The sequence below is a fragment of the Thioclava sp. F28-4 genome (assembly GCF_002020045.1).
Lineage (GTDB): Bacteria > Pseudomonadota > Alphaproteobacteria > Rhodobacterales > Rhodobacteraceae > Thioclava > Thioclava sediminum.
Genome location: NZ_MPZQ01000001.1, coordinates 446,674 through 562,016, shown reverse-complemented (window position 1 = coordinate 562,016; position 115,343 = coordinate 446,674). Strand labels below are relative to the sequence as shown.

The 115,343-nt window shown below is 64.6% G+C and carries 72 protein-coding genes (2 of these 72 only partly in view); 45 read left to right on the top strand and 27 right to left on the bottom strand.

What is annotated here, in order from left to right; genetic code table 11:
- The 11 genes from BMI87_RS02490 to BMI87_RS02440 form a co-directional block, all read left to right on the top strand.
- On the top strand, nucleotides 1-777 hold the end of the coding sequence (locus BMI87_RS02490; RefSeq protein ID WP_078519573.1) for an ABC transporter ATP-binding protein. 834 nt of this gene lie to the left of the window's left edge; the window shows 777 of its 1,611 coding nt (coding positions 835-1,611); the start codon falls outside the window, past its left edge; it ends in the stop codon at nucleotides 775-777.
- A complete protein-coding gene (locus BMI87_RS02485) occupies nucleotides 774-2,000 on the top strand; it encodes a glycosyltransferase (RefSeq protein ID WP_078519572.1) in 1,227 nt (408 codons plus the stop codon). The genes BMI87_RS02490 and BMI87_RS02485 overlap by 4 nt, the downstream gene beginning before the upstream one ends.
- A gap of 96 nt (nucleotides 2,001-2,096) precedes the next feature.
- A complete protein-coding gene (locus BMI87_RS02480; protein ID WP_078519571.1) occupies nucleotides 2,097-3,572 on the top strand; it encodes a DNA polymerase Y family protein in 1,476 nt (491 codons plus the stop codon).
- Complete coding sequence (locus tag BMI87_RS02475) at nucleotides 3,569-6,982, top strand: error-prone DNA polymerase (protein WP_078519570.1); 3,414 nt, start codon at nucleotides 3,569-3,571, stop codon at nucleotides 6,980-6,982. The genes BMI87_RS02480 and BMI87_RS02475 overlap by 4 nt, the downstream gene beginning before the upstream one ends.
- Nucleotides 6,983-7,265: 283 nt before the next feature.
- On the top strand, nucleotides 7,266-7,901 hold the full coding sequence (locus tag BMI87_RS02470) for an LEPR-XLL domain-containing protein (protein WP_168175145.1): 636 nt from the start codon (nucleotides 7,266-7,268) through the stop codon (nucleotides 7,899-7,901).
- Nucleotides 7,867-13,386 (top strand): matrixin family metalloprotease, encoded by a 5,520-nt coding sequence (locus BMI87_RS02465; protein WP_078519568.1) that lies wholly within the window; start codon nucleotides 7,867-7,869, stop codon nucleotides 13,384-13,386. Before BMI87_RS02470 ends, BMI87_RS02465 begins: the two co-directional genes overlap by 35 nt.
- Before the next feature lie 9 nt (nucleotides 13,387-13,395).
- Nucleotides 13,396-46,620, top strand: a complete 33,225-nt coding sequence (locus tag BMI87_RS02460; RefSeq protein ID WP_078519567.1) for a proprotein convertase P-domain-containing protein — start codon at nucleotides 13,396-13,398, stop codon at nucleotides 46,618-46,620.
- Between the two features lie 287 nt (nucleotides 46,621-46,907).
- A complete protein-coding gene (locus BMI87_RS02455; RefSeq protein WP_146681485.1) occupies nucleotides 46,908-48,623 on the top strand; it encodes an efflux RND transporter periplasmic adaptor subunit in 1,716 nt (571 codons plus the stop codon).
- A 1-nt stretch (nucleotide 48,624) separates the two neighbouring features.
- Entirely contained in the window at nucleotides 48,625-50,775 is a 2,151-nt protein-coding gene (locus BMI87_RS02450) for a hypothetical protein (RefSeq protein ID WP_078519565.1), read from the top strand.
- On the top strand, nucleotides 50,768-52,762 hold the full coding sequence (locus tag BMI87_RS02445; RefSeq protein ID WP_146681484.1) for a preprotein translocase subunit SecA: 1,995 nt from the start codon (nucleotides 50,768-50,770) through the stop codon (nucleotides 52,760-52,762). The genes BMI87_RS02450 and BMI87_RS02445 overlap by 8 nt, the downstream gene beginning before the upstream one ends.
- Nucleotides 52,763-52,774: 12 nt before the next feature.
- The gene (locus tag BMI87_RS02440; protein ID WP_078519564.1) at nucleotides 52,775-53,581 is read left to right on the top strand and encodes an efflux RND transporter periplasmic adaptor subunit; all 807 of its coding nucleotides are present in this window, start codon (nucleotides 52,775-52,777) and stop codon (nucleotides 53,579-53,581) included.
- A 54-nt stretch (nucleotides 53,582-53,635) separates the two neighbouring features.
- Here BMI87_RS02440 and BMI87_RS02435 read toward each other — a convergent pair whose 3' ends face one another.
- The 5 genes from BMI87_RS02435 to BMI87_RS02415 form a co-directional block, all read right to left on the bottom strand.
- The gene (locus tag BMI87_RS02435) at nucleotides 53,636-53,911 is read right to left on the bottom strand and encodes a hypothetical protein (RefSeq protein WP_143593777.1); all 276 of its coding nucleotides are present in this window, start codon (nucleotides 53,909-53,911) and stop codon (nucleotides 53,636-53,638) included.
- A 268-nt stretch (nucleotides 53,912-54,179) separates the two neighbouring features.
- Nucleotides 54,180-55,091, bottom strand: a complete 912-nt coding sequence (locus tag BMI87_RS02430) for a glycoside hydrolase family 26 protein (protein ID WP_108722301.1) — start codon at nucleotides 55,089-55,091, stop codon at nucleotides 54,180-54,182.
- Nucleotides 55,092-55,123: 32 nt separating this feature from the next.
- On the bottom strand, nucleotides 55,124-56,938 hold the full coding sequence (locus tag BMI87_RS02425; protein WP_078519562.1) for a glycosyltransferase: 1,815 nt from the start codon (nucleotides 56,936-56,938) through the stop codon (nucleotides 55,124-55,126).
- Nucleotides 56,935-57,987, bottom strand: coding sequence for a UDP-glucuronic acid decarboxylase family protein (locus BMI87_RS02420; RefSeq protein ID WP_078519561.1), 1,053 nt, complete (start codon nucleotides 57,985-57,987; stop codon nucleotides 56,935-56,937). Before BMI87_RS02420 ends, BMI87_RS02425 begins: the two co-directional genes overlap by 4 nt.
- Nucleotides 57,988-58,302: 315 nt before the next feature.
- Nucleotides 58,303-58,734: an autoinducer binding domain-containing protein gene (locus tag BMI87_RS02415; protein ID WP_078519560.1), complete on the bottom strand. Its 432-nt coding sequence runs from the start codon at nucleotides 58,732-58,734 to the stop codon at nucleotides 58,303-58,305.
- 126 nt (nucleotides 58,735-58,860) lie between these two features.
- Here BMI87_RS02415 and BMI87_RS02410 point away from each other — a divergent pair, with 126 nt between their 5' ends.
- On the top strand, nucleotides 58,861-59,436 hold the full coding sequence (locus BMI87_RS02410; protein WP_168175144.1) for a response regulator transcription factor: 576 nt from the start codon (nucleotides 58,861-58,863) through the stop codon (nucleotides 59,434-59,436).
- Nucleotides 59,437-59,509: 73 nt separating this feature from the next.
- Complete coding sequence (locus BMI87_RS02405) at nucleotides 59,510-60,175, top strand: acyl-homoserine-lactone synthase (RefSeq protein WP_078519558.1); 666 nt, start codon at nucleotides 59,510-59,512, stop codon at nucleotides 60,173-60,175.
- A 102-nt stretch (nucleotides 60,176-60,277) separates the two neighbouring features.
- On the opposite strand, the gene BMI87_RS02400 is transcribed toward BMI87_RS02405, so the two are convergent.
- The 4 genes from BMI87_RS02400 to BMI87_RS02385 all read right to left on the bottom strand — a co-directional run bounded on the left by BMI87_RS02400 (nucleotide 60,278) and on the right by BMI87_RS02385 (nucleotide 65,325).
- The gene (locus BMI87_RS02400) at nucleotides 60,278-60,709 is read right to left on the bottom strand and encodes a universal stress protein (RefSeq protein ID WP_078519557.1); all 432 of its coding nucleotides are present in this window, start codon (nucleotides 60,707-60,709) and stop codon (nucleotides 60,278-60,280) included.
- Nucleotides 60,706-63,321: a TRAP transporter permease gene (locus BMI87_RS02395; RefSeq protein WP_146681483.1), complete on the bottom strand. Its 2,616-nt coding sequence runs from the start codon at nucleotides 63,319-63,321 to the stop codon at nucleotides 60,706-60,708. The genes BMI87_RS02400 and BMI87_RS02395 overlap by 4 nt, the downstream gene beginning before the upstream one ends.
- A gap of 108 nt (nucleotides 63,322-63,429) precedes the next feature.
- A complete protein-coding gene (locus tag BMI87_RS02390; protein WP_078519556.1) occupies nucleotides 63,430-64,404 on the bottom strand; it encodes a TAXI family TRAP transporter solute-binding subunit in 975 nt (324 codons plus the stop codon).
- A gap of 57 nt (nucleotides 64,405-64,461) precedes the next feature.
- Nucleotides 64,462-65,325, bottom strand: a complete 864-nt coding sequence (locus BMI87_RS02385; protein ID WP_246832629.1) for a MurR/RpiR family transcriptional regulator — start codon at nucleotides 65,323-65,325, stop codon at nucleotides 64,462-64,464.
- A gap of 141 nt (nucleotides 65,326-65,466) precedes the next feature.
- Between BMI87_RS02385 and BMI87_RS02380 the strand changes: the two genes are divergently transcribed.
- Both BMI87_RS02380 and BMI87_RS02375 read left to right on the top strand, forming a co-directional pair.
- Nucleotides 65,467-66,789: an aspartate aminotransferase family protein gene (locus BMI87_RS02380; protein WP_078519555.1), complete on the top strand. Its 1,323-nt coding sequence runs from the start codon at nucleotides 65,467-65,469 to the stop codon at nucleotides 66,787-66,789.
- Nucleotides 66,786-67,538, top strand: coding sequence for a 3-keto-5-aminohexanoate cleavage protein (locus BMI87_RS02375; RefSeq protein WP_078519554.1), 753 nt, complete (start codon nucleotides 66,786-66,788; stop codon nucleotides 67,536-67,538). Before BMI87_RS02380 ends, BMI87_RS02375 begins: the two co-directional genes overlap by 4 nt.
- Here BMI87_RS02375 and BMI87_RS02370 read toward each other — a convergent pair.
- From BMI87_RS02370 to BMI87_RS02350, 5 genes are read right to left on the bottom strand one after another with little or no spacing between them, the layout of a single operon-like run.
- On the bottom strand, nucleotides 67,535-68,959 hold the full coding sequence (locus BMI87_RS02370; RefSeq protein WP_078519553.1) for a dihydrolipoyl dehydrogenase: 1,425 nt from the start codon (nucleotides 68,957-68,959) through the stop codon (nucleotides 67,535-67,537). The genes BMI87_RS02375 and BMI87_RS02370 overlap by 4 nt on opposite strands.
- Nucleotides 68,960-68,993: 34 nt before the next feature.
- Nucleotides 68,994-69,737 (bottom strand): glycosyltransferase, encoded by a 744-nt coding sequence (locus tag BMI87_RS02365; protein WP_078519552.1) that lies wholly within the window; start codon nucleotides 69,735-69,737, stop codon nucleotides 68,994-68,996.
- On the bottom strand, nucleotides 69,734-70,309 hold the full coding sequence (locus tag BMI87_RS02360) for a DedA family protein (protein WP_078519551.1): 576 nt from the start codon (nucleotides 70,307-70,309) through the stop codon (nucleotides 69,734-69,736). The genes BMI87_RS02365 and BMI87_RS02360 overlap by 4 nt, the downstream gene beginning before the upstream one ends.
- 4 nt (nucleotides 70,310-70,313) lie before the next feature.
- Nucleotides 70,314-71,453: a ceramide glucosyltransferase gene (locus tag BMI87_RS02355; RefSeq protein WP_078519550.1), complete on the bottom strand. Its 1,140-nt coding sequence runs from the start codon at nucleotides 71,451-71,453 to the stop codon at nucleotides 70,314-70,316.
- Complete coding sequence (locus BMI87_RS02350) at nucleotides 71,450-72,253, bottom strand: UDP-2,3-diacylglucosamine diphosphatase (protein WP_078519549.1); 804 nt, start codon at nucleotides 72,251-72,253, stop codon at nucleotides 71,450-71,452. The genes BMI87_RS02355 and BMI87_RS02350 overlap by 4 nt, the downstream gene beginning before the upstream one ends.
- Nucleotides 72,254-72,579: 326 nt before the next feature.
- Here BMI87_RS02350 and uraH point away from each other — a divergent pair, with 326 nt between their 5' ends.
- Both uraH and BMI87_RS02340 read left to right on the top strand, forming a co-directional pair.
- Nucleotides 72,580-72,936 carry a hydroxyisourate hydrolase gene (gene uraH / locus BMI87_RS02345; protein ID WP_078519548.1) on the top strand — a complete coding sequence of 119 codons (357 nt, stop codon included), beginning with the start codon at nucleotides 72,580-72,582 and terminating at the stop codon, nucleotides 72,934-72,936.
- 122 nt (nucleotides 72,937-73,058) lie between these two features.
- The gene (locus BMI87_RS02340; RefSeq protein WP_078519547.1) at nucleotides 73,059-74,357 is read left to right on the top strand and encodes a urate hydroxylase PuuD; all 1,299 of its coding nucleotides are present in this window, start codon (nucleotides 73,059-73,061) and stop codon (nucleotides 74,355-74,357) included.
- Between the two features lie 42 nt (nucleotides 74,358-74,399).
- On the opposite strand, the gene BMI87_RS02335 is transcribed toward BMI87_RS02340, so the two are convergent.
- Nucleotides 74,400-77,006 (bottom strand): methyl-accepting chemotaxis protein, encoded by a 2,607-nt coding sequence (locus tag BMI87_RS02335; RefSeq protein ID WP_078519546.1) that lies wholly within the window; start codon nucleotides 77,004-77,006, stop codon nucleotides 74,400-74,402.
- Nucleotides 77,007-77,228: 222 nt separating this feature from the next.
- On the opposite strand from BMI87_RS02335, the gene BMI87_RS02330 reads away from it, so the two are divergent.
- The 6 genes from BMI87_RS02330 to BMI87_RS02305 all read left to right on the top strand — a co-directional run bounded on the left by BMI87_RS02330 (nucleotide 77,229) and on the right by BMI87_RS02305 (nucleotide 81,779).
- A complete protein-coding gene (locus tag BMI87_RS02330) occupies nucleotides 77,229-77,858 on the top strand; it encodes an ATP-dependent Clp protease proteolytic subunit (protein WP_078519545.1) in 630 nt (209 codons plus the stop codon).
- 118 nt (nucleotides 77,859-77,976) lie between these two features.
- Nucleotides 77,977-79,242, top strand: coding sequence for an ATP-dependent Clp protease ATP-binding subunit ClpX (gene clpX, locus BMI87_RS02325; protein WP_078519544.1), 1,266 nt, complete (start codon nucleotides 77,977-77,979; stop codon nucleotides 79,240-79,242).
- A 130-nt stretch (nucleotides 79,243-79,372) separates the two neighbouring features.
- Nucleotides 79,373-80,443, top strand: a complete 1,071-nt coding sequence (locus tag BMI87_RS02320) for an acyltransferase (RefSeq protein WP_078519543.1) — start codon at nucleotides 79,373-79,375, stop codon at nucleotides 80,441-80,443.
- Between the two features lie 71 nt (nucleotides 80,444-80,514).
- Nucleotides 80,515-80,889 (top strand): NADH:ubiquinone oxidoreductase subunit NDUFA12, encoded by a 375-nt coding sequence (locus tag BMI87_RS02315; protein ID WP_078519542.1) that lies wholly within the window; start codon nucleotides 80,515-80,517, stop codon nucleotides 80,887-80,889.
- 12 nt (nucleotides 80,890-80,901) lie between these two features.
- Nucleotides 80,902-81,372: an outer membrane lipid asymmetry maintenance protein MlaD gene (gene mlaD, locus BMI87_RS02310; RefSeq protein WP_078519541.1), complete on the top strand. Its 471-nt coding sequence runs from the start codon at nucleotides 80,902-80,904 to the stop codon at nucleotides 81,370-81,372.
- Nucleotides 81,369-81,779, top strand: a complete 411-nt coding sequence (locus BMI87_RS02305; RefSeq protein ID WP_078519540.1) for a DUF2155 domain-containing protein — start codon at nucleotides 81,369-81,371, stop codon at nucleotides 81,777-81,779. The genes mlaD and BMI87_RS02305 overlap by 4 nt, the downstream gene beginning before the upstream one ends.
- On the opposite strand, the gene aat is transcribed toward BMI87_RS02305, so the two are convergent.
- On the bottom strand, nucleotides 81,743-82,381 hold the full coding sequence (aat, locus tag BMI87_RS02300; protein ID WP_078519539.1) for a leucyl/phenylalanyl-tRNA--protein transferase: 639 nt from the start codon (nucleotides 82,379-82,381) through the stop codon (nucleotides 81,743-81,745). The genes BMI87_RS02305 and aat overlap by 37 nt on opposite strands.
- A gap of 71 nt (nucleotides 82,382-82,452) precedes the next feature.
- Between aat and BMI87_RS02295 the strand changes: the two genes are divergently transcribed.
- Complete coding sequence (locus BMI87_RS02295; protein ID WP_078519538.1) at nucleotides 82,453-83,163, top strand: DUF1698 domain-containing protein; 711 nt, start codon at nucleotides 82,453-82,455, stop codon at nucleotides 83,161-83,163.
- Nucleotides 83,164-83,208: 45 nt separating this feature from the next.
- Here BMI87_RS02295 and accC read toward each other — a convergent pair whose 3' ends face one another.
- Nucleotides 83,209-84,552, bottom strand: a complete 1,344-nt coding sequence (gene accC, locus BMI87_RS02290) for an acetyl-CoA carboxylase biotin carboxylase subunit (RefSeq protein WP_078519537.1) — start codon at nucleotides 84,550-84,552, stop codon at nucleotides 83,209-83,211.
- A gap of 10 nt (nucleotides 84,553-84,562) precedes the next feature.
- Complete coding sequence (gene accB, locus BMI87_RS02285; protein ID WP_078520015.1) at nucleotides 84,563-85,063, bottom strand: acetyl-CoA carboxylase biotin carboxyl carrier protein; 501 nt, start codon at nucleotides 85,061-85,063, stop codon at nucleotides 84,563-84,565.
- A 294-nt stretch (nucleotides 85,064-85,357) separates the two neighbouring features.
- On the opposite strand from accB, the gene BMI87_RS02280 reads away from it, so the two are divergent.
- Together BMI87_RS02280 and preA are read left to right on the top strand one after the other, a co-directional pair.
- Nucleotides 85,358-86,701, top strand: a complete 1,344-nt coding sequence (locus BMI87_RS02280; protein ID WP_078519536.1) for an NAD(P)-dependent oxidoreductase — start codon at nucleotides 85,358-85,360, stop codon at nucleotides 86,699-86,701.
- 3 nt (nucleotides 86,702-86,704) lie between these two features.
- On the top strand, nucleotides 86,705-88,006 hold the full coding sequence (preA, locus tag BMI87_RS02275) for an NAD-dependent dihydropyrimidine dehydrogenase subunit PreA (RefSeq protein ID WP_078519535.1): 1,302 nt from the start codon (nucleotides 86,705-86,707) through the stop codon (nucleotides 88,004-88,006).
- A gap of 10 nt (nucleotides 88,007-88,016) precedes the next feature.
- On the opposite strand, the gene BMI87_RS02270 is transcribed toward preA, so the two are convergent.
- Nucleotides 88,017-88,658 (bottom strand): hypothetical protein, encoded by a 642-nt coding sequence (locus BMI87_RS02270; RefSeq protein ID WP_078519534.1) that lies wholly within the window; start codon nucleotides 88,656-88,658, stop codon nucleotides 88,017-88,019.
- 112 nt (nucleotides 88,659-88,770) lie between these two features.
- Nucleotides 88,771-89,421, bottom strand: a complete 651-nt coding sequence (locus tag BMI87_RS02265) for a TetR family transcriptional regulator C-terminal domain-containing protein (protein WP_210402125.1) — start codon at nucleotides 89,419-89,421, stop codon at nucleotides 88,771-88,773.
- A 201-nt stretch (nucleotides 89,422-89,622) separates the two neighbouring features.
- Here BMI87_RS02265 and BMI87_RS02260 point away from each other — a divergent pair, with 201 nt between their 5' ends.
- Nucleotides 89,623-90,948, top strand: coding sequence for an aspartate aminotransferase family protein (locus BMI87_RS02260; protein ID WP_078519533.1), 1,326 nt, complete (start codon nucleotides 89,623-89,625; stop codon nucleotides 90,946-90,948).
- 241 nt (nucleotides 90,949-91,189) lie between these two features.
- On the opposite strand, the gene BMI87_RS02255 is transcribed toward BMI87_RS02260, so the two are convergent.
- Nucleotides 91,190-91,771 (bottom strand): VOC family protein, encoded by a 582-nt coding sequence (locus BMI87_RS02255; protein ID WP_078519532.1) that lies wholly within the window; start codon nucleotides 91,769-91,771, stop codon nucleotides 91,190-91,192.
- A gap of 173 nt (nucleotides 91,772-91,944) precedes the next feature.
- On the opposite strand from BMI87_RS02255, the gene BMI87_RS02250 reads away from it, so the two are divergent.
- Entirely contained in the window at nucleotides 91,945-92,796 is an 852-nt protein-coding gene (locus BMI87_RS02250) for a hypothetical protein (protein WP_078519531.1), read from the top strand.
- 4 nt (nucleotides 92,797-92,800) lie between these two features.
- Here the strand turns inward: BMI87_RS02250 and BMI87_RS02245 are convergent, their stop codons facing one another.
- On the bottom strand, nucleotides 92,801-93,463 hold the full coding sequence (locus BMI87_RS02245) for a TetR family transcriptional regulator C-terminal domain-containing protein (protein WP_078519530.1): 663 nt from the start codon (nucleotides 93,461-93,463) through the stop codon (nucleotides 92,801-92,803).
- Nucleotides 93,464-93,590: 127 nt separating this feature from the next.
- Here BMI87_RS02245 and BMI87_RS02240 point away from each other — a divergent pair, with 127 nt between their 5' ends.
- The 8 genes from BMI87_RS02240 to BMI87_RS02205 all read left to right on the top strand — a co-directional run bounded on the left by BMI87_RS02240 (nucleotide 93,591) and on the right by BMI87_RS02205 (nucleotide 101,050).
- Nucleotides 93,591-94,841, top strand: coding sequence for a Zn-dependent hydrolase (locus BMI87_RS02240; RefSeq protein ID WP_078519529.1), 1,251 nt, complete (start codon nucleotides 93,591-93,593; stop codon nucleotides 94,839-94,841).
- 101 nt (nucleotides 94,842-94,942) lie between these two features.
- The gene (hydA, locus tag BMI87_RS02235; RefSeq protein WP_078519528.1) at nucleotides 94,943-96,394 is read left to right on the top strand and encodes a dihydropyrimidinase; all 1,452 of its coding nucleotides are present in this window, start codon (nucleotides 94,943-94,945) and stop codon (nucleotides 96,392-96,394) included.
- Between the two features lie 6 nt (nucleotides 96,395-96,400).
- Complete coding sequence (locus tag BMI87_RS02230; RefSeq protein ID WP_078519527.1) at nucleotides 96,401-96,823, top strand: VOC family protein; 423 nt, start codon at nucleotides 96,401-96,403, stop codon at nucleotides 96,821-96,823.
- On the top strand, nucleotides 96,820-97,608 hold the full coding sequence (locus BMI87_RS02225; RefSeq protein ID WP_078519526.1) for an ABC transporter ATP-binding protein: 789 nt from the start codon (nucleotides 96,820-96,822) through the stop codon (nucleotides 97,606-97,608). Before BMI87_RS02230 ends, BMI87_RS02225 begins: the two co-directional genes overlap by 4 nt.
- Nucleotides 97,609-97,710: 102 nt before the next feature.
- Nucleotides 97,711-98,574 (top strand): ABC transporter permease, encoded by an 864-nt coding sequence (locus BMI87_RS02220; RefSeq protein ID WP_078519525.1) that lies wholly within the window; start codon nucleotides 97,711-97,713, stop codon nucleotides 98,572-98,574.
- A complete protein-coding gene (locus tag BMI87_RS02215) occupies nucleotides 98,571-99,419 on the top strand; it encodes an ABC transporter permease (RefSeq protein ID WP_078519524.1) in 849 nt (282 codons plus the stop codon). The genes BMI87_RS02220 and BMI87_RS02215 overlap by 4 nt, the downstream gene beginning before the upstream one ends.
- 71 nt (nucleotides 99,420-99,490) lie before the next feature.
- Nucleotides 99,491-100,477 (top strand): ABC transporter substrate-binding protein, encoded by a 987-nt coding sequence (locus BMI87_RS02210; protein WP_078519523.1) that lies wholly within the window; start codon nucleotides 99,491-99,493, stop codon nucleotides 100,475-100,477.
- 108 nt (nucleotides 100,478-100,585) lie between these two features.
- A complete protein-coding gene (locus BMI87_RS02205) occupies nucleotides 100,586-101,050 on the top strand; it encodes a hypothetical protein (protein WP_146681482.1) in 465 nt (154 codons plus the stop codon).
- Between the two features lie 44 nt (nucleotides 101,051-101,094).
- Here BMI87_RS02205 and BMI87_RS02200 read toward each other — a convergent pair whose 3' ends face one another.
- Nucleotides 101,095-102,243 (bottom strand): mechanosensitive ion channel family protein, encoded by a 1,149-nt coding sequence (locus tag BMI87_RS02200; RefSeq protein ID WP_078519521.1) that lies wholly within the window; start codon nucleotides 102,241-102,243, stop codon nucleotides 101,095-101,097.
- Between the two features lie 414 nt (nucleotides 102,244-102,657).
- Between BMI87_RS02200 and BMI87_RS02195 the strand changes: the two genes are divergently transcribed.
- From BMI87_RS02195 to BMI87_RS02175, 5 genes are all read left to right on the top strand, one after another.
- Nucleotides 102,658-104,016: a helix-turn-helix transcriptional regulator gene (locus BMI87_RS02195; protein WP_078519520.1), complete on the top strand. Its 1,359-nt coding sequence runs from the start codon at nucleotides 102,658-102,660 to the stop codon at nucleotides 104,014-104,016.
- A 51-nt stretch (nucleotides 104,017-104,067) separates the two neighbouring features.
- A complete protein-coding gene (locus tag BMI87_RS02190) occupies nucleotides 104,068-104,463 on the top strand; it encodes a response regulator transcription factor (RefSeq protein WP_078519519.1) in 396 nt (131 codons plus the stop codon).
- The gene (locus tag BMI87_RS02185) at nucleotides 104,463-104,801 is read left to right on the top strand and encodes a hypothetical protein (RefSeq protein WP_078519518.1); all 339 of its coding nucleotides are present in this window, start codon (nucleotides 104,463-104,465) and stop codon (nucleotides 104,799-104,801) included. The genes BMI87_RS02190 and BMI87_RS02185 overlap by 1 nt, the downstream gene beginning before the upstream one ends.
- 1 nt (nucleotide 104,802) lies before the next feature.
- Nucleotides 104,803-107,529, top strand: coding sequence for an ATP-binding protein (locus BMI87_RS02180; RefSeq protein WP_078519517.1), 2,727 nt, complete (start codon nucleotides 104,803-104,805; stop codon nucleotides 107,527-107,529).
- Nucleotides 107,530-107,619: 90 nt separating this feature from the next.
- Nucleotides 107,620-108,846, top strand: a complete 1,227-nt coding sequence (locus BMI87_RS02175; RefSeq protein ID WP_168175143.1) for a FliM/FliN family flagellar motor switch protein — start codon at nucleotides 107,620-107,622, stop codon at nucleotides 108,844-108,846.
- Between the two features lie 46 nt (nucleotides 108,847-108,892).
- On the opposite strand, the gene BMI87_RS02170 is transcribed toward BMI87_RS02175, so the two are convergent.
- Together BMI87_RS02170 and BMI87_RS02165 are read right to left on the bottom strand one after the other, a co-directional pair.
- The gene (locus tag BMI87_RS02170) at nucleotides 108,893-109,393 is read right to left on the bottom strand and encodes a DUF6691 family protein (RefSeq protein WP_078519515.1); all 501 of its coding nucleotides are present in this window, start codon (nucleotides 109,391-109,393) and stop codon (nucleotides 108,893-108,895) included.
- Entirely contained in the window at nucleotides 109,393-109,818 is a 426-nt protein-coding gene (locus tag BMI87_RS02165; protein WP_078519514.1) for a YeeE/YedE family protein, read from the bottom strand. The genes BMI87_RS02170 and BMI87_RS02165 overlap by 1 nt, the downstream gene beginning before the upstream one ends.
- Nucleotides 109,819-110,012: 194 nt before the next feature.
- Between BMI87_RS02165 and BMI87_RS02160 the strand changes: the two genes are divergently transcribed.
- A complete protein-coding gene (locus BMI87_RS02160; RefSeq protein WP_078519513.1) occupies nucleotides 110,013-110,351 on the top strand; it encodes a TraR/DksA family transcriptional regulator in 339 nt (112 codons plus the stop codon).
- Between the two features lie 131 nt (nucleotides 110,352-110,482).
- On the top strand, nucleotides 110,483-112,504 hold the full coding sequence (locus BMI87_RS02155; protein WP_078519512.1) for an enoyl-CoA hydratase/isomerase family protein: 2,022 nt from the start codon (nucleotides 110,483-110,485) through the stop codon (nucleotides 112,502-112,504).
- Nucleotides 112,505-112,533: 29 nt separating this feature from the next.
- On the opposite strand, the gene BMI87_RS02150 is transcribed toward BMI87_RS02155, so the two are convergent.
- A complete protein-coding gene (locus tag BMI87_RS02150) occupies nucleotides 112,534-112,749 on the bottom strand; it encodes a hypothetical protein (protein ID WP_078519511.1) in 216 nt (71 codons plus the stop codon).
- Nucleotides 112,750-112,955: 206 nt separating this feature from the next.
- Between BMI87_RS02150 and BMI87_RS02145 the strand changes: the two genes are divergently transcribed.
- Entirely contained in the window at nucleotides 112,956-113,207 is a 252-nt protein-coding gene (locus BMI87_RS02145) for a DUF2312 domain-containing protein (protein WP_078519510.1), read from the top strand.
- Between the two features lie 48 nt (nucleotides 113,208-113,255).
- Here the strand turns inward: BMI87_RS02145 and BMI87_RS02140 are convergent, their stop codons facing one another.
- On the bottom strand, nucleotides 113,256-114,131 hold the full coding sequence (locus BMI87_RS02140; protein ID WP_078519509.1) for a hypothetical protein: 876 nt from the start codon (nucleotides 114,129-114,131) through the stop codon (nucleotides 113,256-113,258).
- 278 nt (nucleotides 114,132-114,409) lie between these two features.
- Between BMI87_RS02140 and BMI87_RS02135 the strand changes: the two genes are divergently transcribed.
- A protein-coding gene (locus tag BMI87_RS02135; protein WP_078520013.1) for an iron ABC transporter permease crosses the window boundary here: on the top strand, nucleotides 114,410-115,343 show its 5' portion. The gene runs 629 nt beyond the window's last position; 934 of the gene's 1,563 nt are visible here — the first part of the coding sequence; its start codon is at nucleotides 114,410-114,412; its stop codon lies off the right edge, out of view.

Sequence of the window (115,343 nt, the reverse complement as noted above, 5' to 3'; positions counted from 1 at the left end):
AAAATCTGGTTCCCGATCCAGCGCGGTCTGTTGCGCAAGACCATCGGCCATGTGAAGGCCGTGAACGACGCCTCGCTGTCGGTCAGGGCAGGGGAGACGCTGGGCATCGTCGGCGAATCCGGCTCGGGCAAGACCACGCTCGCGCTCGCGATCATGCGGCTCATCGCCTCCGAAGGGCCGATCATCTACGAGAACCAGGACATCTCCAGCTGGCAGGCGAACAAGCTGCGCGCGCTGCGCCGCGACATGCAGATCGTGTTCCAGGATCCGTTCGGCTCGCTCTCGCCGCGCATGACGGTAGAGCAGATTATTGGCGAAGGGCTGACCGTCCACGGCGTCGATCCGGGCCGCAACCGTCGCGAAATGGTCGCCGAGATCATGGAGGAGACCGGGCTCGATCCCGCGATGATGGAGCGCTACCCGCATGAATTCTCGGGTGGCCAGCGCCAGCGGATCGCCATCGCCCGCGCGATGATCCTGCGCCCCAAGGTGGTGGTGCTGGACGAGCCGACCTCGGCGCTCGACATGACGGTGCAGGTGCAGATCGTGGACCTGCTGCGCGACCTACAAAAACGCCACGGGCTCGCCTATCTGTTCATCAGTCACGACCTGCGGGTGGTGCGCGCGCTCAGCCACAAGATCATGGTGATGAAGCGCGGTGACGTGGTCGAGGCGGGCAACGCGGCGGAGGTCTTCGCCAATCCGCAGACCGCCTATACCCGCCAGTTGATGGTGGCCGCCTTGGGGGAGAGTTCGCTGACCCCCGAGATTGCATGAAGATCCTCTTCGTTCACCAGAACTTCCCGGGCCAGTTCGTACATCTGGCACCGGCTCTGGCCGCACGCGGTCATGACATTCTGGCCCTGACGGTCGAGACGAACCAGCGCCCCTCGCCGGTGAAGGTGGTGAAATACCGCAAGCCCGCGCCGGTCGAGATGTCCTCGCGCCTCACGCGCCTTTACGCCGATTGCGCCGCGCGCGGGGCAAAGGTCGCACTCGCCGCCCGGCAGTTGCGCGACAAGCACGGCTATGTGCCAGATGTGATTTTCGGCCATTCCGGCTGGGGCGAGACGCTGTTCCTGCGCGAGGTCTGGCCCGAAGCGAAGCTCTTGGTCTATGCGGAACTCATGTATCGCACGATCGGGATGGACACGGATTTCGACGCGGAGTTCCAGCGCCCCGGCCTCGAGACCCGAATCTCCACCACCGCGCGCTCGGCCCATCTGATCCAGTCGATGGTGCAGGCCGATGCGGGGCTTGCCCCGACCGAGTTTCAGGCCGAGACCTTCCCGCCGGAGCTGCGTGCCAAGCTCACGATCTGCCACGACGGGGTGGACTGCGCGCGGCTCGCACCGAACCAGCCGGCGCGTTTCACCGTGCCCGGAACGACGCTCACCTTCCGCCCCGGCGACGAGGTTCTGACCTTCGTGAACCGCTCGCTCGAACCCTATCGCGGCTACCACTCCTTCATGCGCGCGCTGCCCGATGTGCTCGCCGCGCGGCCCGAGGCTCATGTGCTGATCGTGGGCGAGGAGGGGCAAAGCTATGGCGCCCCGCCGAAGGACGCCGAAAGCTGGAAGCAGAAATTCCTCGACGAGGTGCGCGACCGGCTGGACATGAGCCGCGTGCATTTTCTGGGCCGCATTCCTTACGGCGATTACGTCGACATGCTCCATGTCAGCCGCACCCATGCCTATCTGACCTATCCCTTCGTGCTCAGCTGGTCGCTGATGGAATCGATGGCCGCGGGCTGTGCCATCGTGGCCTCGGATACCGCGCCGGTGCGCGAAGTGATCACCGACGGGCAGACCGGGCGGCTGGTGGATTTCTTCGATATCCCCGGTTGGTCGAAGGCACTGGCCGAAGGGTTGGCGACCCCGCAGAAATTCGCCCCGATGCGCGAGGCGGCCCGCGCCCATATGTGCGAGCGTTACGATCTGCGCACCCATTGCCTGCCGCGCCTGATCGCCTTCGTCGAGGGTGCGATCGCCACGCCCTGATACGCGCCCGTCCGCGAGACGGACTCGACTCCGCAGCCCTCGAGATCTAAAAAGAACAAAGCGCGAACAAATGACTCGAACCCTAGGCTCAGCGACATGCTCGACGGGCGCACACGGCGTATTCTCACTCTCTGGTTTCCCCGGCTGGCGAGCGACCGGGTTCTTCGGGCACGACCGATTGAAGGGCCCTTCGCGCTGGTCCTGCGTGAGGGCAATACCGACCGGCTGCACTGCCTGAACGCCGCGGCCGAGGGGCAGGGGCTCGCGCGCGGCATGGCGCTGTCCGAGGCCCGCGCCTTCTGCCCCGCGCTGCAGACCGCGCCCGCCGATCCCGCCCGCGAGGCGCAATTCCTCGAAACCCTGCGCCGCTGGGCCACGCGCTACTGCCCTTGGGTGGGGCTGGAGGACGAGGGTCTGGTGCTCGACATCACCGGCTCGGATCACCTCTGGGGCGGAGAAGAGCCGATGATGGCCGAGATGGCCGCCCGGCTGGAGCGCGCCCGGATCACCGCGCGGTTGGGCCTCGCCGATACGCGCGGCGCGGCTTGGGCGCTGGCGCATTTCGCCCCCGGACGGGCCGCGCCGGGCGCGCGGCTCTCGGCACTGGGCAAGCTGCCGGTGGCCGCGCTGCGCCTGCCGCATGAGACGGTCACGGGGCTGCAGCGGCTGGGCCTGCGCGAGATCGGCGATCTGACCCGCACACCGCGCGCGCCGCTCGTGCGCCGCTTCGGCGCGGGGCTGATGGCGCGGCTCGATCAGGCCTTGGGCGATCTGCCCGAACAGGTCTCGCCCGTGGCCGATCCGCCCCATTACGGCACTCGCTTAACCCTGCCCGAACCGATCGGGCAGCAGACCGACGTGATGGCGGGGATCGAGCGGCTGCTCGACCGGCTCTGCGTCAAACTCAAGGAAAACGAGACTGGCGCGCGGGTGCTCTGCCTCACCCTGCGCCGCGTCGATCAGGCCAGCCAGGAGGTCGAGCTGCGCCTCGCCACCCCGCTCCGCGACCCCGCCCGGATCGCGGCCCTCTTCGCGCGCGGCATCGAGGATATCGACGCGGGCTTCGGGATCGACCAGATGCGCCTCGCCGCCACTCAGGTCGAGGCGCTGCCCGCCCGTCAGATCGGCGCCATCGCCACCGAGCGGCGCGACAAGCTGGGCGATCTGATCACCCGGATCGGGCTGCGCATCGGGCTGGAGAACGTCCAGCGCTACCTGCCCGCCGACAGCCATATCCCCGAGCGCAGCTTCCTGATCGCGCCCGCCGCCTTCACCGAACCCGAGGGCAACTGGCATCAGCCGCATCCCCGCCCGCTGCGGCTGTTCCCGCCCGAGCCGCTCATGTCCGACGCCCCCGATCCGCCCCGCCGCTTCCGCTGGCGCCGCCAATCGCTCAGCGCGGAACGCATCGAGGGGCCGGAGCGGCTGACCCCGGAATGGTGGTTCGACGATCCGAACTGGCGGCGCGGGATGCGCGACTACTGGCGCGTCGAGACCGGGCAGGGGCTGCGGCTCTGGATGTTCCATACGCCGCAGGATTCCGGCTGGTATGTCGAGGGGGTCTTCGCATGACCGCCCCCTTCGCCTTGGCAGAAATATCCCGGGGGGCGCCCGACGGGCGCGGGGGCAGCGCCCCCTCCACGGTCGTGACCACCGCCAACACCCCCGCCATTCCGCTCGCCTATGCCGAGCTTTGCACCACCTCCAACTTCACCTTTCTCACCGGCGCATCCCACCCCGAGGAGCTGATGGTGCGCGCCGCCGAGCTGGGCCTCGAGGCCATCGCGATCACCGACCGCAACTCGCTTGCGGGCGTGGTCCGGGCGTTTTCGGCGCTCAAGGAACTCAAGCGCGAGATCGGTGAGGCGCTGCGTATCCGCTCGGAACTGCAGCGCGACGAAAGCTCTCGCCAGCCCATCGGCTCGCCGCAGGATCTGGCCCGGCCGACGACCGCGAAACTGCCGAAGCTGATCGTCGGCGCGCGGCTGGTGCTGACCGATTGCCCGGTCGAATGGGTGGCGCTTCCCACCGACCGCGCGGCCTATCACCGGCTGAGCCAGCTTCTGACCCGCGGCAAGCGCCGGGCGGGGAAGGGGGAGTGTCACCTGACCCGCGCGGACCTGCTGGAGGGCTGCGCGGGGATGATCCTGATCGCCCTGCCGCCTGCCGATCTGGCCCGCGCCTACCGCCCGCTGCAGGAGATGCGGCGGCGCTTTCCGGGACAGGTCTTCCTTGGCGCGCCGCCGCGCTATGACGGCTCGGATCAGCGCTGGTTCGATGCCTGCGCGGCGCTCGCGCTGAGGGCCTCGACGCCGATGGTGGCGACCGGCGACGTGCTGATGCATCGCGGGTCGCGCCGGCAGCTGGCCGATGTGCTGACCTGCCTGCGCGAGGGCTGCACCATTGATGCGCTTGGCACCCGCGCGCTGCCCAATGCGGAACGCCGCCTGAAAGGGGCCGAGGACATGGCGCGGCTCTACCGTCGCCACCCCGCAGCCCTGCGCCGAAGCTGCGAGATCGCGGCGCGCTGCGGCTTCGATCTCGACGAACTCAGCTACGAATATCCCGATGAGGTCGCTCAGAACGAACCTGCGCAGGACCGGCTCGACCGGCTCGCCCGCGAGGGGCTGGCCCGGCGCTCTCCGGGGGGAATCTCGGAACGTCACGCAGGGCTGCTGGAGAAGGAGCTGCGCCTCGTCTCCGAGCTGGGGTTTGCCGCCTATTTCCTCACCGTCCATGACATCGTGAGCTTCGCGCGCAGCCGCGGCATCCTGTGTCAGGGGCGCGGCTCGGCGGCCAATTCGATCATCTGCTGGGCGCTTGGCATCACCGATGTCAGCCCCGATCAGATCGGCATGGTCTTCGAGCGTTTCATCTCGAAATATCGCGGCGAGCCGCCCGATATCGACGTCGATTTCGAGCATGAGCGCCGCGAGGAAGTCATCCAGTGGATCTACGAGCGCTACGGTCGCGACCGCGCGGGCCTCTGCGCGACCGTGATCCATTTTCGCACCCGCGCCGCGATCCGCGAAGTGGGCAAGGTGATGGGGCTGAGCGCCGATGTCACGGCAAGCCTCGCGGGCCAGATCTGGGGGATTTCCGGCAAGGGGCCGGACCACGCGCGGATGGGCGAACTGGGCCTCGACCCCACTGACCGGCGGCTGTCGCAGACGCTGAAGCTGATCGGTGAGATCATCGGATTTCCGCGCCATCTCAGCCAGCATGTTGGCGGCTTTGTTATCACAAACGGCCGCCTCGATGCGCTCTGCCCGATCGAGAATGCCGCGATGGAGGGGCGCACCTGCATTGAATGGGACAAGGACGATATCGACACGCTGGGCATCCTGAAGGTCGATGTTCTCAGCCTCGGGATGCTCACCTGCATCCGCAAGAGCTTCGACCTTCTGGCGGGGCATGAGAAGCTCGATATGTCGCTCGCCACCGTCCCGCAGGAGGACACGCCGACCTATGACATGCTGTGCCGCGCCGATGCGGTGGGGGTGTTTCAGGTGGAAAGCCGGGCGCAGATGAACTTCCTGCCGAGAATGCGTCCGCGCATCTTCTATGACCTCGTGATCGAGGTCGCCATCGTCCGTCCCGGCCCCATTCAGGGCGGCATGGTCCACCCCTATATCAACCGCCGTCAGGGGCGCGAAAAGGTCGATTTTCCCTCCAAAGAACTGGAAGGTGTGCTGGGAAAAACCCTCGGCGTGCCGCTGTTCCAAGAACAGGCGATGCAGATCGCGGTGGTCGCTGCGGGCTTCACACCTGAAGAGGCCGATCGCCTGCGCCGCTCGCTCGCGACCTTCCGCAAAATGGGCACGATCGGCACTTTCCGCGACCGGTTTGTCGAAGGGATGCTGGCGCGCGGCTACACGCCCGATTTCGCCGATCGCTGCTTTTCCCAGATCGAGGGCTTCGGCGAATACGGCTTCCCCGAAAGCCACGCGGCAGCCTTCGCGCATCTCACCTATGTCTCGTCCTGGCTCAAGTGCCACCACCCCGCGATCTTCGCCTGCGCGCTGCTGAATTCGCAGCCGATGGGCTTTTATGCGCCCGCCCAGATCGTGCGCGATGTGCGCGAACACGGGGTCGAAGTGCGGCCCGTTTGTGTGAACCATTCGGGCTGGGACAGCTCGCTGGAACGCCGCGCGGACGGAGCCCTGGCGCTGCGTCTGGGCTTTCGCCAGATCAAGGGATTTCGCGAGGAGGACGCAGGCTGGATCGTCGCCGCACGGGGCAATGGCTACCCCGATCCCGAGAGCCTGTGGCTGCGCGCGGGCACGCCGCCGCATGTGCTCGAACGGCTCGCCGAGGCCGATGGATTTACCGGAATTGGCCTCACGCGGCGCGATGCGCTCTGGGCCGTGAAGGCGATCCGCGCCCCCGCGCCACTGCCGCTTTTCGCCGATCCGATGGATGGGGAAGGGGGGCGCGAACCGGCGGTGGAACTGCCCGCGATGCATCTGGGAGAGGAGGTCGTGGAGGATTACGTGGCGCTCAGATTGAGTCTCCGCGCCCATCCGATGGAGCTGCTGCGCCCCTCGATTTCCGGCCTCACACCGCATTGCGAACTGATCGGCACGCGGCAAAATCGGGTCACGGTTTGCGGCCTCGTGATCACCCGACAGCGCCCCGGAACGGCCTCCGGGGTGATCTTCATCACCCTCGAAGACGAGACCGGCGTGAGCAATGTCGTGGTCTGGCCGAAGCTCTATGAGCGGTTCCGCCGGGCGGTGATGGGCGGGCGTCTTCTGCGGGTCTCGGGGCGGCTCGAACGGGAGGGGGTGGTGGTCCATCTGATCGCCGAAAAGATCGAGGATCTGTCCCCGCGACTGGCCGATCTGGGCCACCCGCTCGACGACGTTCTGGGCCTCACCACACCCCAGGCGGACGACGCTCCGAGGCTCCGTCCGCAGACCACCGCGCGCCATCCGCGCGAGCAGGCGAAACGGCTTTTTCCGAGCCGAGATTTCCATTGAAACCGGGCCTCTACCGCCCGTCGCGCGACACTTTGCCCGGTGCGGCGATTCGCCTCGCCTTGGACGCAATTGTTTTCGTAACGTCAAGAATGCCCTGTGGATAAGTTTCATTGTTGACGCTAAGTAAGGATATTAAGTCACTGAAATATATATGTTTCATATGATTTCGGCGCCCTGTGGATACTATTTTCGTTGCAATATTGCTGCGTGAGTTCAGCCTAAAGAGGAACAAAATTTCGTCAGATGACGGAGCCGCGTTCATATCGCAACTTGGGGAGGGAGCTTGCCGATATCGGTGAGCTTCAGGCGCGTCTTGTCTTTATTTGGCTTGACCAGTGTGACGAAATTCCTGCGTCGGACCCGCTCCGACGTGCAGGATGCTGTCGGTCTGGCCAATGACACCGCCCTCCACGAAGCCGATAACACCCTTCACCGCGAGGAAAATTACCGCATCGAGGCCCTAGAGCCGCGGCTTTTGCTCTCGGCGGACCCGATTTCGGGAGAACTGGCCCGGATGGCAGCCAATGCGCAGCCATTGGACCTTCTCGAAGACCTCATCGTGCTTGTTCAGACGGCTTTCGACCAGAATGTGCGCGGCGAAACGGGGGCTGATGAAGGGGCTTCGGACACCGGTTCGAACAGTGTGGACTGGCCGGAAGACTGGGGAAATCCTGCCGCTGCAACGCAAGCCGTCGCTCCGCAGGACGTGCAGGAAGAGGGGCAGTCAACGCCCTTCGAAGCGTTCCTTGCCCAGTTCGATATTCAAGAAAATCAGGGCATCGAAGGGCTGCGCGAGCTGCTCGGTTCGATGCTGTCGCAGCTACGTGGAAGCTTTGGCGCGGGACAAGATCCCGCAAGCAGCTCCGTGGCCGATTTGACTGGAAATGAGCCAACTGGCCCCCCCGGCTGCAACCACTAATGCACTGACGAATAACGAAAATACGCAAAACTCCAACAATGGGGCGGTTCTCGCTGCGCTCCAGGACCTGTTCCAAAAAATCAGTGAAACCCTTGGTCTTGGCGAATTTTTCAACGCTGGTCCGTGGGGCCCGCAAGCCGATTACCTCCATTTCGCCGGCACCGCCCCGACGGGCTCGAGCGCCGCGGATCTCACCGAGGAACAGCTTGCCCCGGTCTTCGAGGAAGCGCTCGCTCAGTGGGCGGCCCGGACCGATGACGCGGCGATCCTGTCGCAGCTCACCATCTCGATCACCGATCTCGAGGACGGCGCGCTTGCCCGGATCACCGGCACGCATATCGAAGTCGATGCCGACGCGGCAGGGGCCGGTTGGTTCACCGGTCTCGATACGAGCGAGCCGATCGATGGCGTCGATCTGCTGACGGTCCTCACCCACGAGATCGGCCATGCGCTCGGTTACGACCACGATGCCGATCTGGCCGTGATGGGGGAGAGCCTCGGCACGGGTGAACGGATCGCGCTTCCCGAACTTCAACTCGCAACCTCGGACCCGGTCGATGGCGCGCTCCAACTGTCCGACGCGTTCACCGCGCCGGTCATCACGCCCGGTGCCGGGTTCGCCGAGAACCTCCGCGCGCTGTTCGCCGGTCTGGCCTCGGCACTCGGCATCCAGATCCCGTTTGCGGAGGAGAGCGGACAATCGCTTCGACTCGATCCCGCAGCGGCTGGCACAGGCACCGCCGATCTCACCGAGGCGCAGGTCGCTCCGATCTTCGACGAAGCCCTCGCTCAATGGGCCAGCCGCACCGACGCGGCGATCCTGTCGCAACTCACCTTCACCATCACCGATCTCGAGGACGGCGCGCTCGCGCGGATCACCGGCACGCTGATTGAGATCGACGCTGACGCCGCCGGGGCCGGTTGGTTCATCGACGCGACGCCGGGCGACAGCACCGAGTTCGATCTGCTCGCAGGAGATCGTCTGGTGGCGACCGACGGTGCAGCCTCCGAGGGCGTCGACCTCTACACCGTCCTGCTCCACGAGATCGGCCACGCGCTCGGCCTCGACCATGACGCGGACGCAGCGGTGATGGGCGCGACGCTCGGCACCGGCGAGCGCATCGGTCTTCCCGACGCGGCCCCGAGCCTCGGCGCTCCGGTGGCCGGCGCGATCTCGGAAGCGGGTGGCGCGCTCGACGGCACCGCCGACAGCAACCTCACCTACACCGTGAACCTCGACGGCACCGTCACCGTCAACGGCACGACCTATGGCACGCCCGGCGCACCGATCACCTCGATCGCGGCAGGGGCGGGCTTCAGCGACACGATCGAGGGTCCGGACGCCGCGACGGTCTGGACGATCACCGGGATCAACGAAGGGACGCTGAGCTGGAACGGCCTCACCATCACCTTCACCGGGGTCGAGCGTCTCGAGGGTGGCACCGATGCCGATGCCTTCGCGATCGACGGTCCGGGCTTCGTGACCGCGGGCTTCGCGGGCAATGCCGGTCTGATGGAAATCTCCGTCGGCGATTTCGTGAGCCTCGCGACCAGTGACGGCGTCGGCTCGCCGATTGGCTACACCACCAACACTGGGCTCGACGGTGTGCTCTACGAAGTGGTCACCGGCACGACCACCGCCGTCACCGCCGGGTTCGACGTCACCACCATCTCGCTCACCAGCGGCTCGTTCTTCGCGGGCAGCGGCGCGAACGGCTACTTCACCCTCGGCCAGCCCAACACTTCTGTCGGCTTCGCGGTCGACAACCTGAGCTTCTCGATCACGATGATCCGCGAGACTGCGACGGACCGTCAGTGGGTCATCGCCAATGGCGCGGTCGATGCGCTGGGTCTCGTGAACGTCGACAACGTGACCGCGACGCTGTCCAACGGCACGCTGGAGCTGGTGACCTCGCAACTGACCGACCCGAACGATGCGCTGAGCGCCAAGCTCGTCGTCTCCGAGATCGACAGCGTGGCGACAGGCGCGACCGCACCGCTGGCCAAAGTCTCGGGCGATGTGACGCTGGCCATCGGCGGCGAGGTTCTGATCGCGGGCGGGTTCAGCTTCACCAAAACTATCGTCAGCGGCCTGACCGGCGCGACCGACACGATCGGCGATCTGATGGTCTTCGGCTTCGACGCGGTCAAATTCTTCGCAGGCACCGGCGCGGTCTTCGATACGAGCGGTCCGGTCACTGTCGACACCACTAACGCCTTCGGCTTCTCGGTCACCGGCTTCACCGGCACCTTCGCGGTGCTGAGCTCGGGCGGCACGACCTATACCGGCATCGACTTCTCCTTCGCCAACGCGACCCCGGTCGGCATCACCGGGCTGACCGCCGAGGTCAGCAATGTTTCCGTTCAGGTGAACACCGCCTCGGGCGTGGCCACTCCGTTGGACTGGGACCAAGGCGCGCTGGTCGATGCGGGCCTGACGCTGAACGGTGCGCTCACGAAGGTCGAGGCCACCGCGACCCTGATCGTGAATGACGCGGTCTATGTCAGCGGCACCTTCGCGCTCGAAAGCTCCGCCAAGACCGGCGTGACGTTCAATGGTGCTTCGGAGGATGGCGATTACTTCACCCTGTCGATCATCGGCGGGCGTCTCTTCGCGGGCGTCGGCGCCGAGGTCTCGGGCGGCAGCTACGATCTCACGAATGCGACCGGCTTCGAGATTCCGACCCTCGATCTGACGCTGGCGATGTTCACTGTGACCTCGGCTGGGGCCAACCTCGGCCAGAAGGTCACCGCGCTGGAACTCTCGACCGCAGCCACGCTGCACGGGATCACCGATGTGACCGCGACGGTCGACGCGCTCGACGTGACCTATGCGAGCATGGCCTTCGATTGGAGCCAGGTGGGCGGGCCGAGCTTCAGCTTCGACAGCACTTTCACGGGCTTCACCATCGATGTGCGCGCGGTCTTCACGATCAAGAGCACCGTTCTGTTGGCGGGCGATATCTCGATCACGGTGACAAAGCAGACCATTGCGGCGGCGGAGAATTCGCTTGGCTCCGATCTGACCGACGCGCAGGTGATGACCTTCGCGCTGGCGGATGGCTACATCTTCGTCGGCAGCGGCGGCGGCTTCACCACCGATGGGAATGGCAAGGTCAACGGGCTGGACCGCGATCTTGAGAACAAGCTGATCGGCACCGGCTTCGGCGCGGAAGGGGTGCTGTTCGAATTCGCCTCGGTGAAGAATGTCGATGGCACGACCGGCGCCGTGCTGAACGCCTGGAGCGCGATCAAGCTCTATGTCGGCACCGTCGAAGTCGCGGGCATTCCGGGCTTCACCCTCGCGGTCAGCGATTTTGTGGTCGAGGTGAACGCCGCCGATGCGATGGTCGCGGTGAACCCGACCGTGATGACTTGGAAGGGGCTCGATCTGGGCGCGCCGCTCGCGCTGACCGATGCCACGAACGGCTTCGACAATACCGAGCGTTTCTTCATCGGCGCGACCATCGACGAGCTGAACATCTCGGATACCGTGCTGCTGACCGGCAGCTTCTCGGTCGAGAAGACGGCGGGCACTTCGGTCGGCGGCGTCACCGGCGATCTGCTCTACATCACGCTCACCGATCTGAGCCTCTTTGCGGGGGCGGGCGCCACGATCGGCGCAAGCGGGATCGATACGACGAACGCTATCGGCTTCTCGGCAGCGGGGGGCAATTTCTACATCGGCATCCTAACCACCACCGACCCGATCCCGGTCAGCTATACCGGCGTGTCGGCGAGCCTCGCGAGCCTCGGTCTCGTGAATGTCGAAGGCGTGACGCTGGACCTTGCGAGCCTCAAAGTGCTCTACAACTCGGTCAGCGACACCACCCTCTCCAATCTCGACTGGTCGAGCCTGACCGGCCTCGAAGATGTGACCGACACGGTGAGCCTCGCGGTGTCGGGCAAGCTGACGCTGGCGGTGGGGGATTTCGTCTATCTGCGCGCGGGCTTCGGGCTGAAGGCGATCGACGTGACGGCGCAGGCGGGCAGCACCGAGACGCTCGATCTCGTCGATATCACCACGGGCACGCTGACCTTTGTGACGCTCAGCGATGTTGAGTTCTTCGCGGGCACCGGCGCTTCGACCACCACGGATGAGGCGACCGGCACGACCACGCTGAACCTCTTGGGCGATGCGGCGGGTCTTTATGCGAATGGCGGCAATCTCGCGCTCGGCCTGCTGACCGACACGACGACCGGCGTGAAATATACCGGGGTGATCGGCTCGCTGAGCGCGCTGGACGCCAAGGGCATCGACGCGGTTCAGATCAAGCTGTCGGGCATGGCGCTGGCCTCGAACTCGACCACCGCGCTGACCGGCCCGCGTCTCGACTGGTCGACCGTGAACGATACCGACGTGACCACGGCGCTTGGCGATCTGGGCCCGGGTGATCAGCTGGCGGTGTCCGGCACGCTGTCCGTCGAGATTTCCGAGACGGTCTTCGCGCTGGCGACCTTCAACTTCTCGGCCTCGACCGAGACGATCGACGACACCATCCAGGCGGCGATCACCGATGCGCAGGTCACGCGGCTGACCCTGACCAATGTGAACTTCTTCGCCGGTGTCGGCGGTGCCTTCGATGACGCCAATGCGCCCACCGCGATTGCCGATCAGGGCACGGGCTTCCTTGCCTCGGGCGGCACGCTCGAACTGATCGTCGTGAAAGAGAAGCTCGGCACCGCCACACCTCACAGCTGGAGCGCACTGTCGCTTTCGGTCGATTATGTCGGGATGCGCGGCCTGCCCAACGAGTTCGCGCTCGGGGTCACCGGTCTCTACTTCCGCATGAACACGGCCTCGATGGGCGCGACCAAGCTGAACTGGTCGGCCATTGTCGATCCGGCCGAGAACCCCGGTATCGCTCAGATCAATGCCGATACCGGCATCGCCTTCGGCGGCACGCTCGATCTGGCGCTCGACGGGTTCGTGCTGGTCTATGGCACGGTCGAAGGCTCGATCTCGACGGCCGATATCAACGATGGCGTGATCACCCTGACCGCCGCCGATATCACCAGCTTCAAGATCACCGGTGCGCAGATCTTCGTTGGCGCGGGCGGCGCGTTCGACCGTGATGCGACCACGAACGAGGTGACCGGTCTGCTCGATCAGGGCACCGGCATTTATGCTTCGATGGGTCTGGACGACGCGCTCGAATTCGCGCAGGTGACCCGCCTCGGCGTGCTGACCGATAATGCGGCGACGAATGACAACGACGCGGCCACGCAATGGGACAACGAGACCGTCACCATCGGCTGGACCGCACTGCGCGTCACCGTCGCGAGCCTCGGTCTGCGCGGTATCGACGCCTTCCAGATCGCGCTGGCCGATCTCGCGGTCGACGGGAATTTCGCAGCCATCGACGGCACCTTCCTGAACTGGGCCTCGCTGGGCGCGGTCACCGGGCTCGACACGCTGAGCCTCGCGGATGCGACCGACGGTCTGACCCGGGACGACGGCTTCTCCGTCTCGGGCACCGTGTAGGAACTGAACGTGGCGGGCGTGATCGTCGCCTCGGGCAAGTTCGGCATCAAGAGCTTCGCGAGCGACATCATCGTGCCCTCGGGCGTGACGACCGAGACCGTGCTGGGCGCGAATATCCTGATCTTCACCCTGTCGGATCTGAACCTCTTCGCAGGTGTCGGCGGTGCGCTTCTGGGCGACGGCACGATCGACCCCGATCAGGGCACCGGATTCGTGGCCGAAAACGCCTCGCTGCAACTGGTGCTGGTGAAGGAAGATCCGCTGAGCGTGACCCTTCCGGCCGTGCCGCGCAGCTGGACTGCCGTTGCGCTCGACGTAGCCACAGTGCGCCTGCAGGGCCTTCCCAGCACGATCACGGTGCAGGGCCTCGATCTCTATTTCGGCTTCAACGGCGCGGATGCGGTGAATGGCGAGCGGATCGACTGGACCGCGACCGGCGTGACCGAGATCGGCAATCTCGCCTCTGTCGATCTGTTCGACGTGACCGAGATGGGCGCCAACTTCAACATCGCCTTCGGCGGCTATGTCGAGTTCACCGTCGATGGCTTCGTCACCGTCGCGGGTACGATGGCGGGCCAGATCCTGACCGAGACGCTCGACGACGGCAACGGGCTGATCGTCGAGGGCGCGTCGATCATGACCTTCTCGCTGACCGGCGGCTATTTCTTCGCGGGGCAGGGCGGCGTGTTCACCCGCACCGATGGCAAGATCACGGATGTCAGCACCACCGACGGTACTGGCATCTATGCGAACAATGTGGGCATCGAGTTCGCCTCGGTCACCCAGACCGCCGACAACCCGCTGACGACCGGTGTGGTCGAGACCCGCACGGTCAAAAGTTGGTCGGCAATCCTCGTGACCTCGCAAAGCGTCGGCGTGACCGGCCTTACGGACTTCACGCTGCGGATATCGGACGTCGCGGTCGAGGCCAACTTCGGCTACACCGACCCGCTGAACGCGGCCAACAACTCGGTGATGAACTGGAAGGGCCTCGATCTGGGCCTGACGATCACCGACGACACGGATGGCTATGACGCGACCGCGATCCTGTCGGTGACCGGGACGGTGTCGGAACTGAACGTCGCGGGCGTCGTGATCGCGACGGGCACCTTCTCGATCAAGAGCCTGCTCGCCGATGTGGCGGTCGCCACCGCAATCGACGCCGATGGCACGCTGAGCGGGGCGAAAGTTCTGATCTTCACCCTGAGCGATCTGAACTTCTTCGCCGGTGTGGACGGTGTGCTCAAGAATGACGGCACGATCGATCCCGATCACGGCATGGGCTTCGTGGCGCAGGGCGGCTCGATCGAGCTGGTGATGGTGTCGGAAGACCCGGCCACCGTGACCTCGCCTGCCGTGGCCCGCAGCTGGATGGCCTTGTCTCTGCGCGTCGATCAGCTGGGTCTGCAGGGCCTGCCGCTGACCGCGACGGTGAAGGACCTCTATTTCGCGATGAACGGCGCGGATGCGGACGGTAACAAGCTCGACTGGGGCGCGACCGGCGTCGATCAGATCAACGCGCTCGCCGATATCACCAATCTCGACGCGGGCTTCGGCATCGAATTCGGCGCCTATGTCGAACTGCAGATCGAAGGCGCGATCCTGTTGGCGGGCGGTCTGTCGGGTGTGATCCGCGATCTCACCGTCGACGATCCGCAGGGCGGCACGATCAGCGCCAAGGCCTTCTCCTTCTCGATCGACGGCGCCTATGTCTTCGTGGGCGCGGGCGGAGAGTTCACCTATGACGAATTCGACCGGGTCGACGCGGTCGCCAATGCGGGCACGGGTTTCGCGGCCGAAGGGCTCGCCTTCGATCTGATCTCGGTGACCGAGGTGGTCGATCTGGTCGCAAACCCGAGCGCCGTCGCGCGCAGCTGGACCGCGATGTCCGCCCATGCCGACACGATCTCGCCGCGCGGTCTGCCGCAGGGGCTGGACCTGACGGTGAACTCGCTCGACTTCACGCTGAACGGGCGCGACGCGATCAATAGCGATCAACTCGACTGGGCGCCGATTATCCAAACTCTGGGCGTCGATGCGGTCGCTCCCGAAGACGGCACGGATCTGGTGATCTCGGGCGGCCTGGATCTGGATATCTTCGGCTTCGTCACCGGCTCGGCCACCTTCGACATCGTGATGCGCAACCAGATCGAGGCCGAACTGGACAGCACTTCCGACGGTCTCGAGAACGCAAGCCTCATGCTGATCGGCCTGCATGTCGAGAACCTCTTCGTCGGCCAGCCGGGCGGTGTGGGCTTGTCGGTGGCTTCCGCCGATATCGCGCTCGCGCTGATCAAGGCGACCCCGCCCGCCAACAGCACGCTGCCCTTGACCACCACGCCCTCGGCAACGGCGGTGCTGGGCAATATTCAAGGCGGCACGCTCGCCGGTCTGCCCGAGGGGATGGAGCTGACGGTCAATGCCTTCTCGCTCGACTACTACGCGACGAAGCCCGCCGGGAACGACACCACGACCTTCTTCAACTGGAATTCGATCGATCTGGACGGCACGCCCGCGCAGGGCGATCCCGCGAACGATCCGGCGGGTCCGGTCTCCTTCACCTATGGTCCGAATGACGAGGTGGTCACGTTCGACGCCAGCGCAGACCGGACGCAGGTCGTGGGCTACCTGACGCTCAACGCCTTCGGCTTCGTCGATGTGGGCGCGAAATTCACGCTCTCGCAGGATATCGTCGATGTGGATGTGAACCACGACGGCACCTTCGACATCGCCACCGATATGAATGATGCGGTGCTGACGCGGATCAGCCTGAGCATCGATCCCGCCGACGAGGCCGCGAATGGCGGCGACGCCCCGGCGGATTACGAGGCCAAGTTCTTCATTGGCATCCCGGACGGCCCCGGTATCACCATCGCGAGCGCCGATATCCTGCTCGCCTCGATCAAGGCGGCCAATCCGCTCACCGATACCCGCGCCTTCACTGCGCTCAAGGCCGATATCGCCTCGGCGTCGCTGACCGGGGTTGATCTGGTGGATATCACCCTCGACACGCTGTCGCTCGAGATGAACAAGGCCAATGATGCGACCGGCGCGATCGACGTGCTCGATTGGGGGCAGTCGATCAATCTTCTCTCGACCGAATGGAGCGACGGCCTGACCATGCTCAGCGGCCAGGATCTGCTCGCTGCGACGAATGGCAATGACGTCGACCCGGCCACCACTGATACGGTCCTCGACATGAACCAGTCGGGCTTCTCGCTCTTCGCGGGTGCCACGATCGTCATCGAAAACTTCGTCCATATCGAAGGCCAGATCACGCTGACCAAGACCGACAAGGTCGCAGCCCGTATGGTCGGCTCGACCACCTCCTTCGAGGCTTCGGTTCTGTCGATCGGTATCTCGGATGCAGTGGTCTTCGCAGGGGTCGGCACGCCGACGATCACGAATGGCGAGGTCGATGCTACCTCCGACGCGACCGGTGTGGCGCTTTCGCTGCAGCGCATGGGCCTGCATATCGTCAAGGAAATGCCGCTCGATCCGGCGAACCCGACCGCGACCCCGCTCAAGAGCTGGATGGTCGTGAAGGCGACGGGCGGGGCCTCGCTGATCGGCGTCGACAATGTCACGGTCGATGGCTCGCTTACGCTGATCATGAACCGCGGCGGCAACGAGACGACGCCCTACAACACGCTCGACTTCACCTATGGCGGGGTGGGCGGCACCTGGGACATCACGGTCGGCGCAGAGACGATCACCTTCGACGAACTGACCGTGGCGACGCTGGAAGTGTCGGGCTCGCTGACCATCGGCTTCGATGCCTATGTGTTCATCCAGGGCGAGTTCGCCTTCACCCAGTCGAGCGAGATTTATTCCGCCCTCGTCGCGGGCACGAGCACGACCCGCAATCTCAAGGCGGTGACGGTCGGTGCGCAGCATGTGAACATCTTCGTCGGCACCGGCTACGATCTGACCAAGAGCTTCGGCGATCAGGGCGATGCGGTCGGTCTGAAGATCACCGATGCTTATCTCGCGCTCGCCATGTTCAAGACGGTCGATACGAATGGCGTGGCGCTGGCCGCGACCGATCCGGCGGCTGCTTCGTACATGGCGCTGAAAGCCGGCGGCACGGTCGCGTTGGTCGGCATCGACGGGGTGACCCTCTCGGGCTACGGGCTCGAGGTCGAGCTGAACCAGGGCAAGCTCCTGAGCACGCAGGCCAAGGAAGCGCTGAACCTTGCGAGCTTCGATGGTGGCGGCTTCGACGTGAAGGTGAGCGACACCGATACCGTGACGCTGGATGCCAATGGCGCGATCCTCGCGGCCTCCGGCTTCGTCGTGCTGGGCTTCGAGGATTACGTCTTCCTCGCCGGGCAGGTTGCCTTCCAGAAGGGCGCGACCCTGACCGTGGGTACCGCGCCGAACCAGAAGACCTTCGCCGCGACCGAAATCTCGGGCGATGGCATCAGCGCCTTCGTCGGCACCGGCGGGCCGTATTTCGAGGTCGACACCTCGGGCGACACCCCGGTCGTGCAGCCGATGGCCGATACTTCGGGCGCGCAGGGGCTGGTGCTGACCAACTTCTCCTTCCGTCTCGCCATGCTGAGCCAAGTCGATGCCAATGGCGTCGCGGTGGTGGGCGGCGAGAAATACACCGCGCTCTACGCTTCGATCGAAGAGGTCGCGCTTGCCGGAATTCCGGGCGTCGCGATCAGTGCGAGCGGCGTCGAGCTCAAGCTCAACCAAGGCAAGTCGGGCACCGCGGGAGCGGGCGCCCAGACGATCCTCACGGGTTTCGACTTTACGGAGGTGACGGGCCTCGACCCCGGTGCCACGACCTTTGCAGATATGACCCCGCTTCAGGCGTTCTACAGCCTTGGCTATGCGGGCACTTTCCTTTCGGTCTCGGCTTATGGAGATCCGGTGGGAACGGGGATTGAGCTTCTCGTGAACCTCTCGGGCGATACGCCCACCAGCGCAGACGATGCCGACTTCGCCTTCTCCGGCGATCTGTCCTTCGAAAAGACGACCAGCGCGACGGGCGTTGTCTATTCGAAAATCGCGCTGACCGACATCACCCTGACATTCGGCGATTATGAATTCACCGGCGACGCGCTGCTCTATCTGATGCCGCAGGGCATGGCGGGCAGCTTCTCGGTCACGCTTCCCGATATCGCATTCGACGACGGCACCAATGCCTACCAGATCGGCAATGGCACGACGGCGACGCTCGAGATCAACACCTCCATTCAGGCGGTCTATGTCGAGTTCGCGAATGGCGATATCCTCGATCTGCCGCGCGGCCAGTTCCTGCGGGTCGAAGTCGAGAACGCCGCCTTCTATGTCGACTTCAACGCGACCGATACCGACAATGACGGCACGCTCGACGTGGGCGCTTCGCCGGAGATCAGCCTGAGCGGCACGCTGATGTTCTCGCAGCTGACGATCGGGATTGCGCCGAACCAGACCAAGCGCATGACCATCGCCTTCACCGGGGTCACGGGCGGCTATACGGACTCGAACGGCGACGGCTTCACCATCGAAGACGCGAAGGGCGTGATCCTGATCTATTCGGGCTCGGCCACGCTGTCGCAGAACGGCATCGCCGCGCAGATCGAGGCGAGCGCGCAAGGTTCGGGCGCAGGCTTCGAGGTCTCGGCGAGCGCGATCATCCGCATCAACACCACCTCGCGCACCGATATCTACGAAGAGGTCGATGTGGGCGACGCGACCTACATTCTCGACTTCCAGGGTCAGGCCAATGTGAACCAGATCGCGCTGGCCGAGGTGAAGCTGAGCTACGAGCCCTACTTCACCATCGAAGGCAGCCTCAGCGACATTCTCCCGGCCGAACTGCCTGCGGGCGCGACCAGCGGCAAGATTGGACGAAACATCTCGATCTTCCTCGGCGATGCGGGCGATCCCAACGATCCCAATGACGATATCGGCCTGCTGATCTCGAACACCACGATCGCGATCTTCGAATTCGGCACCTCCGCCAACCGCAAATTCGCGGTCTATGCGAAGGGCGAGGTGCAGGCGCTGGGCATTCCGGGGCTCAATATCTCGGGCACGGTCGAAGTGTGGCTCAACACCTCGGGCACCGCCTTCTCGACCACCGTGTCGGGCTTCCCGCTGCTCGAAGGCGGCACCTCGGCGACCCCGGTCGCGATCAGTTTCGCGGCCCCGCAGATGGAGCGCGTGAAAGGCTCGGTCGAGATCAGCTTCGGCGTGGCCGAGACCGGCGATCTGCTGGTGATCAGCTCCAACGACGTGCTGTTCAACAAGACGCCCGATGGCCGGATTTCGGTCGATGCGCCCGAGACCTCGATCACGGTGACGCCGCCGGGCGCCGACAGCTTCGGCATCGAAGGCGCGGCCCAGTTCAGCTTCGGCGGCGCGACCGGCTTCCAGCTGACCGATATGCGGGTGACGGGCTACACGCTCTTTGGCGAGACCGTCTCGGTGACGCCGACGACGAACCTGCGCCCGCTGACCGCCGATATCGCCTCGCCGCTCAATGGCCAGATCATCAATCTCGACGGCTTCACCTATATCGACGTCACTTTCTACAACACCAACCGTCTGGATGCGGATGCCTACCCGGCCTATCCGCTGGGCATCGACCCGGACTCGATCACCGATATCGACCCCGAGTTCACGATCACCGCGCGCTATGGCGACACGACGGCGGCGATCACGGTCGACGGGGCAGGGGTGCTGGTCGAAGGCACGGCGCGCCCGACCTATCGCTATCAGATCACCACGCCTGTGAGCCTGTCCGCGAACACCACCTATGAGGTCCAGTTCCTCGCCAATTCCTGGCGCGATGCCGCCGGTGCGCAAAGTGCCGCCGAATACGAGCGCTTCACGATCCGCAAGACGCCGGTTCAGAATGCGCCCGCGGCGAACCCGGCGACCGATCCGCAGGATTTGACCACGATCACCGCCGCGCCCTCGATCGAGCTCGCCTCGCCCTTCAATGGTGCGGTGATCGATAAATCGATGCTGAACTCGAAGGGCTATATCGACGTCACCTTCGTGCTGCCCAATGGCGAGATCCTCGACGCAAGCTCGATCAATGGCGACGAGATCCGCTTCGTGCGCACGGGCGGCGCGTCGAACGTCAATCTGCTGACGAACACCAACGGCACCTACACAGTCGAGAAGATCGGCAAGACCACCTATCGCTATTACGTCTTCGCCGAGCCGCCCGCCGCGACCGCCACCGGCACGGGTGTGGTCGGCACGCCGACTTCGACCTCGACCTCGCAGGCGAACCCGGCCTTCAACGTGGGCGATGTGCAGGTCGAGTTCATCACCGGCACCTGGAAATACACCGATCGCGGCACTGATCTGAACAGCACCGCCGACGACGTCGTCTACTGGTTCGGCGGCGAGAACGGCTCGGTCGCGTCGCCTGTTAAGACCACCGCCTATGTGCAGATCTTCAAGGTGCAGGAACTGCCGGCGGCCGAGGCTGCGACCCCGATCAAGGTCGGTCCGGTCTCGATCCTCGCGCCGAAAGTCGGTCTCGCGAAGCTCGGCTTCAAGGACGGTCTGCTGGTCCTGACGATCTCAGTCGGGGCGGAAAGCGCCTCGCTCGCCTTCGGCGGCACCGCGACGCAGAATGCCGACGGCACCCAGACCAATAGCGGTGGCACTCAGATCACCCTGACCAACCTGCTGGTGAAGTTCGATATCGGCATCGACGTGATGGGCGTCGTCACCGGCGAGCCGGACGGCCCGGTCGTCTCGCTCACCGGCAAATGGTCGATCGCCGCCGACAAGCTGACGGGCTCGATCCCGGATGTGGTCCTCTTCGAGGCTGACCGCATCAAGGTCGAATACGATCCCTCGTGGACGGCGCCCGAAACTCCGGTCGCGGGCACGCCGGAAGGCGCGGGTCAGGAGATCATCAAGATCGACACGATCAAGGTCACCTTCCCGAAATTCGGCATTGCGGGCCAGATCACGACCTTTGAGGGCGTGCGCGGTCTCACGATCTACGACAACGGCTTCCGCATCGGGCGCGGCGAGATCATCTATTCGGGTACCGGCGCGGGCTCGGGCACCGGCACGGGCGCGGTCCAGCGCACCGACGGCGCGACGGGCAAGATCAAGTTCGGCTCGATCCTCGAATTTGACGACCTGCGCATCGGCGTCACCGATTTCTCGCTGATCTTCGGTCAGGACGTGACCTTCGACGGCACGATCTATGTCGGCTCTGGCGGGGCGACCTTCGCGCCGGGCAAGGCGATCAACGCCAAGGTCACCGACCGCGTCTCGGGCGAGGACGTGAACGACACGCTCGCGCTGAAGGCCGGCCTGACCTTCACCGATGGTGTGGTCGACGGCTTCATCTTCGAGCTCGACACGTTCGAGATCAACATCGGCTCGGTCCTCAAGCTGAAGGGTGTGGGCCTGTCGCTTGACACCGGGGCAGCCGATGACGAGGAGCTGATCAGCTTCGTGTCGATCGGCGCGGAACTGAAGATCGGTTCGCTCAACCTCTCGGGCGAGGCGCGCCAGTTCGCCTTCCTCGGCGACGGCACCTTCGTTACCAAGCAGGGCTTCGGCGTCTTCATCGGCGTGGGCGGGGCCTCCGGGGCGAACTTCAAATGGCCGAGCTGGCTGCCGATCAAGATCACCGAGATCGGCGTGCAATGGCCCGACATTCAGGCCGACCCGAGCGATTTCGTCCTCACCTTGTCGGCGTCGATCACCGGGCTGCAGGGCTATGACGGGCTGACCTTCGAGGGCACGGTCGAGGGCATCCGCATCGATGTGGGCCTGCTGCTGGAAGGCAAGTTCCCGATCATCGGCATCGACTCGATCGGCGTGAAAATCGGCGGCAACGCCTTCGGCGGCGAGATCGAGGGCGCGCTGATCGGCGGCATCATCCGGATCGGCGAGGGCAATCAGATGCTCTCCACCTTCGACCTCACGAGCCCGGTGAAAGACCGCGTCTTCTTCATCGGCGTCGAGGCGGGCTTCTCCTTCTCGGGTCTGGGCGGCTTCACGATCCGCTTCGCACTGTCGGAGCTGGGCCCGCTCGGCGTGCTGGTCTCGGGCTCGGTGCCGGGCGGCATCCTGCTCGAGCCGAATTCGGGTCTCGCGATCAACGACTTCACCGGCGGCGTGGACTTCTTCAAGTCGCTGCCCGACATCACCGACCCCGACGAGCTCAACGGCCCCGATTTCGCGCTGCCGCTGAACGTGTCGATCGATGACTGGCTGAACTCTGTGCAGCAGCAGGTCGTGAACCAGTATATCGCGATCCAGAACGGCTCGGCGGCGGGCGGCGGGTTTGCGGCCGCCTTCACCTCGCCGATGATCATCACCGGCTCGGCCAAGCTTTATTCGATCTACACCTCGCAGGCCGTGTTCAACGGTCAGGTCACGATCAAGATCTCGACCGACGGCACGATCCTCGTGATCGGCCAGTTGAACTTCGCGGCCGATAACCTGTCGCTCTCGGCGCGGCTCTACGCGAACCTGTCGAAGATCGCGTCCGGCGAGGCGACGATCCTGCTGCTGGTGAAGATCCCCGATCAGGTCGATCTGCTGACGATCAAGGGCTCGCTGCAATTCGGCTTCAAGGACATCCTCGGCGAGGCCACGCAATTTGCCGTGGTCGAGGAGCAGGCCGCGACGCCCACGCAACGCCTCGACGGGCCCAGCGATGGCGGCGTGACCGGTGTCGGCAACTTCAACGAGCGCGCCTATATCGACATCACTTTCCCGACGGTGAACGGTGCGACGGTGGATGCGGCTTCGGTCTTCGACCTGACGCCGGAGATCGAGATCACCGGCGGCGATTTCACCCTCGACAACACGCAGGCTCCGGCGCAGGTCGATGCCGACACGTTCCGCTTCTGGCTGACCGGCACGGGCGATGTGAACTCTGTGACCTACACCTTCCTGTTCCAGTCCTGGTCCTACACCGAGACCGCAACGAAGCAGACCGTCTATGCGGATGAGGACAACACGACCCAAAGCGGCGACCCGGCTGTCGCGGGGCCGTGGGTCGATATCAAGTTCATTGCCGAGATCGGCGGCGAGATCACCGCCGAGACGCTGGCCGCGATCGCGACCAATGCGGTGGCGCCGTTCAAGCTGTTCAACGACAATGGCGACGAGATCGACATCCTCGGCGCCATCGCGATCGGCGGCGGCAAGGTGCGTTACTTCATCGACACCAGCGATCCCGACCTCACGAACAACCAGCTCGCCGTGGGCGATTACACGCTGCGCTTCACCGCGGACACGTGGGCGAACAACGACAGCCAGACCGGCAAGAACAACACCGCCACGCCGGATGCCGTGTTCTCGGTGGTCGAGCCTGAAGCCTCGCTCAGCGCGCCCTATCAGCTCGATGGTGACGGCTACACGGTCGACGTGAACCTCGCCAATGCCGATCAGCGCATTATCGTGACCTTCGATCCCGCAGGCAGCGGCTCGCTCGATTACGGCTCGATCCTCGATGCGAATGACGAGTTCACCCTGACGCGCACCGGTGCTGCGGATGGCTCCACGGTGAATACGGCTGTCGGAATCTCGGATACGCCGGTTCCGGTTGCGATGTTCATGAACGAGGACGGCACGGCGAGCCTGAAGACGCTCGGTCTCGATGCCGAGGGCCGGATCGTCGCCTCGGACAGCGCGGACTATGACCACCCGCTCCCGACCGACACGGCAGAGCTCTATGCGCTCCTGAAGAAAGAGGGCATCACGCAATTCGCCTATGCCATTACCACCGCGAATTTCGACTTCGCGCCGGGCACCTACACGCTCACCTTCACCGGGGCTTGGGCCGATGCGGCGGGCAATACGGGCGCGACCGGGGATAAGGTGATCACCGTCGAAGGCGCGACCGCGATCATGGTCGATCCGGGTGCGGGCGCTGCGATCGACGTGAACCTGCTCAACGGTCGCAACTATATCGACATCCAGTTCCCGAACGTGCCCGACAGCGATTTCGTCTATGACGCGGCCTCGATCACCGATGGCGGGGCGGAGTTCACGCTGAGCGGCGCGGGCCTCGGCACGGTGCAGATCGACAATGGTGTGGCTCCGGTCCGCGTGGGCGGCACCGACGCGGCCCCGATCTATCGCTACTGGCTGACCGGCAGCTTCGACAGCGGCCAGACCTATGGCGATCTGACCATCGCGGCGGTCGAGCAGGGCTGGTCCTACCGCTATTCCGACAGCGCGAACCCGACCACCGACCCGGCGATCAAGAGCGGTGAGGACGGTCTGGGCGTGGTGGCCAATCTCGAGATCACCGAGGGCTCGGTCGAGATCACCTTCACCAATATTCCGGCGGGCTACACGCTCGACCCGGCTTCGGTGCTCGACCTCGCCGCCGAGTTCACCGTGCAGACCGATACTGTAGAGACTTCGCGCCTGAGCGGCGGCACCTTCCGTGTCGAGCTGGGCGAGGGCGCGCCGGCTTTGCTGCAAAACGATCCGAATGATCCGACGAAGATCTCCTTCATCTACTCGCTGCAGACCTTCATCGATGAGGGCAACCCGGCGGAGCCCGCTTCGCTCACTGGCGAACTCTACCCGCAGACGATCACGCTGGAGTTGGACATCACGTCGATCTCCTTCTTCTCGACCGCGGCGCTGAGCGCCCCGACCATCGTGGTCAAGAGCGGCTCGACCTACTCCGACGCCAACAGCGCCGCCAATCTGCCGGGCGACCGCACCTATTTCGACATCGCGCTGAGCGGAGCTTATGGCGAGGACATCACCGATCAGCTGGCGATCGGCGACGTGAGTGTGACGGGCCTCACGATCACCGAGCTGATGGATATGGGCGGCACGATCCGCGTCTTCGCAGACGGCTCGCTCGGCATCGGCAGCCATGACGTGACGCTGGCCGCGAACAGCTTCGGCGATGCGGCCAAGAACCGCGTCCAGACGCTGTCCTTCACCGTCTCGGGCCCGCAGGGTGATCTGGTCGATCCGGCGAATGAGGGCAGCACGGGGCTCGGCGATGTGAATGGCCGCGGCTATGTCGATCTGCATTTCGAGCGCCCGGTGGGCGGCGCGCTCGATGTGGGCTCGATCACCGATCTCGCCCCGGAATTCACCTTCGGCGGCAGCGGCTCGATCACCTTCGACGACACGCTGGCCCCGGTCTGGCTGAACCCGCAGGCGACCTCGGGCGACTATATCTTCCGCTACTTCACCACCGGCGCGGCTGCCGCAGACACCACGATCTCGCGCATCGCGACTTTCGAGGATCAGCCGACCGTTCTGCGCGCCGATGGTACCGCCGACGATGCGACCGGCCCGGTCTCCTTCGATGCGAGCACCCTCTCGGTCGCCTTCATCGACGTGCGCTACACGCCGACCTATGGCGACGAGATCGACTTCGGCACGCTGGGCGATGAGATCAGCTTCTCGGGCACCGGCGCGAATGGCGTCACCGTTTCCTCGGCTCTGATCGTGGGCGACGGCCTGACCGTGCGCTACTTCCTCTCGGGCAAGTTCACCGCCGGCACCGTTCAGGTCGATTACGCCGCAGCCAGCTTCGGCTCGGGTGCCTATGACAATGACGCGAAGACCCAGAGCTTCCGCCTCGTCCAGCTCGGTGCGAGCCTGACTGACCCGGTCGAAGGCGCCTCGGTGGGGCAGGCGCCCTTGAATGAGCGCGGCTTCATCGACGTCACCTTCGAGCTGCCGAGCTATGCCACCGGCGTCGATCTCGAGAGCATCACCGATGCCGGTGCCGAGGTGATCCTGAGCGCGACCGGCTACACGATCGAAGTCGATGACAGCCAGGCGCCGACCTACATGGGCGACGATGCGAACGGCAACCCGATCTTCCGCATCTGGTATCTGGGCGACTTCGCGGGCTCGAACCTCGACGACAATGTCTCGGTCGAGTTCATCTCGGGCAGCTTCGACTGGCTCGGCACCGATGGTGGCACGATCAAGGCGATCACTGCGACCAACAGCGAAGATCTGGTGGTCACGACCGGCAAGATCGGTCTGGGTGCCAGCGCGCCGACGGCGACCTATGTGGCGCTGTCGCTCGGCACGAGCCAGACGCTGACCGATAGCAGCCTCGCGACCACGGACTTCACGCTGACCGATATCGACGGCAACTCGATCACCATCACCGGGATCCAAGCCCGTGGTCCCCCAGGCGAGTTCGCTGTGACCTTCGACTCCGCCGACGCCGCTGACGGCGCGGTGCTGACCCTGACCTATGCGGCGGGCGCATGGACCTACGGGGCCGCTGCCTCCGAGGCGATCGATCCGACGACGCTCTCGATCAAGCCCACCGACACCGCTTCCTATATCGACATCATCTTCGACACGCTGGGCGATCCGAGCCTCAACGCGCTCTACGCGATCGACGCGGCCACGATCAACGGCGACGAGTTCACCCTTGGCGGGGCAGGCGGCGCCAATCTCGATCTGCTCGACCTCACCCCGACCGACATGGGTGACGGCACCTTCCGCTATTATGTCTCGCGCGAATTCGGCCTCGGCACGGTCACGGTGTCCTTCAACGAAGGCAGCTGGTCCGACCTGCAGGGCAACGAAGGCGGCGCGAGCCAGCAGAGCTTCCGCGTCATCGACCAGATGCAGGAGGGCGGCCAGCCCGGCGAGGATGCCGACCCGGCCACCACCCGCGTCTTCTTCATCCGCGTCTCCGGCTCGATCACGCTGAATTCGGCAGGCATCCTCGACGAGCCGCTGGTCGAACTGCGCGCGCAGGCCGAACTGACCTTCGGCGATTACATCAAGGCCGACGGCTCCAAGGTCTTCCGGTTCGCGCTCGAAGCCTCGGGCACGATCACGGTCTACAAGCTCGGCAATATCGGCTCTGCGGCGGCGCGCTTCGTGCTGGAGACCGGCGGTATGTCGAGCGGCCTGCCGCAGTTCTGGGGCGTGGCCACGATCCAGCCGAACTTCGAGGCGCTCAACGAATACGGCGTCTGGATCAAGGGCAACGCGACCCTGATGATCAACATGTCGGGCGAGGACAAGGTCGAGACCCTGTCGCTCGAGGGTATCCTCGGCGATCAGCTTGAGCGCATCTCGGGCGGCGACGACGATACGGTGGCTGTGGCCGATCTCGGCGCGCTGCCGAGCCAGGCCAATGAGGGCTTCTACGAGAAGCAGGCCGTCAGCACGGAAGTCCGCGCCACCTTCGCGGAATTCGGTGTCACGCTCAGCTCGGAAGCCAAGATCGAACTGGTGCGCGAGCTGAACACCCAGTCGCGCTGGCGGATTACGGACGGCGCGAAGAAGTACTTCATTGAGAGCCTCGACGGCACCGCGACGCTGCATTCCGAAGAGCAGACCTACGAGCTGACGCGCAACTCGGTCGTCTTCTATATAGGCGGCGCGATCAAGCTGACCGACCCGGGGGCATCTGATCCGGATGTCGATAGCAACGTCAACGTCTATGCAGAACTGACCGGCGCCTTCTACCTGAAGATTTCGCAAGACGGGATCGAAGTCTTCGTGGCGGCGAGCGCCAATGTGTTCAACGTGATCTCGGGCCAGGCGGTCGGCCTTCTGATCATCGATTTCGGTGGGGTTTCGAACCATCCCGGCGTCGCGGGTAGCCTGTCGCTCGAGGTGAGCGTGGGCGATGCCGGCGGCGAGAATACGGACGCGGCGAACAATGCCGGCAGCTTCGGCAATATCGCGGAAGACGTCTTCCGCTTCGAGGCCGAGGTCATGGTCCTCTTCAACACCACCGGCATCACCCAGACCTTCGATGTGCCCGACGCGCTCGTGCCGTTCCTGCCGCCGAATGTTCCGACGACTTTCGAGATCTTCGAGCGTCCGCCGATCCTCGGACAGAACGAACGGGACATGACCAAGGATGCGGGCCCCTATTTCGTGGTCCAGATCAGCGGCTCGGTGACGCTCTTCGACTCGGTCACACTCAACGGCTTCCTGTCCGTCACGGGCACCGGCGACTCCCTGACGATCCAGGGGACGGTCTCCGGCCGGATCGCGAATTTCGGCGCGGTCGAGGGGATGCTCTATCTCGAGGCGAATATCGGCGCGAGCGATCCGGGCGTGGTCGGGCGGGCGCAGCTGTCGCTGGTCGGCGGGCTGGAGCTTCCGGGCGTCAGCCTCGGCGGGTCGCTCTCGATCATGCTCGAATTCAACACCTACGCGACGACGCAGGATCGCTACACGATCGTCACGCAGGGCGAATATGACGATCTTGTCGCCAACGGAGATGCGACCGCGACGACCGACGGCACCTTCTATTACGGCACGATCTCGGTCGAGAACGGGCTGTTCCTGAAGGTCACCGGCACGCTGGTCGTCTCGGATGTGATCGAACTGACGGGCGTCTTCACCTTCCGCATCGGCACCGCGCCCGATTTCGAACTGGTCGCGACGCTGGATGTGCAGGCGAAGCTCGTGGGTGTGGCCGAGTTCGGTCTGACCGGCGGTCTCGTGATCGCGGATGGCGGGCTGGTGATATATGCCGAGATCGATCTCAACATCGACCTCGCAACCGTCATCACCGTGACTGGCGACGCGACCTTCCAGCTCAACACCTTCTCGACTGCGCGCACCCTCGAGATCCCGACCATCAATGCCAGCGGGCAGGAGAGCACGATCTCGGTCACCGTGGCCTCGGGCTTCAGCCTCGAGATCGTGGGCTCGGTCAACTTCGTTGGCCTCGCGACCGCCTCGGGCCGCGTCTATATCGGCCTCAACGCGAGCGAGTTCCGCGTCGAGTTCGACGTGACCTTCGGCCTAGCCGGGCTCAACATCTCGGCCGCAGGCGGCGCGGTGCTGTTCTTCAACTCCAGCACTGGAGAACTCGACGGCCTCGCGCTGCTTCTGGATGTCAGCATCAACGCCAATATCGCGCTGGTGATCGACATCGAGGCCAGCGGCAAACTGATGCTCAACACCGTCGGCCGCGACGTGACGATCTCGGGCCGTGTGCTGGAGCGCAACTCCTTCGTGCTCGATCTCAGCGGCAAGGTCGAGTTCCTGAAGGTTCTCAAGTTCGAAGCGGGCTTCCGGATCGAGGTCACGGACAACGCCTGGCGCGTGGACTTCAACGCGAGCATGGACTTCTTCGGTCTCGCCACGATGAGCGTGAACGGCTGGTTCAACTCGAAGGGCTATTTCGACCTCTCGCTGAGCGGTCGCCTCGTGCTGGGCTCGAACAGCTTCGGCCTGACGGGCAACTTCTCGATCCGGGTCTATTACCTCTTCGACGATGCGGCGGATGTCTACAAGCTCGGTGTGTCGGGCTCGGCCTCGGTCTCGCTGCGCGCCTTCAACATCAGCTGGGCCACGGTTTCGATCAGCTTCTCGGCCACCGCGACCGGCACCGGCCGCGTGCCGATCGTGATCTCGGCCAGTGCGAGCGTGAAGGTGCTCTTCGTGAAGGTCTCGGTGAGCATGTCCTTCACCGTGGGCTATGTCGAATTCCCGACCCCGATCTATCTCGCGGGCGATCTGAACGGCGACACCAATTCGGGCACCTACAAGGATTGGGATGACACCTCCACGATCCTCGTGCTGAACATGGGCGACGCGAATACCAAGCGCGGCATCGGCGAAGCGACAGAGGGCGAGACCTATATCATCGAGGCCGTCACCCCGGTCGTGAATGGAGCGCAGACGATCCGCGTGATCTATTCGGGCCGCGAGCAGGTCTTCGAGCACGTCCACGAAATCCGCGGCTATGGCGGCTCCGGCGACGACCTGCTGGTCGTGCGCGACGGCGTCGCCGTGCCGATCCTCTTCGTGGGCGGCGCGGGTGTCGATACCGTGGCCTACGAGGGCGACGGTCAGGTTACGATCAACTCGGCCTCTGAGGGCGGCACTGCGGGCGATCTGGGCGATCAGATCAGCATCGGCAGCGGCGTCGCGGCTGGCTCGATCATCTACGGCTCGGGCGCGAATGACCGGATCGTCTCGGATGCGCTGGTGCCGATCACCATCTACGCGCTCGGCGGCGATGACGTGGTGCTGCAAAACGGCACGGGCGTCGCCACGATCTACGGCGGCACCGGCGCGGACCGCCTGATCGGCGGCGCGGCGGCGGATGTGATCAACGGCGAGGGCGGGGCGGACGAGATCGACGGTCGCGGCGGCGCGAACACGATCAACGGCGGCGGCGACAATGACCGCATCTTCCGCAGCCTCGCCTCCGACGGCGTCGAGGTGATCAACGGTGGCGGCGGCACCGACACGATCCTGCTTTATGGCACCGCGAACCCCGACACGGTCACGATCGGTCAGAAGCCCTCTGACTCCGGCATCCTGCAGGCGCTCGACGCCGATGGCAGCGGCTTCGAGGCCGACGGGGTCGAGGGGCTGATCATCCATCTGCTCGGCGGCACCGATACGCTGACGGTCAATCCGCTCGGCCAGACCGATCTGAATACCATGCGCATCGACGACGATCTGGTCGTGGAATCCGCCGATCCCGCGAAGGACGTGGCCGAGATCGATGGCACGAGCGACGGTGTGGCCGATGCGGTGATCTTCAACGGCACCAGCGGCGTCGACACCTTCACGCTGAAAGCGGGCGCGGTGGCCGATCAGGAATTCATCCTCGTCGCCGCCTGGTCGACCGGCACCGTGACCGTCACCTTCGACGACACGATCCGCGCCAAGGGCGACACGCTGCGCATCTCGGCGGCGGGCGGCAATGACAAGATCACCGCGGGCCCGGCCGTGGCGGCAGGCGACCCGTCCAACGCGACGCCGCTGACCAACGACCTGATCGCGCTGACGCTGGAAGGCGAGGGTGGCAACGATCGGATCATCGGCTCGATCTTCAACGACGTGATTGACGGCGGCGCGGGCTCGGATACCGTGACGGGCGGCGAAGGGCTCGATGTCTTCCGCGACACCGACGAGGCGAACGAGACCGACACGCTGATCGAGGTCTTCGCGGGCGAGGATATGGGCCTCTACGAGAACCTGTTCCTCGTCGGCAAGGTCTTCCAGGCGGATGGCTCCACGGCCTATGCGGAGGGCACGACCGATGGCGCGATGGTGCCGGGCGACGCCGATCTTTGGAGCACTTCGGGCCTCGGCGCGGGCCAGACCACGGTGGAACGTCTGAACGGCATCTTCGAGGCGGTCGATCTGACCGGCGGCGACGGCGTCAACAACACCTTCGTTGTCAACGACCTGAGCGGCTCGGTGACGGTGGGCGGTCTCGCGATCGGCGTCAGCGCCTTCAACGGCACCGTAACGCTCGACAATGCGGGCTCGGATGCGAGCGGCGATCTGGAGCATTACATCATCGCGGCTCCGCTCGGTTCGGGCTTCACCGTCCATATCGCGGACTCAAGCACGATCGACGCGGACAAGCTGGTCTATCTGGGCTCGCAGGGTGACGATTATGTCGCGATGTCGGTGGGCCTGATGGCCGCCTCGCGCTACACCAATGCGGCTGGCAAGGTGCTGGGCGCGGCCGCCGTCAGCATCGATCACAGCAATCTCGACGTGATCGAAGTCGATACCCGCGAAGGCGCCGACGTGATCGCGGTCACCGCGACCGATCTGCCGATCTACATCAACAGCGGCATCGGTGACGACGTGATCAACCTCGGCTCCGCCGCCTCCTCCGAGCCGGGCACCGCCCCGCTGGGCGGCACGCTCTCGGGCATCGCCGCGCTGATCCAGATCGACGCCTATGACACCTATAGCGGCCCGATCCTCGCCGATCGGGGCAGTGACACGCTCAACATCGACGACAGCGGCAATACCGGCGCGACCACCGGGGTGATCGGTCTGGAAGATCGCACGGCGGTCGAGGGCTTCATCTTCGTGGATGGCTTCACCGCCGCGGCTGCGGGCATCCGCTACATCGCCCTCGAGAACGTCAATGTCGATCTGGGCGACGGCGTGAACGACGTCACCCTCAAGTCGACCGGCAAGCGCGACGTCACCACGCTCGAGACCCGCGACGGCGCCGATATCATCAAGGTCTTCGCGATCAACGGCCCGACCATGATCGACACCGGCGCGGGCGACGATGCGGTCACCGTAACCGAAGACGATCCCGACACGCCGCTGGCCAATGACGGCACGCTGAACGCGATCCTCTTCGGCTACCTGACGATCGATGCGGGCGCGAACGATCCGGTCACCTACGAGGTCGACGGCACCATCGTGAACCATGGCGATACGCTGATCGTGTCGGATGCGGGCGACACGCTGCCCGATCAGGGCGGCTATCTCAGCGGCACCGAGATCGTCGGCCTCGGCATGACGCTGGGGGTGGTCTATGCGGGCTTCGAGGAGCTGGAGCTGTCGCTCAGCAACGGCAATAACGGCTTCCACGTCTCCGACACCCATGCGGGGCTGACCACGCTGAACACCGGCGACGAAACCGCGACGGGCGATGCCACCTCGGATGCGATCACCATCGAGAAGATCTCGGGCCGCACCTTCCTCAACCTCGGCGCGGGCAACGATCTGGTGCAGGTCAACTACTACGCCGACGGCACCCAGACCTTCCTCAACGGCATCGACGGGTTCGAGTTGGATATCGACGGTCAGGCGGGCAGCGACCTCTATGACATCGGTCTGGCCAGCGCGGGCAACTCCACGATCCGCATCCTCGACACCGGCACCGCCTTCGACGGTATCGACCGCGCCGAAATCCGCGGCACGGACGGGCGCGACCTGTTCCTGTTCCGCGCCAACCAGGACCTCGATGTGGGCGTGGTCGCGGCGCTGCCGATCGCCGAGGACGGCACGATCCTCAACACCGTGGTCGAGCGGGTGGAATACAACTCCGCCATCGACGCCGATCTGCGGGTCTTCGGGCGCGCGGGCAATGACCTCTTCGTCTTCGACGACACACTCGCGGGCGTTCAGGCCTTCGGCGATGCGGGCGACGACACGTTCCAGATCGGCCAGCTCTTCGCCTCCTTCCGCGACGAGCAGAACCCCTATAACGGCCTGAGCGGCATCGACTATTACGAGACCACGCAGGTCACCGTCGGCTTCCTGTCGAACGGCGTCAGCTTCGACACCACGATCCGCGGCGGCGACGGCGAGGACAGCTTCACCGTCTACTCGAACAAGGCCGAGCTGTTCCTCTATGGCGAGGCCGATGACGACACGTTCCAGGTCCGCTCCTTCGTTCGCGTCGACCCGAACGACCCGGCTGCGCCGTTTACCAACATCAATGGCGGGCAGGGCGCCGACTTCATCCAATATGCGGTGAACGCGCCGGTGCGCATCGATGGCGGTGACGGCTTCGACACGATGACCGTGATCGGCACCGAGATGGGCGACGACTACGTCATCACCAAGAACGGCGTCTATGGCGGCGGGCTCTTCATCTCCTACACCGGGATGGAGAAGCTGGTGGTCGATGCGCTGCAGGGCAACGACACCTTCTTCATCGAGAGCACCTCCGAGGGCGTTCTGCTGGAGATCGTGGGCGGTCTGGGCTCGGATAGCGTGAACCTTGGCGGCTCCGATCTCGACGGTGTCACCGAGGGCGGCGCGATCACCGTGGTGTCGAACGGTCTCAACGGTCACAGCGGCCTGATCCAGACGATGGTCGACAGCACCGATCCGCGCTATCAGGCGATCTGGGCGCAGGATCCGGTCTCGCAGATCAAGGACAATGACGCGCCCGATCTGGTCTTCTTCAACGCCGATGGCGAGGCGGGCTCCAGCGTGCTGCGCGTCTTCGAGGCCGCGACTGCCGATCCGACCATGTCCGTCACCCGTTACGCGATTGCGCTGTCGCGCGCGCCGGACGAAGACGTCTACATCACGATCTCGCCGACGCTGGGCACCGAGGGCGATGTGGCCGCGGGCGCCGAGGGCGTGCTGGTCAACGGCTCGGCCTCGGGCACGGTGCTGCACTTCACGGCGGCCAACTGGGATACGCCGCAATATGTGACCGTCACCGCGATCAACGATCTGGTGGCAGAGGGTCGCGGCATCGTGCAACTGCGCCATACCGTGACCGAGGGCGACAGCCGCGCCGACGATACCGGCTTCGACAATCTCGCCGTGCCGAACATGCTGGTCGATGTGATCGACGATGAAGTGGCCGAGCTGCTGATCTTCCCGGTCGACGACTCCTCGGCCATCGATCTCGCGGGCGACACGATCGTGGCCGAGGCCGCAGCGCTTGCCGCGAATGACCGCTTCGCCGTGATGCTGAGCCGCGCGCCGACCGGCCCGGTGCAGGTGAACTTCGCGGTCGATGGCAATGTGACGCTGTCCTCGAATGTCGTGAACTTCGACGGCACCGACTGGAATACCGCGAAATTCGTGACGATCACCGCAGTGAACGACAGCGCCGACGAGGGTGTGCATTACGCCCGCATCCAGCCCACGATCTTCGAAGACACGCGCGACGCCTTCCTTGGTGCGACCTATGCGGATGTGGCCGGCGGGGTCGCGGCGAATATCAACCGCGATATCAGCCAGCCGCGCAGCGCCGAGGTGCTCTATACCGCGGCCGATCTGACGATCCTGCGCCCGAATACGGCTGAGACCGAGCTCTACACGCTCACGCTGGGCGGCATCGACTATGTGGTCGGCGTCGGGATCGGCGAAGTGGTGGCGGACCTCTCGACCGTGACCGAGGGCACGATCGTCGTCGATGCACGCCTCGATCAGACCGCGACGGCCACGGATATCGCGGATGCCTTCGCGACGCTGGTGAACGCGGACGCCGAGCAGGCTGCGACGATGACGGGCACGGGCGCTACGCGCAGCATCGCGGCGGCGGCGGGCGTCTCTTTCAAGCTCCTGATCGAGACCAGCGATCCCGCCTCCGGCTATCTCTTCACGCCCACCGGCGACATCTATGTCTCGATTTCGGGCGACGCCTTCGAGTTCTCGAGCGATGAACTGAGCGTCGATGCGGCCACCAGCAAGCGCGCCTATGACATTGTGGCCTTCCGCCTCGGCGCGTCGCTGGCCGACGGCACGCTGGCCGCAGATGGCACGCTGGTCGATGGCGCGACCTGGATCATCAAGCTCGACGGGCTGCAGGTGCAGGCGACCGCCGAGTTCGGCGACACCATGAGCGACATCGTCAACAAGCTGGTCGCCCAATTCGCGGGCGCCGATTACTCGGCTTCGGCGGGCTATCTGCAAGCGACGCTGCTGCCCTCGGTCGAAGGTGCGATCTACTCCAATGCCGGGTCGAAGACCTGGACTATCCTCGTCGACGGTCAGCTCATCAGCTACACCTCGCAATCGGGCGATGAGCTGGGCGGGATCGCGGGCATCTCCGACGAACTTGCAGCGCAGATCAACGCCGCCAATCTCGGGATCACGGCGGTGGTCGATGCCAATGGCGCGATCACGCTGACCTCGGCCACGGCCTTCTCGCTGCTGCCGCTCGACAGTGAAGACGCCTCGATCGCAATCGCGAGCGATGCGAGCCTGACGCCGCCGAGCTACGATCTGGGCGAGATCTTCATCTTCCGCACCCCGGGCGCGGGCGGCATCGAGTCCTTCTCGATCGAAGTGTTGCGCAAGACGAGCCCCGACGCGGCAAACACCCGGACCGGCGGCGCCTATGTCAGCGCGGATGCGGTGAAGTCGCAGACCCATTGGCAGCTTGCCCGCATCGCCTTCGCGGCGCCGCTGACCCCGATCGTGATCCCCGAGGGCTCGAGCCTCGCCTATGAGATCGGCACGAACATCACCAATGCCGAACTCGCGCAGCAGTTCACGCCCTACAGCTATGTCGTGGGCAGCAACGGCGACAATCTCGCGCCCGCGCCGCTCGACGTCACCGTGCTCGATGACGACGCGCCGACGGTGGAGATCATCCAGACCGGCGGCTCGACCGATCTGGCCGAGCGTGCGCCGGGCGATGTGCAGGTCGTGGACAGCTTCTCGGTCGTGCTGACCGGTGCGCTGAGCGGCGACAACACCGTCCGCGTCGATGTGACCCCGCTGCCGACCCGTACTTACAATTCGCAAGAGGCGTTCAACGCGGATGCGAACTTCGGCGAGAACGAACTCGTGCAGGTTCAGGTCGCTGCCCCGCTTGCAGCCCTGTCGCTGGCAGGGGAGGCGGTCGCGGGTGAGACCTGGCAGGTCACCCTTTTCAACGATGTGGACCTGCGCGCAGGCGCCCAGACGGTCGGCTACACGGTTCAGGCGGGCGACGATCTTGATGCGGTTGCTGCGGGCCTGATCGCCGCGATCAACGGGGTGTCCGGCTACAACGCCACGCTCACCGCCGATGGCGCGATCGAAATCTCGGTCGATGCCGCGGCGACGTTCACCCGCTTCTTCGTCGAGGTTGGCATCGCGGGCGACAGCCAGGGCAGCATCGACACCCGCACCGTGCAGGACTTCAACTTCGCCAATGTCCTCGAATTCGAGATGATGGGCGTGCCCACAGCGGGCGAGGTCTGGACGGTCAACTTCGACGGCCAGAGCTTCACCCACACTGTGACCGCCGGGCAGTCGCTGTCGAACATCGCTGCCGCGCTGGGTGCCCAGATCAACCTCGCGAATGATGCGGCCACCGCGAATGGCGATCCGCGCGCCTATGAGGTGATCGTCGATGGTCGCGTGATCTCCATCCGCGAGCTGGCCGATCCGGCGGCGGATTACCAACCCTCGGCCTCGGTCAGCGGCCAGAAGGAGGGCGAGATCGCGGCGCGTCAGTTCGTCGAGTTCGATAACACCAACTGGATGACCCCGCAGCAGATCACCGTGATCGCGATCGACGACACCATCGTCGATGGCGGCGACGCGCAGGTCTTCGGCGCCTTCAACGACCGCGTGAATTCGATCCGCGGCCCGGTCTCGATCATCGGTGGCGAGAGCGATACCGACGTGTCGCTGCGCGTGCCGGTGCTGCTGCCGGGCGAGACGAACATTCCGCTCGCCGATGGCGTGACCGGGACGGTGACCGATGGTGGCACGGTGATCACCATCGATCCCGAAGAGCTGACCCATGTGAACGGCGATTACGGCGAGCGTCCGGGCTTCGATCCGCGCATCAACGACACCGCCACGATCTACGACATCGCGACCATCGACCCCGATGGCACGCTGAGCGGCCGTGTCGATGTCGCGAGCGTCTCGGAAGATATCCTCTCGCTCGTCAACGATGCGGGCATGACGCTTACGCTGATGGTCGGCGCGCAGGATGCGGTCGAGGCGGGCTATGTCTGGTTCTTCGGCACCCCCGATCAGAGCGATCTGTCGCTGGTCGACTGGCTCACGGCTTCGGTCGATCTGGCGGGCGATGTGACCGCCTACGAGACCGTGACCGTGACGCTCGACGGCACCGACTTCAGCTACACGCCGGACACGGAGCACGCCTACCGCTCGATCGTGCTGCGCGAGCTGGCTGCGCTGATCGACGCCTCGGTCGAATATGAAGCGGTGGCGACGGTGAACCTGCTGGGCGAGACCCGCCTGCATGTGAAGCGCGCCGATGCGGCCGCCTTCGATATCGCGGTGACCACCTATGCGGGTCTGACCTCGACCATCGGCGGCGCGCCGGTGCAGAGCCTCTATAACGACGCGAATATCCACTGGACCGCGGCCGCGTTCCACCTGAACCAGCCGCCGGTGAGTGGCGCGAGCTGGGCGCTGACGATCAACGGCGCGGCCACCCCGGCTTCGGTCACCTCCGATGGCAGCTTCGGCTCGGTCACCCAAGGGTTGGCGGCGCGGATTTCCTCGGTCTATGCGCCGGTCGTCTCGGGCAGCCAGATGGTGCTGGAGAGCACGCCGCCGGAAGGGTTCGACACCGATCCGGGCGCGCTCATCACCTATGCGCCGGTCAATCCGAACCTGCGCGTGGACGAGGCCGAGCAGATCGACACGCTCACCGTCTTCAACAACGAGAGCCCGGCCATCGACAGCGGCGTGCTGACCGAGAACCACCTCTCCGGTCTGGGCATGGGCGGCGACACATATATCGGCGGCGAGCTGATCGCGGGTGGCGTCAGCTATACCGGCCTCGAAGTGGTCGACATTCGTCTGGGCCGCAATGTGGATACCTTCACGGTCGAGAGCACCCATCGCGGGAAGACCATCATCGACAGCGCCGACGGCAATGACGTGATCTACGTAAAGACCACTGCCGGTCACACGATCATCCGCACCGGCAACGGCGACGATCAGGTCTATGTCGGCTCCGATCAGGGGGTGGTCGACCAGATTACCGGTCTCCTGATCGTCGATATGGGCGCGGGCGAGAACGACCGTCTGTTCCTCGATGACAGCGCCGACCTGAACGACAATGTCCTCGTGCTGGATGGCGCGCGCGTGGCCGGGCTCGATATGCCCTCGGTGGCGGAGCGTATCCAGATCGAGACCCGCGGCACCGGCGGCAGCTTCACGCTGGCTCTGCCGGATGGCACGCCGGTCACGGTGGCCTTCGACGCGGATGCCGCAGCGATGAAAGCGGCGATCGACACGGTCTTTGCCGATTACGGCACCGATGCGGAGGTGAGCGTAGAGGCGACGGATAGCGGCTATATCTACACCGTCATCTTCGGCGGCCCGACCGGCGGCGTCGATCTGCCCGACCTGATCGTCGATGCGAGCGGCATCACCAGCGACGCGAACACCACCGCCAATATCGAGGTCACCGAAGTCATCAAGGGCACCACCGATCCGAGCCTGAACCAGATGCAGGCGATCACCATCGCGGCCGAGGGCGGGACCTTCACGCTGGCCTTCATGGTGCCGGATGTGCTGGGCAACATGGATCTGCGCATCTCCGACCCGATCGCCTATGACGCGACCGCCGAAGAGATCGCCGCGATCCTCGAGCCGATCCTGAACCCGAATAACAGCCGTCCGTTCCTGCCCTACACCAAGAACTTCGCGGTCGACCGCTTCGGCGACACGATCTACCTGACCTTCCAGGGCGCGCTGGCTCAGACCACGGTGGAAGCTGTCGATACGCGCGGCCTGACGGGTGATGTGCTGGAGGCGCGTATCGATATCGCCGAGCCGAGCGCGGGCGACACCTTCACCATCAATCTGACCGATCTCGCGACGCCGCTCTTCGACGATGCCTTCCCGGGTGACTTCGCACTGTCGAGCTTCGCCTATACCGCGCTGGCCGGCGACACGGCGGCGGATGTGGCTGCGGCGCTGGCGGCTCAGATCATGGATGCCCAGGGCCCGAATATCATCGCCTATGTCGAGGGCACGGTGCTCGTCATCACCTCGCGCTCGGGCGAGCGGATCTCGGTGGTGGTCAATGGCGGCGATCCGGCGCTCGACTATCTGCTCGGCCCGCTGGGCATCCAGACCGATCTGGCCAAGCTCGAGACCCGGATGGACGGTGTCGACTACTACGGTGTTGAATATCTCGAGATCGGGATGGGCGCGGGCAACGACGTGATCAACGTGCGCGGCACCACCGCCCATACCACGCTGAACCTCGGCGCGGGCGACGAACGGATCTATGTCTCCTCCGAGGCGGGCTTCGGGCTCGACACCGACACGACCTTCCTGACCGGGCATCTGCTGAACGTCGAAGGCATGCTCAACATCGAAGCGGGCACCGGCCGCCACAAGCTGATGATCTCGGATGAGGCGACGGTGCAGGGCGACGGCACCACCGATCTGCGCGCCGAGATTACCGATGACCGCGATGCCGCGCTGGCCGCTGCTGCCGCCTGGGGCGACGATACCGAACTGTCGAGCGTCAACGAGATCTTCGTCGTCGGCATCGCGCCCGCGCCGATCACCTATGGCGCGGATGCCGCGGGCAACTTCCTGGGTGGTATCACCTATTGGACCGGCTTCGGCGCCGATGCGATCGCCATCGACGGTACCCATGCGCGCGATATCGAAGGCGGTCGCGAGCTGACGGTTCTGAACACCGGTCTGGGCAATGACGATGTGACCGTCGATCTGCAGGCGGGCGAGGACGGGGCCTTCGCGCTCAACACCCAAGGTCCGCATGATGCGAATTACGCGCCCGATTGGGGCTATGCCCGCGACTATCTGGAATTCGCCGATGACGATATCGTCGATGCAGCCCTCAGCACGCTGCCGCTGATCATCTTCGGCGGGCAGGGCGATGACCGCATCACCTCGGGTCTCGCGAATGACATCGTCTTCGGTGATCGCGGCCGGATCGACTATCTCACCGCGGATGGCACGGGCTATGCGCTCAAGCTCGGCTCGGGCGGCCCGGATCACGTCAATGACGGCACCGATGTCGCGCCGACGCTGATCTACACGATCGACCCGACCATCGGCGGCGCGGACACGATCACCACGCTCGGCGGCGACGATATCGTGCTGGGCGGCGTCAATGGCGACACGATCACCACCGACGGCGCGACCGATAGCGGCAAGGATATCGTGATCGGTGACAGCGGCTTCATCGACTATGTCTCGGCTGACGGCGACCGCACCGATATCGACGAGATCGCCACCACCGCCGAGACCTATGGCGGCTCCGACCGGATCGTGACGGGTCTGGGCGACGATATCGTGCTCGCCGGTGAGGATGGCGAGACGATCATCGACGCGCTGATCGACGGCACCCGCTCGCGCGACCGCGAAACCATCGCCGCGACGATCCTCGCCGAAGGGCAGCAGATCGCGGGCGACTATGTCGATGCGGGCCAAAGCGACAATATCGTGCTGGGCGACAACGGTCGGATTGTGGCCGCCACGGACGATGCGCCGCGCTTCGGCACGCAGCCGATCACGCTGGGCCGGATCGAGACGACCACGCCCGAGATCGGCGGCGATGACGTGATCCTTGCGGGCATCGGCTTCGACATCGTGCTGGGCGGCACGGCGGGAGACGTGATCCGCGTGGCCGAGGGCGAGGTCTATGACGTGGCCGTGGGCGATACGACCCTGCGCGATGCTGGCAATATCGTCCTTGGCGACAATGGCTATGTCGACTGGGTCAAGGCGGATGGCGATGCCTCCGACATCGACGAGATCGCCTCGACCGCCGAGGCGATCGGCGGGGCCGACTGGATCGTGACCGGCGGCGGCGACGATATCGTCATCGCGGGCGTCGACGGCGGGGCTCTGAGCGTCGATTGGGGCGACGGCGAGACCGTCATCTCGGGCGACTACGTGAACGCGAGCCAGGGCGACAATATCGTGCTGGGTGACAATGGTCGGATCGTGGCCGCCGAGGACAACGCTCCGCGCTTCGGCACCCAAGCGATCACGCTGGGCCTGATCGAGACGACTGCACCCGAGATCGGCGGCGATGACGTGATCCTTGCGGGCATCGGCTACGATATCGTGCTCGGCGGGGCTGGCGGCGATGCGATCAACGTGAAGATCGACGAGGTCTATGCCGCGACCGACACAGCGACCACGTTGCATGACGCGGGCAATATCGTGATCGGCGATACCGGCTTCATCGACTGGGTGGGCCTCGACTATGACGCCTCCGATATCGACGAGATCGCGACCACCGAGGACCGCTATGCGGCGACCGGTGCGATGATCGGCGGCAACGATCTGATCGCCACCGGCGCGGGCCGCGACTTCATCATCGGCGGCACGGCGGATGACACGATCTTCGCAGGCGCGGGCAACGATCTGGTCTTCGGCGATCACGGTCGGATCGTGGCGCAGCCGGGCGGTGGCGTGGATGCCGACCTGCTGCCGCTGAACCTGACCGAGCTGACCACGCAGTTCGACTTCTACTCGATCCTGCGCAGCGAGAACGACGGCGGCGGGCGCGACATGATCTTCGCCGAGGATGGCGCGGATATCGTGCTGGGCCAGCAGGGCGCCGATGTGATCTATGGCGGCAACGGCGACGACGATCTGATCGGCGGTCACAACCGTCCGGGCGGCGATGACGGCGCGGACCGTGTCGACGGCAACGGTGCGGTGCTGTTCGAGGATCGCCCGGTGATCAGCGCCTGGTTCGATCTGGACGCGCAGGCGCTCGACCCGAACGCGACCGACAATGACGTGATCCTTGGCGACAATGGTATCGTGATCCGCACGGACGCGGCCGAGAGCCTGCGCTTCCGGATGCTCGCGGATGGCACGCTGACCATCTATGACGCTGCCGATGACGGCACCGGCTCGAATGCAGGGACCACAGCACAGACCAACCCGACCGGCGTGGAAGAGCGGCTGATCGCCCTCTTCGACCACACCGACACGAACGAGGCGACCCGGACCGACCTTTACGGTGCGGATTACCTCGCAGGCGGCGCGGATGACGATGTGATCTTCGGCCAGCTCGGCGACGATGCGATCCAGGGCGACGGCTCGGCCACGTTCCGCGGCCTTGCGCTCGCCACCGCCTATGACGCAACCGATGACGGCTACGCCACGCGCCTCGCCGACGGCACGCTCAGCGTGAACCCGACCCGCAGCATCGACGCGGCGCGCGACGGCGACGACTATATCGAGGCCAATGGCGGCAACGACATCGTCTTCGGCGGGCTCGGTCAGGACGACATCATCGGCGGCTCCTCGGATCTCTACATCCATGATGCGCGCGCGACCGGCGAGGGCTTCAGCCTCGATCTGCTGGCCACGGCGAATGTCACCGAGGCCTTCCGTCCCGACGGCGCGGATATGCTCTTCGGCGGGCAGGGCGATCCGGTGACGCTGAGCCGCAACGATTACGGTCAGAGTGGCGCCAATGCCCATGCCCGCGACGCCGATGTGATCCTTGGCGACAATGGCCGCATCCTGCGTCTGGTCGGTGCGACCGGGTTCCTCGGCTTCAACTACGACACGCTCGATCCGGCGCGGGCCTCGGGCACCGTCATCGGCGGCGCAGATCATTCCGACGCTTGGCTGGTGGTGCGTGCGGTCGAACTGCTCGACTACCACACCGGCGGCCCGGATGTCTGGGGCGCGGATGCACTGGCCGACAATGGCGGCGCGGATGAGATCCACGGCGAGGGCGGCGACGACGCGATCTACGGCATGCGCGGCAATGACGTGCTCTATGGCGAAGGTCAGGACGACGATCTGATCGGCGGCTGGGGCCATGACTGGATCTCGGGCGGCACCGGTCAGGATGGGGTGCTGGGCGACGATGGCCGCATCTGGACCTCGCGCAACGACCGTGGCTATGGCGAGCCGCTCTACGGTGTCGCGCCGGTCAGCCCGCAGACGATCTCGACCCCGGGCAAGATCCAGCAGGCCGATATCAACGTCCAAGGCGCGCTGAAGAAGACCGTGAACCTGACGCCCTTCTTCTTGACCGCCGATGGCCAGACCGACGATCCGCTGCAGGATCCGGCCTATGCCGATGACATCATCTATGGCGGTCTGGGCGACGACTTCCTGCATGGCGGGGCGGGCGACGATCTGGTCTCGGGCGCCGAGGCGCTGGCCGAAGCCTGGTATCTCGCCTATCCGAACGATGCGCTGGCGCCGGGTGTGGCGGGCGTGCTCGTGCGCTCGGATTACACGGTGCCGTTCTGGTCCGCCGATCCCGCGGCCACGCAGGGCAATGCGCTGGGCTACAATGCCTTCTACGCGGGCGAGTTCGCGGCCTATGACGAATACAACCCGCGCGATGTGATCGTGATCGACGCCGCTGGCCATTACGTTTCGCTCTCCGAGGCGACCGACGGTTTGACCTTCTTCGCGAGCTTCGATCCGGCCGATCCGGGCGCGCCGCAGGTCGGCACGCTCGAGCAGGATGGCAGCCCGGTCTATAGCGACGGCAATGACGTGATCTTCGGCGATCTCGGCAATGACTGGCTCGTCGGCGGCACCGGGCGCGACCATGTCTATGGCGGCTGGGGCGACGATCTGATCGATGTCGATGACGACCATAGCCGCGACGCGGACGGTTCGGCGCTGGGCGCGAATGACACGCCCGACACCGCGTCGAGCTATGAGGACATCGTCTATGGCGGTGCCGGTCGCGATATCATGATCGGCAATACCGGTGGCGACCGCCTGATCGACTGGGTGGGCGAGTTCAACAGCTACATCGTGCCCTTCGCGCCCTTCGGTGCCTTCACTATCTCCCGTGCGTTGGCCCCGCAGATCCAAGAGTATCTCTACGATCTCTCGGCCTCCGACGGCGCCGATCCGACTCGCGCAGCCGATACCGGCGACTACAACGCCGACCGCAACGGCGAGCCGTGGGGCGAGCTGGGGCTGGTGATGCAGAAGGACGATGCGTGGCAGGATCAGACCGGAGCGCCGAACGATCCGCAGCCGGGCAACATTCCGGGCGGTCGCCGTGACGTGCTGCGCTCGGCCGACTTCAACGGCAATGGCGGCGGCAAGGACGCGCAGGGCTTCGCCGCCGATAGCGGGGTCTGGACGGTCGAGGGCGGCGCCTTCGCGGTGAGCCCGGAAACGCTCGGCGGCGATGCGGTCTCGGTCTTCTATATCGGCGACGCGCTGCCCAGCTATTTCGAGATGAAGGCGACCATCGTCGGCGGCAAGCCCACGGCGGGCCTGAAGTCGAACGCCTATCTGATCTTCGACTACCAGTCGCCGACCGACTTCAAATTCGCCGGTGTGAACATCTCGACCGACAAGTTCGAGATGGGCATCCGCACTGCCGATGGCTGGATCGTGCTGGAGCAGACCCCGGTTCAGGCCAAGCCCGACACGCCCTATAACCTGCTGCTCGCGATCAACGGGCTGACGGCGACGCTGGTGATCGACGGGCAGGAATATTTCACCCATGTCTTCGATGCGCGGGTCGATCAATACGGCGTCACACACGGGCTGAACTCCGGCTATGTCGGGATCGGCGCGCAGAACTCGGTGACCAAGCTCGACAATATCGCGGTGCAGGTGCTGCCCCCGGAATTTACCCTCGATGAGACCGAGGACTTCTCGGACGGCATCGCGGATCGCTTCGCCACCGATACCGCTTGGCAGATCAACGCGGGCGCGCTGGATGCCCAGCCCGCCGGTGTGCCCGCCATCGCACTGTCCGATCTGGTGATTGCGGAGACCTCCGTCACGCGGATCGCGGCCCAGATCGAAACGGGCGGCCGCGCGGGCTTCGTCTTCGACAGCTACACCGACGGACGCTACAAATATGCCGTGATCGACACTGCCAACGACCGCGTCTCGATCGGCTATTACACGCAGCGCGACGGCTTCGTGGAAACCGCGAGCTACGACATCGCCATCGACGGCAGCCAGTCCAACAAGCTCGAGATCACGCTCGCCCGCAGCACGGTCAGCCTCGCGCTCAACGGCCACGAAGTGCTGGGCCATGCCTTCTACGCCCCGGTCGCGGATGGTGCGGTCGGTCTGATGGCCTTCGATACGGCGAGCTTCGACGATGTGCGCCTCGCGACGAACGACCCGGCCTATTTCACGCCCGATACCGGTTCGCTGATCTACGATTACGCGTCCGCAGGTCCCGTCGCGATTGCGGATCAGGGCGTGACGACGCAGAGCCTCTATGTCGGCTCGGATGTGGTGATCGCCGATCTCGATGTGACGCTGAGCCTGACCCATGAGCGGCTGAGCGACCTGACCGTGACGCTGATCGCGCCCGATGGCACGCGGATCGAGCTGTTCGCGGCGCTTGATGGCACGGGGATCGACACGCGCTTCGACGATGCGGCGGGCGAGAGCATCACCGGCGCCACGGCACCTTACGGCGTGACCTATCGCCCGGTTGGCGATCTGGCGGCGCTTGAGGGCAAGATGTCGGGTGGTGTCTGGACGCTGGAGATCGTGGACGGAGCGAAGCGCAAGACCGGCACGCTGGAAAGCTGGTCGCTGACGATCGAGGCGGCGCAAGCGCTTCATGCGGTCTCGGTCGCGGAGGTGCCAGAAGGTGCGATGCTCGATGAAGACCTTCTGGCCGCGGCGCGTGCGCAGGCGCTCCAAGAGATCGCGCAGGAACTGGGCCTGACCGCCGAAGAGATCGCGAAGCTCGAAGCGGTGCAGATTTCTATCGCCTCGCTCGACGGCACGCTTCTGGGCTATACCGCCGAGGGCGCGATCACGCTCGATGCGGATGGGGCAGGGCATGGCTGGTCGCTCGATGGCAGCGAAGGGCTGAACCTCGTCGATGCGCTCAAGCATGAGTTCGGGCATATCCTCGGGCTGGCCGACGATAGCGACGCGGCCACCTGGATGGACCCGACCCTCGCGGCTCAGGACGCCACGCCCGCGGCCAATCCTGTGCCGAACACCCCGAATGATACCGCTTCCGATACTGCGATTGACGCCGGTCCGCAGGATGCCGCCACCAGCGACACCACCTCCGCGCCCAGTGCTGCACCGATCACCGAGCCTGAACCGGCAACAACGACCCCGACCCGGGGCAATTCAGGCAATACCGGTAAACAATCGCGCAATGCAAAAGGCTGACGCAGGGGCCAATGCGTTCAACTGCCACGTTTTTTCTTGATTGAATCCAGAACTGCTCGTTTACTTTGCGTAAGGAAGCAAGTTTGGCCGTTCAATCGGCACTTTCAGGGACATAAGCGGACACGGGAAGGGCGCTGGGGAGCACCCTCGAGGGAGCAATTTTGCAGCAACATGCAGGGACAACGTCTGGCGAGGCGACGGGCTCGGTATTTCTGGATTCCGAGACCCTCGGCAGGCTGAAAGCAGGGACAGACCGCGCGCAGGTATCGCAGGCTTGGTTGGCCGCGATGGCCCGACAGGTGGCAGGTCTGGAACAAGGGTTGGTGGTGCTGGCCGGGATCGGGCGCAGCCGGTTCGAGCCCGCCGCGGTCTGGCCAGAGAATGCGAAACCGAAACGCGAATTGATGGCAGCCATCGACGGCGCGATCCATGCCGAGCGCATGGTGATCGAGACGCTGAGCGAGGGCGGCGCGGCCATTGCGGTGCCGATCCGTATGGAGGGTCAACTGCGCGGTGCGGCGGCGATCCAGATCGGCGCGGACCCGGACGCGCGCACCGACCTTGCGATCGATCAGCTGCAATGGGGCTCGGGCTGGCTCGAGGCGTTCTTGCGCCGCAAGCAGGGCGGTTCTGGCGACAGCCTCGCCTCGGTGATCGAATTGCTCGCGACCAGCCTGCATTACGACCGCTTCACCGAAGCCGCGACGGCGGTGGCCTCGGAACTCGCGGGCGTTCTGAATTGCGAACTGGTCGCGATCGGCCTGACCCGCGGGCGCCACGCGCGGGTGCGGGCGCTGTCGAATTCCGCGAGCTTCGGCAAGCGGTCCAACCTCGTGCGTGCCATCGAGGCGGCGATGGACGAGGCGATCGACCAGCAGGCGGTGTTGAGCTATCCGCCGCCCGAGGACGGCTCGGAACGGGTGCTGCGCGCCCATGCGGCCTTGTCGGAAACCGAGGGCGGGGCGACGCTCTGCACGGTGCCGCTGACCGAGGACAAGAAGCTGGTCGGCGCGCTGGTGCTGGAACGCCCGGCGGGCGAGCCGTTCGGGCGCGACACGATCCAGATGGCGGAATATGCGGGCGTGCTGCTCGGCCCCGTTCTGGCGATCAAGCGGCGCGAGGACCGCTGGCTGCCCGCGAAGACATGGGATGCGAGCGTCAATACGTTCAAGGCGCTGTTCGGCCCCAATCATGCGGCTCTGAAACTGGCCGCGATTGCGCTGGTCGCTTTGCTGGCCTTCGCGTGGTTCGCCAAGGGCATGTATCGCGTGACTGCCGATGCGACCATCGAGGGTCGTATCCAGCGCGCGATCTCCGCGCCGATCGAGGGTTATCTGGCCGAGGCCGATGCGCGCGCTGGCGATATCGTGAAGGCGGGCGAGGTGATGGCCAAGCTCGACGACCGCGACCTGCGGCTCGAGCGGCTGAAATGGGAAAGCCAGAAGTCCAAGCAGACCCGCGAATATTCGCAAGCCATGGCCAAGCGCGAACGCGCCAAGGCGCTGATCCTGCAAAGCCAGATCGAACAGGCGGATGCGCAGATCGAACTGCTCGATCAGGAGATCGGGCGGATGGTGATCAAGGCGCCCTTCGACGGGGTCGTGGTCTCGGGCGATCTGACGCAGGCACTGGGGGCGCCGATCGAGCGCGGCGACGTTCTGTTCCAGGTCGCCCCCCTCGATGATTACCGCGTGATGCTGCGTGTGGACGAGCGCGACGTGAAGGATGTGAAAGCGGGCGAGAGCGGCGCGCTCATTCTGGCCTCGCTGCCCGACACCCCGATCGAAGTGCAGGTCGACCGGATCACGCCGATCTCCAATGCCGAAGCCGGGGCGAACAAGTTTCTCGTCGAGGCTTCCGTGACCGACGGGCCGATCAATGCGCTGCGTCCGGGCATGGAGGGGGTCGCCAAGATCGAGGTCGAGGAACACCGCCTCGTCTGGATCTGGACCCGGCGGATCGTTCTCTGGGTGCGCATGACGCTCTGGTCCTGGTGGCCGTGACATGGCCACCTCGCTCTTCTCTCCGTCCTGGTATCGGGTGAAGGATCTCAAACCGCGCCTGCGTAGACATGTCGCGATCCACCGGCACGATTATCGCGGGCGCGTCTGGTTCGTGGTTCAGGACATCGCGACGGGGCGCTTCCATCGCATCTCGCCGGCTGCGTGGCGGCTGGTCGGGCTGATGAACGGCAAGCGCACGATGGACGAGCTGTGGAACACCACCAACGAGCAGCTTGGCGAGAAGGCCCCCACGCAGGACGAGGCGATCCGGCTGATGGGGCAGTTGCACGCAGCCGACGCGCTGATCTGCGACGTGCCGCCCGACGGGCGCGAGCTGTTCCGCCGCTACCAGCGCCACCAGTCGATGCAGATCAAGCAGAAGATCTGGTCGCCGCTCGCGATCCGCATCCCGATCTGGGACCCGGACGCTTTCCTGACCCGCACCATGCCCTTCGTGCGCCCCTTCTTTACCCGCACCTTCGCGGTGATCTGGGTGCTGGTCGTGCTCGCGGGTTTCATCTTCGCCGCGATCAATTTCGGTGCGATCACCGACAATATCGCGGACCGGGTGCTGACGCCGAAGAACATTTTCGTGCTCTGGCTGGTCTATCCGGTGGTGAAGGCGTTTCACGAATTGGGCCACGGCTACGCGGTGAAGAAGAACGGCGGCGAGGTCCATGAAATCGGGATCATGCTGCTGGTTCTGGTGCCGGTGCCTTATGTCGACGCCTCCGCCGCCTCGGCGTTGCGTGACAAGTATCAGCGGATGCTGGTCGGCGGCATCGGGATCATGGTGGAGCTGTTCCTCGCTTCGATCGCGCTCTTCGTCTGGCTCAATGCCGAGACCGGCGCGGCCCATGCGGTGGCCTATAACGTGATGCTGATCGGGGGCGTCTCGACGCTTCTGTTCAACGGCAACCCGCTCTTGCGCTTCGATGGCTATTACGTCTTCGCCGATTGGCTGGAGATCCCTAATCTCGGCCAGCGGGCCAACCGCTACTACGCCTATCTCGCGCAGAAATATCTCTTTGGGATGAAGGAGGCGGAGCCCGTCACCTCGCTGCCCGCCGAGAAGCGCTGGTTCCTGTTCTACGGGATCGCCGCCTTCATCTATCGCCTCTTCATCATGTTCGCGATCATCACCTATATCGCCGGCCGCTTCTTCTTCATCGGCGTGCTGCTGGCGGCTTGGGCGATCACGACGCAGATCCTCGTGCCCATAGGCAAATCCATGTCCTTTCTGTCTTCCAGCCCGAAACTCCGCTCCAACAGGCCGCGTGCGGTCCTTGTGACAAGCGCGATCCTTGCCGCGCTCTTCGTGATCCTGTTCGTCTTGCCCGCACCCTACCGATCCGTCGTCAGCGGCGTGACATGGCCTTCTGAGCAGGCGCAGGTGCGCGTCGGCACGAGCGGTTTTGTGACCGAGGTGCCGGTTGCGACCTATGATGCGGTGCAGCCGGGCGAGGTGATGATCAAGCTCGACGATCCGCTGCTCAGCGCGCGGCTCGATGTGCTGGACTCGCAACTGGCAGGGCTGGAATTGCAGCGTCAGGCGGCGGTGCGCACCGACCGGGTCGAGGCCGAGATGATCGCGGCGGAGATTTCCGCGACCCGCGAGGACCGCAACCGGCTCGCCCAGCAGCTCGACGAATTGTCGATCCGCGCGCCGCGGGCGGGTCTGGCCGTGGTGCCCAATGGCGAGGATCTGCAGGGGCGTTTCGCCAAGCGCGGGCAGGTGATCTCCTATGTTCTGACCGAGGAAGACACGGCGGCCTTGCGCGTTGTCGTTGGTCAGGACGATGTCGATCTGGTGCGCAATGCGACGGGCCGCGTCGATGTGATGCCGGTCGAGTATGGCGGGCAGAGCTATCCCGCGACCATCGTGCGCGAAGTGCCCGGCGGCATCCGCGACCTGCCGACGCCCGCGCTGGGGCTGCAGGGCGGCGGCACGGTTCCGGTCGATCCGGGCGACACCAAGGGGCTGCGCACGCTGCAACGGGTCTTCGAGTTCGAGCTGGAGATGGCCCCCGATGCGGCGCTGCCGCTGCTAGGTCGTCGCGTCGAGGTGCGTTTCTCGCATGGCACTCTGCCGATCGGGTTTCAGGCCTATCGCGCGCTGCGCCAGCTGTTCCTGAGGCTCTACGATGTCTGAGATGCTCGTCCAGCGCCCCGGTCTGCTGACCGCCTTCTACCCCGAGCGCGAGGATGAACGCCTCGGCACGCTCGACCGGGTGATGGCGAGCGCGGTGGGGCGGGTGTCGCAATTCTTCTCGATCAAATCGGCGGCAGGCGCGGGCTTTTTGCGCCGTGTCGCGAAGGAGGAAAAGACGCTGGTGAAGCTGGAGGCGCATGCCTTCAACGCGGCCCGCGTCGAGGTGGCGCAGAAGCTGCGGGTGAAGGGGCTGCGCGCCGATCTGGTGGCCCGCGCCTTCGCGCTGGTGCGCATCCAGTCCGAACGCTCGCTGCAGATGCGCCCCTTCGACGTCCAGCTTCTGGGCGGGCGCGCGATGCTGCGGGGCCGGATCGCCGAGATGGACACGGGCGAGGGCAAGACCCTGACCGCCACGCTGCCTGCCGCGATCATGGCGCTCTCGGGCGTGCCGGTGCATATCGTGACGGTGAACGATTTCCTTGCCGCGCGCGACGCGGAATGGATGGGGCCGCTCTATCGGGCTTTGGGTCTCAGCGTCGGCATTATCGTCGAAGGTCTGAGCCCCGAGGAGCGTCAGGCGGCCTATGCCTGCGATATTTGTTACTGCACGAACAAGCAGTTGGCCTTCGATTACCTCAAGGACCGGCTGGTGCTGGAGGGAGAGACCCGCGCGCTGCATATGGCGCTGGAGGGGCTGTCGAAGACCGATCCGAAACGGCAGAGGCTGCTGATGCGCGGGCTGTGCTACGCGATCGTGGACGAGGCGGATAGCGTGCTGGTCGACGAGGCGCGCACACCGCTGATCATCACGCGCGCGGGCGATCATTCGGGGCTGGAGCAGACCTATCAGCGCGCCGTCGAGATCGGGCGCAAGCTGACCCGGCCGCGCGATTTCACGGTGCGCGAGAAGGAATGGAAGGTCGAACTGACCGATCTGGGCAAGGCGCGGCTGCGCCAGCTCAGCGCGCATTTCGGCGGGGTTTGGGTCACCGAGATCCATCGCGAGGAACTGGCGCGGCAGGCGCTCTCGGCGCTGCATCTCTATCACCGCGACAAGCATTACATCGTCGATGAGGCGGGCGTTCAGATCGTCGACGAATACACAGGCCGCGTGATGTCCGACCGCTCGTGGGAGCGCGGGCTGCATCAGATGATCGAGGTGAAGGAAGGCTGCGAGATCACGGGGCGGCAAGAGACGCTGATCCGGATTTCTTACCAACGCTTCTTCCGCCGCTACCTGACGCTGGCGGGCATGACCGGGACCGCGGCCGAGGTCTCGGGCGAGCTGCGCGCGGTCTACCGGCTGCGCACGAAGCGCATCCCGACGAACCGCCGCTCGCGCCGCAAGAACCTCGGCGAGCGGCACTACGCGACTGCCGATCAGAAATGGCGCGCCGTGCTGGCCGAGGCCAAGCGCGTCCATATGACGGGCCGTCCGATCCTGATCGGCACGCAATCCATCGCCGCCTCGGAAGAGATCAGCGCGCTCCTGACCGAAGAGGGGCTGACGCATCGCGTGCTCAACGCGCGCGAGACCGAGCACGAGGCCCATATCATCGCCGAAGCGGGCGGTCATGGGCGGATCACTGTCGCGACCAACATGGCCGGGCGCGGCACCGATATCCGCATCGACCAACAGATGCGCGACCTCGGGGGGCTGCATGTCATCGCGACCGGTCGTCACGACGCGCGCCGCATTGACCGCCAGTTGTTCGGGCGCTGCGGACGGCAGGGCGATCCGGGGACTTTCGTCACCTTCGTCTCGCTCGACGACGATCTGCTGCGGGTCTTCTACGGCACGCGGCTCTCGGGCCTGATCCGCACATTCTCGGGCGGGACGGGACGCGTGCCGTGGCTTATCGGGGCGCCTGTGACCCGGCTTGCACAACGTGCGACCGAAGCGCGCCATTCCGGTGTGCGAAAGGCGCTTCTGCGCGCCGACGACAATCTCGAAGACCTGCTCGCCTTCAGCGGCAGGGGCAACTGAAAGGGACCACCCATGCGGCTTACTTCCATCACCCTCCTTCTCGCCATCGGTCCCGGCGCGGCGCTCGCGCAGGATCAGGAGCGCTTCGATTGCCTGATCGATCCGGGGCAGGTGCTCGAGATCGGCTCGGCGGTGGACGGGGTGATCGATCAGGTCTTCGTCTCGCGCGGGGATACCGTGAAGAAGGGCGACCCGATCGCGAAACTGGAATCCAAGGCCGAAGAGGCGCAGCTGACCTATGCGAAGGAGCGTGCGCAGGATGAGGGACCGATCGACATCGCGCGTTCCAAAGTGGCGCTGCTGCAAAAGGCCGCCGACCGCGCGACCGAGATGGGCAAGCGAAACGTGATGGCCGACGCGCAGGTGCAGGAGGCCCAGACCAATGCCGAAGTGGCCCAGTTGGAGCTGCGCTCGGCCCAAATGGACCAACATCTGGCGAAGCTCGATCTGCAAAGGGTGGAGGCGCAGCTGGCGCGGCGTGAGATCCGCTCGCCGATCGACGGGCTGGTGATCACGCGGATGATGGGGCCGGGCGAATATGTCTACTCGCAAGCGCCGATCGCACAGCTCGCGCAGATCGACCCGCTGCATGTCGAGGTCTTCCTGCCGACGTCGATGTATGACCGCGTCAAGAAGGATCAGGTGCTGAAAGTCTATCCCGCAGCACCCGTGGGCGGCGAGTATGACGCAACGGTGAGCGTCGTCGACAAGGTCTTCGATGCGGCGTCGGACACGTTCGGGGTGCGCCTCGCATTGCCCAATCCCGAAGGCAAGCTGCCCGCCGGGATCGACTGCACCGTGGGTTTCCCCGCCGAATGAGCGTGACGTGGCCCTGTCGCGGCAGGGCCATCACTTAAAGCGCAGGGGCGGCGTTCAGCGCTGGAAGCAGCTTGCTTTCTTGCCGAAACCGGCGGGCGAGCAAATCCATTTGCCCTTACCGATAAACCGGGTCTGAACGACGCGCGGCGTGGCTTGCGCTTTGCTGGTGCGACCGGCGAGCCAGTCAAATTTTGCGCCGCCCTGACCGGCGGTGCTTTTGGCGGAAACACGGATCGGTTTGAGGTCCAGCATGCCAGCTTGTTGCGCATGGGCGCTGCTCAGCGGGGCTGCAAAGATCAGGCCGGCCACGACAAGGCGGGCCGCTTTCACGGATAAAAACGTCATCGGAACTGTAATCCTGTCTGCTCACGTTGCGGTCTGACCCCTCCCGTCTGCGCGGAAGAGGGCCGATTGCGTCCTCGTGCCAGCAGGATTGGTCGATCTCAGCCTACGGGTCAAGTTGGTAGGTGACGTGGCGGGAAGCAGGCGGATTTGTGGCGAAATGCAAAGAGGCTGCGCGAGAGAAATTCCCGCGCAGCTTCAATGTCTTGTCTAGCAGTGGTGTTGTAGGCGAAAAATCGCCACTACCTATGGTGGCTCAGGTCAGAACTTGGTTCTTGATTCGCCAATCCGGCGCGCCGAAGCCTTCGGGCCACGGGTAAACCTCGCGCTGGTTGAAGTAACTTACACCGACGAGGCTCGGATAGTCCGGCAATTCCTGACGCACTCGGTCGCGCCACATCGAGACATAGGACTGGTTTCCGACATAGCCGAGCTCGGCCACTGCCACCGGTTTGCCATAGGTTGCAGCCCGCGCGTAGCGGGGCGCGAAGATGTCGTCGAAGGTCTGATCGCGCCCGAACTTGGCCTGGTCCCAAGCCTGCAGCCCGAAGACCGTGAGGCCCACGATATCGGCGTAATCGTCACCCGGGTAATAGTCGCCCATGTTCTCGTCGCCCAGCGGCGACCACATCAGGTTGATCTTCGGCGCCCGGTCGCGGGCGACGTCGGTCATCCGGCGATAGGCCGCGATGTAGTCGTCGGGGTTCCAGTCCGACCAGATGAACTGGCCGGATTTATCGTCCATCTCATGGGCGAAGCGCAGCGTGACCGGGCTTTGCAGCGTCGCTAGGACATCGGCCACCGCGATCATGTTGGCGTCGTATTCGCCCCGCTCGATGCCGCGGCGCAGATATTGCGCCGTGTTGCGCTCCGAGCGCGACCATGTCCAGGGCTCCAGTGTCACCAGAAGCGCGCGGTTTCGTTCGAGCGCGTAGCTGTCGGCATCGTTCAGCGAGGGAAGGAAAACGTCCTCCCAAGGCAGGAACAGGTGCTCGATCACCACGCCTGAAAGATCCGCAAAGTCACCATCGGGATCATAGACCCCGAACGGCAAGGAGCCGGGCGGCACGCTGACATCCGCAGCGAACGCCGGCCGCGCCGATACTGTCAGTCCCAACGCCGCGGCACCGGCCATCATTTCGCGACGGGTCATCAAATCATTAGCCATGTCAGTCTCCTCCTTTTCAGTGCGAAGCCCCGTCACTTCCAGCTCGGTTTGACGTGGAACTTCGCTTGTCCCGGGGCGCCCATGCCGGCCCCCGAGACGATGTATTCGACCTTTGCGAGCTGAACCGATTTCAGCCCGATCATGAGCGCGTAGACGCTTTCGCCGCCGCGGAGCCAAAGGGCTCCGAAGCTGAGCGAGACGATGACGCTCAGCGTGCCCATCTGAACCGCCATATCGCGCGGCCAGCCGCGCCAATCGATCTGAACGCGGCGCGCGCGCGCGCCGAAGATCACACTCAGCAAGACGAAATAGAACGCGGCGTTGAACATGGAGAGGAGGTAAAACCCGCGCGCCTCACTGACGTCGTCGATCAAGAGCACTGGCAGCAAGGCACCCAGGGCCAGTCCACCGTAAACGGCGATGATCCGCTCGGGTAACATCGTCGAGGCGGCTTCGCCTTTCGGTGTGATCCGAAAATCGACGAATTTTCCCGACAGCCTGTCATAGACGGCCATGATGCAGCCCCATAGCACCCAAGGCCATTGCATCATCACGAAGAGTGCTTTCTCCCACGCGATAATCTTGGCGTCGCGCGGACGGAAGAACTGATCGCGCCGCAGCATGAAGGCGAATATCAGCGTCACCGTGCCTGCGGGCAGCACATGTCCGATAAAGGCGGGATAAGTCACGTCGGCAAAGCGCATGTCGAAGCTGATGGCGATGATCGGGGCGACATACATCATCGACATCGAGAGCGCGAAGAAGACATACCAGCTTTGGCAGAGCACGAAGAGGAACTTCAGCCGCCACGGCATCTTGCCGACATAGTCCGGCATGTAGCGCAGAAGCAGGCTCAGCAGCGAGCGCGACCACTGGAACTCCTGCGTGATCAGGTCGGTCACCGTGGCCGGGCCATCGCCGATCGCAATCGCGTCGATCGCGTGAACGCCGCGCCAGCCCGCCGCGTTCATCAGGAGCGTGGTCGAGTGATCTTCCGCGAGTTCGGGACCAAGACCGCCAGCTTCCTTCAGCGCGGAGGTGCGCACAGCGTAATGAGAGCCGATGCACATCGGCGCGAATACTGCAGTGTAGCCCGCTTGAAAAACTCCGTGGAAGGCTGCTTCGAAATAGAGCCTCGTGCGCGCGGCCCAGCTTTCCTTGGCATTGGACGCACAGATCGACGGTGCACTGACATACCCCACCGCATCATCGGCAAAGGGGCGCAGCATCTCACGCAAATAGCCCGGTTGCGGGACGTGATCGGCGTCGAGCTGGCTTACGATGTCATAATCGCGATAGCCCCAGTGGTCGTAAAAATAGGCGAGGTTTCCTTCCTTGCAGCGGGTCCGCCGCGGCCATTCCTGCCGGTGGTAGTCCGCGATGCCGTGGCGGCTGGAAATCTTCACACCGTGGATCTTGCACCATGCGCGCGTTTCGGGCGAGGGCGCTTCATCGGCGAGCCACGTGTCATGCGGATAGTCCTGCGCGAGCATCGCCTCCAATGTCCGACGAACGACCGAAAAGGGTTCGGATGGAGTTTTCGTCGTGATCATCGCGACGCGCCACCGACCCGGCTCCGGAAGGGGCGAGGAGGGGCGGACCGCCTGCAGGAAGATCACGAAGAAGTAGATCTGCATTGCGAGAAGCCAGATCAGCACACCCGTGAGTATCAAATAGGGAACCGTCGCAAGGATATGCGACGGCGTGAGCCACCAGCTCCAGAAATAGACCGTCGCGAGCATCCACAGCGCAAACAGCACCCGATAGCGCAATGCCTGCCTCGGTGTGAGGATGGGCGCGAGGTGTCCGGCCTCGATCGCAGCGCGTATGTCGGGACGCTGGATCATTCGGCGGCCGTTGCGGTTATCGGGGCGGTTGCGGTTTCAACGCCCGCTATCTCTGCGCGGAAATAGGCGATGGTCGGCACGAGACCGCTGCGCAGCGCGATCTCCGGACGCCAGCCCAGCCGGGTCTCGGCGCGGGTGATGTCGGGACAGCGCTGCATCGGATCGTCGAGCGGCAGATCCGAGACGACGAGCGGCGCGCGGCTTTCGCACATGTCGCGCACGATATGGGCCAGCTCGGCGACGGTATATTCGCCCGGATTGCCCAGATTCACCGGATCGTGGCCAACCGTCTCGCTTTCCATCAGAGCGACCAGCCCGCTGATCAGATCGTCGACATAGCACAGCGAGCGCGTCTGCGTGCCGCCGCCGTAGAGTTGGAGCGGCGCGCCACGGATCGCCCGCGTGACGAAATTCGAGATCACGCGCCCATCCTCGGGGTCCATACGGGGCCCGTAGGTGTTGAAAATCCGCGCGATGCGGGTGTCGATGCCGCGAATGGCCTGAAGGTCGTGGAACAACGTCTCCGCTGCGCGTTTGCCTTCGTCGTAGCAGGCGCGCGGACCGGTGGTGTTCACCCGACCGCGATAATCTTCGCGCTGGGGCGAGATGTCCGGGTCGCCATAGACCTCGGAGGTCGAGGCCTGCAGGATGCGTGCGCCGGTCCGCTCGGCTAGGCTGAGAAGGTTCATCGACCCCGCGACGCAGGTCTGGAACGTGTGCAGCGGATCCAGCTGATATTTCGGCGGCGAGGCCGCGCAGGCGAGATTGTAGATCCGGTCGAGCTCGCCATACATCTGCAGCGGCGCGATGACGTCATGCCTGAGGAAGGTGAAATCGGGATGTTCCATGAGATGGGCGATATTCTTTGTCCGCCCGGTCAGCAGGTTGTCGATGCAGATCACCGAGTGACCGGCCTCGATCAGCCGGTCGCACAGATGCGACCCCAGAAACCCGGCCCCTCCGGCAACCAGACAGCGCAACTGCCCTTTATGCCGGCGCGGCGGCGCCCAAGAGATATCTTGCGTCTCGAAACGTGGCAGATGCGTCATGTTCTCCCCCCACAGAAGAACGGCAACGACTGCCCAGTCCGGTTTGAGGTCAACTTAATCGCTCTGGGCCGGACCAGGCCCGTCGATCCCGATTTCAGATATTTCAAAAGGGTAGGGGGCGATTTTCGGGCCGATCAAGCGAAAGCAAAGCATTTCGACCGAAATTCGGAAGGCCGAAAAAAATCTACCTTCCGATAGATGAAGTTTGCACGCTAAGGTTGAGTTCGGCGCTGCCGGTTCGACTTGTCGTCTTCGCGCCTATCCCTTGATTCGACTTGGACAATCGAGCCGAGAGAAGGGCAAAAGCGCCTTTTCTCAGAGGTCGGAAAGGCCCGTCGTCAGGTTGTGCAGGCGCCGGGTCTTCTCAAGCAGGTCCTGCGCTTCGTCCTCGGAGAAGGGGGCGCTGGACCGGGTGAACCCCGAAATCGAGCGCGAGCCGTTCTCCAGCACTGCGCAGGTCAGGCCATTATAAAGTCCGTGGGATTTCGCACCTTTCAGAACCCCCTTGGGGTCATCGAGATCGTCCCACCGCACGATACCCACATGCTGCAAGCCCCACAGGACGACAGGGTCGTCCATCATCATGCCCTTTTCGCTATATTCGTCGATCCACGGCTCGGGATATGTGCGATAAAGGATGTTCGGGCGAGTGAAGCGGATATGCAGGGCAAATGCGAAACCGGTGTCGCAGGTTTGCCCGAGGTCCTCTAGCAGGCTGGCGATTTCCTTGCGGTTTGCTGTTTCCATCACGGGAATTCGTCTTTAGGTTGTTGGTACAAGGCTGCAGCGACGCGTGCGACGGTAGGCTGCGACCGCAGTGAGTGCAAGTGAATTGACCATCAGAATATGGAACTGAGGGATTGCGAAAAGCGATTGAATGAAATCGCCCCGGCCGGGTTTTACCTCGCGCTCAGGGTTGGATATGCATTTCCCGAAGCCGAACTCAACCGTCTGAACAGCGACTGGGTCGACATGTACACCCAGCAAGGTCTGGTCGTGCAGGATCCTTCGATGCACTGGGTCTATCACAATGTCGGTTACGTGCGCTGGGTCGACCTGGAGGACGATCCCCGAGACGTCGTCGGCATGGCCCGACGGATGGGGCTGACCTACGCTGCCACAATCTCTTACAACACGCCAAGCGATGCCGGGCGACGCAGCCACGCGGTCCTGTTCCGGTCGGACCGCGATTTCACCGATGCGGAGCTTCATGAAGCTTTCGAGATGCTCAAGGCCTTGCATGTCGACGCCTCGCAGCGCTCGCTCACGGATGCCGAACTCGAGGCGATCCGCTTCCGCGCCGACGGGCTCTTGATCAAACAGATCGCCGCGGAACTCGCAATTTCCGAAAGCGGCGTGAAAGCGCGGCTGTCTTCTGCAAGCCGAAAACTGGGGGCGCGAAATGCGATTGAAATGCTCGCAATCGCGACTTCAAGGCGACTGATCTAGGTATATACAACCTAAAAGAGTGAATTTTTCACAAATACGTGGTTTCGATGGAGCTATCCAGAAGGAGGCTCCAATGCAAAACTGCACTTTCGAATTTTCGCAACTTCACCGCTTCGGCACCGCTTTTTACGACTTCCTGCGCCTGCGCAAGGAGGTCTTCGTCGACACGCTCGGTTGGGACGTGCCGCATAACGACGAAGTAGAAATGGATCAATACGATACGCCTCTGGCGCATTACTCGCTCGTGCAGAAGGACGGGCAGGTGGTGGGCGGGGCACGGGTCATGTCCACCGCGGCGATCTGGGGCGGCAATACCTATATGCTGCGCGACGCGCATCTGGGGAAGCTGCCCCATATCCCGCCGGAAATCCTGCCGACCGAAATCGCGAGCGAGACGGTCTGGGAATGCACGCGGCTTGTGATTTCCGACGCGCTGACCACGCAAGCGGAACGGTCGACCTGTCTGCGGCTGATCGTCGACGGGCTGGTGGAGCGCGCGAAGGAGCGCGGCGCGGACGAGTTGATCTGCCTCTCCTCGCTCGCCCTGATGCGCGCGCTGCGACAACTTGGCTACGATGTGAGCCGGATGGGCCCGACCTATCGCAACGACGAGGATGGGCGCCAATACGCGGCGCTGCGGATGCCTGCGGAATATTCCACCCAGCGGCGTCGCGAAATGGCCGAAGCCTGTGTGATCGCAGCTCAGTCGGCCCCGCGCCAGTTGCACACCGCCGCCTGATCTAGGGCAGCCTGTTCCGGGGCCGCCTGATCCGGGCTTCGATAGAAAAAGGGCGCGCCCATCGTCCGGGCGCGCCCTTAGCTTTCGGCGTCGGTCGCGCGCTCAGCGCACGACGAAGACGCAGCAATTCGAGTGCCGCACGACCCGTGCGGCGTTCGGACCGAGCAGGTAATCGCTGAGATCGGGGCGGTGCGCCCCGAGCACGATCAAGTCCGCGCCGTCCTTTTCGGCCAGCGACAGGATCTCGTGATAGGCGGTGCCGACGCCCACGATGTGGCGCACCTTCGCGTTCACCTCGGGGCCGACCACCTCGGCGACGAAGTCATGCAGCAGCTCGCGTGCATGCTCCTTCGCCTTCGCGGTGTGATCGTCCGAGAAGAAGGCCCCGACCACCGCCGAGCCGTAATCTGGCACCACGGTGATCACGTCGAGCTGTGCGTCTTCCATCTTGGCCAGCCGCGCCGCCCATTCGAGCACTTTGCGCTCGGTCTTGGGGCGGTTCATGTCGATCGCGCAGAGAATGGTATTGGTCATGCCGGTTCTCCTTCAGCAAAGGCTGCGTCATCGTCTTCCTTTCGCCGATTTTGCAGGAAAGCGATGAGCGCGAGAAGGGCGAAGGCGGGGATGAACATCAGCTCTTTGGGGAGCTGGTCGTTCGGCACCTTCACATTGGACAGGGTGACGGGATTGTCGCCATAGAAGTCGAAGCCCTGCAGTTTGGTCTGCAACTCCGTGCCGAACATCGGCTCGTCCGCGACCATCTTGCCGTCCGTCTCGGTGAAGCTCAGGCCGAGCTTGTCGAGCCGGTCCTGACCCGTCGCGCCCTCGGGCACCTTGACCAGCACGGTCATGTCCTTCGGATCGCCCGTCGTATAATCGGGCCCCGAGAAGACCAGCCGCAATTCGCGACCGACCGGCGCCTTGTCGAGACGCTGCGTGATATTGGCAGGCGGCACCTCGTTATAGGGCGGCTCGATCATGTTCATGAAATAGCCGGGACGGAACAGGGTGAACGCGATCAGCAGCAACGCCACCGTCTCCCAGATCCGCGAGCGGGTGACGAACCAGCCCATCGTGCCTGCGGTGAAGACGAGGATGCCGATCGTCGCCACGATGAAGACGAAGATCGCCTGATACCAGGTCACGTCGATCAGCAGCAGGTCGGTGTTGAAGATGAACACGAAGGGCAGGGCGACCGTGCGCAGCGAATAGAAGAAGGCGGTGAAGCCCGTCTTGATCGCATCGCCGCCAGAGACCGCCGCCGCCGCGAAGGAGGCTAGACCCACCGGTGGCGTCACATCCGCCATGATCCCGAAGTAGAACACGAACAGGTGCACCGCGATCAGCGGCACCACGAGGCCCGACTGCGCGCCCAGATGGACGACCACGCCCACCATCAGCGAGCTGACGACGATGTAGTTCGCGGTGGTCGGCAGGCCCATCCCGAGGATCAGCGACAGGATCGCCACGAAGATCAGCATCAGGATCAGGTTGCCACCCGAGAGGAACTCGACGAAATCGGCCATCACCTGACCGATCCCGGTCAGCGAGACGGTGCCCACGATGATCCCGGCGGTGGCCGTGGCCAGACCGATCCCGATCATGTTGCGCGCGCCGTCGATCATGCCGCCGATCAGGTCGAGAACGCCTTCACGGAAGCGGCTCATGGGCGCACTCTCGCCGCGGAACATCGCCTTGAGCGGTTTCTGCGTGAGCAGGATGAAGAACAGCAGGAACGAGGCCCAGAAGGCCGACAGGCCCGGCGATTTGCGCTCGATCATCAGGAAATAGACCAGCACGACGATCGGCAGCAGGTAGTAGAGGCCCGCCTTGTAGATGTCCTTGATCTCGGGGAGCTTCACGATTTCCGAATTCGGATCGTCCGGCTCCAGATCGGGCGCTTTCGCAGCGACCCAGATGAGGCCGAGATAGACCACGACGACGAGCAGGGCGAGAACCCAGGCCGCGCCCTCGGGCACCATCGAGGTGATGAGGCGCACCGGGAATTGGGTGGCGTAGCACAGGGCCGCGAAACCCGCGAAGAAGGCGAACATGCCAAAGGCCGTACGCCAGACCGAGACCACGCGGTCGCCGATCGTCGGCATCCGGTTCTTCACCGCCTCGAGATGCACGATGTAGAACAGTGCGATGTAGGAGATGATCGCCGGGATGAAGGCGTGTTTGATGACCTCCAGATAGGAGATGCCGACATATTCCACCATCAGAAAGGCGGCAGCGCCCATCACCGGGGGCATGATCTGGCCGTTGACCGAAGATGCCACCTCGACCGAGCCCGCCTTTTCGGCCGAGAAGCCCACGCGCTTCATCAGCGGAATGGTGAAGGTGCCGGTGGTGACCACGTTCGCGATCGACGAGCCCGAGATCAGGCCGGTCGCGGCAGAGCCCACGACGGCGGCTTTTGCCGGGCCGCCGCGCAGGTGGCCGAGCGCGCCGAAGGCCATCTGGATGAAGTAATTGCCCGCGCCGGCTTTCTCCAAGAGCGCGCCGAACAGCACGAAGAGGAAGACGAACTTGGTCGAGACGCCAAGCGCGATGCCGAACACCCCCTCGGAGGTGATCCACATATGCGACATGGCTTTGCGCAGGCTCGCGCCGGCCCAGCGGATCTGTTCGGGGAAGAACTCTGACGAGCCGAAGAAGACGTAGCACAGGAACACGATCGCCAGCAGGACCATGATGGGCCCGAGCGTGCGATAGGCTGCGATGAAGAGGAAGATGATGCCGAGGACGGAGATATAGGCGTCCTGCATATCCGCGAGCCCGCCATTGTCGACGATCTTCTGGTAGAAGAAATAGCCGTACATCGAGAGCAGCGCACCGCCGACCGCGAGGATCCAGTCATACCACGGCACATGGTCCTTGGGTGAGGATTTGAACAGCGGATACGCCATCGCCGAGAGGAAGATGGCATAGGCCAGATGGATCTGGCGGGCGTTGTTGATCAGGTCGCCCGGCAGCACATACGGCCCGATGGGCGAGGCCAGAAGCACCTGAAAGATCGACCAGCTCAGCGCCACAACGGCGACCATGAGCCCGACCCAACCCTTGGGGCTGCGTGCCCCGCTGTCAGAAGCTTGGACGAGCTCCTGTAATTCCTGTTCGTTCAAGGCGCGATTTTCCGCCATCGTTCCCCCTAGCGGCCCACAGGGCCGTCCGCCTGTTCCGGCATGATCTTAAAGCTGAAACTAAAAAAGGCGGGCACGCAAGCGCGCCCGCCCAGGTATGTGCAGGGCTTATTTGATCCAGCCCTGCTCCTTATAGTACTTCAGAGCGCCCGGATGGATCGGAGCCGAGATGCCCTTGGTGACCATTTCTTCCGGCGTCAGATGCGCGAAAGCCGGGTGCAGCTTCTTGAACTCGTCGAAGTTGTCGAAGACCGACTTCACCAGAGCGTAGACGACATCATCGGGCTCATCGGCCGAGGTCACGAGGGTCGCGCGCACACCGAAGGTCTGCGTGTCGTCGGGGTTGCCGCGATACATGCCGCCCGGAATGGTGGCTTTCGCGTAGTAGGGGTTGTCGGCGACCAGCTTGTCGACCGCGTCACCCGTGACGTTCACGAGGGTCGCGTCGCACGAGGTGGTGGCTTCCTGGATCGAACCCGAGGGGTGACCCACGGTGTAGACCATCGCGTCGATCTGGTTGTCGCAGAGCGCTTTCGACTGCTCGGCGGCTTTCAGCTCGGTTGCGAGCGCGAAGTCCGAGGTTTTCCAGCCCATCGCGTCCATCAGCACTTCCATCGTGCCGCGCTGACCCGAACCGGGGTTGCCGATGTTCACGCGCTTGCCCTTGAGGTCGGCGAAGTTCTTGATGCCGCTATCGGCACGCGCGACGACGGTGAAGGGCTCGGGGTGGATCGAGAACACCGCGCGCAGCTTCTCGAACGGACCCTGATCGGAGAACTTCGAGTCGCCCTTGTAGGCGTGGTACTGCCAGTCCGACTGGGCGATGCCGAAGTCCAGCTCGCCCGAACGGATGGTGTTGATGTTGTAGACCGAACCGCCGGTGGATTCGACCGAGCAACGCACGCCGGTTTCCTTGTGGCTCTTGTTCATCAGGCGGCAGATCGCGCCACCGGTCGGGTAGTAAACGCCGGTCACACCGCCGGTCCCGATGGTGATGAAGGTCTCGTCGGCTGCGTTCGCCGCGGGCGCGAACAGCGCACCGGCGACGGCCGCGATGGCCCCGAGTTTGAAGAACTTTTTCATTGAGTAACTCCCGTTGGTCGTTTTTGGGTCTCGGTTCGAAGATACGGCCCGCGTCGGTCAGCGCGCATAGACTTCGTCGAGAAGCCTGTTGCGCCGTTCGACCTCAGCGATCCGTTCGGTTGCGCGGGGTCCCGCGCGCTTCGCCACCAGCGCCAGAATTGCTTCGAGCAAGAACAGCGTGGCAACGTAACTCGTGTAGAAATGCGGGCTGTCGGTGGGCACGATGAAGGTCTCATCGGCCGCGTGCAGCGCCGGACAGCTGCGGCTGTCGGTAATCAGCGCGACATAGGCGCCCTGTTCATGGGCATGGATCGCGCTGCGGATGGTGGAGCGCGCGAAGGGCGGCTTGGTGATGACCAGAACCGCGTCGCGCTCGTCGAGCCCGGCAAGCGTGGCGCCCAGAGACGAACCCGCCCGCGCGCCCAGCTCCCAGTTATCGCCGAGGAAATTGGCGATATAGGCGGTGTATTCCGCGATCCCCGTCGAACCGAGCGCACCCAGAAGCACCACCCGGCGCGCGGCGGCGAGCTTGTCGGCCACGGCCTCGAGTCGTCCCGGCTCGATCGCGGCGGTCAGGGCTGCGATATTGTCCTGCGTGGCCGCGGCATAACGGTTTAGGAAGCTGCTCTGCGGATCGACGGCATCCTTCTGCAGCCGATCGGCGCGGTCTGCGAAGGGGGACACACGGCGACCGATCTGGTCGCGCATGGTCTCGCGCAGCTCTTCGAAATTCTCGTATTCGAGCGCATGGGCGAGGCGGGTGAAGGTCGCGGGCGCAAGGTTCGATTCGCTCGCCAGCGTGCGCAGCGAACGGGTGGCGATGCTCACCGGGTTGTCTGCGATATAGTCTCCCGCCTCACGCAAGCGCGTGGAAAGGTTGCCATATTGCGCAGCCAATCGCTGTTCGAAACTGCCGGACAATGCTCCTCCCCAGGTTCCATCACCAGTTATCGCGTTGAGGTGACCGTTTCAATTGTTTCATATATTGTCAATGCGTAAAACATATGTTTCATGGGGTAATCAGCGATCCTCACGCATTCTTGTCCCGAAGGAGGGACCGATATGAGTCACGTATTCCCCCGCCACACGAAGTCCAATCCGCCCTTGGCGGTAAAGGGCGACGGTATCTACATTCTCGATGCCAACGGGAAGCGATATCTCGATGGGTCCGGGGGCGCGGCGGTGTCCTGCCTCGGTCACTCTGACGCTGACGTGACTGCGGCGATCAAGGCTCAGATCGACAATATCGCCTTCGCGCACACGAGTTTCTTCACCTCCGAACCCGCCGAACGGCTGGCAGATCGCCTCATCGCTCACGCGCCGGGGAGCTTGGATCGCGTCTATTTCACGTCCGGGGGATCGGAGGCGGTGGAGAGCGCGCTGAAGATGGCACGGCAGTATTTCGTCGAGAAGGGCGAGCCGAGCCGGTCGCATTTCATCGCGCGCCGCCAGTCCTATCACGGCAACACGCTGGGCGCGCTGGCGGCTGGTGGCAATGCGTGGCGCCGGGAGAAGTTCAACCCGCTGCTGATCGACGTGAGCCACATCGCGCCCGTGCATGAATACCGCTGGCGCGAGGAAGGCGAGACCGCCGAGGAATACGGTCTGCGCGTCGCCAACGAGCTGGAGGCCGAGATTCAGCGCCTTGGGGCGGAGAACGTGATCGGCTTCATCGCCGAGCCGGTCGTCGGCGCCACGATGGGCGCGGTGCCGCCGGTGAAGGGCTATTTCAAGCGCATCCGCGAGATATGCGACCAATACGGCATCCTGCTGATCCTCGACGAGGTGATGTGCGGGATGGGCCGGACCGGCACGCTTTTCGCCTGCGAGCAGGACGGGATCGCGCCCGATATCGTCACCATCGCGAAGGGGCTCGGTGCGGGCTACCAGCCCATCGGGGCGGCGCTCTGCACCTCCGAGATTTACGACGCCTTCGTCAACGGCTCGGGCTTCTTCCAGCACGGCCACACCTATATCGGCCACCCGACCGCGACAGCCGCGGGCGACGCGGTGCTGAAGAAGCTGACCGAGGGCGGACTGGTCGCGCGGGCGGCGCAGCAGGGCGAAGTGCTCGACGCGGCGCTGCGCGAGGCGTTCGGCCAGCATCCGCATATCGGCGATATTCGCGGGCGCGGCATGTTCCGCGGGCTGGAAATCGTGGCCGACCGTGCCACGAAAGAGCCGATGGACCCGGCCAAGGCAATCAACAAGAAGCTTAAGGCGGCGGCCTTCGAGGCCGGTCTCGTCTGCTATCCGATGGGGGGCACGATCGACGGCCAGCGCGGCGACCACATCCTGCTCGCGCCGCCCTTCATCATCACCGACGACCAGATCGGGGAATTGGTGGACAAGCTCGGCACCGCGATCCGCGAGGTTCTCGGGTGAGCCTGCCGCATATCATGGTCGCGCCGAACGGGGCGACCAAGACGAAGACCGATCACCCGGCGCTGCCGATCACCTTGGACGAGATTGCGCAGACCGCGCTGGCCTGCCGCGACGCCGGGGCAGGGGCGCTGCATCTGCATCTGCGCGACGACGCGGGCGGGCATCTGCTCGATAGTGGCGCCTATGCCGAGGCGCTGGCTCATCTGCGCCCGCTTCTGGGCCAGATGGCGATCCAGATCACCACCGAGGCCGCAGGGCGCTACGAACCGGGGCATCAGCGCTATGTCGCGTTGAACTCGGGCGCGCAGATGGTCTCGGTCTCGGCGCGCGAGATGCTGCGCGACCACGAATTGCAGGCGATGAAATTCTATGAGGAGGCCGCCGAGCGCGGCATCAAGGTCCAGCATATTCTCTATTCCCGCGAGGATGCGGAGGCGCTGGTGCATGTTCTGCCGGATCACCTGTTGCGCGATCCCTGGCTGCAACTGATCTTCGTGATGGGCCGCTATGTCGCGGGGCAGGTCTCGACGCCGGCTATGCTCGATCCGTTCCTCGACTGGATGCAGGCCGAGGCGATCACCCCCGACTGGGCGATTTGCGCCTTCGGCTCGGGCGAGACCGACTGCCTGCGCAATGCGCTCGCCAAGGGCGGCAAGGCGCGGGTCGGGTTCGAGAACTCGCTGGTGATGGCGGACGGGACCACCGCGCCCGACAATGCCGCGCGCGTGGCCGAGATCGCAGCCCTTTAGTCGAGTGCCGGATGCCCTTTCTCGGGGCAATCGGAGAGGTCCGACCGGTCTTCCTCGGGAAGCTGCTTGGAAATTTCGCGCAGCGCGCTGCGCAGACCTTCCTCCATCACGGGGTGATAGAAGGGCATCGCCAGCATGTCGAAAGCGCTCATGCCCGATTGGGTCGCGAGGCCGAAGAGATGCGCGAAATGCTCGCCCTCGGGCAGCGCCATCTCGCAGCCCAGCAGCTTGCCGGTTTCAGGCTCGGCATAGACGCGGATCATTCCATAGGCTTCCTCGGCCAGCCGGGCGCGCGATTGCGTCGCGAAATCCGCGCTTCCGATCAGGATGTCCTGCCCGTCGAGATCCTTGAAGCTCTGCCCCACGCGCACCGCATTGGGCGCGCTGAAGGCGATCGCCATCGAGGTCCGGCGGCGATAGCAGCGCGGGGTGTCGGCCACCGCGTTGCGCCCCGCGATATGCCCCTCGTCGGCGGCTTCGTGCAGGATCGGGCGGATCGCATTCGCGTCGCCCGCGAGGAACACCCGCAGATCGCCGATCTGGGTGGTGGAGGCGTCGACCTCGGGCATCCCGTGATCGTCGAGCGGCACGCCCAGCGTCTCCAGCCCGAGCCCCGCGATATTGGGGCGGCGGCCCATCGCGGCGAGCACGGCATCGGCCTCGAATTCCGCGCCGCCTGCGCCTTTCACGATCAGGCTGCCCGCATTGCCTTCGGAAATCTCCGCCGGGGCGCCCAGATGCAGCGGCAACTCCGCCGCGATCGCGTCGCGCAGGAGTGCCGCGACCTCGGGGTCGGTCATGCCAGCGACGCTTTCCAACGCATCGAAGCCCGCGACCTCGATCCCCATCCGGGCCATCGCCTGTGCCAGCTCCACCCCGATCGCGCCCATGCCGATCACCGCGATCCGCTTGGGCAGATCGTCGAGGGTGAACAGCGTGTCGGTGGTCAGGATGCGCTCGCCGAAGGTCTTCCACGGCCCGGGCACCACCGGCGAGGAGCCCGTCGCGAGGATGATCGCATCGGCGGTCACTTCGCCATGGCCCGCGATCTCGATCCGGTTCGGGCCGAGGAGCGTCGCACGGCCCGAGATCGCTTTGTCGCCAAGGGCTTTGGGCACCGCGCGCGGCGATTTCGTGAACCCGTCGCGCATCCGTTTCATCCGCGCCATCACGGCGGGTACGTCGATGCGCAGCGCCTCGGCCCCGGAAATCCCGAAGGCCTCGAAATCATGGCGGCGGTGGAAGGCGTTGGCGGCTTCGATCAGCGCCTTGGAGGGCATGCAGCCGCTTTCGGCGCAGGTCGTGCCCCAATGGCCGTCATTGACGATCAGGAAGTCATAGGTCGCATGGCGCACTTCGCGCAGGGCAGACAGTCCGGCCGAGCCAGAGCCGATAATGACGACGCGCGCGTGTTGTGACATGAAACCTCCGCTGATCTGTCGTGAACCGAACCGTTCAGCGAGGTATACGTTCCAACCAGTTGCGTGGTAAAGCCTGCGCCTCGCCGCGAACCCGCAGGCTGCGCATCGCCACGATCTGACCCAACGCGCGATGCGGCGCGATGGTGCGGAAGATATCGCGGATCATGCGTGCGTCGGCGGCGACGCCTGCGCGCCAGTTGCCGAGCTTCGCGGATTTCATCGGGCTGTCGACGCCGGGCCAGGAGACGACGGCGATCCGGGCGCGCTCTGCGATCCACAGCCGGTTCATGAAGACTTCCAGTCCGAAGCGGGGCAGGGCGTTGAGCGCCTCCAGCCACTCGCCCAGCATCTCGCGCGGGATCACCCGCTCGCCCGAAATGTAATCGAGCCCGATCACCCGCCAGATGCGCGGCGCGTTGCGGCGCAGGCTGATCGTGACATCGGCCTCCCCGTTCGCCACCGGCGCGATCAGCGCGCCCAGATCGGCATGGGTCAGCCCCAGCAGATCGCTGTCGAGCAGCAGCAGATGGCTGCCCGCGGCCTCCGCGATCCCGGCAGCCACGGCGGCCGTCTTGCCGCCATTTTGCGTCTGGCGCAGCACCCGCAGATGCGGATGGGCGTCGCGATACCCCTCGGCGATCTCGGCGGTGCCATCGCTCGAGCCGTCGTCGATCACGATCACCTCGGCGATCTGGCGATGGTCCAGCACACGCTCCAGCACCGCGCCGATCCGCGGGGCCTCGTTATAGGCGGGCAGAATGCAGGTGATCGTCGTCATGTGTGCGACCTCTTGCGACGAAAGAACCAGATCGTGCCACCAAGAATGATCACGACCAGCAGGATAAGCGAGCCTTTCGACAGCCAGCTGTCGATCTTCCCGATATGCGAGCCGAGCCAATAGCCGAGCGCCACGAAGGCCAGCGATTTCGGGATTGTCGCGATCAGGTTGGTCAGCATGAAGACCCAGACATTCATCCGCGCGACCCCGGCTGCGACCAGCACCGGCGCGCCCGCCGAATGGGTCAGCTTGCCGAAAACCAGCGTCTTGACCCCTTTGTTCTGGAAGTGCCGCGCTGCACTCACGAGCCGCGCGCGACTGAGGCCCAGTTTGTCGCGCCATTTCTTGGGCATCCGGTTCAGCCCCCATCGGCCAAGCGCATAGAGCCCCAGATCGCCGACGAGATCGGCGAGGATCACGATGATCGCGACCGACCAGACCGAGAACATGTTCTGGCTGGCGAGCCACGCCGCGATCACCGTCACGATCGGCCCTTCGAGCACCGCAATCGGCGCGAGCACGGCCAGACCGTGTTTCGCCATCAATACGGAGATCGTCTCAAGGCCGATCATCAGGTTACTCCGTGACGGGGGTGTCGCTGCGGGCGACGTCCCGGTGGGTCATGTCATTGCCGCGCCAGGTGAAATCGCGCCCGAACCATGTCATCAGCCACAGCGCGGGCAACATCGCGTCGCGGATCGCGAAGCCCGCGATGTCGCGCGCCGAGGCGGGCCAGCCCGCGATCCGGGCAAGCAGCACTTCGGCACCGTACCACAGCGCCACCAGAAGCGGCAGGGCGATCCACGGCATCGCGCCCAACGCCGCCAGAGCAAGGGCGGCGAGGAAGGGCAGGAACGGACCTTGCGCGATTTCGGCGGCGAAAATCATCACGAACCCGTCGCGGCGTACCTTGGACCAGCGCAGCTGGCGGTCCCAGACCTCCCGGGCCGCGCGCGTTCCGATCGGTTGCGCGAAAAGGTGCCGCGTCAGCCGGACCTTCAGGCCCTGACGGCGCACCAGTTTGGTCGAGGCCACGTCCTCAGCCATGTTACGCCCGAGCGCCGCGAAACCGCCGCCCGCCATCAGGATATCGCGCCGCCAGAACAGCGATTTGCCTTGCGCGAAGCCCATTCCGATCATGTCAGCCGCCACCTGCCATCGCGCCTGATTGGTGTTGAGGAAAGCGGCCTCCACCGCGCCCCAGAGATTGCCCGGACGTTCGGCCACCGGTGGGGCGGACACGAGCCCGGTGCCGGGCCGCCACTCCGCCACTAGCCTCTGCAGGTAGTCGCGCGGCAGCAGCAGATTGCTGTCGGCCATCGCAAGCCACTCCGCCTCGGTCGCCGACAGCCCCTTGTGCAGATTGTTCAGCTTCGGATTGCCCGACACCGCGTCGAGTCCGGTCAGAAGCCGGGCGCGCACTTGCGGGTTCTCTTCGATCAGGCGACGCACCAGCGCGCAGGCCGGATCGCGCTCGGAGGGTGCGCAGAAGATCACCTCGTAATTCGGATAGTCGAGGTTGAACGAAGACCCGAGTGTCTCCGCGTCGAACGGATCGACGCCGCAGACCGGGCGCATCAGCGCGATGAAAGGCAGGTCGTCGGGCACCGGCTTCGGCGGGCGGGACTCGCGCCATGCGGTCATTGCGGCGCTGAGAAGATGCGCCGTGAGGGTGATGCTCAGAAGGGCGGCAAGGAAGAGCAGAACGATCGTCATGCGCGAACCTTTGCGACTGCGGGGCGGGTGCCGGTTTCCGGGACCGCTGCGGGCTCCGCGCCCCATTGAAGAAGTTGCAACGCGCCGGAACTATCCTCGGCCAAGGCGGTCAGGCTGTCCACCCAGTCGCCGCAATTGGCGTAGGTCATCCCGTCGACATCGCGCAACGCGGGCTTGTGCGAGTGGCCGCAGATGATCCCGTCGACCCCGGCCTCGGAGGCCATCGCGATCAGCCGATGCTCGTAACCCGAGCCGCGTGCGATCAGATGATTGATCCCCTCGATCGCAAGCTGGATCAAGGTGCGCTCCGTCTCGGAGACGTCGCGGCGGCGGCGCAGCCAGGCATCGATGCCGCGGAACAGCGCGTCCATCCGGCTCCCGAAACGGGTCATCGCGTGCCAGCGCAGGATACGCGCATCGCATTGGTCGCCATGCACGATCAGGTAGCGCTGCCCGTCCGCGCCGACATGCAGCGCCGTCTCGGTCAGCTCGAAGCTGAGGAAATTCATTCCCGGCGAGCGCAGCGCCGCATCGTGGTTTCCGGGCAGATAGACGATGCGAGTTCCGGCTTCGGCATGGGCTTCGAGGGTCTCGATGATCTCGGCATGGATATCACCCCATTGCACGGGCCCGCCATGCCAGAGATCGAGGATGTCGCCGACGAGGTATATTGCGTCGGCCTGCACGCTTTGCAGGAAGTCGAGGATCGGCCCGGGGCTGCATCCTCGCGATCCGAGGTGGAAATCCGACAGGAAAAGGCTGCGGTAGTGGTGTTTGTTGTGATGGCGCGATCGGCTCATGTCACATCTCCGGTGGATCTGCAGGGAGGGGCAGGCACCCGGCGCCTGCGCGGAGAAGCGGAGCGGAAACAGTCGGGAAAATCACAGGCTGTATGTTGTTGCCCATAGGGTCCTTCCGCTCGTTGCTGCGCTGCCCATCGCCTTTCGACGCGACATGGATGTGACGGCCACGTGAACCTGTAATGTCACCTAGAGGCAGCTGTGCGGTGATCAACCATAAGCATGTGAAATACTAAGCAACTTCCGGTGAGCGCACGATATCTTGCGGTTTGTTTCACCCGAAAGCATAGTGATCGCGGTCTCGACGATTGGCGAAGGAGAACGCGATGGCAGGATATCTGACCACCCATGTGCTCGACACGGCACGGGGATGCCCGGCGGAAGGGCTCAAGATCACGCTCTTCGCGCTCGACGGGGGCGACCGTGAGGTGCTGGCCGAGATGGTGACGAATGCCGATGGGCGCACCGACTCGCCAATCCTGCCGGTGGAGCGGTTTCGCACCGGCCAGTTCGAACTGGTCTTCGCCGCGGGCGACTATCTGCGGGCGAGCGGGCAGGGGGCGCCAGAGCCGCTGTTCCTCGATGAAATCCCGATCCGCTTCGGCATGAATGACGCCGAGGCGCATTACCACGTGCCGCTTCTGCTCTCGCCTTACGGTTATTCGACCTATCGCGGCAGCTGACCGCGGGCCCTCCATCTGCTTGCGATTTGAGCAACCGGACAAAATTCGGGCGGTTCCGCCGCGCCATCGCTTGCGCTCGGGCGTGGCTTGGGAAACTCTGAGCGCAAAACGAGGGATGACGGATGGATTACACGTTTTTTCTGGAATGGGTGCAGTTCGCGGTGCGCTGGCTGCATGTGATCACCGCGATCGCGTGGATCGGGTCGTCCTTCTATTTCATCGCGCTTGATCTGGGGCTGGTGCCCGAGCCCGGCGCCCCCAAGGGGGTGCATGGCGCGGCGTGGCAGGTCCATGGCGGCGGCTTTTACCATATTCAGAAATACCTCGTCGCACCCGCGCAGATGCCCGACCGGCTGACATGGTTCAAATGGGAAAGCTACATGACGTGGCTTTCGGGCTTTGCGATGATGGTGGTTCTGTATTGGACACAGGCGCAGTTCTACCTGATCGATCCGCGGGTGATGGAGCTGCCGGTCTGGGGGGCGATCCTGATCTCGATCGGCTCGCTCGCGCTGGGTTGGCTCCTCTACGATTTGATCTGCAAATCGAGCTTTGGCGAGAACAACACGCGGCTGATGCTCGGGCTCTACGTCATTCTCGTCGCGATGGCCTGGGGCTATACGCAAGTCTTCTCGGGCCGTGCGGCGCTGCTGCATCTGGGCGCCTTCACCGCGACGATCATGACCGCGAACGTCTTCCTGATCATCATTCCGAACCAGAAGATCGTGGTCGCCGATCTCATGGCGGGGCGCACGCCCGACCCGAAATACGGCAAGATCGCCAAGCAGCGCTCGACCCATAACAACTACCTGACGCTGCCGGTTATCTTCTTGATGCTGTCGAACCATTATCCGCTAGCTTTCGCGAGCGCGTATAACTGGCTGATCGCCTCTCTGGTGTTCCTGATGGGCGTGACGATCCGGCATTTCTTCAACACCCATCACGCCCATAAGGGCAAGCCGTGGTGGACCTGGGGCGCGACCGCGGCGCTTTTCGTCGCGATCGTCTGGCTGTCCTCGATCCCGAAGGCGGATGCTGGCGAGGACATGGAGGACAGCGCCATGTTGACGCCCTTCGAGCAACGCTTTGCCGCCGCGCCCGGCTTCGACGAGGTCAGCGGGATCGTCATGGGGCGCTGTTCGATGTGTCATGCGAACGAGCCCGGCTATGAAGGGATCGGTCATGCGCCGAAGGGCATCAAGCTGGAGACACCGCGCGAAATTGCCGCCGCCGCACGGCAGATCTATGTGCAAGCTGGGCTGACCGATGCGATGCCACCTGCGAATTTGAGCTACATGGAGCCGCAGGAGCGCGCCGCCATCCGGGCTTGGTTTCGTGCGGGCGAGGCCGGGACACAAGGAACAGGCGAGACGGATCGGGCGGAGGCCGCGATTGCGGTGCCTCATCCCAACGCGTCCTGATTGGCGTCCCGCGTCAATGCGTTCTGCAAGTTCCTTCGTCGGTTAAAAATCCTCCCAATCGTCATCTGTGGGCGGAGGTGGCACCGCCAACGCGGTGTTGCCCGACACGCTGACCTGCTGAGGCGATTTGGGTCGGGCTGATTGCTGCGGCGCGGATGCTGTGGGCCCGGATGTTTCGGGGGAGGTTTCTGCCGCAGCCACTTTTTCTGCTGGCGACGTGCTATCGGCCCCCTCATCCGGAGCTGCCTCGCCAAGTTTGAATTGCCCCATCGCCGCGCCGAGTTCCATCGCTTCGCGTTCGAGGACCTGGCTCGCGGCGAGCGCCTCTTCGAACATGGCCGCGTTGTGTTGGGTGACCTGATCGAGCTGGGTCACGGCGGAGTTGATTTCGGTCAGGCCCGCGCTTTGCTCCTGCGTCGCATTTGCACTGTCCGCGACATAGGCGAGGAGGTCGGAGACGGAGGACTGGATGCCGCCGAGCGCATCTCCCGCTTGCCCGACCAGACCGACACCGCGCTTCACCTGCGCCGAGGAGTTCGCGATCAGTTCGGCGATTTCGCGTGCGGCATCCGAGGAGCGTTGCGCGAGTGCGCGCACTTCCGAGGCGACGACGGCGAAGCCGCGCCCGGCCTCGCCAGCGCGAGCGGCTTCCACCCCGGCATTCAGGGCGAGCAGGTTCGTCTGGAAGGCGATCTCGTCGATGACGCTGGTGATCCGACTGATTTGCTCCGAGCTTTGCTCGATTTCCGACATGGCCTGCACGGCCTCTGAGACAACGTGGCCGCTTTGTTCGGCACTGCGCCGGGCGGTCTCGACGAGGTCGTTGGCGCGACCGGCGGCGTGGGCGGCGGCCTCTACCGAGGCGGTGATCTCGTTGAGCGCTGCGGCGGTCTCTTCCAGCGTCGCTGCCTGCCGTTCGGTGCGTCGCGCCATGTCGTCGGAGCTCGACGAGATTTGCCGCGCCTCGGTGCGGATCGATCCTGCATTGTCGAGCACTTTGCGCATCGCGCCCCGCAAATCACCGATCGCGCTGTTGAAATCGCTACGCAATGTCTTGTAGTCGCCTTCGAATTCGGTGGTGATCTCGGCCATGAGATTCCCGGCGGAGAGCCCGGCCAAGGCCGATTTAAGCGTTTCGACGATGTTCTGTTGGGCGGCCATCATCGCGCTGCGCTCGGCCCGCCGGGTTTCGGCTTCGAGGTGCTGTCGCGTCCGATCACTCGCAAGGACGCTGAACATGACCATCGTGCCGTCCGTGTCGAGGATCGGGTTGACCGAGCCTTCAAGCCAAGCCTGACGGCCATCGGCGCAGCGCAGCATGAGCATACCGGCGAAGGGCTGCGGATCGCGCTGGAGGATTTCGCAGACCGGCGTTCCCTCGAAGGTGATCTGACCGGCGACGGACATCCCCTCCATCTCTGCGCGCGGAGCGCCGAAGACCTCGGCAAATGCGTCGTTGACCGTGTCGATCGTCACGTCAGGGCGCAGATCGACTCGTAGCAGGTTGGCGTCGATCGCGGAAATCAAAGAGGCGTTTCGCTGTTCTTCGGTGATGTTGCGCCATTGCGAGACATGGCCGATCTTCTCCCCGGCCTCGTCGATGACGGGACTGACGAGGGCGAGAATCGCCCCGGCACGCATCCGTCCTTCGAGCGTGAGCGTGTTGCGCGCGCCATCGTCGAGGGCGGTGGCCGTTGTCGTGCCCGCCGGCAAGATGAGATCCGCGCGCGTTCCCAAGAGTTTGTCGGGACCGAAATCTGGGTTGTGGGCGCGAATTTCCGCGGCGAAGGGGCGCAGCAATTCCGCGGCCGCCTCATTGGCGAAGGTGATGACGTGGTCGTTGTTGGTAAGAATGATCGCGACCGTGGCGCTTTCGAGCGCGGCGCTATGCATCCGCGCGGCACGGTTATGCGATTCGGCGGTCGCCAGCTCGGACTGGAATGTCCCCAGAGTGCGGGCGATCGCACCGATTTCGTCGCGGCGACCGGTAGCCGGGATGTCCGTATCGAGTTGTCCCCCGGCCACGGAGCGCATCGCCTCCGTCACGCGGGTGAGGGGGCGGGTGATCAGCCAGCGCGCGCCCAGCATCACACCGCCGAGAATGCCCGCGAAAATCAAAGCGGTGAACGCGAGGTTGCGCACCATGTCCTTTTGCGCGCGAGCGATGGCGGGGGCCGGACTCCAGCGCAGGGCAATCGCGGCGATCGGCGGATCCTCCGGGGAAATGCGCAGCGGAATCGCCTCGCTCAGCCCATCTGCCGAGATCGCCCTGTCGTTGGCCTCAAGCGCGCTTTGCGCCAGAGCGATAAGCGCGGGATCGGGCGCGCCAGCATCGGCCATAACCGTGCCGCGTCTGTTGAGCGCGATTGCGGATTGGCCTGCACCGTCCGAGCCCGCGAGCACGTTTTCTAACTCATGCGTCGCATCCGCGATCCGCCCCGTGATCAGCGCATCCGTCACCGAATCGCCGAGCATCGGCAGGATTTGGTCGAGATGTGCCCGCGCTGCCTCATTGGCGCGACGATGGTTCGAATTGATCGTGAGCAGCGTCATCAGCGTCGCGAACACGAACCCCGCGATAGCGATCAGGATCAGCAATTTGAGCATCACGGTGTGCCAGGCGCTTGCACCAGCCTCGGATTTGGACATGTCCGCCTCATTTTTCCACACGGGCGCATTCCCGCAAAATCGCCGACACGCTACGTCCAGACCCTTTCCATGCGATTAACACGCACCCGCCGACGGCCAATATTTGCGCCGCGGCAGCCCTTCGCGCGGGGTCAGCGCCCTTGAAGGTCCCCGATGCGGTCACTAAGACTTCTGTAAAGATCACACGCTATGAACAGCGTCGAACGACCAGGAAGGGCCGAGATGAAAGATCCCCACGAGTTTTACATGAACACGCTGGTGCCGATGGTGGTCGAGCAGACCTCGCGCGGCGAGCGTGCCTACGACATCTACTCGCGCCTGCTGAAAGAGCGCATCATCTTCCTGTCGGGGCCGGTCCATGACGGCATGTCGACCCTGATCTGCGCGCAGCTTCTCTTCCTCGAGGCCGAGAACCCGAAGAAAGAGATCGCGATGTATATCAACTCGCCGGGCGGCGTGGTGACCTCGGGTCTCTCGATCTACGACACGATGCAATACATCAAGCCGAAGGTCTCGACCCTGGTGATCGGGCAGGCGGCGTCGATGGGCTCGCTGCTGCTGACCGCGGGCGAAAAGGGAATGCGCTTCTCGCTGCCCAACAGCCGCGTCATGGTGCACCAGCCCTCGGGCGGCTATCAGGGTCAGGCGACCGACATCATGATCCACGCCCGCGAGACCGAGAAACTCAAGCGTCGCTTGAACGAAATCTACGTCAAGCACACCGGCAACGACTACGACACGATCGAGGCCGGTCTCGAGCGCGACAACTTCATGTCCGCTGAAGAAGCAAAGTCCTGGGGTCTGATCGATGAGATCCTCGAGAGCCGCGTCAGCGACGACGGAGAAAAGTGATCCTCCCGCTTAACTTCGGGGCGATTTTGACATTGAGGTGACGGTTGGCCTGTCCTAGTCTTGATGGGACAGGCCAATTCACGAAGCCCGGGGGCAGCCCGGGCAGCAGAGGTAAGAGATGGCGAACTCGAACGGCTCCGACAGCAAGAACACGCTCTACTGCTCGTTCTGCGGCAAAAGCCAGCATGAGGTCCGCAAGCTGATCGCGGGCCCGACCGTGTTCATTTGTGACGAATGCGTCGAGCTGTGCATGGACATCATCCGCGAGGAGACGAAATCGGCTGGGCTGAAATCCACCGATGGCGTGCCGACCCCGCGCGATATCTGCCAGGTGCTCGACGATTACGTGATCGGTCAGGAACATGCCAAGCGCGTGCTCTCGGTTGCGGTGCACAACCACTACAAGCGCCTCAATCACGGCACGAAGACCGACATCGAACTGGCGAAGTCGAACATCCTGCTGATCGGCCCGACGGGCTGCGGCAAGACGCTTCTCGCCCAGACGCTGGCGCGCATCCTCGATGTGCCCTTCACGATGGCGGATGCGACCACGCTGACCGAAGCCGGTTACGTGGGCGAGGATGTCGAGAATATCATCCTCAAGCTGCTTCAGGCCTCGGAATACAACGTCGAGCGGGCGCAGCGCGGCATCGTCTATATCGACGAGGTCGACAAGATCACCCGTAAGTCGGACAACCCGTCTATAACGCGCGACGTGTCGGGCGAGGGTGTGCAGCAGGCGCTGCTGAAGATCATGGAGGGCACCGTGGCCTCCGTGCCGCCGCAGGGCGGGCGCAAGCATCCGCAGCAGGAATTCCTGCAGGTCGACACGACGAATATCCTGTTCATCTGTGGCGGCGCCTTTGCGGGCCTCGACCGGATCATCGCGCAGCGCGGCAAGGGCTCGGCGATGGGCTTCGGAGCGGATGTTAAGGATAGCGAAGAGCGTAATATCGGCGAGCTGTTCAAGGAGCTCGAGCCCGAAGATCTTCTGAAATTCGGCCTGATCCCGGAATTCGTCGGTCGTCTGCCGGTCATCGCGACGCTCACCGACCTCGATGCCGAGGCGCTGGTGACCATCCTGACCGAGCCGAAGAACGCGCTGGTGAAACAGTATCAGCGTCTCTTCGAGATCGAGGGCGTGTCGCTGACCTTCACCGACGATGCGCTGACCGCGATCGCCAAGAAGGCGATCGAGCGGAAGACCGGTGCACGTGGCCTGCGTTCGATCATGGAAGACATCCTGCTCGACACGATGTTCGAACTGCCGGGCATGGAAGAGGTCGAAGAGGTCGTGGTCAACGAAGAGGCCGTGACCCAGAGCGACGCCAAGCCGCTGCTGATCTATGCCGAAGCCAAGAAAGAAGGCAAATCGGCGAGCTGATCGCGGTGCTGCAAGGATTAGACATGGGGCGAGCTTCGGCTCGCCCCTTTGCTTTTGCGACATGTTTCTTCTCGCGCGGCGCGGTTTGCGTTAATCTCGCGCACAATTCCCCGCGCAGAAGGGCACTATCATGAGGCAGAGCTTTGCACCGCTCGCGACGGGGCAGGACAATAATCTAAATCTGATCCGTCTGATCGCGGCATTCTGCGTGCTCGTGTCGCATGCCTGGCCGATCAGCCTCGGGCCGCAGGCGCTGGAGCCGCTGGAAGCGGCCACCGGCTTCAGCCTCGGCGCCCTTGCGGTCTTCGTCTTTTTCGCGATCTCGGGCTTTCTGATCTCGGCGAGCTTCGAGCGCTCCAGCAGCCGGTGGCGCTACGTCCGCGCCCGCATCGCGCGCATCTACCCCGGGCTAATCGTCTCGATTTCTCTGGTGACCTTCATCATGGGGCCGGTTCTCACGCGGCTGTCCCCGATGGACTATCTCGCCTCGACCGACACATGGCGGGCGTGGCTTGGCAATGTGAGCTTGCTCCGGCTCGACTACCATCTGCCCGGCGTATTCGAGAGCAATCCCTATCCGACCGTCCAGGGCTCGCTTTGGACCCTCCCGGTAGAGATGCGGTTCTATGTGGTCGTGGCGCTGATCGGGGTGCTGGGCCTGTTGCGCAAACCGTTTACGCTGATGGGGGCTGTCGCGGTGGGTCTGGTCGCGCTGAGTCTGACTGAAGGGCGCGAGTTTCCAGGCGCTTATGCGCTCCGCTCGCTCTGGTATCCGGGGCTGCCCTTCTTCCTTGGCATGGCGCTCTACCTGATGCGTGCGCGTATTCCCGCCTCGGCGATCATTGCCCTTGGTTTCATCGTTCTGGCGGTGATCTCCGCGCATGGCCCTCTGGCGTATCCTGCGATGGCGCTCGCCACCTCCTACGGTGCGCTCTGGTTCGCGGGGCTGCCTTCGGGACGTCTGCGCGAGTTCAACCGGGTAGGGGACTATTCCTACGGTGTCTATATCTACGCCTTCCCGATGCAGGGGCTGGTCGTGGCGCTCTTGGGAGAAATGGGCCCGCTTTTGAATATCGCGCTCGCCACGCCTATCACCGTCGTGCTCGCGGTGCTGTCTTGGCACTGCGTCGAGCGTCCGGCGATGAGAATTCTGCGCCGCAAGCCAATTCCGCAGGCAAATTCCGCTTCGCAGGCGCCCTGATCCCCGCACGGGCACTGGACCTCGACGCCCCAGCGGATATAACAGGCGAGACGCATTGCGGAGGTTGCCCCATGAAGTTTCTGCTTCGAATTCTCACCTGGTGGAACGGCTCGACCGTCGGCACGCAGCTTTTCACCGCGCGTAAGGGCGTGAAAGTTGGCGAGGACGAGCAAGGCAACATCTATTACCGCACCAAGGACGCCAAGCGCCGCTGGGTGATCTATAACGGCGAAAGCGAAGCGAGCCGCATCCCGCCGGACTGGCATGGCTGGATGCACTTCACCTATGACGAGCCGCCGACCGACAAGCCGCTGGCCCACAAGCCTTGGGAAAAGCCGCATGAGGCAAACCACACCGGCACCGAAGCGGCCTATGTGCCGCCGGGGTCGATTCGCCTCGCGCATCCGGTAGAGCGCCGCGATTACGAGGCTTGGCAGCCCGAGTAAGGCCAACCCGCTATGAGCGAAAACCGCACCGAGATCATCACCGGCGCGATCGTGCTGGTCGTGGCCCTGGGCTTTCTGGTCTGGGCAGGGCGCGGCATGGGCATCGGCGCCGATGGCGGCTCTTACCCGCTGCATGCGTCGTTCCGGTCGATCGGGGGCGTCGTGCCCGGCACCGATGTGCGGCTTGCGGGCGTGAAGGTCGGGACGGTGACGAACGTCGCGCTCAACCCGAAGACCTTCTTCGCCGATACCACGATTTCGGTGAAAAACGGCGTCGCGCTGCCCGAGGATACGGTTATCGCGGTGACGCAAGACGGGCTCCTGGGCTCGAATTATATCGACTTGATCCCGGGCGGGGCGATCGACGACCTGAAGCCCGGCGACGAAATTCTCGACACGCAAAGCGCGGTCTCGATGCTGAACCTGATGCTGAAATTTGCAGGTGGCGGCAGTGGCGACGGCGCAGGGGAGGGGGCGCAATGATCCGCGCTTTGGTTTTGATCGCGGCACTCGTTCCGGGGCTCGCTGCGGCGCAGGACTTCACGCAAACGACGCCGGACGACCAGATTCCGCAGGATGAGCCTGCGAAAGGGCTGGCCGACGGTACGGGCGCGATGCTCCGCGGGCTCGACAAGGTCTCGGGCATCGCCTCGGACATCAATTTGAATGTCGGGCAGAGCGTGAAATACGGGTTCATCAAGGTGACGCTGCGCGAATGCCGTTACCCGGCCGACGATCCGTCCTCGGATGCCTATGCCTATGTGACGGTGACCGAAGAGGACAAGCCGCAGCCTGATTTCTCAGGTTGGATGATCGCGTCCAGCCCCGCGCTCTCGGCGCTCGATCACCCGCGTTACGACGTCTGGGTCATCCGCTGTAAAAGCGACTGAGGCGCGGGGATCGCGCCTTTCGTGAAATCGCATTCCCGCGTCAGCGCCTGAGCCAGACGCGCGCGATATTCGATCCGGGTCACTTCGATCGCGCCCATCGAGGCCAGATGCGGCGTGATGTATTGCGTGTCGAGCAAGGTGAACCCCGTCTGGCGCAGCCGGTCCACCAGATAGGTCAGCGCCACTTTCGAGGCATTGGGCCGCCGCGAGAACATGCTTTCGCCGAAGAACGCGCCGCCCAATGTGATCCCGAAAATACCGCCCGCGAGGTCACCGTCCTGCCAGACCTCCAGACTATGCGCGAAACCCGCCGCATGGAGCTGATCGTAGAGCGTGAAGAGCGGGCCGTTTATCCACGTCTCGTCACGATCTGCGCAGCCTTCGACCACACCCCGAAATGCCGCGTTTGTTGTAATACTGTAATCGCCGCGCCGGATTACCTTCGCCAGAGAGCGCGAAATGTGGAATTTGTCCAAGGGCACGATCCCGCGCAGAGCCGGGTCGAACCAATGCAATTGCGGATTGTCGCGGCTTTCGGCCATCGGAAAGATGCCCTGCGCATAGCCCGCTAAAAGTAGTTCCGCGCTCAACCTGTCCGTCATTATCTTGCCCGGTTTTCCCGTTACGCCTAGGCTCGCCAACAAGATGAACCAGAGCGGGGCCGAGCGCAAATATGGGTTTCTACGATTTCCTCCCCGAGATCGACCGATACGCCGAAGATCCCGGCACGGTGGAGCGGATGAACCTGCGCCACAAGATGATCATCAAGCCGCTGGAGCAGGAGATCGCGGGCAAGCGCGTGCTCGATCTGGCGGCGCATGATGGCCGCTGGGCCTATGCCTTCGCGGCGGCAGGCGCCTCGGAAGTGGTGGGAATCGAAGGGCGGCAGGAACTGATCGACCGCTTCGACCAATTTCCCCGCGCGCATCTGCGCGAGAAGGTGACGCTGATCTGCGACGACATTTTCGACGGGATGCAGAAGCTGATCGACGCGGGCGAGCGTTTCGACGTCGTGGGCGTCCTTGGTATCCTCTATCACGTCATGGACCATTTCCGGCTGTTCCAGCTGGTGCGCCAACTGGGGCCGGAACTGGTGATCGTGGATAGCGAATTCGCGCAGCGCCCCGGCCCGGTGATCCTGTTGATGCGCGAGCGCACCGACAACGAGCTGAACTCGATTCCGCAGATCGAGGGGCAGGAAAAGGCGCTGATCGGAATCCCGTCTTTCCCGGCGATGAGCGCGATGGCCGATGTGCTCGACTACGACTGTCATTGGCTGGACTGGGAGCAGATCGGGCAAGGTAAGCGGCAGCATGTTGGCGACTACTATCGCCCTAAGGACAAAGAGAAAAAGCGCGGCACCTGCCTGCTGACCCCGAAATGAAAAACGCCCCCGAAACCGGGGACGTTTTCGTAGATATCGAACCGATCAGAGGTTCTTTTCGAGCCACCGTTCGAGCCAGTGGATCGAGTAGTTGCCGCTCTGGATATCGGGCTCCTGCAGCAGCGCGTTGAACAGCGGCACGGTGGTGTCCACCCCGTCCACGATCAGCTCGCCAAGCGCGCGATGCAGACGCTGCAGTGCCTCGTGGCGGTCGCGGCCATGCACGATCAGCTTGCCGATGAGGCTGTCGTAATAGGGCGGGATCGAATAGCCGTCATAGAGCGCGCTATCCATCCGCACGCCAAGGCCGCCCGGCGCGTGGTAATGGGTGATCTTGCCGGGGCAGGGCGCGAAGTTCGGCAGCTTCTCGGCATTGATCCGCACTTCGATCGCGTGACCGCGGATCGAGAGCGTGTCCTGATCGAATTCCATCGGTTCGCCGGCGGCGACCTTGATCTGCTGACGCACCAGATCGACGCCGAAGATCGCCTCGGTCACCGGGTGTTCGACCTGAAGACGGGTGTTCATCTCGATGAAATAGAACTCGCCATCCTCGTAGAGGAACTCGATCGTGCCGGCGCCGGAATAGCCCATCTCACCGATCGCGTTGGCGCAGATGCTGCCGATGCGGGCGCGCTCTTCAGCGGTGATCGAGGGGCCGGGGGCCTCTTCGAGCACCTTCTGGTGGCGGCGCTGGAGCGAGCAGTCGCGCTCGCCCAGATGGACGCCGCGGCCCTTGCCGTCACCGAAGACCTGCACCTCGATATGGCGCGGCTTCTGCAGGTATTTCTCGATATAGACTTCGTCATTGCCGAAGGCGGCTTTCGCCTCGGAGCGTGCGGTGCGGAACGCGACCTCGAGCTCTTCTTCGGATTTCGCGACCTTCATCCCGCGACCGCCGCCGCCGGCGGTGGCCTTGATGATGACGGGGTAGCCCATGTCACCGGCGATCTGCTTCGCAGCCTCGGTATCGGGCACGCCACCCGCAGAGCCCGGAACGACCGGAATGCCGAGGTTCTTCGCGGTTTCCTTCGCGGTGATCTTGTCGCCCATGATGCGGATATGGGCGGCCGACGGGCCGATGAAGGTGATGCCGTGATCCTCGAGCACCTGCACGAAGGCGGCATTCTCAGACAGGAACCCGTAGCCCGGGTGAATCGCCTGGGCGCCCGTGATCTCGCAGGCCGCGACGATGGCGGGCACCGAGAGATAGGATTGCGTCGAGGAATTCGGGCCGATGCAGACCGATTCATCGGCCATGCGCACATGCATCGCGTCCGAATCCGCCGTCGAATGGACCGCGACCGAGGCGATCCCCATCTCGCGGCAGGCACGGATCACGCGCAGCGCGATCTCGCCCCGGTTGGCGATCAGGATCTTGTCGAACATACCGGCCCCCTTATTCGACGATCATCAGGGTCGAACCGTATTCGACCGGCTGACCGTCATCGACGAGGATGCGCTTCACGGTGCCCGATTTCGGGGCGGGGATGTGGTTCATGGTTTTCATCGCTTCGACGATCATCAGCGTCTGGCCTTCCTTGACCTGATCGCCGACCTTCACGAAGGCCGATGCGCCCGGCTCGGGCGAGAGATAGGCGGTGCCCACCATCGGCGAGGCCACGGCGCCGGGATGATCGGCGGGGTCTTCGACGGGCGCGGATTGCTCGGTGGCTGCGGATTGCGCCGCCGGGGCCGCTGCGGGCGCCGGAGCGGGGGCAGCCGCAGGAGCAGGCGCTGCGGCCTGCACGATGTTTGTCTGTTTCGACACCCGCACTTTCAGGCTGTCATCTTGCGCGTAATCGCGAGTCACGGCGATTTCGGTCAGCTCGTTCGAATTGAGCAGTTCGGCAAGGGCCTGAATGAAGGCCACGTCGTTGTCACGGGTATTTTTGGTCATGCGGTCCTCGAAGGGTGCTTTGAAATGGAGCCCATTCTGCGGGGCTCTTTGGTGCTGGAGGCGGTTATACGCGAGGTAACGCGCGGTGAAAAGCCGCATCGGGCGTCCTGGTGTCAGGGTTTCGCGATCTCGTGATTGCCCGATAATTGAGCACAGGTGGGGTAGGGGGCGCTGAACTACCGGGCAATCGGGCGGGAATTGGCGACCCGCCGCGCTGCGGCATATTTTACCACTTGATAAAATTCAATCCTGTGCGAGCGTAGGGAACAAGAAAAACTGACAGGGAGCCCGCAAGTGTCCAATAGCCAGCTCACCGAAGGGATCGCGCCAGCACGGCTCGACCCGGAAAGCTACTGCACCAATTTCGCCGATCACGCGCCGCCGCTGGGCACGCAAGAAGCCCGCATTGCGGCCGATCGCTGCTATTTTTGCTACGATGCGCCGTGCATGGAGGCATGCCCGACCGCGATCGACATTCCGCTGTTCATCCGGCAAATCTCGACCGGAACGCCGGAAGCCGCGGCGAAGACGATCTTCGATCAGAACATCATGGGCGGCATGTGTGCCCGTGTTTGTCCGACCGAGAACCTTTGCGAAGGCTCCTGTGTCCGCATGGATTCGGAAGGCGAGCCGGTCGAGATCGGCGCGCTGCAGCGTTTCGCGACCGATACCCTGATGGCCAAGCAAAGCCACCCCTACACCCGCGCCGAGCGCACGGGCAAATCGGTGGCGGTCGTGGGCGCCGGGCCTGCGGGTCTCGCCTGTGCGCACCGTCTCGCGATGAAGGGCCACGAGGTCACCGTCTATGATGCGCGCTCCAAGCCGGGCGGGCTCAACGAATACGGTATCGCCAGCTACAAGACGCCGGGCGGGTTCGCGCAGGCGGAAGTCGACTGGCTGATGCAGATCGGTGGCATCACTATCGTCGAGAATTGGCAACTTGGCCGCGTCGGGGATGGCGATCTGGCCGAGCTGCTGGGCGATTACGACGCGGTCTTCCTCGGGATGGGGCTGTCGGGCGTGAACGCGCTGCGCCTCGATGGCGAAGACAAGGATGGCATCCGCCCCGCGACCGAATTCATCGCGGAGCTGCGTCAGGCCTCCGATCTGGCCGAGCTGCCGATCGGGCGCGACGTGGTCGTGATCGGCGGCGGCATGACGGCGGTCGATGCTGCCGTGCAGTCGAAGCTGCTAGGCGCGCTCAATGTGACCCTCGTCTACCGTCGTTCGCGCGCCGAGATGCCCGCCAGCACGGTCGAGCAGGAACACGCGCTGACCCATGGCGTGAACATCATCGAGAACGCCGCCCCCATCGCCATCCATGGTAACGGCGCGGTGCGTCAGGTCGAGTTCGCCTACACGAAGAAAGGCGAGGGCGGTCTGGAGATGACCGACGCCACCTTCAAGCTGTCCGCCGATCAGGTCTTCAAGGCTATCGGTCAGACGCTGGGCGATATGCCTCCGAAGGTCGAAGTCGCGGGCGGCAAGATCAAGGTGGACGGCGCAGGCCGCACCTCGGTCGAACGGGTCTGGGCGGGGGGCGATTGCACCCATGCCGGCGAAGACCTGACCGTGACGGCGGTCGCGCAGGGGCGCGATGCGGCTGAAGAAATCCACCAATTCCTGATGGAGGGCTAAGAGATGGCCGATCTGACTTCTGAATTCATCGGTATCAAATCCCCCAACCCGTTCTGGCTCGCCTCCGCGCCGCCGACGGACAAGGAATACAATGTCCGCCGCGCGTTTGAAGCCGGTTGGGGTGGGGTCGTGTGGAAGACGCTGGGCTCGGAAGGTCCGCCCGTCGTCAACGTCAACGGCCCGCGGTATGGCGCGATCTATGGCGCGGATCGCCGTCTGCTCGGTCTCAACAACATCGAGTTGATCACCGACCGTCCGCTGCAGACCAACCTGCGCGAGATCAAGGCGGTCAAGCAGGACTACCCGGACCGCGCGATCATCGTCTCGCTGATGGTGCCCTGTGACGAGGAAAGCTGGAAGGCGATCCTGCCGCTGGTCGAGGAAACCGGCGCCGACGGGATCGAGCTGAACTTCGGCTGCCCGCATGGCATGGCCGAGCGCGGCATGGGTTCCGCGGTGGGGCAGGTGCCCGAATATATCGAGATGGTCACCCGCTGGTGTAAGCAATATTGCAGCCTGCCGGTGATCGTGAAGCTCACGCCCAACATCACCGATATCCGCCGCCCGGCAGAGGCCGCCAAGCGCGGCGGGGCCGATGCGGTCTCGCTGATCAACACGATCAATTCGATCACCTCGGTCGATCTGGACGATTTCGCGCCGGAGCCCACCATCGACGGCAAAGGCACCCATGGCGGCTATTGCGGTCCGGCGGTGAAGCCGATCGCGCTGAACATGGTGGCCGAGATCGCCCGCGATCCCGAAACGGCCGGTCTGCCGATCTCGGGCATCGGTGGCGTGACCACCTGGCGCGATGCGGCAGAGTTCATGGCGCTCGGGGCTGGTAATGTGCAGGTCTGTACGGCGGCGATGACCTATGGCTTCAAGGTCGTGCAGGAAATGATCTCTGGCCTCAGCGATTACATGGATCGCAAGGGCTTCACCTCGACCTCCGAACTGGTGGGGCGCGCGGTGCCGAACGTGACCGATTGGCAGTATCTGAACCTCAACTACGTCACCAAGGCCGAGATCAATCAGGACGATTGCATCAAATGCGGCCGCTGCTATGCCGCCTGCGAAGACACCTCGCACCAGGCGATCGCGGTGACCGAAGATCGCGTCTACTCGGTCAAGGACGAGGAATGCGTGGCCTGTAACCTCTGCGTCGAAGTCTGCCCGGTCGAGTGCATCACGATGCGCAAGATGGACAAGGGCGAGGTGGATCCGCGCACCGGCGAGACGGTCGGCGACTACGCCAACTGGACGAGCCATCCCAACAACCCCTCGGCTGCAACAGCAGCCGAGTAAGGGCAGGGGCCTAGCGGGTCACGTCGAGGTTCGGCGCGACCTGCGGGGCAACCTGAGACCATCCCTCCTGCGACGCGCCGCTCCGATGATCGGAGGGCGCGTCGTTTTTATCTTCCGCCTGTGGCGCAGGCTCGGCACGCGCCTCCTTCGCGGTGTCGGGCGCTTTGACCTCCGCGCGCTCCTCCGTTGATGTGTCGGTGGTCTGGATCGTGTCGGTGGGCTGCACCGTCTCCGGGGCGGGGGCGTCCGAGGTCTCCACGAGGTCCGGCGCAGCCCAGAGCGCAGCGGCCTGAGCCTCGAGCGGCGTGACCTCGAATGTCGGGATCGGGCCGGTCAAGGCGTCGGGGTCGGGCCGTGCACCCCCATCGCGGCTGCCGAGTGTACGGGGCGATTGGCTTGCATCCTCCGCACTCCGATCCTGACCTTCCTCCTTCAGCGTGCTGGCGCCGCGTGCCGCGCGCGCTTCCAAGGCGCGCACTTGCTGCGCGCGATCCTGCGGCGTTTGGGTGTCTACATTCGCGCCGAGGCCGCCGTTGGTATTGGCCGCATTCGCCGCCGCCTCCACCGTGCTGGCAGGCGCTGTCTTCGGGGCCGCCACCGTCAACAGAGGCGACCACCCGACCTGAGGCATCAACCCCGAAATCCGGTCCATCCCGAGCTCCATATTCCTGCGCCCCCACGCATCCTCAGACTGCGCCGGGGGCGTTACCGGACCGTTAAGATCAGGCAGAAACTCCGGGGATAGTTACGGAAGGCTTAATCGCTTATGGCTTGAGCAGCCGCGCGAAGAGCATATCGAGGAACGGCGCCGCCCCTTCGATCGGGTCCTTGCCCGGGCCGAGCACCGCACGCACCTGCGTGTCGAAATCGGCGTAATGCTGGGTCAGCGCCCAGATCGAGAAGATCAGGTGATGCGGATCGACCGGGGCAAGACGCCCCTCGGCGATCCAGCCCTCGATCACCTTGGCCTTCTCGTCCACCAAGGTCTTGAGATCGGTGGACAATCCCGCGCCCATCCGCGGCGCGCCCTGCAAGACTTCATTGGCAAACAGGCGGCTTTCGCGCGGCATCTCGCGGCTCATCTCGAGCTTGCGGCGCATGTAGCGCATGATTTCCTCGCGCGGCTCGCCCGCAGGATCGATCGCGCGCAGCGGCGCGAGCCAGATATCGAGAAGCCCAGCAAGAAGCGCCTCGTGGATCGCCTCTTTCGAAGGAAAGTAATAGAGCACGTTCGGCTTGCTCAACCCAGCTTCCGCCGCGATCTGGTCGAGCGTCGCGCCGCGGAACCCATGCGCGGAGAACACGTCCAGCGCCGCCTCGAGAATCTTGCCGCGATTGACCTTTTGTATCCGGGTCAGCGGGCGCTTGCCGTCGTCGTCGCTGGTGAAGTCGCGCGGGTCGAGGTCGTCTGCCAAATATTCGTCTCCCAGTTCGTGTTTTATGTTAACCGAAGCGTTACTGCGGGATCAATCGCTACGGGGCAGCAGAGTGCGCTTTTAACGCGCATTGAAGGCCGCTTGACTGGTTCCTAAGCTGTGCTAGCGTGAGTCTGACCGTTCGGTCAAACTAGACAATCCGGCCGTGTCTCGACCCGGCCGCCCGACCGGAGTTTTTCCATGGCGCTCGACCGCAAGTCCCCCAACGATCTCAACGCTTTCTGGATGCCCTTCACGGCGAACCGCCAGTTCAAGAAGAACCCGCGCATGTTCGTGGGCGCGAAGGATATGCATTACACCACCTCGGACGGGCGTCAGGTGCTCGACGGCACGGCTGGTCTTTGGTGCTGCAACGCGGGCCATTGCCGTCCGAAGATCACCGAGGCGATCCAGAAACAGGCCGCCGAGCTCGATTACGCGCCCGCCTTCCAGATGGGCCATCCGATCGCGTTCGAGCTCGCGAACCGTATCCTCGACATCGCGCCCGACGAGATGGCGCATGTCTTCTACACCAATTCCGGCTCAGAATCGGTCGAGACCGCGCTGAAACTCGCCATCGCCTATCACCGTGCGCGCGGCGACGGCGCCCGCACCCGTCTGATCGGACGCGAGCGCGGCTATCACGGCGTGAACTTTGGCGGCATCTCGGTCGGTGGTATCGTCACCAACCGCAAGGTCTTCGGCCCGCTCGTGCCGGGCGTCGATCACCTGCCGCACACCCATCTGCCCGAGGAGAACCGTTGGTCGAAGGGCTGCCCCGAGCATGGCGCGCATTTGGCCGACGACCTCGAGCGTATTATCGCGCTGCATGGCGCCGAGACCATCGCCGCCGTCATCGTGGAGCCGGTTGCGGGCTCGACCGGCGTGCTGCTGCCGCCGAAAGGCTACCTGCAGAAGCTGCGCGACATCACCAAGAAGCACGGCATCCTGCTGATCTTCGACGAGGTGATCACCGGTTTCGGGCGCACGGGCGCGGCGTTCGCCGCCGAGAAATACGGTGTCGTGCCAGATATGATGACGACCGCGAAGGGCCTCACCAACGGCGTGATCCCGATGGGCGCGGTGCTGGCGACGGCCGAGGTTCACGACGCCTTCATGAACGGCCCCGAGCACATGATCGAGCTGTTCCACGGCTACACCTATTCCGGCAACCCGATCGCCGCCGCCGCCGGGATCGCGACGATCGAGACCTATCGCGAAGAGGGTCTGTTCGAGCGCGCCGCCGAGCTTGCCCCCTATTGGGAAGAGGCGCTGCATTCGCTCAAGGGCGTGCGCAACGTGATCGACATCCGCAACGAGGGCCTGATCGGCGCAGTCGAGCTGGAGCCGATCGCGGGCGAACCCACGAAGCGGGCCTTCTCGGCCTTCCTGAAGGCTTACGACAAAGGCATCCTGATCCGCACCACCGGTGACATCATCGCGATGAGCCCGCCGCTGATCATCTCGAAAGAGCAGATCGACGAGCTGGTCGGCACGCTCAAAGAGGTGCTCGAAGAGGTTGAGTAATCGGGCCCAAGCCGAGATGACAAGACGGCCGCGCAGGGGTTGCGCGGCCGTTTTTTTGTTGCGGCGTGGTGCTTGAGGGCGCGGGGCGACCAGCCCCGGGCCGCGCCCGACCTCCCCCCCGGGAGGGCGCATTGGCGATGTCGTCGCGGACATATCTGTCTTGCGGGCTTGCGAGATAAAGTGCCTGGCCACAGGTGACGCGCCGCGCCCACCCGAGGTCGGGCGCGGCCCTCACTCCCGCTCAATACGGGTTCTTCGCCCCGCGATCCTCGCTCAGCGATTGCTGCGAGCGCTCCACGATCATCTCGATCGCATCTGCCAGATGCTCCTCGCCGATCGCCTTGTCGCCGCGGGCCACGCGGATGCGATGCGCCTCGATCATCACCTCGGCATGGGACGATCCGCGCGGCGGCTCGAACTTGTAAGTGGCGAGTTCGATCAGCAGCCCCAGCGGATCCTTGAAATAGATCGAATCCATGAAACCGCGATCCTTCACGCCGGAATGCGCGATCCCGCGCGCATCGAGCCGCGCCACGACCTGCCGATGCGTCGCCATTGAGACGTTGAAGGCGAGGTGATGCACGCAGCCCGGATCGGTGGGTGTGCGGTCATGGACGGGCTTGCGGCTCTCATTGGTGAAAACGGTGATCAGCCGCCCGTCGCCCGGGTCGAAATAGAGATGCCCCTCGTCGGCATTGTCCAGATTGGGTTGGTCGAAGATGAACGGCATCCCGAGCAGCCCTTCCCAGAAATCGATCGAGCTCTGCCGGTCCGCCCCGGTCAGCGTGATGTGATGGACGCCCTGCACCTGCATCTTGCGCATGTCTTTCTCCCTATCTCTCTTGCGAACAAGTTAACCCATGCTGTGCGCAGGTCTAGAAACAGGATCTGTGCGGTGCCGCGCGAAACCCCGCCGAGCACCGTTTCGCCAAATTGCGCGACCTTGTGGCGGCGGGGGCGGGGACTATGTTGCGCAATGATGCTTGGAGACTCGCGATGCTGCGCCTGACCTTTGTCCTTGCCCTGATCTGCCCGCTGCCCGCGATGGCAGAACTGGTCCCGTGCGAGACCTCCATTCGCGGCAAGACCTATTCCTACGTCTACGATGCGGAGAACGCGGCGCTGAAGGAAAGCCGGTCGCTGCGCGAGAAGCTGTTTGGCGAGAAAGGGGAGGTGACCTGCCCGGCGCTGGTCACTCTGCGCGCCCTGACGCCTGAGATGGACGACGAAAGCCGCGCCCCGTTCTGTTTGCAATGGGACAAGGAGGCCGAGACCTATCTGGGCTACGACCGGGGCGAGCGCGACGCCTACGGGCTCTGCCGCAAACCGTCGAAAAGCATCTGCGAACGTATCAAGGGCACCGCGAAGGCCGCTGGCGATCTGCGCGACGATGCGGAAAGCGCCGTGGGCGATGCGGCGAGCAAGGTTCTGGGTAAGAAAATCGGCGGCATGATCGTCTCGGATCAGGCCGGAAACCTGCAAAAGAAGCTGCGCGATGCGGGGCTTGGCGTGCTGGCGGGGGCCTCGACCCCTGCGCTCGCGGCCACGGCGGTGGTCGTGGGTGGCGCGATTTACGTGTGTTCGGATACCGGCGCGGAGGCGGTCGGTCTGGAGGCCGATCCGGTCGAGCCGACCTCGGACGGGAAGGAGCTTCTGGGCGCGAAACTGCCCGAGACGCATCTGCCTGCGGGCGTGGCCGGGGCACCGATGCGCCCGGTCGAGACCGAGACGCTGCCGGAAGAGTCGGAGGCATCGGAGGCGGCTTCGCAAGCCCCGGCGGCGGATGCAAAATCGGATGTCGCCCCCGTCGGCGCGCCGAATATCACCGCCGACCCGGCGGCGAACTGAGCAATCAGGCCACTCCGATCCCCCGCAGCACAATCCCCTTCACGCAGGTCTTCGCCTCTTCCCACTGAGCGTCACTCAGCGGAGCGCCGCCGTTCAAGGTCTCGATCTGATGCGAGAAATCGGCGTAGTGCTGGGTGGTGGCCCAGAGCATGTAGAGCAGGTGATGCGGGTCGACCTCGGCCATTTTGCCTTCCGCGATCCAGCGCCGGATGATCACCGCGCGGCCCTCGGTCCAGTCGCGCAGCGTCGTCTCGAGGTAATCCTGAATCACCGGTGCGCCATGCATCACCTCTGAGGCCCAGACCTTCGAGCCGTTCGGGTGATTGCGCGAAATCTCCATTTTGGCGTCGATATAGGCGCCGATCCCTTCGGCCGGTCCGCTTGCCTCGTCGAACACATCCGCAGCTTCCAGCCAGATGTTGAAAATGCGCTCCACGACCCGTCGATAGAGCGACTCTTTCGTCTCGAAATAGTAATGGAGATTGGCTTTCGGGAGCCCCGCGACATCCGCGATCAATTGCATCGTGGCTCCGCCGAATCCTGCCTCGGCGAAGACCCTCTCGGCGGCTTTCAGGATCGACTCTTCGGTGGCGCGCCGCGCCTCGGCGCGGCTTCCCCGGCTGGCTTGCCCATTTTTTGTGCGCTTGCCGCGCTCATTATCTTTCATTCAAAATACGTCCTGATTTTTGTTGACCGAATGGTCAGACCGTGGCCCACTCAACCTGACCATACGGTCAGAAAAAGATTCGTCGCAAGAGGGGATAACCCCCACGCAGCCGACAGGGAGTTATGAAATGTCAGCACCCGGAGAAAACCTCCGCATCAATCCCGATCGCCTTTGGGACAGTCTCATGGAGATGGCCAAGATCGGTCCCGGCGTCGCCGGGGGCAATAATCGCCAGACCCTCACCGATGCGGATGCCGAAGGCCGCGCGCTGTTCCAGAAATGGTGCGAAGATGCCGGCATGACGATGGGCGTCGACACGATGGGCAACATGTTCGCGACCCGCGCGGGCGAAGACCCCGATGCGCTGCCGGTCTATATGGGCAGCCACCTCGACACGCAGCCCACGGGCGGCAAATACGACGGTGTCCTCGGTGTGCTCGGCGCGCTGGAGGCGGTGCGCTCGATGAACGATCTCGGCATCAAGACCAAGCACCCGATCGTCGTGACCAACTGGACCAACGAAGAGGGCACGCGCTTCGCCCCGGCGATGCTCGCCTCGGGCGTGTTCGCAGGCATCCACACGCAGGACTGGGCCTACGATCGCGAAGATGCGGAAGGCAAGAAGTTCGGCGACGAGCTGAAGCGTGTCGGCTGGGTCGGTGACGAAGAGGTCGGTGCGCGCAAGATGCACGCGATGTTCGAGCTGCATATCGAGCAGGGCCCGATCCTCGAGGCCGAAGGCAAGGATATCGGCGTCGTTACCCACGGGCAGGGTCTCAGCTGGACCCAGGTGACGATCACAGGCAAGGATGCGCATACCGGCTCCACCCCGATGCCGATGCGCAAGAATGCGGGCCTCGGCATGGCGCGCGTGCTGGAACTGGTCGACGAGATCGCCTGGTCGCACAAGCCCCACGCGGTAGGCGCGGCTGGCCATATCGACATCTACCCGAATTCGCGTAACGTGATCCCCGGCAAAGCCGTGTTCACCGTCGATTTCCGTTCGCCCGATCTGAGCGTGATCGAGGATATGGAAAAACGACTGCGCGAGGGAGCAAAGAAGATCTGCGACGAGATGGGCCTTGAGGTGGAGTTCGAGAAGACCGGCGGGTTCGACCCGGTCACCTTCGATCCGACCTGCGTGAGCGCCGTGCGCAGCGCCGCCGAGCGTCTGGGCTATTCGCATCGCGACATCATCTCGGGCGCGGGCCACGATGCCTGCTGGATCAACGCGGTCGCGCCGACGGCAATGGTGATGTGCCCCTGCGTCGACGGGCTGAGCCATAACGAGGCCGAGGATATCTCCAAGGACTGGGCAGGCGCGGGCGCCGATGTGCTGTTCCACGCCGTGCTGGAATCCGCGGAAATCGTAAGCTGAGACGGGCGGAAGAGGGGGCGCTGCCCCCTCGGCGCTAAGCGCCTCACCCCCGGGATATTTGAACCAAATCGAAGGCGGAAGACCTTCGTGGGAGGTAAACAATGACCAAAGTCATCAAGAACGGAACCATCGTCACCGCCGATCTGACCTACAAGGCGGATGTGCTGATCGACAGCGGCAAGATCATCGAGATCGGCCCGAACCTGAAAGGCGACGAAGAGATCGACGCGACCGGCTGCTATGTGATGCCGGGCGGGATCGATCCGCACACCCATCTCGAGATGCCCTTCATGGGCACCTATTCCAGCGACGATTTCGAGAGCGGCACCCGCGCGGCGCTGGCGGGCGGCACCACGATGGTCGTCGATTTCGCGCTGCCCGCGCCGGGCGAAGGGCTTCTGGAAGCGCTCAAGCGCTGGGACAACAAATCGACCCGCGCGCATTGCGACTACTCTTTCCACATGGCGATCACCTGGTGGAGCGAGCAGGTCTTCAACGAGATGAAGCAGGTCACGGAGCGCGGCATCAACACCTTCAAGCACTTCATGGCCTATAAGGGCGCGCTGATGGTGAACGACGACGAACTCTATTCGAGCTTCAAGCGCTGCGCCGAACTGGGCGCGATCCCGCTGGTCCATGCCGAGAATGGCGATGTCGTGGCGGAGCTGTCCGCGAAACTGCTGGCAGATGGAAATAGCGGCCCCGAGGGGCACGCCTATTCGCGCCCGCCGCAGGTCGAAGGCGAGGCCACCAACCGCGCGATCATGATCGCCGATATGGCGGGCGTGCCGCTTTACGTCGTGCACACCTCCTGCGAGGAGAGCCACGAAGCGATCCGCCGCGCAAAGATGCAGGGCAAGCGCGTCTGGGGCGAGCCGCTGATCCAGCACCTCACGCTCGACGAGAGCGAGTATTTCGACAAGGATTGGGATCACGCCGCGCGTCGCGTGATGTCGCCGCCCTTCCGCAACAAGCAGCATCAGGACAGCCTCTGGGCCGGTCTCGCCTCGGGCTCGCTCTCGGTGGTCGCGACCGATCACTGCGCCTTCTCGACCGAACAGAAGCGCTATGGCGTGGGCGATTTCACCAAGATCCCGAACGGCACCGGCGGTCTTGAGGACCGGATGCCGATGCTCTGGACCTATGGGGTCGAGACCGGCCGGATCACGATGAACGAATTCGTGGCCGTCACCTCGACCAACATCGCAAAGATCCTCAACGTCTATCCGAAGAAGGGCGCGGTTCTGGTCGGTGCGGATGCCGATCTCGTGGTCTGGGATCCGGAAGCGACCAAGACGATCTCGGCCAAGACCCAGCAATCTGCCATCGATTACAACGTGTTCGAGGGCAAAGAGGTCAAGGGACTGCCGCGCTACACGCTCAGCCGCGGTGTCGTCGCCTGGGCCGATGGCAAGATCCAGACGCCCGAGGGCCACGGCGAATTCGTTGCCCGCGATCCGGGCATGCCGGTGACCAAGGCTCTGTCCACCTGGAAAGAGCTCACCGCGCCGCGCCCGGTAGAACGCACCGGTATCCCGGCGACCGGGGTATAAGGCGCAATGGCGGCCCCGGTCAGTTCCGGCGTTCTGGAGGCTGCGGTCTATGTCGAGGATCTCGACGCGACCGAAGCCTTCTACGGCGGGCTGCTGGGGCTCGAGCGGCTAACCCGTCGCGACGGGCGGCATGTTTTTTTCCGCTGTGGCGACAGCGTGATCCTGACCTTCATCGCTCAGGCCACGCGGGAGCCACCCGACCCGGAGGCGGCGCTGCCCGTTCCACCGCATGGCGCGGTCGGACCGGGGCATGTATGTCTCGCGGCGGACGCGGAACAACTGAACGAATGGGAACGACATTTGAGGGACAATAACGTGGAGATTGAGGCCGACTTCTATTGGCCGAACGGGGCGCGGTCGATCTACCTGCGCGACCCGGCGGGCAACAGCGTCGAGATTGCGGATAAAACCCTGTGGAGGCGCGGATGACGGCAGCACCGGTAATTCAGGCCCGCGGGCTCAATCTGACTTTCCAGACGGGGGACGGTTCGGTTCACGCGCTGAAAGATATCGACCTCGATATCGAGAAGGGCGAATTCGTGAGCTTCATCGGCCCCTCGGGCTGCGGCAAGACGACCTTCCTGCGGTGCATCGCGGCGCTGGAGACGCCCACGGGCGGCTCGCTGACCGTGAACGGCATCTCGCCGGAAGAAGCCCGCAAGGCGCGCAGCTACGGCTACGTGTTTCAGGCGGCTGGTCTTTACCCTTGGCGCACGATTGCGGGGAATGTGAAGCTTCCGCTGGAAATCATGGGCTATTCCAAGGCGCAGCAGGAAGAGCGTGTTGAAAAAGTGCTCTCGCTGGTCGACCTCGAAGGCTTCGGCAAGAAATTCCCCTGGCAGCTTTCGGGTGGCATGCAGCAGCGCGCCTCGATCGCGCGGGCGCTGGCCTTCGACGCCGAGATCCTGCTGATGGACGAACCCTTCGGCGCGCTCGACGAGATCGTGCGAGACAAGCTCAACGAGGAGCTTCTCAAGCTCTGGTCGGCCACCAACAAGACGATCGGCTTCGTGACGCACTCGATCCCGGAAGCGGTCTATCTGTCGACCAAGATCGTGGTGATGTCGCCCCGTCCGGGCCGCATCCAAGAGGTGATCGAGAGCACGTTGCCGAAAGGGCCGCGTCCACTCGACATCCGCGACAGCGAGGAATTCCTGCAGATCGCGCATCGGGTGCGCGAGGGGCTTCGGGCGGGGCATGCCTATGATGAATGACGCGATGACCCCTACCGCGAGCGGGGGGCTGTCCGCCCCCCTCTGGCTGCGCCATTCACCCCCCGAGGATATTTCGGCCAAGCCGAAGGGGAGGGCGGTCTCATGAAGATGATCGCACCCGTTCTGACGGTTCTGGCCGCGATCTTGCTGCTTTGGTACGCAGCGACGGTCTGGATGAATTCGCAATGGACCTACGATCAGGCGGCACGCGCCGGTGAAGAGGTCACGTTCTCCGAGCTTGTCACCGACACGCTGACCCAGAAACGCCCCGTTCTGCCCGCGCCGCATCAGGTGGCTGTCGGGCTATGGGAAGGTGTGGCCGGGCAGAAGATCACCTCCAAGCGCAGCCTTGTCTTCCACGGTTGGATCACGCTGTCCGCGACGCTTGCGGGCTTCGCGCTGGGCACCGGTCTGGGCATTCTGCTGGCGGTGGGGATCACCCATAGCCGGGCAATGGATCTGAGCGTGATGCCTTGGGCGATCGCGAGCCAGACGATCCCGATCCTCGCAATCGCGCCGATGGTGATCGTGGTGCTCGCGAGCCTCGGGATCACCGGGCTGCTGCCCAAGGCGATCATCGCGGCTTACCTGAGCTTCTTCCCCGTGCTCGTCGGCATGGTGAAGGGACTGCGCGCGCCCGATCACATGCAGCTCGATCTGCTGAAGACCTATAATGCGAGCCAGGGCGCGACCTTCTGGAAGCTGCGGCTGCCGTCGTCGATGCCGTATCTCTTCGCCTCGCTGAAAGTGGGCGTGGCCGCGAGCCTCGTCGGCACCATCGTCGCTGAACTGCCGGCGGGCGCGACCCGCGGGCTTGGCGCGCGGCTTCTGTCGGGCAGCTATTACGGGCAGACGGTGCAGATCTGGTCCGCTCTGTTCGCAGCGGCAGCGCTCGCGGCGATCCTCGTGGTGGTGGTCGGCATCATCGAACAAATCACCCTCAAGCGGATGGGGATGGTGCAATGAGCTGGCTTATTTTCGCAATCGTCTTCTGGCTGGCGGCCTGGGCCCTCAATACCTGGCTTGCGCGCCATCACGGCTCGGAGCGTTGGGCGCGTTTCCTGATCCCGGCCTTGTTCGGCATCACCCTCCTGCTGCTGTGGGAAGGTCTGGTGCGCGGGCTGAATATCAGCCCGGTGATCCTGCCGGCGCCAAGCCAGATCGCGGCGAGCCTGATGGCCTCGACCGATGTGCTGCGCGAGGATTTCGTGCAGACGATCCTCAAAGGCGCGCTGTCGGGCTACATCATCGGCTGTGGTGCTGCGGTGGTGGTGGCGATCCTGATCGACCGCTCGCCCTTCCTGCAACGCGGACTGCTGCCGATCGGGAACTTCGTCGCGGCCCTGCCGATCGTCGGGATCGCGCCGATCCTCGTGATGTGGTTCGGCTTCGACTGGCAGTCGAAAGCGGCGGTCGTCGTGGTCATGGTCTTCTTCCCCGTTCTCGTGAACATGGTGGCGGGTCTGGCGGCCACGAATGCGCTTCAGCGCGACCTGATGGCGACCTATTCCGCAAGCTATTGGCAGGGGCTTTTCAAGATGCGCCTGCCAGCGGCGATGCCGTTTCTCTTCAATGGGTTGAAGATCGCGACGACACTGGCTTTGATCGGTGCGATCGTTGCCGAATTTTTCGGCAGCCCGACGAAAGGAATGGGCTTTCGCATCTCGACCGCGGTGGGGCAGCTTGATCTGCCGCTCGTGTGGTCGGAAATTACCGTTGCGGCCCTCGCGGGCTCGGGCTTCTATGGGCTTGTCGCCCTGATCGAGAAGCTGGTGACTTTCTGGCACCCGTCGCAACGGGCCCGGACGTAAGGGCAAGGAAGAGCCTGAGAAAAACCTAAAATCCCGGGCGTAAAGATCCGGGGCCAACAGTGGAGTGAAAGATGAAGAAACTGATCGCAGGGGTGGCCGCAAGCCTCACCATGGCGGGGGCCGCTTGGGCCAACGAGGACGTGACGCTGCAGCTGAAATGGGTCACGCAGGCCCAGTTCGCGGGCTACTATGTCGCGCTCGACAAGGGCTTCTACGAGGATGCGGGTCTCGACGTGACCATCAAGCCGGGCGGCCCCGATATCGGCCCCGAGCAGGTGATCGCAGGCGGTGGCGCCGATGTCATCGTCGACTGGATGCCGGCGGCGCTGGCGGCCCGCGAGAAAGGGCTGCCGCTCGTGAATATCGCTCAGCCCTTCAAGAAGTCGGGCATGATGCTGACCTGCCTCAAGGAAAGCGGCATCAAGACCCCCGAGGACTTCCCCGGCCATACGCTGGGCGTGTGGTTCTTCGGCAATGAATACCCGTTCCTGAGCTGGATGAACCATCTCGGCATCTCGACCGAAGGCGGCGACGATGGCGTGACCGTGCTCAAGCAGGGCTTCAACGTCGATCCGCTGCTGCAAAAGCAGGCGGCCTGTATCTCGACCATGACCTATAACGAGTATCTGCAGGTGCTCGAAGCGGGCATTCAGCCCGACCAGCTGGTGACCTTCAAATACGAAGACGAAGGCGTCGCGACGCTCGAGGACGGTCTTTACGTGCTCGAAGAGAACCTCAAGGACCCGGCCTTCGTCGACAAGATGGCGAAATTCGTGAAGGCCTCGATGGAAGGCTGGAAATACGCCGAGGAGCATCCCGACGAGGCCGCACAGATCATTCTCGACAATGACGAGACCGGTGCGCAGACGATGGAGCACCAAGTCGGCATGATGAAAGAAGTCTCCAAGCTGACCGCTGGCTCGAACGGCACGCTCGACCCCGCCGACTACGAGCGCACGGTCGACGTTCTGATGTCGGGCGGTTCGGACCCGGTCATCACCAAGAAGCCGGAAGGCGCCTGGACCCATGATGTGACCGACAAGGCTGGCCTCGAATAAGAGAGACACTCTCGCGAAACACGAAGCCCTCCGGTGCGCCGGGGGGCTTTTTCATATTCGGGGTTTCTTAAGGGGAATCGGCTTTGCTGAGCGGCAGGAGGCACTCGCATGGCCGATCGATCAATGACCGCGCAGCGTGCGCGCGCCCGCGCACGGGCTCGCAGGCGTCAGCAGCGCACGCACCCGGCCCTGACCGCGTTCTACGCGGTCGTCGTGATCAGCGTCGCGGGCGGGCTGTTCTACCTCGCATGGAAAAGCCAGTTCGCGGCTCCGCCGAGCTACCTTTTCGACACGCCCACCCAGCCGATCGAGGCCGCCTATTGCCTCGCCGTGGTCCGTGCGCTCTCGGGCGGCGGAAGCGGGGGATATATCGGGCAGGCGCAGGATTTCTGGCTGAAGCGCCTGCTGACATTCAGCGGCGATGTTGCGGGCAATATCGCGAAGGGCGAAGATGCGCTCGGGCACCATCTGATCGGCAGACCTTTGCCCGATCGCCAATGGCTCGTGGATGCGATGGATAAGTGCTCCAACCGCGCGGTGAATTACGGGGTGCATTTCGGGGCCTTCGATTAGCGGCGAACCGCGGCGGCCTGTTGGAGTGTGCCTGCAACGAGCCCTTAGCGGGATGGCGCGTCAGCTGACGAAGCTTCGCCAGAGGGCGTGCCGAGGAATGCCGCCTCCGCCGGCGACAGATCGGCCCGGGTGCGGGGCAGAGCATGCGGCATTTCGGACTGAATCCACGCCACCAGCTCCTCGCGAATATGGCAGCGCAGATCGTAGGTGCGCGGACCGTTGCGCGCGGAGGCGAGGATACGCACCTCCATCACCCGCTCGCGGAAATCGGTCACCTGCAACGCGAAGACCTTGCCATCCCAGAGCGGATCGGCGCGGGTGATCTCTTCGGCTTTCGCGCGGATCGCGGCGACGTCGGCCGTGTGGTCGAGATAGATCATGACGGTGCCGATCAGATCGGCGCTTTCGCGGGTCCAGTTCTGGAAAGGCTGCTCGATGAAATAGCTCAAGGGCACCACGAGCCGCCGCCAATCCCAGATGCGGATCACGACATAAGTCGATGTAATCTCTTCGACATTCCCCCATTCGCCCTCGACGATCAGTGCGTCGTCGATGCGGATCGGCTGGGTCAGGGCAAGCTGGATGCCCGCGAACAGGTTCTTGAGCACAGGCTGCAGGGCGAGGCCCACGACGATACCCGCGGCCCCGCCTGCGGCCAGAAGCGACACGCCATATTGGCGCACGGCGGGGAAGGTCATCAGGGCGGCTGCGACCGCGAGGATCACGATCATTACCTTGGCCACGCGCATCAGGATGCGGGTCTGGGTGACGTGTTTGCGCGCCAGCAGGTTGTCTTCCGCGTCGAGCTTGAAGCGCCGCAGGTGGATCGTCGTCCAGATGTAAAGCGCGGTATAGGCGATCCAGGCGAGGCAGAGGATCAGCGCGACGAGCAGAATGTGGGTGATTGCTGTGGTCGCGGCCGGGCTTGTCGGGGCGAGCCCGTTTGCAAAGCCGAGTGCGGCGATCAGAAGGATCAACCGCATCGGTTGCGCCCCGCGTGCAACCAGCGAGCGCCAGAACAGATCGCGATCGGCCACCGCTCGGTTGAGCGCCGTGAACAACACCCTAAACAGCAGCAGCGCGATCAACGCCGCGATCACATAGGCGATCAGCGCCACCGCCCAGTCCGGCAGGAATTTCTGCGCCGTATCGATGGCGCTGGCCAGTTCGGTCTCGATCGTCTCGGGCTCCATCCGGGTCTCCGCGAATTGCCGCGCTGTTATGCTGCGCTGCCGCATTGATGATGGCGCATCGGGCGGAGCTGTCAAATCGGGCCGGGAATTGACGTCGATCATAGAGCGAACAGGCCGGCAATGTAGAATGACATATGGGGAAATCGTCCCATGCCGAGAATTGGAGAGAGCCATGAAAAACCGCTTTTTCGCAACCGCCGCACAGCTTGCCGCGCTCGTCGCGTTGGTCGCGTTTGCAGGCTGTACGCAGCTTGAACGCGATATCGGGGAATGCGAGCCGGGTGTCGGGGGTATATCAGGCATGGCCACGGTCGCGCCCTCTGGAACGGGATCCTGCTGAGGTCCTGTAAACCCCTGTAAAACTATTTTCTTCTTCTGCACTTGTTTGTAAAAACGGGTGCAGGAGGAGTTTACATGGCCCGTTCCCCGCTGACCGGCACCCGCATCCGCGAGCGGCGCAATGCGCTTGGCTTGAAACAGGCTGAACTGGCGCGGGCCTCCGGGATTTCGGCGGCCTATCTCAACCTGATCGAGCATAATCGCCGCCGGGTCAGCGATGCGTTGATCTTGCGGATCGCAGGCGCGATGGGCGTCGATCCGGTCACGTTGGGCGAGGGGGCGGAAGGGGCGTTGTTCGCCGGGCTGCGCGAAGCGGTCGCGTCCCTGGAGCTGGCCGAGACAGGCAGCGGCAATGCCGCAGTTGGTACCAGCCAAGCCGCGCCCGATCTCGACCGGATCGAGGAATTCGTCGGTCGCTTTCCCGCATGGGCCGCGCTTCTGGTGAACCGTCAGGCGCGGCTGACCGAGTTGGAGCGCGTGGTCGAAACCTATGCCGAGCGCATGGCGCAGGACCCGTTCCTGCTGACCTCGCTGCATGAGGTCCTTTCGGCGGTGACCTCGCTGCGCTCCACCGCCGCGATCCTTGTCGAGACCGAGGATATCGAGCCGGAATGGCGCGCGCGGTTTCTCAACACGATCCAGGAGGAAAGCCTGCGCCTGTCGGGAACGGCCGAGGCGTTGGTCGGCTATCTCGACGAGATGGAAACCGCCGAGACCGGCCTGTCCTCGCCGCAGGAGCAGTTGGAAGCGTGGCTCGAGGCGCGCGGCTGGCATGTCCCGGAACTGGAGGGAGGCGGGGCCGATCCGGTCGAGCTGATCGCGGGCGCGCCGGAATTGGCGTCCTCGGCGGCCCGGGAACTGGCGCGCGGCCATTTGCAGCGGCAGGCCGCCGATGCGCGGGCCTTGCCGCTGGACCTGGTGCTGGCGGCGCTGACCGAGCTCGGCCCCGATCCGGGCGCGCTGGCGGCGCGCTTTGCCGTGCCGCTTGCGCAGGTGTTGCGGCGGCTAGCGGCGTTGCCAGAGGGCGCGCCGGGTTTGGGGCAGCCGGGATTGGTGGTCTGCGACGGCTCGGGCACGCTGACCTTCCGCCGCGCAGCCCCCGGTTTCCTGCTGCCGCGCTTCGCCGCCGCCTGTCCGCTCTGGCCGCTCTATGAGGCGCTTGCACGGCCGATGCAGCCGATCCGGGCGCTGGTCGATATGGCGGGGCGCTTGCCGCAACGCTTCCTGACCTATGCCGTCTCAGAGCCGCGCCCGGCGGGGTTCGACGGTCCGGTGCTGATGCGCGCCACCATGCTGATCCTGCCAGCCCCCGCGCAGAGCGCCGATGCGCCGGCGCGTCCGATCGGCGCGTCGTGCCGGATCTGTCCGCGTGGCGAATGTCCGGGGCGGCGCGAGCCTTCGATCGTTGCGGATGCGTCGGCGGGGAGGGCGTGAGGGTTTGACAGGGCGCGACACGGTGGCGATAGTCGGGTGAGGGGGATGGCTATGGCGCAAAGACAGGTGCTGTTGATCGAGGACGAGCCGCATATCGCGGAAGCGATCCGCTTCATTCTGACGCGTGCGGGCTGGGCGGTGTCGGTACTCGAAGACGGCGCGCGGGCAATGGCGCGCATCACCGGCGATCCGCCCGATGCAATCATCCTCGATCTGATGCTGCCGGGGCGCTCCGGTCTCGAAATCCTTGCCGATATGCGCGCGGATGCCGCGCTGCGCGACTTGCCGGTTCTGATGCTCAGCGCGCGCGGGCAGGGGCGCGACCGCGATGCGGCGACCCGTGCCGGTGCGACGGCCTTCCTCGCCAAGCCATTTGCCAATGGCGACGTGCTCGACCAGCTCGAAGCGATCACCGGCGGGGGCGCTGCGCGCCGGGAGCCCGCCTGATGCCGCAGACGGGCCAGCCGCTCTTTCTCGCCCGCCGTTCCTATCGCCGCCGCCGCCTGATGGATGCGGCGCGGCTTTTGCCGATTGTCGGGCTGGTGCTGATCCTGATGCCGGGCCTGTGGCATCCGGCGCAGACCCCGGTGCCCGATACCGGGCGCGGCGGGCTCTACCTTTTCGCGGTCTGGATCGTGCTGATCCTCGCGGCTTTCGCCATCTCCCGCGGGCTGGGCCCGGTGCTCAACGCAGAGGACGTGCCCGAAGGCAATGGCGAGGCCGGGGGGGCAACCGACGCCGCAACCGCCAGCCGCGCGTCGGACGCGCCGCCGCCGGAGGGCTGAGATGCCCTTCAATAATCTCGTCGCGGTCTGCCTCACCTATGTAATCGTGCTCTTCTCGGTGGCGTTCGTGGCCGAACGCCGCGCGCAGCGCCGCCGCCTGCGCTTCCTGCGCTCGCCGGTGATCTACACGCTCTCGCTGTCGATCTACTGCACCGCCTGGACCTTTTATGGCGCGGTCGGCTACGCGGCGCGCTCGGGGCTGGAATTCCTGACGATCTACCTTGGCCCGACGCTGGTCTTCGTCGGCTGGTGGTGGGTGTTGCGCAAGCTCGTGCGGATCGGGCGCACCCATCGCGTGACCTCGATCGCGGACCTGATTTCTAGCCGCTACGGCAAGTCGAACACGCTGGGCGTCATCGTCACACTGATGTCGGTCGCCGCCGCCACGCCCTACATCGCGCTACAACTGCAATCGGTGACGCTGAGCTTCGGCGTCTTCGCGGCTGGCACGCCCGAGGGCTGGGCGCTGCCCGATCAAGGCGCGACGGCGCTGTGGATCGCGGGCGGGCTTGCGATTTTCACCATCCTCTTCGGCACCCGAAACCTCGATGCGAACGAGCGTCACCACGGTGTCGTCACCGCCATCGCGCTGGAGGCGGTGGTCAAGCTGGTCGCGCTGGTCGCGGTGGGCGTCTTCGTCGTCTGGGGTCTGGGTGGCGGGCCGATGGACATGCTCTCGCGGATTGACGCCTCGAAGATCGCGGAATGGGATCTCAGTCCGGGGCGTTTCGCGGGGCTGACCTTCGTCTCCGCCGCCGCGATCCTGACCTTGCCGCGGATGTTTCAGGTGCTCGTCGTGGAGAATGTCGACGAGCGGCACCTCGCGACCGCAAGCTGGGCCTTTCCGGCCTATCTGATGCTGATGAGCCTCTTCGTCGTGCCGATCGCGGTGATGGGGCTGGAGCGGATGCCCGAGGGCGCGAACCCCGATCTGTTCGTGCTCACGCTGCCGCTGTCGGAGGGGCAGGGGAAGTTGGCGCTGCTGGCCTTCTTGGGCGGGTTTTCCTCGGCCACGTCGATGGTGATCGTCGCTGCCATTGCGCTCGCCACGATGGTCTCGAACCATATCGTGACGCCGCTGTGGCTGGCACTACGCCGGGAGGGGCCGCGCGCCCAGGGCGATGTGCGCGGGCTGGTTCTGGCCTCGCGCCGGGTCTCGATCATCGCGGTGCTGGCGATGGGCTATGCCTATTACCGGATGTCGGGCGGCTCCGAGGCGCTGGCGGCGATCGGCCTGATCGCATTCGTGGGCGCGGCGCAGGTTCTGCCCGCGCTGATCGGCGGCATCTTCTGGCGCGGCGCGACCCATGTGGGCGCGGCGGCGGGGTTGGTGATCGGCTTCGCGCTCTGGGCCTATACGCTGTTCCTGCCCTCGGTGGGCGATGCCGGACTGATACCGCAGATCGTCCTGGATCACGGGCTGTTCGGGTTTGAATGGCTGCGTCCGCATGCGCTCTTCGGGATCGCGGGGCTCGACCCGCTGCTGCATGCGCTGTTCTGGTCGCTGCTGTTCAACACGCTCGCCTTTCTGGTCTTCTCGATGCTGTCCTTCCCCGGCCCGATGGAGCGGCTGCAGGGCGTGGCCTTCGTCAATATCTACGATCAAAGCCCCGCCGCGCGCTCTTGGGTGCAAGGCGGCGCGGAGGCCGAAGACCTGTTGTCCATGTCGCAGCGAATTCTGGGAGCCGAACCTGCGCAGCATTTCTTTCAGGCGCAGGCGGCGGGGCAGGGCAAAGCCGGGTTCCTGCCCGACACCACGCCCGATTTTCTCGCCCGGCTGGAGCGCAAGCTGGCAGGCTCGGTCGGGGCCTCGACGGCGCATGCGATGATCGCGCAGCTCACCGGGGGCACCTCGGTGTCGATGCAGGACCTGATCGCCGTGGCGGGCGAGACGGCAGAGGCCAAGGAATACACCGCGCGGCTCGAGGCGAAATCCGAGGAGCTCGCGCGGGTGGCGCGGGCGCTGCGGGAGGCCAATGACAAGCTGCAGGATCTGTCGGTGCAGAAGGACAGCTTCCTCAGCCAGATCAGCCACGAGCTGCGCACGCCGATGACCTCGATCCGCGCCTTCTCGGAAATCCTGATGGAGCCGGAGCTGCCGGATTCGATGCGCGCCCAATATGCCGAGATCATCCACGAGGAAGCGCGCCGCCTGACGCGTCTGCTCGACGATCTGCTCGACCTCTCCGTGCTGGAGAACCGCCGCGCCCAGCTCAATGTCTCGGTCGCCAATCTGCACGACCTGATCAACCGCGCGGTGCAATCGGCCTCCTCGACCCAGCCCGAGCGCGCCTTCCGCATCGAACGCGATTTCCCGACCGAGCATATGCCGATCTTCACCGATGCCGATCGGCTGGTGCAGGTCATGATCAACCTGATTTCGAACGCGCGGAAGTATTGCGATGCCGAGAAGGCGGTGCTGCGGATCGAGGTGAAGCGCCGGGGCAAGCGGGTGCAGATCGACTTCATCGACAACGGCGCGGGCATTCCGAAGAAGAGCCAGAAGCTGATCTTCGAGAAATTCGCCCGCCTGACCGATCAAAGCCGCGCCGGCAGCGCGGGCCTCGGCCTCGCGATCTGCCGCGAGATCATGACCAATCTGGGCGGCACGATCGACTACGTGCCGGGGCAGGGCGGGGCCGCGTTCCGCATCACCCTGCCGCTGAGGCGCAGCGATCAGCGCGCGCCTTCCGATCAGCCCTCCGAGAGCGCAGCCCTTTCTCGCTAAGCCGCGAAACACTTGGTGTTTTCAACGTTTTGTAAACCTCGATCTGCCAAAGCTGAGCCATGAGACCCCGAAGGCGGGTGGATGGAGGCCATGGTTCACGAGCGCGAGACATCGGTGCTGCGGCGAAAGACCGAGGCGGCGAAGGCGGTTGCGGGCGCGGCCCCGATCACGCCTGCGCGCGCGATCACGCTCGCGCTGTCCAAGGTCGCGCAGGACATGCTCGAACTGCCGCTGCAGGTCGCCTCGATCGAGGAGGCGACGCGGTCTCTCGCCGATCTGCCCGAGATGCTCGAAGATCTGTCGCTGCTTGCGGTGATCGAAGGGCCGGGGGAGGCGCTTGGCGTGCTGGCCTTGCCGCCTGCCACCTTGGCCACGCTGATCGAGATGCAGACGATGGGGCGGTTCGGCAAGACCATGCCTGCCCCACGCAAACCCACCCGGATCGATGCCGCCATCGCCGCCGATTTCGTCGATGCGGTGCTGGCCGAGATCGAGGAGGGCTTGATCAGCGACCCTGCGATTTCCTGGGCCGGGGGCTTCCGCTTCGCTTCGCATCTCGACGATCCACGGCCGCTTGGTCTGCTACTGGAAGATGTCAGTTACCGTGTCTGGACGGCGCAGCTTGGCTTCGGCACCGGCGGCGAACGCAGCGGCGGCTTCCTCTGGGCGGTTCCGCGCGAAGGGCGGGGCGGGGCGATGCGCCGCGCGGCCCCGGCGGCGGGCGAAAATCCGGAGGGCGGTTCGGGGCCCAAGGCGGAAAGTTTCATCCCCGAAGACCCCGCGCGCGACTGGTCCGACACGTTCGAACGCTCCATTCTGGCGGCCTCCGCTCAGCTCGAAGCGGTCCTGCACCGCGTCACGCTGCCGCTGTCTGCTGTGCTGACACTGCGCCCCGGCACCGAGATCCCGATACCGGAGGACGCGTTGGAGAAGATCACGCTCGAGGCGCAGGGACGGCGCAAGCTCTCGCTCGCCCGTCTCGGCCAAAGCCGCGGGCTACGTGCGCTGCGCCTGCGCGAGGAAGACGAGGCGGCGAATGGTGCTGGCCGTGGGGCTGAGACGTTTGATGCCGGGGCGTCGCCCTATGCGCAGGCCCCGACGCTTGACGAGGTGCCGGGCCTGTCCAGCCTCGGCGACCCGCTCGATCCGGTCTATGATCCGGGGGATGGTCTCGATGCCGCCCACGCGGCCGAGCCGCGCGGGTTGGACGGGCTTGAACCCGATATGGATTTTGGCGAGCCACTCGATCTTGATGCGCTCTCCTCGACGGAAGACGACGACGCGCTGCCGCCGCTCAAGATCCAATCGGGCATGTAATCGCACCCCCGCCCAAGGGAGTGCGAATGCAGGCTGCGGCGGCGACTTAAGCGCCGCGCGTCGCCGAGGTCGCGGACGCCTCTTTGGTCCCGTTCTCGCAGGGCGGCACTTCCAGCGTGCTGCGATCCAACAGGCTCAGCCACGCTTTCGCCCGCGGTGCGAGGGCCATTCCGACCCCCATGGCGATCAGGAACAGCCAGCCTTCCCAGCCATTGAAGGACAGCGAGCCCATCGCGGGGCCGGGGCAGAGCCCCGCAAGTCCCCAACCCGCGCCGAACAGGAGCGAGCCGAGCACGAGATTGCGATCCACGAGCCGCGGAAACGGCCCCGGCATCGGCGAGCCCAGCATCGAGGTTTCGCGGCGCTTCGCGAAGATCCAGACGAAGAACATCACGCTCACCGCGCCGCCCATCACGAAGGCCAGCGTCGGGTCCCAATCGCCGAACACGTCGAGCCAGCCCTGCACCTTTTTCGTGTCGACCATGCCCGCCACGAGAAGCCCCGCGCCGAACAGCCCTCCCGAGAGGAATGCGAAGAAATTGCGCATCAGATCACTCCCAGAAAATGCCGGAAGATCACGAGGACCAGCGCACCGCCGAGCAGGTAGAAGGCGGTGGCGACGATCCCGCGCAGCGAAAATCGCGAGATGCCGCAGACGCCGTGGCCCGAGGTGCAGCCATTCGCGATCCGCGTGCCCAGGCCCACCATCAGGCCTGCGGCTACGATCACCCAGACGGAACTGGTCATATGGGTGTCGACTGTTGTGTAAAGCGGCACGAGAAGCGGTGGCACCGCGATCAGCCCGCCGAGGAAGGCCACGCGCTCGGACACAGTCTCGCGGCCCGAGCCGTCGACCAAGCCGCCGATAATGCCGCTTGCGCCCATGATCCGGCCGTTGACCAGCAGAAACAGGCCAGCGCCCGCGCCAATCATCAGGCCTCCGACGAGGCCCCAAATCCAATCTTGATGCATGAGCTCTCCCTGTGCTCAATTGCGGATCGAACGGGCTCTCCCGGACCCGTCAGAGTTGTAATGCTAGACCTCACGCCCGTGACGGTGCAAGCAATTTGATATCTGCATATGTGCGTGAGTGCGACCGGTTGATTTGCGTCAAGGCGGATAAATGCTTGCCTGTTTAGGTGGTTGTATCGATCAAGGAGGACAGGATGAAGTCGATTGAAACGCGCAAGAGCGAACTCGAAACCCGCCGGGCGCAACTCTCGGAACGGATGGCGCAGGTCGAATCCGAGCTTGAGAGCCACGAAGAAAAGGATTGGGATGACGCCGCGATCGAGCATGAGAGCGACGAGGTTCTCGAAGATCTCGGCCAGTCGGCGCAGTCCGAGATCCGCGCGATCGACGCCGCCTTGGCCCGGATCGAGGCGGGCGAATACGGCTATTGCGTCACCTGCGGCGAGCGCATCGACGAGGCGCGGCTCGATCTGCTGCCCGCAACACCGTTTTGCCGGGCGCATGCACCGGGCGCGAAGGCGCCCCGTCAGTAACCTCAGGCCTATCATTTCAAAGGGGCAGGGGCAGGCATTTGTCCCTGCGGGCCTCCCCCGGGGATGCGCGATTTCCCTTTTGTTTTGAACCTGCTTCGCTTTAAACTTCGCGCGGCGGTGGATCGCACGGAATGCCCCGCCACAAGTGGGGGACGATGGCGAACCGGGTGAAATTTCGCACACAGGACGGGCTTGCTTGGCTGACGCTCGCGGCGCTTGACGATCAGGGCGCGCGGGCCGGTATCACGGCCCAGATGCGCCGCGCGATCGGCGGCGTGCTCGACCGGGTCGACGGCGACGAGAGCCTGCGCGGTCTGGTCCTGCAGGGCGGTGCGGCGGGCTGGCCCTGCGCGCCCGATCCGCTGGAAGATTTCGACGCGATCATGCCGCGCCCCGCGAAGGGCGAAGAGGTGCCGAGCCTGTCGGAGCTTTGCCGACGACTCGGGGCGCTCGATCTGCCAGTGCTTGCGCGGCTCTCCGGGCGGATCGCGGGCGGCTCTATGGCGCTGGCGCAGGCCGCCGATCTGCGCATCGCCGATCCCGACACCTGTTTCGCGGCACCGGAATTCGCGCTTGGCGGCTTCGTCGGTGCAGGCGGGCTCGTGCGGCTCGCGCGGCGGATCGGCGGCGCGCGGGCGCTCGCGATCGTGGCCGCCGGCGAGGAGGTCGAGGCCGAGCCCGCCCGGGCGCAGGGCCAATGCGACCTCGTGCTGGGCGCGACCGATCGCAGCCAGATTGCCGCCGCCCTCGATATGCTGATCGCCGAGGGCGTGCCGCGCACCGATACTGCGCTCGACGATCCCGCGACCTATCTCAACGATCTCGCGCCGTTGCGCGCACAGTTGGGAAAAGGCGCGCTTGCGCCGGTGGGCGCACGCCTGTTCGAAGTGGTCGAAGGCGCGCTGTTGTTGCCGCTCGACGAGGCGCTCGATGTCGAGGCGGTGGCCTTGCAGGAACTGCTTGAAGCGCAGTTGTCGCAGGCGTTGCGCCATTCCGCACGGGTCACGCGTCGCGCCGCCCATCTGCCCGGCGAGGGCACGCCCACCGCGCCCGCGCCGCTGCGGATCGGCCTTTGGGATCAGCCCGCGGCGATGGCCGGAGGCTTGCTCGCCGCCGGGCACGAGGTCGTCTTCGGCGCAAGCGACCCCGCCGCGATCGAGACGGCCTTTGCCGATATCGCGCGCAAACAGGAGATCGCGGTGCAATCCGGCGCCCTGTCGCCCGACATTCGCGAGGCCGATTGGGCGCGGCTCGGTGCGGCGATGACCCGCGAGGGGCTGTCAGGCTCGGATGCGCTGATCGCCTCGGGCAAAGGGAATTTCCCAGCCGCGCCGCTGAGCGCGCGCAACGCTGAGGATCTGCCCGAAGGCACGAACGACTTCGGGCTGCGCTGCACCGGCGATCTGTGCGAACTCGTGCCGCCCGAGGGCGCGCTGCCTGCCGATCTCTACGCTATGGCGGGGCTGCTGCGGCAGGGCGGAGCGCAGGTTCTGCGCGGTGGCCCGGGCGCGGGCGGCATCGCCGATCATCTGCGCGCCGCCTATATCGCCGCGGCAGAGCGTGCGGTGCTGGCCGGGGCCTCGGTCGCGCAGGTCGATGCGGCGGTCCGCGAGGCAGGCGGCGCGCGTCCACCGCTGGAGCTGGCCGACCGGCTGGGCGTCGACGCCGTGCTGGAGGATTTCGTGCGGCTGCATCGCCCGTTCGGCCCGCTTCTCAGCCTGCTCGCGCTCGATGCCGCGGCGCGTGGCACGCGGCAACAGGGCTTTTACGATTGGTCCGAGGGCACGCCGCGCCCGGTTCCCGATCAGGCCGAGGCGCTGGCGGCTTTGCGCGACGAGGCCGGGATCATGCCGCGGCGTCTTTCGAATGCGCGCATCCGCGCCCGGATTCTGGCCGAGCTTGCCAATTGTGGCGCGGGGCTCTTGCAGCACGCGCAGGCGCATCGGGCGGGCGATATCGACGTCGCGGCGCGCCATGTGCTGGGCTTTGCACCGCAGATGGGCGGCGTGATGTTCGCCGCCGACCGCGCAGGCCTTCTCGGGACGCGCAAGCTGCTGCGCGAATTGGCGGAAGAGGGCGCGCCCGAGCCGGTCACGCTATGGGATGTGCTGATACGCAACGGAAAATGCTTCGCCGATCTCGACGACGCCTGAGGGGGCGTGGGTGTGAGGGCGGGGGCGCCTCAGCCGAGGAAGATGCCCAGCACCACCATCATCAGCCCGATCACCGACACGAACAGCGCGCCCATATTGACCGCGATGATCTTTTGCAGCCGTGCGCGCAGCTCTTCATCGGGCAGGCCGGCGCGTTTGGCGCTGGCGACTTTGACGATGCAATACAGGATGCCGAACAGCCCGATCACCGAGACGACGGCCCCTGCCCAGATCAGATTTTCCATTGCGGCCTCCGAAAGTTGCGCGCGCCTGCCTAGCCCGTCGCGGGGGGTATGGCAAGAAAAACGCAGGTGCCCGCTTTGTTGCGGGAATAAGCGGGAGGGGCGGGCGTCCTTCCATAACCCGCCGATCCGCGCGCGCCGCCTCTTGATGCGCGCAGACGCTCGGGCTAGTCAGAGCGCCGACCCCCGTTCGCAAGCAGGAGAGGCCCATGCCCAACGATGCCGCCTACAATGTCACCGCCGATGAGCTGCGCCAGTTTGTCGAGCAGTTCGAGAGCCTCGAAGCCGAGAAGAAAGACATCGCCGAGCAGCAGAAGGACATCATGTCCGAGGCCAAGGCCCGCGGCTATGACACCAAGGTGCTGAAGAAGATCGTCGCCCTGCGCAAACGCGACAAGGATGACGTGGCCGAGGAAGAGGCGATTCTCGACATCTACAAATCCGCGCTGGGGATGGGCTGAGCGCCACTGCGCGCCGGGCGATGATCCGGCGCGAACCGCGCCCTTCGCTTAGGGGGCGATGAATTCCACACCGGGCATCCGCGCGATCGCGGCGACGTCGGCATCGTATTGCGCGGTGATCTCGTCGACCAGCTCATCGGTCCAGCCCGGCAGCGGTGCCTCGATCTCGAGCGCCTCGGGCTGGGCGTATTTGTCGAGGAAGGCCGCCACGATCTTGCGCCGGTGCAGCACCGATTTCGGCGGGTTCGCGTCGAAATAGCTGCGCAGCCGTTCGATCCCCTCCTCGGGCATGATCTGACGCAGCACCATCATGTCGCCCTTGAGCGCCTGATCCTCCGGCAATCCGCCGACCGAGCGCAGCACCTCGGGCCAGATCAGCGGCAAATCCTCGTTGCACCAGATCACGAAACGCCGCCCGCCCGCGGCTTCCACCATCTGGCGGATCAGCGGCTCCCAGCGCAGCTCGCGCGGGTCGTGGCCTTCCATGATCTGCTCGTAACTGCGCTTGGGCAGCCGCGCGACCAGTTGCGGGATCAGGCTCGCGGGGTTGATCAGCGCGAGATGAAACTCGGTCTCCGCATCGGGAAAGAGGTTCGCGAGCGGCGCGAGCTTGCCCGGCGCCATCGCATAGAAGCCGCGCTTGGTGATCACCCGCTCGGGGATGCACAGGAAAAACGCGTGGCTGAACACCAGCCGGTCGAGGACCGGCGCGTCGGTGCTCGCCTCGATGATCGCGTCCTGCACATCCTGCGGCGCAGGCCCGCCTTTCAGCGAGACCAAAGCATCGCGCAGCACCATCCGATAGCTGCGGGGCGCTGGCACGGCGATGCGGTGAGACTCGAGGAGCCGCTCATTGCTCGACAGCGCGCCCACGATGCGATCTTCATCGGTCGAATGCGCTCCGAGATGGAAAACGACTTTCATTCTGCGCGCCTCAATATCGTCTGGCTGGTCAAGCCCTTATTGTTGCCGCTCACTCTAGCCGCTCCGTTCTGGACAGGCAAATGTGTTTCGGGGTAGGAGGGGCGAGACAATTCCGACAAAACTGATCGGGAAAGCCCGTGCCCAAGTCCGCCCAAACCCTCTCGGTCCCCCCTGCGCCTGCCCTGCGCGGGCGCTTGCGTGCGGCGGGCGGGCTGTGGTCGCTCGGGGCCGTGGTGATCGCGGTGCTGGTGCTGGCGCCGATTCTGGCCGTGGGGTGGATGGCGCTCGATCCGCGCGACAATATCTGGCCGCATCTGATCGCGACGGTGCTGCCGCGCTACCTGACCAATACGGCGGTGCTGACGGGCGGCGTGGGACTGCTGGCCTCGGCCATCGGGGCGGGGGCTGCGTGGCTCGTGGTGATGTATCGCTTCCCGGGGCATCGCATATTGCAATGGCTGCTGCTGCTGCCGCTCGCGATCCCGGCCTATGTCGGCGCCTACGCCCTCACCGATTTTCTGGACTATTCCGGCCCGGTGCAGACCGCGATGCGCGGCGCTTTCGGCTGGGCTTCGGCGCGTGATTACTGGTTCCCCGAGATCCGCTCGCGCGAGGCGGCGGTCGTCGTGCTCTCGGCCGCGCTTTACCCCTATATCTACCTGATCACCCGCGCGGCCCTGCGCGAGCAATCCGGCGCCAGCTACGAGGTCGCCCGCGCCCTCGGCACCGGGCCGTGGGGGATGGTCTGGCGCGTGGGCCTGCCGCTCGCGCGTCCCGCAATCGCCGCAGGGGCCGCGATCGCGATGATGGAGACGGTGGCGGATTTCGGCGTCGTCGATCATTTCGGCGTGCAGACCCTGACCACGGGCATCTTCTCGACATGGCTTTCGGGAGGCAATGCGGGCGGGGCCGCGCAGCTCGCGCTGGTGATCCTCGGGATCGTCCTCGCGCTCCTCATGCTCGAGAAGCTCTCGCGCCGCCGCGTCCACTATTACCAAAGCGCGCGTCAGGCCCGCCCGGTGCAGCCGCAGCGCCTGAAAGGCGCGGCTGGCTGGGTGGCGACGCTGGCCTGCGTGCTCCCGGTGGCCTTGGGCTTCATGCTGCCGGTCGCGGTGATGGGCAGTCATGCGCTCGCCAATCCCGAGGCGTGGTTCGGCCGGGGCCTCGGGCTCGCGCTGTGGCACACGATCCTGACCGGAGGGGCTGCCGCCG

Excerpts from the sequence above, each read along its gene's own strand:
- BMI87_RS02485 (WP_078519572.1), top strand. The coding sequence starts at position 774 with ATGAAGATCCTCTTCGTTCACCAGAACTTCCCGGGCCAGTTCGTACAT.
- BMI87_RS02480 (WP_078519571.1), top strand. The coding sequence starts at position 2,097 with ATGCTCGACGGGCGCACACGGCGTATTCTCACTCTCTGGTTTCCCCGG.
- BMI87_RS02475 (WP_078519570.1), top strand. The coding sequence starts at position 3,569 with ATGACCGCCCCCTTCGCCTTGGCAGAAATATCCCGGGGGGCGCCCGAC.
- BMI87_RS02465 (WP_078519568.1), top strand. The coding sequence starts at position 7,867 with ATGAGCCAACTGGCCCCCCCGGCTGCAACCACTAATGCACTGACGAAT.
- BMI87_RS02455 (WP_146681485.1), top strand. The coding sequence starts at position 46,908 with ATGGCCCGACAGGTGGCAGGTCTGGAACAAGGGTTGGTGGTGCTGGCC.
- BMI87_RS02450 (WP_078519565.1), top strand. The coding sequence starts at position 48,625 with ATGGCCACCTCGCTCTTCTCTCCGTCCTGGTATCGGGTGAAGGATCTC.
- BMI87_RS02445 (WP_146681484.1), top strand. The coding sequence starts at position 50,768 with ATGTCTGAGATGCTCGTCCAGCGCCCCGGTCTGCTGACCGCCTTCTAC.
- BMI87_RS02440 (WP_078519564.1), top strand. The coding sequence starts at position 52,775 with ATGCGGCTTACTTCCATCACCCTCCTTCTCGCCATCGGTCCCGGCGCG.
- BMI87_RS02430 (WP_108722301.1), bottom strand. The coding sequence starts at position 55,091 with ATGGCTAATGATTTGATGACCCGTCGCGAAATGATGGCCGGTGCCGCG.
- BMI87_RS02425 (WP_078519562.1), bottom strand. The coding sequence starts at position 56,938 with ATGATCCAGCGTCCCGACATACGCGCTGCGATCGAGGCCGGACACCTC.
- BMI87_RS02420 (WP_078519561.1), bottom strand. The coding sequence starts at position 57,987 with ATGACGCATCTGCCACGTTTCGAGACGCAAGATATCTCTTGGGCGCCG.
- BMI87_RS02415 (WP_078519560.1), bottom strand. The coding sequence starts at position 58,734 with ATGGAAACAGCAAACCGCAAGGAAATCGCCAGCCTGCTAGAGGACCTC.
- BMI87_RS02405 (WP_078519558.1), top strand. The coding sequence starts at position 59,510 with ATGCAAAACTGCACTTTCGAATTTTCGCAACTTCACCGCTTCGGCACC.
- BMI87_RS02400 (WP_078519557.1), bottom strand. The coding sequence starts at position 60,709 with ATGACCAATACCATTCTCTGCGCGATCGACATGAACCGCCCCAAGACC.
- BMI87_RS02395 (WP_146681483.1), bottom strand. The coding sequence starts at position 63,321 with ATGGCGGAAAATCGCGCCTTGAACGAACAGGAATTACAGGAGCTCGTC.
- BMI87_RS02390 (WP_078519556.1), bottom strand. The coding sequence starts at position 64,404 with ATGAAAAAGTTCTTCAAACTCGGGGCCATCGCGGCCGTCGCCGGTGCG.
- BMI87_RS02380 (WP_078519555.1), top strand. The coding sequence starts at position 65,467 with ATGAGTCACGTATTCCCCCGCCACACGAAGTCCAATCCGCCCTTGGCG.
- BMI87_RS02370 (WP_078519553.1), bottom strand. The coding sequence starts at position 68,959 with ATGTCACAACACGCGCGCGTCGTCATTATCGGCTCTGGCTCGGCCGGA.
- BMI87_RS02365 (WP_078519552.1), bottom strand. The coding sequence starts at position 69,737 with ATGACGACGATCACCTGCATTCTGCCCGCCTATAACGAGGCCCCGCGG.
- BMI87_RS02360 (WP_078519551.1), bottom strand. The coding sequence starts at position 70,309 with ATGATCGGCCTTGAGACGATCTCCGTATTGATGGCGAAACACGGTCTG.
- BMI87_RS02355 (WP_078519550.1), bottom strand. The coding sequence starts at position 71,453 with ATGACGATCGTTCTGCTCTTCCTTGCCGCCCTTCTGAGCATCACCCTC.
- BMI87_RS02350 (WP_078519549.1), bottom strand. The coding sequence starts at position 72,253 with ATGAGCCGATCGCGCCATCACAACAAACACCACTACCGCAGCCTTTTC.
- uraH (WP_078519548.1), top strand. The coding sequence starts at position 72,580 with ATGGCAGGATATCTGACCACCCATGTGCTCGACACGGCACGGGGATGC.
- BMI87_RS02340 (WP_078519547.1), top strand. The coding sequence starts at position 73,059 with ATGGATTACACGTTTTTTCTGGAATGGGTGCAGTTCGCGGTGCGCTGG.
- BMI87_RS02335 (WP_078519546.1), bottom strand. The coding sequence starts at position 77,006 with ATGTCCAAATCCGAGGCTGGTGCAAGCGCCTGGCACACCGTGATGCTC.
- BMI87_RS02330 (WP_078519545.1), top strand. The coding sequence starts at position 77,229 with ATGAAAGATCCCCACGAGTTTTACATGAACACGCTGGTGCCGATGGTG.
- clpX (WP_078519544.1), top strand. The coding sequence starts at position 77,977 with ATGGCGAACTCGAACGGCTCCGACAGCAAGAACACGCTCTACTGCTCG.
- BMI87_RS02320 (WP_078519543.1), top strand. The coding sequence starts at position 79,373 with ATGAGGCAGAGCTTTGCACCGCTCGCGACGGGGCAGGACAATAATCTA.
- BMI87_RS02315 (WP_078519542.1), top strand. The coding sequence starts at position 80,515 with ATGAAGTTTCTGCTTCGAATTCTCACCTGGTGGAACGGCTCGACCGTC.
- mlaD (WP_078519541.1), top strand. The coding sequence starts at position 80,902 with ATGAGCGAAAACCGCACCGAGATCATCACCGGCGCGATCGTGCTGGTC.
- BMI87_RS02305 (WP_078519540.1), top strand. The coding sequence starts at position 81,369 with ATGATCCGCGCTTTGGTTTTGATCGCGGCACTCGTTCCGGGGCTCGCT.
- aat (WP_078519539.1), bottom strand. The coding sequence starts at position 82,381 with ATGACGGACAGGTTGAGCGCGGAACTACTTTTAGCGGGCTATGCGCAG.
- BMI87_RS02295 (WP_078519538.1), top strand. The coding sequence starts at position 82,453 with ATGGGTTTCTACGATTTCCTCCCCGAGATCGACCGATACGCCGAAGAT.
- accC (WP_078519537.1), bottom strand. The coding sequence starts at position 84,552 with ATGTTCGACAAGATCCTGATCGCCAACCGGGGCGAGATCGCGCTGCGC.
- accB (WP_078520015.1), bottom strand. The coding sequence starts at position 85,063 with ATGACCAAAAATACCCGTGACAACGACGTGGCCTTCATTCAGGCCCTT.
- preA (WP_078519535.1), top strand. The coding sequence starts at position 86,705 with ATGGCCGATCTGACTTCTGAATTCATCGGTATCAAATCCCCCAACCCG.
- BMI87_RS02270 (WP_078519534.1), bottom strand. The coding sequence starts at position 88,658 with ATGGACCGGATTTCGGGGTTGATGCCTCAGGTCGGGTGGTCGCCTCTG.
- BMI87_RS02260 (WP_078519533.1), top strand. The coding sequence starts at position 89,623 with ATGGCGCTCGACCGCAAGTCCCCCAACGATCTCAACGCTTTCTGGATG.
- BMI87_RS02255 (WP_078519532.1), bottom strand. The coding sequence starts at position 91,771 with ATGCGCAAGATGCAGGTGCAGGGCGTCCATCACATCACGCTGACCGGG.
- BMI87_RS02250 (WP_078519531.1), top strand. The coding sequence starts at position 91,945 with ATGCTGCGCCTGACCTTTGTCCTTGCCCTGATCTGCCCGCTGCCCGCG.
- BMI87_RS02245 (WP_078519530.1), bottom strand. The coding sequence starts at position 93,463 with ATGAAAGATAATGAGCGCGGCAAGCGCACAAAAAATGGGCAAGCCAGC.
- BMI87_RS02240 (WP_078519529.1), top strand. The coding sequence starts at position 93,591 with ATGTCAGCACCCGGAGAAAACCTCCGCATCAATCCCGATCGCCTTTGG.
- hydA (WP_078519528.1), top strand. The coding sequence starts at position 94,943 with ATGACCAAAGTCATCAAGAACGGAACCATCGTCACCGCCGATCTGACC.
- BMI87_RS02230 (WP_078519527.1), top strand. The coding sequence starts at position 96,401 with ATGGCGGCCCCGGTCAGTTCCGGCGTTCTGGAGGCTGCGGTCTATGTC.
- BMI87_RS02225 (WP_078519526.1), top strand. The coding sequence starts at position 96,820 with ATGACGGCAGCACCGGTAATTCAGGCCCGCGGGCTCAATCTGACTTTC.
- BMI87_RS02220 (WP_078519525.1), top strand. The coding sequence starts at position 97,711 with ATGAAGATGATCGCACCCGTTCTGACGGTTCTGGCCGCGATCTTGCTG.
- BMI87_RS02215 (WP_078519524.1), top strand. The coding sequence starts at position 98,571 with ATGAGCTGGCTTATTTTCGCAATCGTCTTCTGGCTGGCGGCCTGGGCC.
- BMI87_RS02210 (WP_078519523.1), top strand. The coding sequence starts at position 99,491 with ATGAAGAAACTGATCGCAGGGGTGGCCGCAAGCCTCACCATGGCGGGG.
- BMI87_RS02205 (WP_146681482.1), top strand. The coding sequence starts at position 100,586 with ATGGCCGATCGATCAATGACCGCGCAGCGTGCGCGCGCCCGCGCACGG.
- BMI87_RS02200 (WP_078519521.1), bottom strand. The coding sequence starts at position 102,243 with ATGGAGCCCGAGACGATCGAGACCGAACTGGCCAGCGCCATCGATACG.
- BMI87_RS02195 (WP_078519520.1), top strand. The coding sequence starts at position 102,658 with ATGGCCCGTTCCCCGCTGACCGGCACCCGCATCCGCGAGCGGCGCAAT.
- BMI87_RS02190 (WP_078519519.1), top strand. The coding sequence starts at position 104,068 with ATGGCGCAAAGACAGGTGCTGTTGATCGAGGACGAGCCGCATATCGCG.
- BMI87_RS02185 (WP_078519518.1), top strand. The coding sequence starts at position 104,463 with ATGCCGCAGACGGGCCAGCCGCTCTTTCTCGCCCGCCGTTCCTATCGC.
- BMI87_RS02180 (WP_078519517.1), top strand. The coding sequence starts at position 104,803 with ATGCCCTTCAATAATCTCGTCGCGGTCTGCCTCACCTATGTAATCGTG.
- BMI87_RS02175 (WP_168175143.1), top strand. The coding sequence starts at position 107,620 with ATGGTTCACGAGCGCGAGACATCGGTGCTGCGGCGAAAGACCGAGGCG.
- BMI87_RS02170 (WP_078519515.1), bottom strand. The coding sequence starts at position 109,393 with ATGCGCAATTTCTTCGCATTCCTCTCGGGAGGGCTGTTCGGCGCGGGG.
- BMI87_RS02165 (WP_078519514.1), bottom strand. The coding sequence starts at position 109,818 with ATGCATCAAGATTGGATTTGGGGCCTCGTCGGAGGCCTGATGATTGGC.
- BMI87_RS02160 (WP_078519513.1), top strand. The coding sequence starts at position 110,013 with ATGAAGTCGATTGAAACGCGCAAGAGCGAACTCGAAACCCGCCGGGCG.
- BMI87_RS02155 (WP_078519512.1), top strand. The coding sequence starts at position 110,483 with ATGCCCCGCCACAAGTGGGGGACGATGGCGAACCGGGTGAAATTTCGC.
- BMI87_RS02150 (WP_078519511.1), bottom strand. The coding sequence starts at position 112,749 with ATGGAAAATCTGATCTGGGCAGGGGCCGTCGTCTCGGTGATCGGGCTG.
- BMI87_RS02145 (WP_078519510.1), top strand. The coding sequence starts at position 112,956 with ATGCCCAACGATGCCGCCTACAATGTCACCGCCGATGAGCTGCGCCAG.
- BMI87_RS02140 (WP_078519509.1), bottom strand. The coding sequence starts at position 114,131 with ATGAAAGTCGTTTTCCATCTCGGAGCGCATTCGACCGATGAAGATCGC.